This window comes from Streptomyces sp. CB02980, from assembly GCF_014451325.2.
In the GTDB taxonomy this organism is placed as follows: domain Bacteria; phylum Actinomycetota; class Actinomycetes; order Streptomycetales; family Streptomycetaceae; genus Streptomyces.
Genome location: NZ_JACSCH020000002.1, coordinates 688,899 through 775,099, shown reverse-complemented (window position 1 = coordinate 775,099; position 86,201 = coordinate 688,899). Strand labels below are relative to the sequence as shown.

The following is an 86,201-nucleotide window of genomic DNA, read 5'->3' as shown; positions in this document are numbered from 1 at the left end:
CTCCCCCCCGTACCTCCCCCCCCGTACCTCCCCCCCGTACCTCCCCCCCTTACCACCCGCCCCCTTCCTAGGACCTGGACCATGACGCACCTGCCCGACGCCTCCGACGACCCGATGCGCCTTCTCGCCGTCCGGGACAGCCCGCTCTCCCTCGACGAGGTGTACGCGGCCGTGGGCGACGACGCCGCCGGTGGCACCGCCCTCTTCGTCGGCACCGTGCGCGACCACGACGGCGGCAGGCCGGTGGCCTCCCTGGCGTACAGCGCCCACCCCGGCGCCGAGGCCGAGCTGCGCCGGGTGGCCGAGAAGGTCGCCGCCGACTTCCCCGTACGTGCGGTCGTCGCCGTACACCGGACCGGCCACCTGGCCGTCGGCGACGTCGCCGTCATCGCGGCCGTCTCCTGCCCGCACCGCGCGGAGGCGTTCGCCGCCTGCGCGCGCCTGGTCGAGGACCTCAAGCACGAGGTGCCGATCTGGAAGCGGCAGATCTTCGTGGACGGCGACGAGGAGTGGGTCGGCGCGTGCTGAGCGAGCGGGAAGAGCCGGACGACCGGGAGGAGCCGGGCGGTCGGGAAGAGCCGGGCGGCCGGGAGGAGCCGGGCGGTCGGACGCGGCCCGGCTGGGGGAGCGGGTCCAAGGGGGGTGACGGGACCGGGGGTTGGCGGCGGGCCGTCGGCCGGGTCGGACGGGCGCTCTCCCCTCGGGGCGCGCTCGCGCTGCAGAGTGTGGACGGCGCCCTGTCCTTCGCTCTGCGCGCCGCACTCGCCATGGCCGTGCCCGCGCTGCCGTTGGCCCTGGCCGGGCGCGCCGATCACGCCGTCTACACGATGCTCGGTTCCTTCACCACCACCTTCGGCCGCAACCTGCCCTATGCGCGGCGGGCCCGTGTGCTCGCGCTCGTCGCGGTGGCCATGACGGCGTGCGTGGGCTGCGGTTCGGCGCTCGCCGTGTGGGCGCAGCCACGGGACGGGGGAGCGGGCGCCGCCGTGACGGTCGTGGCGACGGCGGTGGTGGCCGGTGCGGCGAAGTTCGCCTGCGACGCGGCCCGGTTGAGCGGCCTCGGCGCGGTCCTGCTGCTCTTCTCGTTCGCCGTCGCGGCCAACGGCTCCACCGATCCCGCCGACATCCTCCTCCAGACGGCCCTCGCCGCGATCGGCGCGGCCGTGGCCTGGATCCTCGCCGTCCTCGGGTGGTTCGCGCACCCGGACCGGCCGCAGCGCCTCGCCGTCGCGGCGGCGCTGCGCGAGCTGGCGGACCTGTGGGAGGCGGCGGGCGCGGGGAACGTCCACGGGCTCGTACGGCACCGGGCGACGGCCGCCGTCCTCCAGGCGTACCGCACGCTCGGCGTCCTGCCCCCGAGCGCCGCTCAGCGGGGCGGCCGGGGAGACACCTGCCTCCGCCTCACCGACCTCGCGTGGGCGCTTCTCGTCGGTTCCGCGCGGCGGGTGCCGGACGACCCCGCCGGCCTGGCGCGGAACCTGCGCCGGCAGGTCCGGCTGCTGGTGAGCCGCCGCCGACGGCTGCCCCGGATACTGCCCGAGCTCGCGGTCCCGTCCCTGATCGCCCAGGGCGCCGCGGTGCCGGGGGTGGTTGCGCCCGGTCCCACCACCCTGCGGGCCACCGAACTGCGGGCCACGGAACTCGTGATGGGGCGGGACGCTCCCCGCGCGGGCGCTCCCCGCACGGGCGCGGCCGGTCGGGTCGCTCCCGGTCGGGTCGCTCCCAGTCGTACGGCGATCCTGCTCGTTCCCGCCCTGCGGATGGTCCTCGGCACCGGCCTCGCCGGTGGGGCCGCCCTGCTGTTCGGGCTCGGCCACGGCTACTGGGCGGCGATCTCCGCCGCCGCCGTTCTCCATTCCGTCAACGTACGGACGGCGGCGCAGCGGGCCGTGCAGCGGACCCTGGGCACGATGGCCGGCCTGCTGCTCGCGCTCGGCGTGCTGGCCGCGCGCCCCGATCCCGTCGTCCTCGTCCTGGTGATCGTGCTCCTGGAGTTCCTCCTGGAGTACGTCGTCGCCCGTAACTACGGTCTCGGCGTCGTCTTCCTCACCCCGCTCGCCCTGCTGCTCACCGATCTGGCCGTCCCTTCACCGGCCGGGGACCTCGTCCAGGACCGGGCGTTGAGCAGTCTGCTCGGGGTCGGGATCGCGCTGGTGTGCGCGCTCGTCGTGGTCCACGACCGGGCGGCCGTACGGGCGCAGCGCGCGCTCACCGCATGCCGGGCGGCATCGGCCCGCGCCGAACGGGCCCTGGACGAGCGGGCCGTGGAGTCGTTTCCGGTCGCCCAGGGGGAACTCGCGGCTGCCGTAGTGGAGTTGCGGGAGGCGGACGACGCCGCCGCGGGCGAGCTCTGGCCGGCGGAGATCGACCCCACCGAACTCGCCGCGGCGGAACACCGCGGCTACCTCCTCCTGGAGCGCTTCGCCCGATGGAAGTGAGGGAGGGTCAACCGGTGGGCACGATCGTCACCTTGACGTGCTTCATGATCGGCTGGTCGCTCTGCGTGCTGTAGTCGACCAGCGCGCACAGCACGTTCATCTCGGGCATGTAGCCGGCCGCGCAGCCCCGGGGGATGTCGTAGGGAACCGCGAGGTAGCCGCTGACGGACCGCCGGCTGCCGTCCTTCGCGGTGCTCGTGATGTCGACGGGCCCCATGTCGGCGATCCCGCGCTCCCGCATGTCGGCCCGGTTCATGAAGACCAGCGTGCGCAGGTTCTTGATGCCGCGGTAGCGGTCGTTGTCGGAGTAGATGGTGGTGTTCCACTGGTCGTGGGACCGCATCGTGCCGAGGGCCAGGGTGCCCGGCTCGGGCACGACGTCGGGCAGCGGGGCGCTGGAGAACTCGGCGCGCCCGGACGGGGTGAGGAAGACCAGTTCGCGGGCCGGCTGCTTGATGCGGAAGCCGAGCGGGAGACGCACCCGCCGGTTGAAGTCCTCGAAGCCGTCGAGGGCCTTGGCCATGGTGTCCCGGATGCGGTCGTAGTCCTCGATGTACCACTCCCAGGGCGTCGCGCTGTCGGGCAGCGCGGCCCGCGCCATGCCGGCGACGATCGCCGGTTCGGAGAGCAGGTGCGGGGAGGCCGGGCGCTTCATGCCGATCGACAGATGGACCATGCTCATCGAGTCCTCGACGGAGGTGCTCTGGACGCCCCTGCGCTGATGGTCCTTCTCGGTGCGGCCGAGGCACGGCAGGATCAGTGCCTGCTTGCCGTGGACGAGGTGACTGCGGTTCAGCTTGGTGCTGACCTGGACGGTGAGGTCGCAGGTGCGCAGTGCCGCGTAGGTGAGCGGGGTGTCGGGGGCGGCGAGCGCGAAGTTGCCGCCCATGCCGACGAAGACCTTGATCTCGCCGCGTCGCATCGCCTCGATGGTGCGGACGGTGTCCATGCCGTGCGCGCGCGGCGGTTCGATCTCGCAGACCTCGGCGAGACGGTCGAGGAACGCGTCGCTGGGGCGGTGGTCGATGCCGCAGGTGCGGTTGCCCTGGACGTTGCTGTGTCCGCGTACGGGGGAGGGGCCGGCGCCCTCGCGTCCCAGGTTGCCGCGGAGCAGCAGCAGGTTGACGATCTCCCGGACGGTGTCGACGCCGTGCTCGTGCTGGGTGAGGCCCAGACACCAGCTGACGATGGAGCGGTCGGCCTCGCCGTACACGCGGGCGGCCTTGAGGACGTCGGCGCGGCTCAGTCCGGACTGCCGCTCGATCTCGTCCCACGGTGTGGCCTCGCACAGCGCGCGGTACTCCTCGAAGCCGCTCGTGTGGCGGTCGATGAACTCCTGGTCGAGGGCCTTGGGGTCGGTCACGGACTGCTCGAGGACCGCCTTGGCCATCCCGCGGATCAGTGCCATGTCGCCGCCAATGCGCGGCTGGAGGTTCAGGGTGCTGGTCTTCGTCGACTTGAAGAGGGCCATGTCCGTGAAGTCGTGCGGCACGATGGTCCGGGTGGCGGCGGCCTCGACGAGCGGGTTGACGTGCACGATCTGCGCGCCGCGGTGGTGGGCCTCGGCGAGCGCGGTCAGCATCCGGGGCGCGTTCGACGCGGCGTTCACCCCGAAGATGAACAGCGCGTCGGCGGTCTCCCAGTCCTTGAGGTCGACGGTGCCCTTGCCCGTACCCAGGGAGGCCTGGAGGGCGCGGCCGCTGGCCTCGTGACACATGTTGGAGCAGTCGGGCAGGTTGTTGGTGCCCAGCTCGCGGGCCATCAGCTGGTAGAGGAAGGTCGCCTCGTTGCCGAGCCGTCCCGATGTGTAGAACGACGCCCGGTCGGGGTTGTCGAGGCCGCGCAGGGCACGGCCGACCACCTCGAACGCGTCCTTCCAGGTGATCGGGACGTAGTGGTCCGACTCCGGGTCGTAGACCATCGGCTCGGTCAGCCGGCCCTCGTTCTCGAGGTCGTAGTCGCTCCACTCGGCGAGCTCGGACACCGAGTGCGCGGCGAAGAACTCGCTGCCGACGCGCTTGCGGGTCATCTCCCAGGTGACGTGCTTGATGCCGTTCTCGCAGATGTCCAGGTGCAGGCCCTTGGTGTCGTCGGGCCACGCGCAGCCGGGGCAGTCGAAACCGGTGTTCTCGTGGTTCATCCGCATGATCGCGCGCGGACCGTCGACGAGGGCCCCCTCGCGGACGAGGAAGCCGGTCACGCTCTTGGCCGCGCCCCAGCCCGCCGCGGGGTGGTGGTAGGGGTGGAACTCCGGGTCGCCCTCGGGGGTGGGCCCCACCCGGTGCTCCACGGGCTCCGGGGCGCCGGGCGCCGGGGATTCCTGCGCGTCCTGGTCGGTGCTCAAGGCTGTTCACCCTTTCACCTGCGGATGTTCGGGGCGTGACCGAACAAGAAGTCACCCCTTCGGGCAGGCTATGCCCGCCGGTTCACGGGTGCCACCCGGCCCCGGAAGGCCGTACGGGCTGCGTACCGGATCATGGGCGCCTACGCTGACGCTGTCGTTTTCATGCCTTTTGTACGTCATTGTCTCTCGGCGGGAGTCCCATGGTCGTCGTCCAACCCGTCGTCGCCCCGTCCTCCCGGGCGGCCGTGTTCCTCGTGGCCACCGTCAGCCCCGGCGGCGAGGCCACGGTGCGGGAGGCACTCCAGGACCTGTCGGGGCTGGTCCGGTCGGTGTCCTTCCGCTACCCCGACTCCGGCCTCACCTGCGTCGCCGGGATCGGCTCCGAGGGCTGGGACCGGCTCGTCGGCGGTCCGCGCCCCCGCGAGCTCCACCCCTTCCCGGCCCTCAGGGGCCCCCGCCACCGGGCCCCGGCCACCCCGGGTGACCTGCTGTTCCACGTACGTGCCCGGCGCATGGACCTCTGCTTCGAACTCGCCCGGCTGATCATGGAGAGCCTGGGCACCGCCGTGACCGTCGTCGACGAGGTGCACGGTTTCGCGTACTTCGACGAGCGCGACCTCCTCGGCTTCGTCGACGGCAGCGAGAACCCGGGCGGCCAGGTGGCGGCAGCGGCGGTCCACATCGGCGACGAGGACCCCGACTTCCGCGGCGGCAGCTACGTCATCGTGCAGAAGTACCTGCACGAGATGCCGGCCTGGGACGCGCTCACCGTCGAACAGCAGGAACACGTCATCGGGCGTGGCAAGGCGTCCAACGTGGAGATGCCCGACGACGTCAAACCGTCGAACTCGCACGTCGCGCTGAACACCATCGTCGACGAGGACGGCGTCACCCGGCAGATCTTCCGCGCGAACATGCCGTTCGGCCGGATCGGCGGCGGCGAGTTCGGCACGTACTTCATCGGCTACGCGCGCACACCCGCCGTCACCGAGCTGATGCTGCGCAACATGTTCCTCGGGGCTCCCCCGGGCAACACGGACCGCATCCTCGACTTCTCCCGTGCCGTGACCGGCGGCCTCTTCTTCGTGCCGAGCGCCGACCTCCTCGACGACCTGCCCGCCGCGCCGCCGGACGCCGCCGTCCGCCAGGGAGACTCCCTGGGCATCGGCGGCCTGAAAGGAGCCTGACTCCCCATGACGACCCCCGACGCCACGACCCCCGGCCCCACGAGCGACCCGTACCAGGGTCCCGACACGAACAACCTGCACCGCGAACTCGCCCCGATCACCCCGGCGGCCTGGGCCGAGATCGAGGAGGAGGCGCGTCGCACGTTCCGCCGCAACGTCGCGGGCCGCCGCGTCGTCGACGTCCCCGACCCCGGAGGTCCGGACCTCGCCGCAGTCGGCACGGGGCACTTCAGCGACATGGGCTCGCCCGCCCCCGGCGTCACCGCGCGGCTGCGCGAGGCGAAGCCGCTGTTCGAACTCAGGGTGCCCTTCACCGTCGACCGGGCCGCCGTCGACGACGTCGAGCGAGGCTCGAAGGACTCCGACTGGCAGCCCGTCAAGGACGCGGCGCGCGCCATGGCGTTCGTCGAGGACCGCACGATCTTCGACGGGTACGGGGCGGCCGGCGTCGACGGCCTGCGCGCCAGGTCCTCCAACCCGGTCGTCCAGCTCCCCGCCGAGCCGCGCGACTACCCCGACGCCGTCAGCCGGGCCCTGACCGCCCTGCGCCTCGCCGGCGTCGACGGACCGTACGCGCTGCTCCTCGGCGCCGACGAGTACCGGGCGGTCAGCGAGACCTCCGACCACGGCTACCCGATCGCGGCCCACCTCGGCCGCATGCTCGACGGCTCGCCGATCTGGGCGCCGGCCCTCAGCGGCGGCTTCGTCCTGTCCACCCGGGGCGGCGACTTCGAGCTGATCCTCGGCCAGGACCTGGCGATCGGCTACACGGGCCACGACGCGAACAGCGTGCAGCTGTACTTCCAGGAGACGCTGACCTTCCGTACGTACACCGACGAGGCCGTGGTCGTCCTGGAGTCACCGGGCGCCTGAGGGCCCGGAGCCGGAGAGCCGGGAGGCCCGATGCCATGAAGAGTCCGCTGCTGTTCTCCGCCGTGCCCCGGCTCGCCGTCTCGGCGCTGGTCGCGGCGGCGGTCGGCGCCGTCGTCGGCGCCACCACCCACGCGCCGCTGGGCGTCCTCTCCGCGATCGCCGTCGGGGAGACGCTCTTCGTCGTCGCCGGGTGGGTCACGCTGTGGCCGATGGACGCCACCACCACCCATCGCAACGTACGCCGCGAGGAGTTCCGGCCCGTCGTCGAGGAGCTCGCCGTCGTCGGGACGGCGGTGGGCGGACTCGTCGGCATCGTCGTCCTGCTCCTGGTCGGCACGTCCGACCTGAGCCACGCCGCCGCGGCGACCGCGCTCGCCGGAGTGTTCATGGCCTGGGCGGCGCTGCACCTGATGTACGCCACCCGGTACGCGTACATCTACTACCTGAAGCCCGGCGGCGGGATCGACTTCAACTCCCGGGAACCGCCCCGCTACAGCGACTTCCTCTACTTCAGCTACAACCTCGGCATGACCTACCAGGTCTCCGACACCAATGTCTCCAGCACGACGATCCGAGCGATCGCGCTCCGTCACTGCCTGCTGTCGTACGTCTTCGGCGCGAGTATCCTGGCCACCACCATCAACCTCGTCACGGGCATCGTCACGGGCTGAGGCAGTTCCGCACGGAGACTCCGCCCCCTGGAGACCACGTCATGACCACGGCCGTCGTCGTCGGTGCCGGGCCCAACGGGCTCGCCGCCGCCGCCCTGCTCGCGCGCGAAGGCCTGGAGGTCACCGTCCTGGAGGCCGCCGAGGAGATCGGCGGCGGCACCCGCAGCTTCGAGGCGATCCTGCCCGGCCTGCTGCACGACCACTGCTCCGCCATCCACCCGATGGCCGTCACCTCGCCCGCCCTCCGCTCGCTCGGCCTGGAGCGCCACGGGCTGCGCTGGCGGCAGCCCGAGATCGACTGCGTGCACCCCCTCGACGACGGCACGGCCGGTGTGCTGCTCCGGTCCGTGGCGGAGACCGCCGCCGGGCTCGGCGTCGACGGCGCCCGCTACCGGGCCCTGGTGGAGCCCTCCGTGCGACGGTGGGACGCGCTCGCCGACGACGTCATGGGCCCGCTGCTCCGGATCCCGGCGCATCCGCTGCCGCTCGCCCGCTTCGGTCTGCCGACCGTCCTGCCCGCCTCGGCCCTCGCGCGGCTCTTCCGCACGCCCCGGGCGCGGGCGCTGTGGGCCGGAGTCGCGGCCCACTCCTTCCGGCCCCTCTCGGACCCGTTCAGCTCGGCCATCGGGCTCGGCATCCTCACCGCGGGGCACGCCGCCGGATGGGCCGTCGCCGAGGGCGGCTCGCACTCCATCGCGCGCGGCATGGCCGCCGTCCTCGCCGAGCACGGCGGTGTGATCCACACGGGTGTACGGATCACCGACCGCGGGCAGCTCCCGCCCGCCGACGTGACCCTCCTCGACCTGGACCCCGGCCAGGTCGGACGCCTCTACGGCGACCGGCTGCCGGCCCGGGTGGCCGCCGCGTACCGGCGCTTCCGGCGCGGCCCCGGCGCCTTCAAGGTCGACCTCGCCGTCGAGGGCGGGGTGCCCTGGACGGACGAACGGGCCCGGCGCGCCGGCACCGTGCACCTCGGCGGCCCGCTCGCCGAAGTGGCCTTCACCGAGAAGGAGGTGACGGAGGGTCGGATGCCCGAGCGCCCCTTCGTGCTCGTCGGGCAGCAGTACCTCGCCGACCCCTCCCGGTCCGTCGGCGACGTCCACCCCGTCTGGACGTACGCCCATGTCCCGTACGGCTACGAGGGCGACGCGACGGAGTCGATCCTGCGGCAGCTCGAACGCTTCGCGCCCGGCGTCCGCGAACGCGTCGTGGGACAACACCTCACCCGCCCGGCCGACTTCGCCGCCGCCAACCCCAACTTCGCCGGCGGCGACATCCTCACCGGAGCCAAGACCGTCCCCCAACTCCTCCTGGGCGCACGCCCCGCGCTCGACCCGTACGCCACCGGACTGCCCGGCGTGTTCCTCTGTTCGGCCGCCACCCCGCCGGGCCCCGGCGCCCACGGCATGTGCGGCGCGGGAGCGGCGGCGTCGGCGCTGCGGCACCTCGGGACGCGGGCCTCGTGGCAGGGCGGCCGGCCGGCTAGTCGCCGAGGGACAGCACGACCGCGGTGGCCGGTCCCTCGGGCGTCACGTACGTGACGGTGTCGCCCGCGCGGTGACCGAGCAGCGCACCGCCGAGGGGGCTGTCGGCGGTGACCATCGTCCGGTCGAGCACGGCGGCGACCTCGCCGATCTGGACGGTCGTCTCCGCGCCGTCCTCGAACCGCACGGTCACGGTGCTGCCCACGCCGACCGCGTCGGTACGCGGTGCGCCCGCGGCGTCCGCCTCGCGCAGCCGACCGTCGATGTCGTCGATACGGCGGTCGAGCCGGTCGAGTTCCGTGGCGCGCTCCAGCTCGTCGGCCTGGTCGGCCCGGTCGCCGCCTCCGCCCCGGAGCGTGACGGCGACGGCCTCGCGTTCGGTGCGGAGGTCGTCGAGCTCCCGTTCCAGTGCCTCGCGGGCGACGGCGCTGATGGGCTCGGGTCCACCGGTCATTCCTGCTCCCGTGGGGCGGCGGCACGGTGACGTGTCGCAGGTCAAAAGCGGCATTTCTGACATTATCAGCTAGATCTTCGGCCGGTGTCGTCACGTCCGCCGGTACGCGATGGGCGGGTCAGTTCTTGCTGGGGCTCGGGCTGCTCGGTGCCGCCGCCGTGACCGGGATGTCGAAGACGTGGTCCGGGGTCACGATGCGGGTGATGGCCTGACCGAAGAGGGTGCTGGGTTCGTTGTTGTCGTGCAGCATGTCCGTGTTGAGGAGCACGACCAGGGTGGCCCGCGGCTCCGGCAGATAGATCGTCAGCGACTCGTACCCGGGCAGGGAGCCGTTGTGGCCGATCCAGCCCTGGATGTTGAAGATGCCGAGCCCGTATCCGGCGCCGGGGATGTCCGTCGGGTAGACCTTGAGGCGCTCCGCCTGGGTCTCCGGAGTGAGCAGCGTGCCGGTGGCGACCACCCGTGCCCAGGTGCGCAGGTCCTGGAGGTTCGAGATCATCGCGCCGGCCGCCCAGCCCCAGGAGGGGTTCCAGTTCGTGGCGTCCTCGACCTGGCCGGAGGCGGTCTGGATGGTGTAGCCGTGGGCGTGCGGCTCCGGGAACGCGGCGTCGGTCGGGAAGACGGTGTGGTCCAGGCCCGCCGGGTCGAGCACGTTCTTCTGGATGAACTCGTGCAGCGGCGTGCCGCTGACCTTCTCCACGACGAGTCCGAGCAGGATCAGGTTGGTGTTGCAGTAGTCGAACTCGGCCCCGGGCTGGAACTGGATCGGGTGCTTGAACGCGTAGTCGAGCAACTCCTGTGGGGTGAAGGGCCGATCGGGGTTCGAGGTGAACGCCTTGTAGAAGCCCTCGTCCGCCGAGTAGTTGAAGAGCCCGCTGCGCATGGACGCGAGGTTGCGCAGGGTGATCCTGTCGCCGTTCGGTACGCCGTCGACGTACTTGGAGATCGGGTCGTCGATGCTCAGCCTGCCCTGGTCGAGGAGTTCGAGCAGCGCGGTCACCGTGAACGTCTTCGTCTCGCTGCCGATCCGCATGTACAGGTCGGGCCGCATCGGCTGCCCGGTGTCCTTGTCGGCGACGCCGAAGGAGCGGATGTACGTGCCCTTGCCGGGTGCCGAGAGGCCGACCGTGACACCGGGGACGCCGGCCTCCTTCATGACGTCCTGGATCGCCTTGTCAAGGCGTTCGGCGACGGCCGGGGTCAGTTCGGGGAAGTCGCCCTGCGCCGACGGTGCCGCCGGGGCCGAGTAGGGGCCCGGAACCGGTGGTTGGGCCGCCGCCGCGTAGCGGCCGGGGGCGGGTGGTTCGGCGGCGAGGGCGGTGCCCGCACCCAGCGGAGCGGCGAAGATTCCGAGAGCCGCGATTCCCGCGCAGACGCGCCTGCGGCATGTGCGTGAGTACCTCACGGCGGGCCTCCTGCCGGCCGGGGACAACACTCCACTCCCAGGCTAGGCCGGGGCGCCCCGCCTCGCACGGTGACTCCGCGGCATGGTCTGTTACGTTGCCGATGGCCGGGCCACGGAGGAGGTGGGCCGGATACGCGAACGAGAGGGAGACCCGCACGATGGCCGTCATCCACGAGACCACCATGCAGCCCACCAAGCTGGAACTGCTCACCGAGTGGCTCCCCACCCGTGAGTGGCACACGGGCGGCGGGGCACGACCGGCGCGGGTCGGCGGGTTCCGGCTCGACGACCCGGCGGGCGAGGTCGGCATCGAGTTCATGGCGGTGACCGACGGCGAGGGCGACGGGGCCACCACGTACCTCGTCCCCCTGACGTACCGCGGAGAGCCGCTGGACGGCGCCGAGCACGCCCTCGTCGGCACGTCCGAGCACGGCGTCCTCGGCAAGCGCTGGATCTACGACGGCACCCACGACCCGGTTCTCGTCGGCCAGTTGTACGCGCTCCTCACCGGGCGCGCCCAGGCGCAGGCCCAGTCCCTGACCGACGTGCCGGACCTCACCGTCGCCGTCTCGCCGGTGACGGTGGAGGGCACGGCGGGCGCGGCCGAGGCGGAGCCCGTACGGGTCGCCGACGGCCCGGACCACACGGACGTGCTGGTGCGGACCCCCGACGCGCCCGCCCCGCTGACCCTGCGCGTACGGCGGGTCCTCGACGCCGGCACGGACCTGGACCCGGGCGTCGACGGCGGAGTCACCGCCGAGTGGCTGCTCCCCGACGGAACCGCCGTCCGAGGCGTGTTCGCCGTCGCGGTCACCGGGCTCGGGTCCTAGGGGGTGTCTTGTCGATCAGGCCGGGCGACAAGACACCCCTAGAGCATCTTCGGCCAGGGCAGGTACCGGCTTCCATGGGAACGTCCATCGACGGAGTGATCGAGGCACGAACGGCAGGCGCGGCCTGGGAGAGGGAGGTGGATCTGTTCGACTTCGACCTCGGGAAGCAGCGGTACGAGCGCGAGTGCCTGTTCGGCTACGGCGGCGGCCTCGGCGTGGACCGGCCCCTGTTCGACGCGCGGGGATGGCCGGAGGACGCCTGCGACGAGGTGCCGAAGCAGTGTGACGAGCTGAACCACAGTCACTCCTACGCGACCTGGGCCGAGATCGCCGCGGTCGACTGGGACGCGCCGGTCTGCGACGCCCCCGACGGACACCGGGTGGGGGAGTGGCGGCCGGGGCCGGACGGCGAACTCGTCCTGAGCGAAGTGCTCTGGACACCGGTCGAGGTGGACGCCGCGGCGGCGGAGCTCTTCGGCGAGGAACTGTTCCCCCATGAATGGCCCCCGGGCGGCGAGGTCCGGCTGAACGGCGCCGTCTACCGTCCGGTGGTCCTCACGCCCGGGATGATCGTTCCGCCGGACGGGGACTGGGCCCCGGTCTGGGCCTCGATGCGGGCCCTGGCGGCCGAGCACGGCGACCAGAACGTCCGGCTGGTGGTCTGGTTCGGCTGAGGGTCCCGGGTCGGCTGCCCCTCGCCCCGGTCCCCTGCCCGACCGGCACGGTCTAGACCCAGTTGACCTCCGCCGCGGTCAGCAGCGGGTCGTCCACCATCTCCCACAGCGGGACGGCGAAGTTGCCCGTGCCGTAGCGGCCGCCGAAGTGGAGGCCCAGGACGCGGTGGTCGGTGAGGTCCAGGACCGGGGAGCCGCTGTTGCCGCCGAGGGTCGAGCAGTCGTGCTTCAGGACCAGGCCGCCCGGGGTGAAATCGGTGGCCGCACCCGGCTGGAGCCGCTTCACGTTGTAGACGTCCATGAAGATCCGGCGCATCGACTCCGGCTCGTTGCGCCGGCCGTCCCAGGCCGGGTAGCCGACCACGTACACCTGGCGGCCCGGGACGCTCGCCGGCGCGTCCGCCGCGACCGCGAGCGGGGTGGGCAGGGCGCCGTCCGCCGAGGGTTCGATCCGCAGCAGCGCCATGTCGACGTCCGGGTGGATGCCGATGATCTCCGTGATCTCGTACGGCACCGAGGCCCCGGGCGGCTCACCCGCGAGCGGCAGCTCCTCCGCCGGGTCGACCCGCGCCGACATCCCGTCGTCGAAGGTCCACCGGCCGTCGCCGTTCGCCGACCGGCTGAACTCCACCGCCACATGACGGTTCGTCATCACCGCGCGCGGGCCGACGAGGAACGCCGTGCCGATCCAGTCCAGGCGCGGATGGCCGGAGACCTCCACTCTGCCGACCCGGGCCAGGGACTCCCGGATCGCGGGCCGTTGGCCGTCGAGGACCGCCCACTCGTCGTGCTGCGGGGCGAAGTCCTGGCGCTGCACGAGGATCGCCGGGCGCCCCTCCATGAGCACGATCGCCTCCACGCCGAAGGACTCGTCGCCGTCGAGCTCGTCCTCCCGGTGCGAGGCCAGCTTCTCCAGACCGCTGACCCCGGCCTCCAGGACGCGCGCCCGCTCCTCGCGGGCGAAGCGGGAGATCTCGGAGGCCGGCGCCGCGTCGGCGGGGAGCTCGTAGGTGGACTCGGTGATCTCCGCCTCCAGTCGGCCGCGCACCCGCGCGGCGACCTCGCGCAGATCCCCGAAGATCTGCTCGGTGGCGGTCGCGACCGGCGACACGCCCTGTGATCCGTTCGGCATGGTCCACTCACCTCGGCTTCCCGTTCCCGTTCGTCCCGTTCGTGGCGTTCGCCGCGCGCCCGGGAGCCGGCCGGCCCGACTGGGCCGCCATGATCTCCTCGTACAACTCCGGCGTGAACTCCTGGAGATGGGCGAGGATGCCGCTCATCTGGGTGCCGACGTTCACGAACCGTGTCCTGGCGCCCTGGAACTCGACCTCGTCCACCTTCCGCGTGCCCCGGTGCAGCCCCACCACCGTCCAGTCGTCGAGACAGACGGGAGAGCCGGACGAGCCTCCGCGGGTGTCGGTGAAGTACAGGATGTCGTGCTCGTCGGCCCGGTAGACCAGGTTGTTGCGCAGCGCGACCCGCTTCGGCAGCCCGCCCGGGTGCTGGATGATGTTGACCGGGACACGCTGCCGCTCGCGGACGAGCAGCGGCCGGGTGGAGACCCGGAGCGTGGGGCGGCGCTCCTGGTCGGAGGAGAGCCGGACGATGGCGTAGTCCAGGCCCGCGTCCCAGGCGGCGAGTTCACCGGCCGTGGCCTCCGGGGCGACCGCCGCGTTCTCGACGAAGTCGAAGCGCGAGCGGGACATGCGCGCCTGGAGCCGCAGGTCCTCGTCGCTCACGTACGGTCGGATGCCCGGCTCGGCCGAACGGGCCATCACCACATGGTGGTTGGTGATCAGCAGGTCCGGGGCGATCATCCAGCCCGTGCCGCCGTGCGGATAGGACGGCAGCAGCGGCGCGCCCGACTCGTACGGCGGGATGCGCAGGAGCGCGACGGAGGCGCCGGCCCGGATCCCGCCGTGCAGGAACTCGTACGGCACGGTGTCGTCCTGGAGGACGATCTCCTCCTTCATCTCCCCGGGCATCATCTCCGCCGGCAGCTCCGCCTCGCCGGTGTTCGCGCGGGCGACGGTGTCGAGAGCGCCCTGGAGGACGGCACGGGGGCCGGGTTCACGGGTCTGCTCGATGGCGTTCACCAGCCAGATCTCCAGCGGCACCAGACCGTCGATGAGCCGCTCGACCTGGTTCATCGCGTTCAGGTCGGCGTGGATCTGTTCCCGGGGGTCGTCCAGGGGTTGGAGCGTGGCCGTGAAATAGCCGGGGACGCCCTTGAGGAGGGGCGTGCGGACGGCCCGGTCCGCGAGCCCGGCCTCCATGGCGGCGTTGCGGACCCGGACGAGTTCCTCCTGGCGGAGGAACGGCTCCTTGCGGAGGGCGGCCCCGGCGGCGGTCGGCGGCGGGCGGGTCCACAAGCCCGTACCGCCATGACGGGGGCGGGGGCCCGCCCAGGGCTCCGACGCTGTTCCGGCGGGAGTGCCGTCGCCCGCGGAACCGTCCTCCGGTACGCCTCCGGCCGTATCGTCCGGCGCCGCCCCGCGCACGTGCGGACCCGCGTCCATCGCGGAGGCGACCCCGAGCAACAGGGCCCCACTGTCGTCCCGGAGCGTGAGCGCCTGCCGGGCGACACTGTCCAGGGTGCCGCGCCGCCGCGCCTCCCGCAGGTCCCACTCGATCCGCTCCAGGTCCAGGCGCGTCGTGTCGTCCGGGTACACGGCGGCCCTTCCGGCCGCCGTCTCCAGGATGCGGGTCAGCGGCCACCGCAGTCCGGGCTCGTCGGTGAGGGTGGTGTCGATCCAGCGGGCGAGCTCGGTCACCACCGCCTCCTCGTCCGCCGGAAGCCCCACCAGCCGCAGGGTGTGCTCCAGGAGCCGGGGATCCTCCGGGCAGGCCGTGGCCGCCGCCGTACGGGCCAGCGACGGCTGCCGGGCCAGGTCGGCGTCGGGCATCCCGCGCAGCGTCCGGGCGAGCCGCTCCCGCGCCGGGACCGCGTCGACGTCGGCGAGGTCGGCGAGGTCGGCGAGCCGCGACCGGGCGACGAGGATGCCCAGGGACTCGAACCGCAGCCCCAGACCCGCCGCGATCTCCTCGGCCTCCTGGAGGTCCCGGTCCGCGTCCGCGAAGTCGCCGGTGTCCTGAGCGAGCCGCGCCGACAGCTGGAGCAGTTCGAGCTGGGTCTCCGCGCAGCCCGCCTCCTCGGCCCGGTCCGCGTCCCGCTCGGCGCCCGCGCGCGCCTCGGCCGTCCGCCCGGAGCGGGCGAGGGTCTCGGCGAGCAGCGCGTGCAGCCGGCTGCACGGCGTCCACGGGCGCCGCTCGGCGAGCCGCTGTGCCGCGGCCTCCACGTACCCCTGGGTGAGCAGGTCCTCGACCTCGCGCGCGGCGATCCGCTCCCAGTCCTCCTGGTCGGCGTCGGTCATGATCTGGTCGGGCACGTGGCCGCCGATCCTGCCGAGGAGGAATGCGGCCGACCGGTGCGGCATCTCCAGGTGCGTCGAACCGCCCAGGTAGGCGGCGACGCCCGGATCCCAGCGTTCCTCCACCGTACGGGGGTTCTCTCCGAGCCGGAGCCGGTGGTAGATCTCCTCGGCGCGGTTCCTGGCCCCCCAGCGGACCTCGTAGTACGCGACGGCACTGCGGTCCACGGCCCGCATCAGATCGGTCCGCGCACCGTCCGAGAGGCGCAGCATGATGGCCCGCAGGTCGGCCCGGTGGCGGATCGCGTCGGGACCGGCCGACTCCATCAGGTCGACGCGCGAGGTGAGCAGTCCGTAGAGCCGCCGGGCCTCCGCGGCGGTGTCCACGTCCAGTTCCGCCGGACCGGCCAGGACCTCCCGGACGATGTCGGGGGTGATGAAGCGGAGTGCGAGTCCCGCCTGGACGAGGGCCCGGACGTCGTCCTCCGCGATGTGCTTGAGGATGCGGTCGTACAGCGTGCCCTGGATGAGCATCTGGTCGACCTGCCGGTCGAAGTAGCGGCGCCGGGACGGGAGACCGCGCAGGAGTCCGCCGATCGCGGGGGAGTCGTTGCCCACGGTGACCGCCGTACGGGCCGCCAGCCTGAGGCTCAGCGGATGGCCGCCGATCCGCTCCGCGAGGTCCTCGGCGAGCGCCTCGTCGGTGACTCCGGAGGACATGAGGAGGTCCACCGAGGCCTGGTGGTCGAGCTCGGTGATCTCCATCGTGCGCGGGGTGAGGACCCGGGCCGGATGGTCGAACGGCGCGCGGCCGGAGACGATGAACCGGAGACGGGAGTAGTCCGCCCGCAGTGCCGCCCAGATGGCCCACATCCGGGAGATGACCGGGGAGCCCCGGTACTGGGCCTCCTCGGCGGAGTCGAGCACGACGACGAACGGCGGCGGTGTCCCGCCCGGCGCCGGCCGGACCGCCTCGGCGACCAGGGACGCGATCCGGCGCGCGAGTTCCTGCTCCCGGGCGCTGGCGCGGGCGTGGAAGTCCGCCGCGTAGTCGCGGGCGAGAGTGGCCCGGGTGCCGGCCAGTTGATGGAGTTCGTCGAGCTCGTTGCGCTCCCCGCGATGGGCCGCCACCGTCTGCTCGCATTCGTCGGCGAGCTTCTCGAATTCGGCGTGCAGGGCGGGATGCTGGACCCCCAGTTGCCGGGCCATCTCTGCGATCAGGGTGGCGGGTTCGTGGACGGAGAGCGTGGGACGCGCGAAGTCGATGTAGGCGAAGGGGAATCCGGTCGGCGAGGCGGCCATGGCGTCGACGAGGAACTTGGCGAGCAGGGTGCTCTTGCCGATGCCGCCGATGCCGTGGAGGAGCACCGGGGGCTCGGCCGGCTCCTCGGGCAGCGCGATGTAGGCGTGCAGGGCGTCGAGTTCGGCGGTGCGGCCGTGGAAGGTGCCCCGGACCAGCCGGTGCATCGGCTGGAGCAGCCGGGTCGTCTCGATGCGGTGCTGTACCTCGTCGACGGAGGGCAGTCCGGCCACGCCGGGCACCCGGCTCAGCCAGAGCACGGCCTGCAGGGTGTGGGACAGCTCCTCGACGTCGTCGTGGTCGGCCTGGGCCCGTGTCTGTGTCTCTGGCCGGGGGTGGGGGTCTGCGGGCGGCAGGGCCGCTCCGGTGCCGGTGAGGAGGGCGAGGGCGGTGCGTTCCGGGCCGGGGCCCTCGGGTCGCAGGCCGATGTTGGTCCGCAGGGCGTCCAGTGCGGCTCCGGGGCTCGCGAGGCCCGTGAGGGCCGCCTCGCGGACCTCGGGCTTGAGCGTCCAGACCGTGGCTCCGGGGGAGGGCAGTGCGGTGCAGTCGTCGACGAGTTCCAGGACGGCCCGCCCGGTGGGCCGCTCCTCGCCGGGGAGACGGAGCAGTGCCGGGTCGAACTCCTGCAGCAGGCAGGCGGCTTCACGGTAGGAGCGGCGCGGATCGGGCAGGGCGGCTGCGGGAGCGGCGAGGCTCGCGCGCAGGGCGTCGCGCAGGAGGTGGGCGGCCCCGTTGGACCGCGGCGTCGTCGGTGGCAGTGTCCGGTGGAGTCGTACGACGTCCTCCACGGCCGTGCACAGCCGGCGCATGTAACTGTCACCGTTCGAAGGGGCTTCCACGGCACGCAGCACCTCGGCCACGGCCATCTCCGTCAGCGCCTGGACGGTGTCCTCCTGGCCCGGGGCGGCCGTGTCGGTGAAGAACTCCTGGAAGAAGGCGCGGAGATCGCCCTCGTCGGCGAGGCGCGTGGTGTCCCGGCACTCGTTCTTGCGGATCTCGTAGGGGAGTTGGCGCATCGTCGTGGCGTACCCGAGCAGCACCAGTCGGGGCACGTTGTCGGCGCGCACCGGGGTGTGCTCGTAGATCGCCCGCGCCAGGACCCCGATGGCGTCCCACACGTCCGAGTGCGGGTCGAGCCGGTCGCAGTCGTCGAGGACCAGCCAGAAGCGGCCCTCGGCGGCGCTGGCGCGGGCGACGATCCGGTGCGCCGCGTCCTCGAAGCACGGCAGTGGATCGTTCAACCGTGTGGGGTTCAACGGAAATCCGTCGGCCTCCGGCCCCGCGACGAAGGCCGCCAGCCGTTCCATCAGACCCGCCGCCGTCGATGTGCGGGACAGCGTCACCCGTACCGGACGGAAGTCCTCGTGCTGGCCGAGATGACGGATGAACTCGTACGTGTAGGAGCGGCCGCTGTCCGGGGGGCCGTCGACGATCAGCACCGTCTGCTCCGGGTCGGCGAGGAAGCCCCGCAGCTTCTCGCGCAGCTCGGACCGGTCCAGGAAGACCGCCGTTCCGTGCTTCAGGAGGTGGCTGTGGAAGGGGTCCTGCGGCGAGCGCCGCAGGCTCTCGTCCTCCCGCAGCCGGGTGAGGAGGTTCCGGGCCTCGGCGCCCTGCTCGAAGGCGTGCGGGGTGTCGATGGCGGCCAGCGCCTCGAGGTTGGTGAGGACGGTGAGGAGCCGGCGCTGGTGGGCGATGTCCTGGCGGGCGGCCGAGATCACCAGCAGGGCGTTCAGGTCGGCGTCCGGGGTGAGCGGCAGGTCATCGACGAAATCGGCGGGGAGGCCGGAGTCCAGCAGCTTCTCGCGTGGGTCGGGGGTGTCGAGGAGGTGATCCCGCACCCAGCTGGAGACGAGTCCCCACTCGGTCTCGGTGAGCGGCATACCGCACCTGCCCGGCGCTCTTGGCGCAGCGCCGGTCGCTCCGGCGCCGGGACGTGACTGATCGGGCCGGACGGCCCGTCCCTCCCATCGTTTCACCGGCCCGAAGGGGTCGCAATCGCTGTGGGGGGAGGGGCAGGGAGGGCGCGGGTCGGGTACGGGTCGGGTGCGGGGCGGGCCCGCGGCTCAGGGGTGCAGCACGATGTCCTCGTACGACTCGAGCCGCCGCCACCGCTCCTCGGGCGCCCGCGTCGCCGGCATCACGTCCACGTCGGGCAGCGGCCCGAACTCCAGCTCGGTGATCTCGGCGACGTCCGAGACGGGCACCTGGTACGTACGGAACGGGCCGAGCGGCGGCGGCGCGCCGGTCGTCGCCCCCGCGAGCGCCCGCTCCGCGTCCCGGCTCAGGTCGGGGCTCTGGTCGAGCACGTACGCGGCCGCCGCGAGCGCCCCGTCCTGGAGGAACGCGGCCACCTTCCAGAAGCGCATCGGCACCTGGATCCCCCGGTACGGCGGGTCGGAGTCGTGGAGCACCGGGCCCGTGAGGACGGTCAGCCTCCGGTCGTGGGCGGCGGCGTGGTCGAGCAGGTAGTTCTCCAGGCCCTGCCATAGCTGCTTGCCCTGGTTGAAGACATCCGCCTGGGGAGCGGCGTTGGTGAAGTGGAAGGTGTCCGCGTTGGCGCGGACGGCCAGGGCCGAGGGCCCCCAGACCGGGTCGAGCCGGCGGACCAGATGGCCGCGGTCGAGGCTGTTGTTCCGGTAGATGTCGTCGCCCGCCTGCTGTTCCTCCGGCAGCCGCGGATCGAACTGCCAGACGTCTTCGCGGGGTACGTCCTCCAGGAGCTCCCGCCCCTCGATGCACACGGCCGTCGAGACCGCCAGGCGCCGGTCGGGCCGGAAGACCACGGTGAAGTGGGTGTACGGCAGGGTCACCGTCCCGATCGACTGCCGGACCGGGAGCGGCAGCGGGACGACCGGTCCGAGGAAGGCCTCGTCGTAGCCGGCGCGGTCGGCGAGCGCCGCGCGGCGGGCGCCGTCCGTGCCCGGAGGGGGCGGGGGATCGGAAGGGTTCATACGATGTAGGTACCGCGTGGAGAGGGGCGCGCTCGGCGCCGGACCACAGGCCACTCGATCAGACGCCCCGGTTCCTCTCCGCTCTTCCGCCTTCCTCCTCTTCCGCCAGGAGGCACCTCATGACCACCGGACTCGCCCTTCACGTCGGACTCAACAGCGTCGACCCCGCCCGCTACGAAGGCTGGGAAGGCACCCTGGTCGCCTGCGAGAACGACGCCCACGACATGGCACGGCTCGCCCGTGCCGCCGGGTTCGAGAGCACGGTCCTGCTCACCCCCGAAGGGACCGTCGCCAACGTCACCGCCGTGCTCGGCGAGGCCGCCGCCCGGCTCGGCCCCGGCGACATCCTGCTCTTCAGCTACTCGGGTCACGGCGGCCAGCTGCCCGACGACGGCTCGACCGGCTCCGACGACGAGCCGGACGCGCTCGACGAGACCCTGGTCCTCTACGACCGGCAGTTCCTCGACGACGAGGTCCAGCACGCCTTCAGCGCCTTCGCCGACGACGTACGGATCGTCTGCTTCTTCGACTGCTGCCACAGCGGCAGCAGCATCGAGATCCCCGGCGGACCGGAGGCCTCCGCCACGGCCCGCTTCATGCCCGAGCCCCAGCAGCGGCAGCTCGCCGACCGCGACCGGGGCTTCTACGCCGAGCTCCGGCGCTCCCTCGCCGAGTCCGGCCCCCGGAACGGAGCGGGGCCCGACGCGCTCCTCGTCTCGGCCTGCCAGGACAACCAGGAAGCCTCCGACGGCGACGTCAACGGCGCCTTCACCGAGGCGCTGCTCCAGGTGTGGGACAGCGGCGCCTTCCGCGGCGGCTACCGCGACTTCCACCGGGCGATCCAGCGCAGACTGCCCCCGACCCAGAGCCCGAACCTCTACCTCACCGGCACCCCGGACCAGGAGTTCGTGGACCAGCGGCCGTTCACGGTCTGAGCGCCGTCGCGAGCTGCGCCCGCGAGCGGACGTCGAGCTTCTGGTAGATCCGGGTCAGCCGCGCCTCGACCGTCTTCACACTCAGATACAGCTTCGCCGCCGCCTCCTGGTTGCTGGCGCCCTGCCCCACCAGACGGGCCAGCCGGAGCTCGGCCTCCGTCAGCGAGGAGAGCGCCGGCAGCGCCTCCTCACCCCCGGAGCCGCCCCCGGGGCCCTCGCCCACGGCGCCCGCCGGGGACTCGCACGCCAGGGCCAGCCACGGCGCCGCTCCGGCCCGCTCGAACACCGAGGCCGCCGTCTGCAGCGCGCTCTGCGCCGCCGACCGGCGCCGTCTGCGGCGCTCCACCCGGGCCAGGGCGATCAGCGCCCGCCCCCGCTCCAGCGGCAGCCCGGCCCGGCCGAAGGCCTCGGCCGTGCGGGTGAGCAGCTGCGCCGCCTCGTCCGTACGCCCCTCCGCCGCGAGCCACAGGGCGTACGCCCGGTCGCAGCCGAGCAGGACCGTGGACCGGCCGAGCCGGGCCGCCACCGGCCGCACCTCGTCGAGGAGCGCCAGGGCCTCGTCACCCGCGTCGTGGGCGAGCAGCGCCTCGGCCAGCTCCTCGTGCCAGCGCAGCATCGACGGGTCCACGGTCGACTGGGCGCGCTCGTCGGCCTGGACCCGTCGCAGGGTCTCCAGGGCGGCGGCGACGTCCCCGTTGATCAGCTGGACCCGGCCGAGCGCGTACCGGCTGCGGGAGAGGAACACCCGGTCGCCCTCCTCCTCGGAGGCCTGGACGCTGCGCCGGGCGTAGCTCGCCGCCCGCGCGAAGCTGCCGCCGGCCGTCTCCGCGAGCGCCAGCGTGTACCAGGCGGGGCCTGGGGAGAGGCCCGCCTCCAGGGTGAGCGCGAGGGACTGCCCGGCGTGCGCGAGGGCGGCCGCGCAGGCGCCCCTGCGGGACTCGACGGCGGCCAGCGTGGAGAACAGCTCGATCGTGTCCTCCACCGAACCGCGCCGCTGGACCAGGGGCAGCAGTGCGTTGAGTTCGTCGCGGGCGTCCGTCAGACGGTCGTCGAACAGTGCGTGACGGATCGTCAGGATCTGTGCGGCGTTACGGATTCCGAGGGGCCGCTCGGCCAACTCCAGTGCGCGGGCCTGCGCGAGCACCGCCTCCGCGTCCGGTGCGCCGAGGGCCCGCTCCATCCGTGCCTGTACGGTCAGCGCCTGCGCCGCCGTACGCGGATCGCCCATGGAGGCGGCGAGCGCGGCCGATTCGACGGCCGCCGTCCGCGAGCGCTGCGGGTCGCCGTCCGCGAGCACGTACTTGACGGCGAGCCGGAGCTGTACGGCGGCCCGCAGGGCGGTGTCGCCCTCCGAGTCCTCCATGGCGTGGACGTACATCTCGTCGAGCCCGGTCAGCCCCTGCCCCGCGGTGTCGAGGACGGCGAGCCGCGCCCTGACCCGGTCGGCGGGCACCGCGTCGCGGGCGAGCAGATCGGTGGCGGCCCGCATGGCGAGGTCGGCGCGGGCCGCACGGGCGGCCTCCTCGGCGGCGTCGACGAGCCGCGCGATCCGCCGCGTCCCGTGCCGTCCGGGCGTCGACTCGGCGGCCAGCAGGGCGAGTTCGGCCGCCAGCGCGCTGTTCCCGCGCCGCCGGGCCAGATCGGCGGCGTTCGCGACCTCGGCCGCGAGGTCCTCGTCCGGGCTGTCGGTGGCCAGCGCCCGGTGCCGTACCGCCTCCACGGGGTCGTCCACGACCTCCGCGAGGGCCGCGTGCCCGGTGCTCCGCTCTGCCCAACAGGCGTCGTGCACCAGGGTGGAGGGCAGCAGCCCCGCGGTGAAGGTCACCGACCCGTCCTCGGCGAGCGACACGAGTCCGGCCCGCTCGGCCGCCGCGAGGTCCGCCTCCGCGTTGGGCCGCCCCGCCCGCCGTACGAGCGTCGACGAGGGACGCAGGGCGAGGGCCGCGAGCAGCAGCGTCTCCCGTACGGCCAGGGGCGCGGCGCCGAGCAGCTGGCGGGCGAGGTCGCGGGCGCGCCCGGAGAGCGTCAGCGCCTCGGCGTGGTGCACGGGGGTCCGCGCGTCGGCCAGCGAGCGGCCCACGGCGAGCGCGAGCCGCGGATTGCCGCCGCTGGCGCGGTGGATGCGGCCGGCCATCCGGGAGGGCAGCCGGTGGTGGATGAGGAGTTCGGCGATCTCGTCGGCGTGCAGCGGCGGCACGAGCAGCACGTCCGCCTCGGACGGCACCCAGAGGTGGGCGGCGTGCGGATCGTCGGGGCGGTGCGGCGCGCGGTAGGGCTCGCCCGCCTCGCCGTACGGCTCCGGTGTCTCGACGGCCACCACCCGCAGCGCGGGCGGTGCGAGGTGGAGGGCGAAGCGGAGCAGGTCCGCGCTGTCCGCGTCGACGTGCTGGACACCGTCGACGACGAGGAGCACGGGGCCCCGGCGGGTCAGGGTGCGGAGGATCTGGGCGATGCCGAGCCGGAGCGCGATGGGGTCCCAGCCGCCGGCGTCGAGCGGCGCCTCGCGGCAGAGCATGGCGACGGCGGTGCGCTGGGGCCCGGGCAGCTCGTCGAAGACCGCGGAGGCCTCGGGCCCGGCGGGTGCCTTGTCGGCCGGGCGGGTCTCACGGCGTCTGCCGCCGCCGGATTCCGGCCGGTGCACGGTCGCCGCCACCGAGGCCACGAGCGCGGCGGCCGACGCCCCGGGTATCTCACGGTCGGACGGCAGGGTCGCCAGCCACAGCACGGTCTCGCCGCGCGCCTCGGCGCGGGTCGCCTCGGCGAGCGCGAGCTCGGTCTTGCCGACACCGGCGGGCCCGGTGAGCAGGGCACGGCCCCGGGTGTGGAGGGCGCGTTCGAGGCGGGCGAGGAGTTCCTCGCGGCCCACCGGCGCCGAGGGTCCCCCCGGACCCGTGGGGCGCAGGGCGAGGTACGGAGCTGTCGTCACTGTCCATCACCTCCGGCGCGCTCGGGCCCCCGGCCCATGAGCCCCGTGGGCAGAGAATACGGAGCCCACCGGTGGAGTCCAGGCCCTGTGTCCGGCATACGGACAGGGTGCCCCGGCGGGACGGCACCCCGAAACGCCAGAACGCGCCCGTGGTATAGACCACGAGCGCGTCGCTGACCAGCAATGATGCTGATGTGGGGGGTGGTTCAGTGGTGGAGCGGTGGCGCCTTAGAAGGTCAGGCTCCACGAGTTGATGTAGCCGGTGTCACCCGTGGCCACATCGCGGACCTGAAGCTTCCAGGTGCCGTTGGCGACCTCGCTCGACGCGTCGACCGTGTACGTGGTCAGGACGTTGTCGGCGCTGTCCGAGGAGGAGGACGCCTTGAGGTTGCGCACCGTGCCGTCGGGGGCGACCAGGTCGATGACCAGGTCCCCGCGCCAGGTGTGCTTGATGTCCACGCCGACCTTGAGGGCGGCGGGAGCGTTGCCGGTGCGGCCGGTGACGGCGATCGAGGACGACACGGTGGCGTTGTCCGAGATCGTCACATCGGTCGCGTTGGTGAAGACGGTGCCGGCCGGCGGGGTGGTGGTGACGGCGTCGACGGTCTTCGCCGTGTCGGCGATGCCGGTGCCGCAGCCGCCGGTGCAGGTGCCGGGCAGCGGGCGGGCGTTGGCCTTGATCGCGGACTCGATCTCGGCCGGGGTGAGGGTGCTCTTGGCCGACTTCAGCAGGGCGGCGAGGCCGGCGATGTGCGGCGCCGCCATCGACGTGCCCTGGTAGGGCTTGTAGTTCTCGGCCGACTGGGTGGTCGCGCCCGAGTTCAGCGTGGAGTAGATGCCGTTCTCGGGGGTGGTGACGGTGCCGGGCGTGTCGGTCGAGCGACGGGTCTCGCCGCCGGGCGCGGCCACGTCCACGATGGCGCCGAAGTTGGAGTAGTACGACCGGTTGCCCTCACGGCTGGTGGACGCCACGTTGATGACGTTCGCGCAGTTCGCGGGGGTGAATCCGGAGGCGTTGGCGTTGCTGTTGCCCGCGGCGACGACGACGGTGGTACCGCGCGAGACGGCGCCGTTGATCGCGGTCTGGTAGACGCTCGGGCAGGTCGCGCTCGCGCCGCCCAGGCTCAGGTTGATGACCTTCGCCGGGGTGGCGTTGGCCGGGACGCCCGGCACGGTGCCGCCGGAGGCCCACGTGATGGCGTCGGCGATGTCGGCGGACGAGCCGCCGCACTTGCCGAGCACCCGCACGGGCTGGATCTTCGCGTTGTACGCGATGCCCGCGATGCCCTTGGTGTTGTTCGTGACGGCGCCGATGGTGCCGGCCACGTGGGTGCCGTGCCAGGAGGAGTTCGAGGCCTTGGAGCCGGTGCCGCACTCGTTGTCGGTGGCGTTCCAGTCGCCCTCGTCCTTGGCGTCCGCGTCACGGCCGTTGCCGTCGCGGGCGTCGGCGGAGGTCGAGATGAAGTCGTAACCGGAGACCACGTTGCCCGCCACGTCCGAGTGGGCCGCGTAGCCGGTGTCGATGACGGCGACGGTGACGCCGGAGCCGGTCGTCTTGTCCCAGGCCGCAGGAACGTTCATGCCGCCGGTGGGCTCGAACAGGTCCCACTGCTTGGTGTAGTCGGTGTCGTTCGGCGTGACCGCCATCGCGTAGGCGCGGATGTCGGGCTCGACCGAGGCGACGGACGGGTCGGCGCGGAACGCGGCCATGACCTCCGTCAGGTCCTGCTTGGTGGCGCTGTCGCCCAGGTCGACCAGGGCGCCGCCGCCGGCGAGACGACGCTCGAAGGAGAGCTTCTCGCCCGTCTTCGCGGCCTTCTCGGCCGTGTCGCTCTTCGCGGCGGTGTTCGAGCCGGCCTCGGCGGCCTTGCTCTTGTAAGTGACGATGACCTTCTCGACCGGGGCGCTGGGGAGCGCCCGCATCGTCTGCGAAGCCGGTGCGGGCTTCGGGGTGGCAGCGCCCGGGGCGGCGGCGATCGCCCCGGTCGTGGCAGCGGCGCCGAGGATCGCGGCGCTCGCGACCACGGATATGACTCTCCGCCTGGAACCGTTCAAGGTGTGGCCCTTTCGAGTACGACGTAGCTGCGGAGCAGTGGCGGCGGCGCGGGACACCGGGGCGAAGTGGGGTCGCGATCCGGCATTCCCTGGGCTGGGGGGCCCGTGCGCCGCCACCGGCGCGACGGCCCGGGTCAAGGCCGTCACCGGCGGATGCCACCCTCCGCATGCACCTGTCAGGGTGCGGTCGGGGGATGATATCTGCCGGTGCGGAGGACAGTAGGGAACGGGGGGGTGAACCCGATACGGGGAAAACCCTTGTCACCCCTCACGGGGCGGCGGGGGTCCGGTGAGGGGAGGTGCGACCGGGGGTGCGGGCACGGGAGTCGGCGCCACGTCACCCACGCGTCGAGCGGCGGGAGTACGCCCGGTCGGCGGGCCGAACAGGCACGTTTCGGCGGGCAGGTACGTACCTGCTCAACGGGAAAGGTACACACCTCTCCGGGTGAGCCCGGAGGTGGCCCCACGACGGGGCGGCCGGGAGCAGCCGGCGGCCGGCGACGAGGTCGGGACGGGCGCGGCCTCAGCCGAGTTCGAGCGTCGTCACCCCGTACACGCGCTCGCGTGCCACCGGGCGGACCGGGCCCGTGTACATCCGGGCCGTCTCGAACGTCGGCTCAAGACCCCGCTCCTCGGCCAGCCGCGCCGCCGCCGGATTCGACTCCGGCATGTCGACCGCGATCCGCGCCGAGCCGAACTCCCGCGCCTCGGCGGCGAGCGCGTCGAGCAGGGCGGCCGCGTCGGCCGGGGTGTCCGCGAACAGCGGCCCCACCCGCGCCTCGTCCTGTGCCGGCCGGACCACCCCGTACCCGGCCGGACGTCCGTCGACGATCCGTACCAGCGCACGATGGCCGGGCGTGGCCAGCCAGGCGGCCAGGAACCGCGGCCGGTCGGCGTGATGGCAGGCGTCGTCGTACGCGGCGAGGGCCGCCGGGTCCACGGACCCGGCGGGCACCACACCGGTCACCGGGGCGTCGGGGACCGGGACCTCGCCCACGTAACGCGCCGTGCGGTACGCCGTCGCGAAGCCGGAGCGCCGGTAGTTGTCCTGCTGCGCCGGCACCCCGTCGAGTCCGACGGACCGGTCGCCCGCGTGCGCGAGCGCGGCCCGCCAGGTGGCCAGACCGTGACCGAGGCCGCGGAGTTCGGGGCGTACGAGATAGAAGCCCAGGAAGGCGTACGCGTCGTCGTAGGTGACGACCGAAATGGCGGATACGGGCTCCCCGTCGACCCGGCCGAGGAAGAACCCCCGGGGATCCTGCGCGAAGAACGAGGCGGCGTCCGAGAGCCCCGGGTTCCACCCCTCCTCGGCCGCCCAGCCGCGCACGAGCGCCCAGTCCCGCTCGGTGGCGGGGGAGACGGACAGCGAGCCGGAGGAGGTGGAGGCCATGGGGGATCCCTTCAACAGCCGGGAGCGGGCGCGTACTCGATCGGGAGACCGGGGAACCGGGACCAGGGGACGGGACCCGGGGAAGCGGGACTTGGGGACGGGGCACGGGGACCTGTACACCTGGGGAACTGGGGAACTGGGTGAAACGCGGACAGAACCCCTGCGGAAACCGGGCAAAGCGCGCCGAGCATAGCGCCCCGCGCGACCGCCCCCGCCCACGGCCGATCGATTCCGGCCGCGGCCCGGCCGCGGCCCTCGGCGGCTCGGCGGCGGCCCGGCCGTGCGCCGCCGTGGGCCCGGATCCCGCCGTCAGTGGACGAGACGGAGGCGCGGCCCCGCGACCGTGAGGCGCACGGTCTGGCCCCATGTCAGCTCCAGCGCGTCCGACTCGACGCCGTCGCCGAACACCACCAGCCGGTCCGACTCGACGGTGAGGCGCAGCCCCTGACCCGGGTCGAGGAGGCCCTCGACCCGGCTCGTTCCGGTGGTCGGGGACGGCCACGCCTCGCGGACGAACCAGGCGAGCCGGGCATCCGCCGGCGCGGGCAGCGCGAGCGCGCTGGAGCGCTGCTCCCACAGCGACCGCAGCCAGCCCGTGGCCCCCGTACCCGTGCCGACGAGCACCCCCGACGAGGCCTGGGCCTCCGGCGGCAGCTTCGTCGCGTCGAGATCCAGGGTGTACCGGGCGGTCTGATGGCCGCGCGGCCCGACGTAGATCTCGTTCAGCGCCAGGAGCCGCTGCGCGTCGTCGGTGACGGCCTCCACCATCGTCAGCTCGTCGACCGTCGCCCCGGCCCCCGCCGCGTACGGCAGCAGGCGCCGTGCCCGGTCCGCCCGGTGGCGGACCAGGACGCCCGGATTGCGCCCCGGGTCGGCGTCGATCCCGATGACGGGCTGCCCGGTGAGGTACTTCGCCGCGTTGGCGACCAGACCGTCCTGCCCCACCACCACGACCACGTCCTCGGGCCCGAACAGGAACCGGTCCAGATCGGCGCGCTCCACCCTGGTCTGCCGCCAGGACAGGGGCACGGCGGCCGCCACCTCGGCCAGCGCCCGGTGGGTGCGCTCGTGCCGCTCGCGCACGGCGTCGACCGAGCGGCCGCGCGCGGAGAGGAAGAACGCGGCCTGGCCGTGCGTACCGTGCCGGGCGAGCAGCTCCTCGTACTCCGTGGTCCGGTGCACGAGCACCGCGCGCGGCGCGAGGCTCACGGCCGGGCCCCGCCCTCGCCGAGCTTGGCGAGCAGCCCCGTCAGGACGTCGGGCGAGAGCGTCAGGTGCTCGATCCGGGGCAGGTTCTCGGCGGCGCGGGACACGGCGAGCGCGTGCAGAGTGGCGGGTTCGACCTCGGCGTGCGCCCGCAGCCACGCGGACTGCGCTCCGGCGCGCGCCTGCCCGACCTCGCGCGCCGCCTCCGCCTCGGCCCGCGCGAGGCGGACCTTCCGTACGGCCTCGGCCTCGGCCCGTACGGCGTCGGCTGCGGCGTTCTCCTCGGCCTCGCGGCGGGCGTTGGTGCCGTGCTGCTCGACGAGCCGCTCCTCCTGGCGGGCCAGCTCGATCTTGCTCGCCAGTTCGTTCTCCGCGATGGCGCGCTCGCGTTCGACGGCGACCGCGCGGCGCTCGTACGTGGCCCGGTCGGCCTCCTGCTGGATCTGCTCGCGGGCGGGGGTGCGCAGGGCGCGCTCGACCTCGGGTTCGGGGCGGATCGCGACCACCCGGACGGCGACGACCTCGATGCCGGTGGACGGAAGGCGGGGCTCGGCCGCGAGTCCGGCCGTGACGCGGTCCCGTACCGCCGCCACGCCGTCGACGAGCGCCTCGGCCAGCGCGGTGCGGGCGAGGACGTCGAGGGCGTGCTGCTGGGCGGTCTCGGTGAGGAGGGTGGCGATCTGCTCCAGCGGAGTGCCGCGCCACGCGCCCGTGTCGGGGTCGATGGAGAAGTCGAGCCGGGTGGCGGCGGCCGCCGGGTCGCCGATCCGGTACGTGACGGTGGACTGGACGCTGACGTCCTGGAAGTCGGCGGTCCTGGCGTGGAAGGCCATGGCCAGTTCGCGGTCGTTGACCGGGACCTCGGAGAGGGCCGCGGTGAGCGGGCGGAACCAGAAGCTCAGTCCCTCGCCGTCGTGCACGAGCTTGCCGCGGCGCTGGTGGCGGATGTGCGCGGTGGGCGCGGAGCGCAGATGGCGCCAGCCGGCCCGCCGGGTGATGTCGGCCATGAAGAATCCCCCTTGTCGTCATGTTGACGATAGTGGGGTTTCCGGGTTGTCGTCAAGATGACGAATTCAAGGTCGTTCGCTGTTGAGGGGAGAGTTGCTCGACGTGTGACGGGCCTCAGCCCGCCGCCGGCGCGTGCGCCGGCTCGGCGCCAGGCCCGGCCAGATCGGGCAGGTCGAGCTGGGGTGCGGTCGGCTGGGGTGTGGTCGGCAGGGGTGTGGCCGGATCGGGTCGGGCCGAACGGCGGGCGGAGAGGTCGTGGGCCGAGCGGGGTGTGGGCACCGACCGGAGGATGGTCCACCGGGCGGGCGTACGCGTGCGCGTGGAGCCCGGGTTCCGGGGCCCGGACGGCGTCGTGGGGTCGGGCGGCGTCGTGGGCCGGCGCGACGTGATGGGGTCGGGCAGCGCCACGGCCTCGGGCGCCGACACCGCCACCACCTCGGGCGCCGGCGTCGCCACGGCCTCGGGCATCGGCACCACCGTCTCGGGCATCGACACCGCCACCGTCTCGGGCACCGACACCGCCACCGTCTCGGGTGTCGGCATCGCCATGGCCTCGGGCATCGCCACTGCCACCACCTCGGGGTGTGCGGCCGGAGCCGCTTCCGGGGAGTCACCCTTGGTCAGCAGCACCACGCCCCGCGCCGCGACCAGGGAGGCGCCGGCCGCGACCAGCCAGCCCCACGCGCCCGCGCGGAACGTCTCGCCGAGCAGTGCCACGCCGATGATCGCGGCGGCCGCCGGGTTGGAGAGGTTGACCACGGCGAGCGGTGCCGCGAGGCCGCCCCGGTAGGCGGCCTGGGAGAGCAGGAGGCCGCCCGTCGCGAAGCCCGAGATCAGCACCGCGAGGAGCGCGGTCTGCCACCAGGCCGGCGTGCCGCCCGGCAGTTCGAGCGCGAACGCGGCCGTCAGCGTCTGGGTGAGCGCGGAGGCGACGCCCGAGGCGATCCCGGAGGCCGTGGCGTGCCCGAGCCCGCGAGGCGCGTGCCCCTTGGCCGGGTGCCGGCCCGAGGCGAGCGCGACGATGAGGAGCGCCGTCGTCGCGGCGACGACCAGGGACTCGCGCAGGCTGAGGGCCTCGCCGGGCTCGGTGGGACCGGTCACCGCGACCAGCCCGACGAGACCGGCCAGGGTCCACAGCGCCCCGCGCCACTCGGTGCGGGTCACCCGGCGCCGCGCCGCGTACGCGCCGAGCGGCAGCGCCGCCACCAGGGTCAGCGCGCCGAGCGGCTGGACCAGCGTCAGCGGCCCGTAGTGCAGGGCGGCCACATGGGCGAGGGCTCCGGCGGCGTTGAGCCCGACCGCCGACCACCACTGCCCGCGGGCGAGCAGGGCGCGCAGCGCCCCGCGTCCGTCCTGGACGGGGGAGGCGGCGGCGAGCCGGGACTGGGCGACGGCGGCGAACGCGTATCCGCCGGCGGAGACGAGCGAGAGGAGCACCGCGACGACGGTGCCGGTGGCGGGGTTCATCGGAGGGCTCCGACCGGCAGAGGCGTCGTACCGACCTGACGCGGCACGGGTGGGGGCGCCGTCCGGCGGCCGGGGGCGCGGACGGCGAGCAGGGCGAGACCGAGCAGCGCGGCGGCGGCGAGCGCGTCGAACCAGTAGTGGTTGGCGGTGCCGACGATGACGAGCAGGGTGAACAGCGGGTGCAGCAGCCACAGGACCCGCAGGCGGGACCGGGTGGCGGCGATCAGTCCGATCGCGACCATCAGGGCCCAGCCGAAGTGCAGCGAGGGCATGGCCGCGAACTGGTTGGCCATCGAGTCGGTCTCCGGCGTCGCTCCGTACACCGAGGGGCCGTAGACCCGTGCGGTGTCGACGAGCCCGCTCGCGGCGAGCATCCGCGGCGGCGCGAGCGGCATCAGGAGGTGCAGGGCGAGCGCGGCGCCGGTGACGAGCGCGAGGACGCGGCGCGACCACACGTAGTGGGCGGGGCGGCGCAGATACAGCCAGACGAGGAAGGCGAGGGTGGCCGGGAAGTGCACGGCCGCGTAGTACGTGTTCGCGGCCCGGATCAGCGGTTCGCCGTGCAGGAGCAGCTGCTGGATCGTTCCCTCGCCCGGCAGGTGGACCGCGCGCTCGGCGTCCCAGACGCGGTCGGCGTTCCGGAAGGCGCGGGACTCGTGGCCGTTGGCGAAGAGCCGGCCGAACTTGTAGACGAGGAAGAGCGCGGTGACGAGCGCGAGCTCGCGCAGGAGGGGCGGTCTGGCGGACTCGCCGCCGTCCCCCTCGCCGCTCCCGTGCTCGTCGAGCCCGGAGGGGACGGGGGTAGGCGTCAGCCCCGATCCGGCAGGACGTGGTCCTCGTATCCCGCGTATCCCGGCAGCCATCGCGCGGCCCTCTAATCACTCAAATCGCCAACAAACGGAGTGAGCCTAGATCCGATTTCATCGAGACGCAAGCGTCTCGATACGTTTGCGTCTCGATTGTGCACCCCCTACTCTCGTATGTGCAGAGACAGAGGTGTCCGGGAGGGATCGATGTCCACGTCCACGTCCGCGTCCACGGCCGCGTCAGCGACCACATCAGCGTCCGCGTCGGGGTCGGCGTCCACGGAAGCCGCCACCGCGGCCGCCCGCCGCAGCAAGATCACGCCGGAGCGCGAGACGGAGCTGTACGACGCCGTGCTCTGCCTCCTGCGTGAGGGCGGATACGACTCGGTGACCATGGAGGGCGTCGCGGCCCGCACCAAGTGCGGCAAGGCCACCCTCTACCGGCAGTGGGGCACGAAGCCGCAGCTCGTCACGGCCGCGCTCGCCCAGCGCCGCTGCACCGTCTTCACCGGCATCGACACCGGCACCCTCGTGGGTGACCTGCGCGAGGCGGGCCGGATCGCCGCCTCCCACCGCGAGCGCGACGCCGAACTCATGGAGGCCGTCGCCCAGGCCTTCATCCAGCACCCCGACCTGCGCGCCGCACTCCGCGAGACCGTCATCGCCCCCGAGGTCGCGGCCATCGACGCGGTCGTGGCGCGCGCGGTCGAGCGGGGCGAGGTCGCCGCCGACAATCCCGCGATCGGCTTCGTCGCCCCCTGCTTCCTGGGCATGCTCCGCATCGAGCGGCTCTTCGAGGACCGCTTCACGGACGTCTCGACCATGCGGACCTTCGTCGACGCCGTCCTCCTTCCGGCACTGCGCGTCGAGGGGTGAGTCGCGGGCCGGTTTGTCAGGCTGGAACCATGCCCGCAGAGCCCACACAGCCCGCAGAGCCCCATCGGCCCGCCCGGTCCGCCCCCCGAGTCCGCGTCCGCCGGATCTACGAGACCCCCTCGCCGGACGACGGCGTACGGGTCCTCGTCGACCGGCTCTGGCCGCGCGGACTCGCCAAGACCGACGCCCACATCGACGAATGGCCGAAAGCGCTCACGCCGTCCACGGAACTCCGCCACTGGTACCACGGAACCGAGGGTGAGTACGAGGAGTTCCGCAGGCGCTACGAGGCCGAACTCGAGGCCCCCGACGCGGCAGCGGCCCTCGACCGCCTGAGGAGCCTCGCGGCGAAGGAGACGATCACCCTCCTGACGGCGGCCAAGGACCCCTCGGTGAGCCACACGTCGGTCCTGCTGCGGGAGCTGGACCCGGGGGCGGGGGCGTAACCCTCAGGCCCGGTCCAGCCGCAGCCGGGGCGCCTCGGAGGCGGCGTCGACGACGACGGCCGGGCGGGCGGATCCGGCCGCACCGGCCTCTCCGCCCGCACTGCCCTCTCCGCCCGCACCGGCTTCTCGGCCCGCACTGGCCCCTCGGCCCGCACCGGCCTCTCCGCCCGCACCGGCTTCTCGGCCCGCACTGGCCCCTCGGCCCGCACCGGCCTCTCCGCCCGCACCGGCCCCTCCGTCCGCGTCCGCTCCTTCGGCCTCTCCGTCTCCGGAGGCGCGGTCGGCCAACTCCCGTGCCCACGCCGCGAGTCCGCCGGCATCGATGCCGTACACGGCCGCGGCCTCCGCGCTCCCCGGCCCGCCCGCGAGGCGGTCGGCGCCGCGGCGCAGCAGCCGTGCCCCGCCCGCCGTGTTGCCGCGGGCGGCGTGCGTCAGGCCCACGGCGAGCTGCGCGAGGCCCTGCCACAGGTCGCGCTCCGACTCGGGGCCGGACTTCCAGGCGTCCTCGAAGACCTCGTGCGCGTGGAAGGGCATCCCGGCGTCCAGCAGCCGCTGCGCCTCGCGCAGGGTCTCCTCGGGAGTGCGGACGACACCCTCGGGCTGCCGGGGCACGCCCTCGGCGCCGTACGGCAGCGGACGGCCGAGCCCGTCGCGGGGACGCGCGCTACGAGCCCGCCCCTCCTCGTCGCGATCCCTGCCACGGTCACTCGCTGTCCGGTTCACCCGTCCATTGTCGCCCCCGGGGCGATCGGGCCCGCTAGGCTCGACGGTCCACCGCACACCGGCCGCGTGGGTCGCGCGGGCCGGTCATGGCAGCAGCTCTTGTGGGGAGAGTGAGTCACCGGTGCCGTCGGATCCTGAACAGCCGTTGCACGCAAGGTCGTTGGAAGCGCTTTCGTGGGTCGGCGCGGAGCGTACGAAACCCGATGCGGACCCGGCGCGAGGGTGCCTCCTCCTCGAACGCGGCCCGGAACTCGCCGCGGCCGCCCACGCGGTCGACGGCCTCGTCGCGGAACCCGCGTACGGCGGGGGCGTCCTCGTCTACCGGGGAGAACCGGGCATGGGCAAGACCGCGCTCCTCGCCGAGATCGGCCGCAACGCCCGGGACCGGTGCACCGTCCTGACAGCCCGAGGCGACGAGACACACACCTCGGTCCCGTTCCATGTCACGCGCCAACTGCTCCGACCCGCCCTGGCGGCCCTGGACGGTCGGGGCGAGGAGACGGTCCACGGTCTGCTCCCCGGCCAGCTCGACCACGTCGACGATTTCGACCGTGTCGCCCCCGCGCTGGGTCTCGCACCGCCGCCTCCGCCCCCGGCCGCACCCGCCGACCCGCAGGGCGTACGGGGCGGGCTCGTCCGGCTTCTGGACGGCCTGGCCGAGCGGCTGAGGGACCGGCCGCCGGTGCTGCTGGTCGACGACGCCCAGTGGGCCGACGCGGAGTCACTGGCCTGGCTCGACGCCTACACCCGGACCCGACAGGACGGGGGCCTCCCCGTTCTGGTCGTTTTCGCGCACCGTCCGCTGTCGCCCGAGCCTCCCGAGCCCGGCGTACCCGCCACCCTCGCGGCGCTGGGCGACCGCGCGGTCCTGACCCTGAGCCTGGAGTCACTCACGCCCGAGGCCACCGCCGTACTGGCCCGTGACGCGCTCGGCCGGCACGCGGACGAACCGTTCTGCCACGAACTGTGGACGGTGACGTCGGGGAACCCGTACGAGACGGTCGAACTGCTCGCGAAGGCCCGCGAGGGGAAGGTCGAGCCCGTGGCCGAATCCGCCGTCCTCCTCCGCGAGCTGGGAGCGGGGGCGCGCGGTGGGGGCCTCGTGGCCCGTCTCGAGGCACTCGGCGCCGGCCCGACGCGTCTGGCGTGGGCGATCGCCGTGCTCGGCACGGACAGCACGCCGCAGCTCCTGGGAGCGCTCACGGGGATGGGGCGGAGCGAGGTGGCGGCGCACACGGACTGCCTCCGTCGAGCGAGGATCGTGACGGCAGCGAGTCCGAAGGGAGTACCGACCACCGCCACACGCACCACCCCCACGCCGACCACCCCGACACCGGCGCCGCCCACCCCGACGAGCCCGCTGGAGTTCACGCATCCCCTGATCGCGACGGCCGTGTACGTATCGGTGCCGGCAGCGACACGGACCGCCCTGCACGGGCGCGCCGCGCGGGCGCTGGCCGAGGCGGGCCACGGTCCGGCCGCCGCCTCCCGACACCTCCTCGACGTGCATCCGGCGGACGACGAGGACGTCGTCCGCCGACTGCGGGCCGCCGCCGTCGAGCACCTGGCCGTCGGGGCCCCCGACGCGGCCCGCCGCAGCCTGGAGCGGGCCCTCGCCGAGCCGCCGGGCCCGGACACGTACGCCACCGTCCTGTACGAACTCGGCTGCGCGTCGCTGCTCACCGCGCCGGCCGCCACGGTCCGGCACCTCCGCTCGGCGCTCGACCTGCCCGGCCTGGACGACGCCCTCCGCGTCGACGCCACCTACCGGCTCGCCCAGGTACTCGCACACAGCAACCAGCTCGGGGAGGCGGCGAGGACCGTCGCGGCCGAGGCGGTCCGCACCCCACCCGGCACCGGCCGACGGCGCCTCCAGGCGGCGCACTTCATGTACGAGGGGTTCCAGGCCGCCGAGGAGGACGGGCCCGGCCGCTCGCGTCGCCTCGCCGAGCTCACCGCGGACTTCACCGGCGCGGACAACGCGGAACGGGCCCTGCTCGCGGTCCGGGCCTTCGACGCGATGCTCAGGGGCGAACCGGCTGCCGAGGTCGTACGACTCTGCGACAGCGCCCTCGTCGACGGCGCACCTGCCCGGGGCCTCGCCTGGACCGACACCACCTGGGGTTTCGAGATCCCGGCGCTCACGGGCATCGCGTACGCGTTCGCCGACCGTCCCGACCGGGCTGAGGCGCTGTTCGCCGAGGCGGTGCGTGCTTTCGAGATCTCCGGCTGGAGCGGCGCCCACCTGGCCTTCGCCCACACCCTCCTGGGCCTGGCCCACCGGCGGCGCGGAGACCTGCCCAGGGCGCAGCACCACCTGGAGGAGGGCCTCCGCCGCGCCGACCGGGTGGGCAGCGGGCTCCCCGTCCACTGGGACACGGCCTGCCTCCTCGTCGACACCCTGCTCGCCCGGGGCCGTACCGCCGAGGCCCGGGACGTCGCCGACCGCTACGCCTTCGGCCCGCCCTGGCCGGGCGCGATCGTGCTGCCCGACGGCCCGAGCGTCCTCGGCCGCCTCCTGCTGGCCGAAGGCCGGCGCGAGGAGGCGGTCCACACGCTGGAGGCGGCGGCCGAGGCGCTGACCGTCCGCGGCCGCCACCACGGCATCTGGGCCCCCTGGCCCTTCGACCTCGCCCGTGCCCTCGCCGCGACGGACCCGGACCGCGCGGCCCGCATCGCCACCGAGGCCCACGCCCACGCCGAACGCCTCGGCACTCCCACCGTTCGCGGCGAAGCGCTCCGCTGCCTGGCCCTCTTCGCCACCCCGGCCGAGTCCCGCCGCCTCCTCACCCGCGCCGTCGCACACCTGGCGGCGTCCCCCTCCCGCTACGAGGAGTCCCGAGCGCGCCTGGACCTCGCCCACGCGACGGGCTCGGCCACCACCCTCGCCGAAGCAACGTCCCTGGCCACCACCTGCGGCGCGGTGACAGCCCGTGCGTCAACCCACCCTCCGGAGTGAGGTAATGTTTTCCCTGCACGCCGACGAGGGGGAAACCCCGAAGAGACGCGCATCGGGACGTGGCGCAGCTTGGTAGCGCACTTGACTGGGGGTCAAGGGGTCGCAGGTTCAAATCCTGTCGTCCCGACTCGAAAGAGTCGCAGGTCAGAGGCCGTTTCAGAGCAATCTGAAACGGCCTCTGACTCGTTTTCGGGGACCGGTTGGGGACCAACTCGCCTTGACCGCGTCAGCGCGCGACCACAATCGCGCTCGGCAGGGACCGGGGCGCGCGGAGCACACTGAGGTGGGCCGAGAGGGCGGCGCCAGCGGCGGTGATCTTGTGCACGTCGGGGTGCAGGTATCGCTGGGTGGTGGTGAGCGAACCGTGGCCCGCGATCTTGCGGAGGACGTGCACCTGGACCCCGGCGTCGGCGAACCAGGTGAGTCCGGTGTGGCGGAGATCGTGGCGGCGCTGGTGCTCGTAGCCGAGCTTCAGGACGACGTCGTCCCAGTGCGTCGCGTCGCGCAGGACCGCGGTGGAGATGCGGCCGCCTCGGGGGCCGGTGAACATGCGGGCGTCCGGATCGGGGCCGGCAGCCAGAATGCGCTGGGCGACGAGGGGGCGAATCTCCTCGATGATGGGCACCTGGCGGGCCCGCTTGCCCTTCGTCCCCTTGTCGACGAGGCCGCCGGGAGCGGGAGTGGTCTGGCGCCGGACGGTCCAGATCCAGTTGGTGGTGTCGATGTCACCGGCCCGGCAGCCGGAGACCTCACCGATGCGCGCAGCGGTACATGCGGCGAAGAGGACGACCTCGCCCCAGCCCCGGTACTCGCCGTGGGAGGCGGCCACGAGTGCGTCGGCCAGCTCGACGAGCGCCTCCCAGCCGGGGAGGGCCAGGGCTCGCGGGTCGAGGAGCTCGTCCTCGGCCTGCTTGTAGAGCTTCTGCCAGCCCGTCACGCGGGCCGGGTTGACCTTGATGATGCCGTCCCGGACCGCCTGCTCCATGACACGGACCAGGACGGCGATGGTGTTCTTGACGGTCGAGCGACCGTGCTCGTCAGCGATCCAGTTCTGCACGGTGCGGTCGATGGCACCGTTGGTGATCATCCGGACCGGCAGATGCCCGAGGGCCGGCACTACGCGTACACGCCATCCTGAGAGGTAGGGGTCGCGCGTCTTCAATTCCAGACCGCGTAGGGCGAGTTCCATGTTCGTTTCGCCGTAGTCGGCGAGCTTCATGGTGGCCACCGATGGGGCGAGGCCGGCCTCCGCTGCCTCGATGATGGTTTGGATCCACGCCTGTGCTTCTTCTTCGCTGTCCTTTCCCTCGGACACGGACTTCCGGCGCTTAGTCGTGGGGTCGAACCAGCGGACGCGGGCGCGGTACGGGTTGGCTCTATTGGGCCTGTATTCGACGTCCGTGGAGAGGCGTACGCCGACAGGAACGGTTTCTATATGGGCCATCAAGCCGCCCGGCGAGGGGTGATGCGGCGGCTGTGCAGCCATTCCTCTATGTCGATCGCGCTGTACATGACGACACGCTCCGAGATGGAGACGAACGGCGGGCCCTGGGGCGGCTGAGCGGTTCGCCATCGACGCAGAGTCGAGGTGTCGACGCGTAGGTGAGTGGCGAGGTCCTTGGTCGAGTACCAGGCACTGGCGAGGAGGGGCGGACGGTTGTCAGTCGGGTCACTTTGGTACTGGAGCGTGGGGTGCGCGGCGGCCTCCATGTCGGCGTTCGGTGCGGCGAAGTCCATAGGGGATGTGGGCTCGTGGGGCAAGGGCGAATGGTCTCCGGGGGACGGAACACTAAACGGATTCGTGTAAGAGTCCAGAGACGGACGGCACAGTTCGCGAAGGGAGAACGAACCGTGGGGCGAGGGTGAGCCCGTCGGTTCGAACTTCTTACCGAGGTCATCCGAAGGTGCTCCGTGGATGGGCGAGGGCAATCAATCGTCCTTGGAGCCCGACCGCAAGGTCCGGCTCGGCTTCCTGCCCGAGGGGGAGGACGACGGGCTGTGGCGCATCAGCGCGTACCGCGACAGATTTGGTCCGCCCGTCTGGGGTGTGTGTTTCAACGACATGGCGCCCACGGAGTTCGTCGCCGCCTTCACCACCGCCCTGGCCAAGGCGTACACAGCTGGCCCGCACACGTACCTGGCCCTTCCCCACCCCGAGAACGAGGAACTCGACGCGTTCCAGCCCATGGTGCCGCTGATCCAGCGCGGCTGGAAGATCCAACACCCATGCTGGGGCGTCCTCGCACTCCAGTCCCCCGACGGTCTGGCCGGCATCGAGTACACCACCGGCGAACTCGACGCCGAGAAGGAACTCACCACCCTGGAGGCGCGCTGGTATCTGTGGGGTGGCCCCAAGACGAGCTATGCCCGCTGGTACGCCACAGCGTCCACGCATACGCCGATCGCGCTCGTCAGGGCCGTCACCGACAGCGTCTCCGACCCGTCGCCCGTACCGCGCTGGAAGGACAGCATGCTGTCCTCGCTGCCCGAGCACGCCCAGCTCACCCCAGCGGTGCCGCCCAGGTCCCCGGCACCCACCCCGCTCGACCTGAAACGAGCCGCTGCCGCTCACCGCGCACCGGCACTCACCACGCGCAGCGTCCCCCGGTGGACCACGGCCACACGCCCGCCGACGAGCCGAGTCCGCTGAGCCACCACTTCCCGACCCGCCCATCCATCAAGGAGCATCACCTTCGTGCACGCCCGTTTCGTCCGCGTCGCCGTTCGATCCCTGGCCGTCGCCATCGCCGCAGGCGCGGTCGGCACTCTGGCCTGGTCACCTGCCCAGGCCGCCCCCGCACCGAGCCCGCTGGGTCCCGGATACACGATCCCGGACTCGGACGGCAACGTCGGCGCCTCGCACATCGGCGCGTACGGCCCGCCCGGTCCAAAGGTCTTCGGCAATGCCGAGACCTACTGCGCGGACCCCGAGCGCAAGGGACCGGCTGACTCCGGTGGGTACAGCGACCCGACGGTGGTCACGTCTTGGACGTCCTCGGTGACTGGCAGGCCGATGCCCCGCGAGAACCTGGCGTACGCCTCGTACGTGATCGGCCGGTACGGGCAGACCCGCGACCACGCCCAGGCCGCCGCGGTCGACGCGGCCGTCTACGAGTGGCTCGCGGGAGGTAGGTACGGGATCCACGGCACTCGGGGCAAGCAGCGCCTCGCCTACCAGGTGGTCTCGCCGACCGCACGCACGCTCGCGATGCGGTACATCGACGAGGCCAAGCGGTACGCCGGCCCGTACGCCCTGCACATCAGCCCGTCGGTCACGAAGACGCATACCGGCCAGAAGGTCAACGTGGCGGTGAAGGTCAACTCCACGCTCACCGGCGCCGCCATCCCCGGCGTCACCGTGCAGCTTGCCGAGTCCGACTCCGGCACGGGCACCGGCACCGGCAAGGTCACTACGGACCAGCAGGGCGCCGGGGCGTGGGAGTTCACCGCAGGGAAGACCGGGAGGGCCACCGTGCGGGGCACCGCCACTGGCTTGCCCGGCTCCCAGCTGAAAATCCTCACCCCGCAGAACCCCGCCGCCCAGCGCATGTTGCTGGCCGGCGCCACCACCACGGCCGAGGACACCGCCACCGTGGAGGTCACCGCAGCGCCCGGCGGCGTGGAGATCCAGAAGAAGGACCCTGAAGGCTCCGTCCTCACCGGGGCGGCCTTCCAGCTGCTCGACTCCGCCGGCAAGGTCGTCGCCGAGGGAGAGACCGACGTGAAGGGCATGCTCGTTCTCGACGGCATCCCGCCCGGCGCCTACCGGCTGCGCGAAATGTCCACGGGCGACACGATCCACGACCTCGCCCCGGACCAGGACGTCACCATCACCGAGGGCCGCACCGCCCACGCCAACCCGCTCGTAGTCATCGACCCCTTCAAGAAGGCCGACTTCCTCCTCCGCAAGACGGACAAGGTCACAGGCAAGACGCTGTCGGGCGCGGTCATCAACATCCGTACGGACGAGGTCGGCACGAACGGCGAGCACCGGCCCGGCAAGCAGCTCCTCGCCCTGACCACAGGCAAGGACGGCACCGCCACTGCGAAGCTTGACGTCACCCTGAAGGCCGGAACCCGCTACTGGGCCACCGAGACGACTGCCCCTAACGGCTACCAACTCGACTCCCAGCCGGTGGTCTTCGTTGCCAAGCCCGGCGAGCACGTCACCGTCACCCTCGCGGACACCGCCAACCCGCCGACCACGCCGTCGCCCACCACACCCCACCACCGCCCACCCAGCAGCCCCCGTCCTTCCCGCCGTCCGACAGCCTCGCCCACACCGGCGCCGAGACCACCCCCTGGCTCCTGACAGGAGCAGGCAGCCTGCTCAGCATCGGCGGTGCCCTCTACCTGACCGCCCGCCGCCGCCGGCGGGCCACGGAGCGCACCGTCGACTGACGACCCTTTGTCTCTTGTGCCGTAAGCGCTGGATCCAACGGGGCGGCCCCTGCTTGCCCAGCTTTGAGGCCGAGCCCAGTGCGGCGAGTGGGGCCGTGAGGATCGTCAGACGTGCTAGGTGACACCCAGCTCGAATGGGCTGCGGAGGGCAGGGGGTCGAATCGGCCGCAAGTCTCCGAGGGCGACAGTAGCGGTGTCTAGCAGTTGGTTGAGGTCGCCTGAGCCAAGGACCTCGACGGAGCACGCCGTGCAGTCGCCGGGACGGACTGTGTGTCCGGCGCCGGCCTCGCCTCGGTCGCGGGCATGCACGAAGGCATCGCTTGGGTAGTCGGCCCGTAGTGCGTGCCATGTGCCGCTGCGCTCGTCACCGAGCAGCCCGGCGGCCACCTCCGGTCGCATCGGGTGGTGGATCCGTCCGTCGACCTCGCGGAGCAGGAATACGCGGTCGACGAAGTCGATCGCGTCCTCCTGAGGGCGATGCTCCGTGTGCCAGGCGAGTGCTTCATCCCGGCTGCCGGGGCCCCAGAGGTAGTCGACTGGATACCGGGTGAGTTCGTAACGGCCGTCGAAGTTCATCCAGTGCGGTTCTTCGCGGCGGCCTCTGCGGTCCCGGAGGAAAGCCCTGATCAGAACGTACTGAGCATCGTCGTCCGAGTGTGGCTGTTGTCGCAGAGCCTCTGGCGATTCCAGTCCTACCCGGCCATCGGGGCCCCAGCTCATCGCCAGGATCTCGCGCGCGAGAGGTGCGGGGAAATGCCGTCCCCCGACGGTGGGCTCCCCCCAAAGCTGATTGACGAACTCGGCGAGATCGGAAAGCGTACGGGCTGCGTCGACGGGAGTGTCGACCTGGTGGCGCGTCGGGTGGGCGACGTGGTTACGCAGGTCGGCCAGCGAGTCCTCGATGCCGATGCTTCGACGGCCCCGAAGCAGGCCCGCGGTACGCGCCCACCGACGCAGGCCGGCGAGCATTCCGTTGAACGGGATGGGTGTGCCGTTCACCATGAGACGCGCCTTGCGTCGTCTCAGCCGCTTAACTAGGTGCGTCACGTCCTCGAACGACGTGACGGTGAAGGAATCGATCTCCTCCGGCTCGGCCAGAGAGAAGGTGACAGTGCCGGCACACGACTCCATGAAGCGGTCGCGCAGGGCTTGTTCGAACGCCAGAAGGGCCGCGTCACTGACCAGCGTGTACATGTCGTAGCAGAGCACACCGTAGGCGTAGACGTTTCGGAGGCGTTCGAAGGACCGGCGAGTCCCTTCGGCCACTCGGTCCGACAGGACCAACTCGGCGATCTGGCTCTGCTGGAACTCGGCGGCATCCTCCGGACGCATGCGGCCTCCGAGACCGAACGGGTTGAAGGCCAACGACATTTCGTCGGCGGCCTGCAGTTCCTGCAGCGGCCGGATCTCCACGAAACACTCCTGACTTCTGGGCAACAGATCAGGATGGCCTGCCTGAGACAAACGTGCCACCCGATTAGTTGAGTTGGGCGAGCCGAGGCGGCCGGCTGTAGGGTCTCGTCCCTTGCGCGTTGGAAGAGCTCAGTGGCCAGCAGGTGGTTCGACTGCCTTACGCCGGTGCCAAGCGCTGCAGTCTCACGTGAGGTGGCATGTCCTCATGAGGGGATTGGGCCAAGATGTTCGAGCTGTATTCCGTTGGTGTGGGGTGTCGCAGGCATCCTCGACTCTGTCGGTATCAGCCGTTGCGGATCGTGGCTCTCCCGCGCTCCGAGACACGTCTCGTTGCCCGGTTCACGCTGAGTGGGCATCCCCCCATGAAGGCCCAGCTTTGGGTTGTCCGCCTACAGAGCTTCCTGAGTATGACCCTCGTCCAGGTTGGGGCTGGATGTCCCAACCTGGACGAGGCAAGACCGTCCGGCAAGGTCCCTCTGATCCTGTCCCGGTTCTGAGCCCCGGAGCCGATCACGCACCGTTGCTTAGGGAAGGTCCTTCGCTGCCTCAGGCAGCGTCATCGCGGGCGGGCGTGCGCACCGCCGAACGGCTTGGCTCACCCGAAACGGAGGGTGGTGCTCACGCACCTGCGGTGGCGTGGAAGCTGGTGATTCGATAGATGAGCTGCTGGTACTGGACCGTGAACCCCATTACCCATTGCTCGCCGAAGTTGTCGATGACGATGACTCTGGGGTCGGTGCGTGCGGTGGGCCGGTGCAAAGCCATGGGCACCGGGAAGGGGCATTCGCCGAAGCGGGACTCGGCGTAGAAGGCGCAGGCTGTCACCATCCGTCCCGCGAGGGCGCCCCTCAAGTGGTACTCGGCCGGTACTTGCCGGAGGAGACCATCCAGTTCGATGATGACGGTGCGGTGCCGTGGCGCCTGAGACGGGGGGCTCGGCTCCTCGATCATCTGGCGACCGCCTCATCCTGCGAGAGGGGGGTGCCGTGGCGCATCCAGGAGCGCATGGCGGCCGCGGTATGCGTCCGGCCAGTTCCATGGGCCCGGTACCCCTTGAAGTTCCAGCTGGTCACCTCCAGGAAGCTGCCCTCGCCGGTGGCGAGGTCCAGGGACAGGTTGAGGAAGACGGGGCGCTTGGCCGCGGCAAAGCCCTTCCAGGTATGGTCCCAGCGGAAGAGCCAACCGAAGCGAGGGTCCTCCCAGATCAGCACTCGGCCGCAGCGGTGCGCTGCTGTGCAGTCGAGGATCCACAGGTCGGCGTGTGCTTCCCGGCCGGTGACTTCCCGTGGAGCCAGCGGGCGGCGCTGGACCTCGGCCCGCTGGCCGCAGCACAGCACGCAGTCCGCTCGACGGTCATGCACGGGAATCTCGGTTGCAACGCCCCAGCTCTTGATCTCTTTGTGCCAGGCGGATTCGGTCACAGCGCACCGGCGTAGCGCAGGAGCTCGGCGTCTTCTTCGTCCAGCCCCAGGGCCTCGGGGACGACCTCGGCGAGGTAGCCAGCGAGCGTGAAGACTCCGGGGAGGCTGTCGATGCCGACCACAAGCCGGTCGTATCGCTTGACCAGAGAGAGGTAGCGATTGGCAGTGGCCCGGTGGTACTTGGCGTCCTGTGCACTGCGCTTAGCGGCACGCTCGGACTGGTCGGCCTCCATGAAGTGACGATCGGCGAGGGGAGGGATGACCTCCATGATGCGGTCGATGTCTTCGATCACCAGTTGCCGGGCCGTCTTCTCCGTCAGCTCCCCGTTCTTATCGATGAGCACCTTTGCCACGACCTTCTCCTCGTCGGCTGCACCGCCGCGCAGACCGGGGAGCGCCACGTCGGTAGGGTCGGCGCCGACGGTGCCGCAGCCGGGGCCCATTTCGGTGTATCCGGGCTCGGCCGGCCCGGGCGGGCCAGTCAGTGAAGCGATAGCGAGCTCCCTGCGGACCTTCTTGAGGGAGGTGGCGCACATGTTCCTGACCATGCGGTTGAACACCGGGCCATACTTGGCGTCGCGTACCTCGAACTTCGAAGAGACGACGCCACACATCATGGCGAGTTGCTCGGGTTCGCTCTTGCGCTTGCGGATGCAGTGCATGGCTTCCTGGTCGAGTACGTCGCGTACCGCGTTGGAGTAGCGGCCGGCGGCGCTGGGGCTGGGCACAGTTGCCTACTTTCCGGTCAGGAGTCGGATGGTGCGAGGGCGCTTCTGCAGGACGCGGTTAGCCCAGGAGACGACGGAGTCGCGGATGGACTCGACGGACTGCCACACGTCGGGGTCGTCGACGTCCAGAAAGTCGTCGGGATCCAGCAGGAGGATTTCCCGGCACTTGTGAGCGAGGTCGAAGTAGCGGATGGTCCAGTCGGCCCGCGGGTCGCGCTCCTCGCTGCCGAGGAGCTCCTGGAGCAGTTCCTCGTCGGGGTCGGGCACAGGGCGCATCTGTTCGCGCACGTATCGGGCGACCTCCCGGTCTCGCAGCATCTCGCGCACGGCGGGTTCGCGCAGGACGCCCAGGACGGCGGCAGGGCTCTTGGTCAGTTCTGCGAGGACGGCCTGGCGGACCTCCTTGCGGTCGAGCTGCGCGGCGATCTCGTTCGGCGAATCCGACGTGCACGCCGTTCCGTCCGCCAGCCCCAGGGCCCTGCAGTACTCCGAGGCGTCCAGCACGGCTGGCCAGCCCGCCCGCTCCGCGCTGGCCAGCCGGCGGAGCAGCAGGCCGACACGGCGTGCTTGCTCCTCCAAATCAGCCACGCAGGCGGTGGTCACGCACTTCCACGGCACCTGCACGGACGTCGTGACCAGACGATCTCGAAGCTCCGGACTGGTCAGCCGCGTGACGCGCACGTACCGCTCAAGGGTGTGGGTGGCGTAGCCCAGTTGGCGCGCCAGCGGATCCAGGACGCTGCTGGCCCCCGTGCCGGACTGGTCGACGATCTCTGCGCAAACGTCGCCAAGGCCGAAGCGCGCCGGGAGCTGCGCCCGGATCGCTTGAAGGTCCTGTTCCGCGCACGCTCTTGCACGTCTGAGCTGCTCGCTGGTGTAGCCGGCATCGGGATTCCCGTCCGGCTGAATCCACACATTTTCCATGAGCGGGGACGCTAGGGGACCAAACCGTCTGAACCTCGTGTGACCCACCCAAACAGCTGGCCACCGAGTGGCCGGGAGACCAAGATCGCAAAAATGTGGGTTAGGGCTGCTACCGCGTGGCGGGCAGTTTGACCCCGAGTGATCGGCGCCCTGAATCTGCCCTCACAGGTCATCCGATCGTCATGGGAGAGGCAGTGGAATCGACCGAGGAAGAGCACGAACGGCAGGCTGGCTACCCGACGTTCGTCGACGGGATCCCGGAGTCCGACTGGCCGCGGCTGCACCTGAGCGAAGGGGATCTTCAAAGGGTTCGGAAGAAGCGGGGAACGCACACACAGCTCGGCTATGCCGTGCAGATCGTCGTTCCCCGCTTCCTGGGTCGGTTCCAGACCGACATGAGCCGGATTCCGAAGGATCTGGTGGAGCACGTCGGCGGGCAACTCGGCATGGCAGATCCGTCGGTCGCAATTCAGCGCTACGGGGAGCACGGTGACACAGTTCGAGCGCACGCGAGGGAGATCGAGCGCGAAGACGGCTGGACCTCGTTCGCCGAAGGCAGGCATCGCCTCGAAGAGCAGATCGAGCACTGGCTGGAGAACGCGCCGGTCGGCCCGAAGGCGTTGAGAGCCAAGATGCTGGGCTGGCTCCTCGAGCAGCGCATCATGCTTCCCGCGCTGTCCACCTTGGACGCTCTCGTTGGGAAGCACCGCAACTCGGCCGAAGAGCACGTCATCGCCAAGCTCTACCGCAGGGTCACACCCGCACAGATCCGTGTCATCGACCAGCTAATGGAGGCGCTCGAAGGCCGGCCCAGCCCACTGAGCTCGTTGCGTGGCCGTATCGACGGCGACACCGTGCCGAGCCTGGAGAGGGCGCTGAAGCGGGCGGAGGACATCGCCAGTCTCGGGTTCGCCGACGTCGATGTCTCCGATATCCCAGAGCGCTGGCTGGCGGCCCTAGCCGACCGTGCGATGACCGCGAGAGTGCTACGTGTCAGGGAGCACTCCACCAAGCATGCAGCGGCCCTGGCGGCGATCAAGCGCCTGGAGAAGAGCGCCCTGGACGATGCGATCGACATCTTGGACAGGCTGATCACCGGCAGGTTCATCAACAAGCCCAAGAGGTGGGCGGAGAAGGAGCTCCTGCGGGCCTTTCCGGAGTTCGCGGCCAGCGGCGCTCTGGTGGCCGATGCAATTCTCGCTGTGCTGAAGTCGGTGGCTGAGCAGGTCGACACCGAAACCGGGGAGATCAGCGACCCCCACACCGATACCGCATCCACCCGAGCGCTGCTGGAGACGTACGCTGACCGACAGGCCCTCGCCGAGGCGGCCAAGCGCCTTCTCACGTATGTGCCGGCACGTGACTCCGACGTCGACGAAGCCCGCCGCACCAAGGCGCTGGAGCAGTACCCGGTACTACGCAAACTCGTGCCCCTCCTCGTCAGCAGGAGGCTTTTTGGAGCGAACCCATCAGGGCGGCGAGCGCTCACCGCGCTCTACGACCTGCCCCGGCTCATGGAAGCCGACCACGCGAGGGACGGCGACATCGACACCGAACTGCTGAAAGGCTCCTGGCAACGCCTGGTGCTGGGGACACAGGGGCCAGAGCCCGGCAGTGTCGATCTGCAGGCGTACGCCATGTGCGTGGTGGAGACCTTCCATCAGCGCCTTTGCGCGCGGGACGTCTACGTCGAGGGCAGCTCACGCTGGGCAAACCCGAAGGCCGCTCTGCTGCCCCGTGAGACCTGGGCCCGCGAACGCCTTTCGCTGCTCGCCGGCCTCGGCCTGCCCGAAGACGCCGACACATACCTCGCCAGGGCGCGCGAGGAACTGCACGCCGTCTTCGGCAGGGTCGATTCACGTGTACCCGACGGCGCCCAAGTGGTCCAGCCGATGGTCGGTTGGTGTTGGCCAAGGTCGCCGCGCCCCGCGCGTCAGAGCTGAGCCGCAAGGTGGACGAGATGCTTCCCACTGTGGAACTGCCCGAAGTCGTCTTGTACATCCTGAATCACACCGGTGGAACGTCCGCGTTCACCACAGCAACGGGTGAGCCCTTCGCGTACACAGAGCTCGACTCGTCCGTTGCCGCCGTGATGGTCGGACACGGATGCAACGTCGGTCTCGCCGCCGTCGCCAGCGACCAGGGCAAGGAGGCACTGACGCCCGAACGTCTGGAGCGCATCAGCCACGGCTTCAGGCCCGAGACGATCGAAGCCTGCAACAAGCTCATGGTGGACGCGGGGAACAGGATCCCCCTCACCAGGCTCAATGGGCAGCGGCTGGCCTCTGTCGACGGCGTCCGCTTCACCATCTCCAATCCGCAGCCACACCTGAGAATCGCACCACAGGGCAGCACGGAGATCAGCTGGATGACCGTGCTCACCGAGCAGGCCATGCAACTCTCCGGGCGGATGGTCAGCGGCAGAGCCAGCGCCGCACTGGAGGCACTGAGCGTACTGGCCGCGCACCGCCCCCCACGCAGGTCCGAAACCCCGCACCTGGCGATCGTCGCGGAGGCGGGAACCCACGAAGACATCGTCTTCGGACTGCTGACCCTCTGCGGCTACGCCTACCAGCCCACCACCGACCAGATCAATGACCACCGGCTGTGGCGCATCGATTCGACGGCCTACCCCCATCTGCGGGATGCGACCAGGCGGAGCATCGACGTCGACCTCATCTCTGAGTACTGGGACGACATCCTGCATCTGATCGCCTCGATCCACCACGGCGCTGTCAGCCCGGACGACGCCCTGAGGATCCTCACCCACCGCGGCAAGCCCAATCCTATGGGGGCGGCCCTCGCCGCCGTCGGACGCATCTGGAAGACCCGCCATCTGCTCAACCTCTACGACAGCCCCGAATACCGTCGCGGCATCGAAGCTCAAAGCCGCCTTCACCAGGCACGTCACAAACTCGCCAAGCGCATCTGTCACGGAATCGACGGACCCTACCCCGAGTACCAGCCAGGCATGGAGAACAACCTCGGCCCGCTCGGTCTCGTGCTCAACGCGGTGGCGCTCTTCAACGCGATCTGGATCCACAAGATCGTCGAGAAGATGCGCGCCCAGGGCAGGGACATCTCGGAGAGTGAGGCGCGTCAGCTCGACCTGCTGCGCTTCGACCACATCAACATGCGCGGCCGATTCCACTTCGAGCTGCGCGCCGAGGGCATTGCGATCCGCGAGCCGGACCCAGAACCCGCTCTGAGCGAAGCCGTCGCCGACGGACTAGACCACCCCGGCGGTTGCTGACGGCGGCAGCGAACAGGTTGAACATGGTGGTCGCGCAAGACTGCTGGCCAGGTTCGTGAAATCCCCTGCCGACCTCCGCCGCGCGCGGCAGGATGTGCGCATGCCATCCAGGATCAAGTTCAGCGGCGCCGAGAAGGATATGACTCTCGACGAGCTTGAGGACGCCATCCAGCACGCGCGCAACGTCGGGGCCAAGGGAGACCGCAATGTGTATGCGGTCCTCAGCACCAGCGGGAAGATCAAAGAAGTGGGCGTGGACATCGGCGACGACGCTGACTAATGCTCCACTGACGTCAAGGCCCCGGCCGCCGTCCCCGGCGGCCGGGGCCTTCGCTGTGGTTGGTGCCGGGGTATCCTTCGCCGGGCCGTCGGAGAGCGTTGGGCAGATTCGCAACAAGGTCGGGCCCCGCTCACTTCCTGTGGAAGCCGGCGCCCGACTTCGAAACGCTGGGTCCCTGCAGATCTCGTTCGAGGTACGAGCCATGCCTCCACCGGCACGTCAACTTTGGTGTCGCCGTCCTGGGAGGACTGTCCCCGAGCTCGCTCCTGCCTGGATGATCATGTCCCTGAGCAGCATAGACAGCCCTTACCCACATTTTTAGGATCTTGGTCTCGGGGCATTGACGCGAAGGCACAGCACCTTGCTCCTGGATGGGGCCGCGAACGCGGTCCGCCCGGGAACGTCTTGATCCGGTCGCATCTTGCAGCTGACAAGGCCGGGCTTGGAGCGTGTAGACGACGGATGCGGGGCCTGAACCGGTGACCGGAGTGCCGGGCCGTGCGAACGGGTCGACATCAGCGCGTCCGGCGAAAGGCACTGGTGTTCACGGAGCGAGGGCTGGGATGCTCTGGTCCGTGGCACGAGCACAGTTCTCTCTATCCGTCGCCTACCTGGCCAAAGGGCTTCGCTACATGCGGGAGGTCCGCCGCGCAATTGAGGCGTACTGGTACGCGACCATGGAGGACCCAGAGGCTGCGGCTCTGGAGGTTCGCAGGGTCGCCTCTGCGGTCAACATCCTCGACGAGGCTGTCTTCCTCCATGCTTTCGGAGACGACTACCGGCGACACCGTGCCCGTGACCCCCTGGGCAAAGTCGTTATGGGGCTCGAGTTGATCCGCAACTGCGAGGAGCACTCGCCGGCGCTCTTCGAAGGCTTGCTGGTACCGGGTGCCCATTTCGGTGTGCCAATGCACATGGCACCCACGCGCATGCGTGTGGTTTACGACTGGGCCCAGTACGTGGATATGCCAGCCGACTACGTGAACATTGATCCGGAGGCCACGGAGAAGCAGAAGCGGGCCCGTGGCGAGGCGCAGGACGCCTACCGGAAGGAGGTCCAAGGTCGTCCGGTCGTGGTCACGTTGTTCGACGCGGTGCGGTTCTTCCAGTCCCTTGACCCTCAATTGATCGCTGAGAATCCACCGATCGTGCGGTGGGCGTTCGCGGAGTCCGCCGAGCTGGAGTCAGCGGTTGAGGTCCCTGTCACGGACCCGCGGCTGGAGTCCCCTCACGCCCATCTGGTGTACCGGCCGATGGGCCTGGACAACTACGAGGTCTTCCTGCTTGACATCGTCTGCCGCAACTCTGACCAGCGATCGGCTCAGTGGCCGGCATGGGACAAGGCGGTGAGGGACCGGAAGACCGGTCTCGTTCGGCAGGCCAAGGACCGGAATCCGCCCGGCGGATGGCGGGAGGTTCGCCACCTGTTGATCGAGAACGGGAAGGTCATCGGGTACAGCGGGATCGGCGACGGTGTTGACCTCCTGGGTGAGCAGTGGGTTGAGCGCACACGGCAGGTAGCCAACGACGTGAACCGTGGCTACCCGTACTTCGTGCGAGCGGGCGACGTCGAAGTCCCGCTGCAACGGACCGGCAATCAGTCCGTGGCCGCCGTCCTTGACGGGCGTGATCTCCTCTCTGAGCTAAGGGAGCCCGTTGAGAAACCGGGGATGGACCTGAGGTGGCTGAAGCTGCTGGAGGACAACCCCGACTTGTACCTGGCCACCCGCCGAGCAGCCCCCGACGCTTGACCTGGGTGGGTCTGACCTGCCATGACGCACTCCCAGTCAGTCTGAAGCCTTGCGTAGCCACGGTGCCGCTTGCCGCTGCGAGTAGCGGGGCAGTGACCCCTCTCATGGGACGCAGGTCCCGGCGGATCGCCCGCAGCGAGGTCGTCACGCTCTCCCAACGCATGGGCCTCGGCCCATCACGTGCGCACGCGCGAGTGGTCTGGGGTGCCTGACGGCCTCGTTCAGTTCTCCAGGCGGCGCTTGGCGAGCCAGTCGACCATGGCGGGGTCGTGGTGGTCGAAGAAGAGCGAGGAGCCGGTGTCGAGGGTGGCGATGGCGGCCATCTGCTCGTCGGTGAGTTCGAAGTCGAAGACGTCGAAGTTCTCGGCCATGCGCTCTGCGCGGACGGACTTGGGGATGGCGACGGCGCCGCGCTGGGTGAGCCAGCGCAGGACGACCTGGGCGACGGACTTGCCGTACTCGGCGCCGATGCCGGCGAGGAGCGGGTTGGTGAACAGGTCGTTCTTGCCTTCGGCGAAGCCGCCCCAGGACTGGATCTGCACGCCGTGCTCGCGCATGAGGTCCTGGTAGTCGGCGCGCTGGAAGAAGGGGTGGGTCTCGATCTGGTTGACCTGCGGGGTGATCTCGTTGTTGATGATCAGGTCGAGCAGGCGGTCCGGGTAGAAGTTGGCGACGCCGATCGCCTTCGCGAGGCCCTCGCGGTTGAGGGCCTCCATGGCGCGCCACTGGCCGTAGACGTCGCCGAAGGGCTGGTGCATCAGGTACAGGTCGACGTGATCCAGGCCCAGCTTGGCCAGGGAGGTGTCGAACGCGCGCCGGGTGTTCTGTTCGGCCGGGGCGTCCTGGACCCAGAGCTTGGTGGTGACGAACAGGTCCTCGCGGGGGATGCCGCTGTTCTTGATCGCGCGGCCCACGGCCTCCTCGTTGCCGTAAGCGGCGGCGGTGTCCAGGAGGCGGTACCCGGCAGCCAGGGCCTCGGTGACGGCCCGCTCGGTGTCCTCCGGCGGGATCTGGTAGACGCCGAAGCCGAGGATGGGCATCTCGACGCCGTTGTTCAGGGTGACGTGCTGCATGGGAGCTCTTTCTTCGTTCGGTACTTCAGGGGAGACAGGGTGTGTCATGGTTCGCGGTCACCTGCCTGTATCGACGATGGGGCAAGAACGCTTGTGGTGGCAGACCGCGATCTTCCGGGCAATGGCCAGCCGTGGTGTGACAGGGCACCCCAACGGTGGCGGCGGCCGTCGGGTCATGCGGCTCGCGCGGCTACGAGGTCGGCGCGGATGTCGGCGGGTTCCGCGTCGAGGGGCAGGGTGTGCGGGTCGAGCACGCCGTCCACGGATCCGGCGTCGTCCGGCTTGAGGGGAGCGAACAGCGTGCTCCAGTCCGTCTGCTCAGGCCCTTCGACTGCGGTGAGTTCGAAGGTCTTGGACAGCGCGGTGTCCTCCAGCAGGGCGCGGATGAGTGTTTCCGCGATCTGGGTGCGGGCCACCCCGCCGTCCGCGGTGCCGCCCTGGTCCAGGACGAGGTGGCGTTGGGTCTCGGTGGCGTGATCGAACCAGCCGGGGCGCACGATCGTGTAGGGCAGCCCGCTGGCGCGTACGAGGCGTTCGGAGCGGCGCTTCCACGGGGAGTTGCCGGGGATGTCGTCGCGGGTGGAGTAGATGGACGTCATCAGGGAGATGCGCGGGCGTTCACCGTCCAGGGCGGCAAGGAGGTTGCGGACGCCGCCGTAGTCGACGCGGCGCCGTGTCTCGGGGTCGCCGCCGGAGCCGTGGGTGAGGACCACCGCCTGCGCACCGCGCACGGCGGCCTTCAGGGAGGCGGTGTCTTCGAGGTCGCCCTGGACCAGCTCGACGCCGGGTAGCAGGGACTCGCCACGCCGCAGGTCACGCACGAGGGCGCGCGGGCTCAGGCCCAGGCGCTGGGCCCAGGTGACGGCGTGGCGGCCGATGCTGCCGGTGGCGCCGACCATGAGGACGTCGGTGAGGGGGGTGCCGGTGGGTGAGGACATGGGAGTGCCTTACGGGGTGTTCAGAGGTTCTTGGCGAAGAAGTCGGTCAGCTTGTCGACGGCGGAGTCGACGTACCGGTCGATCCAGTAGGTCTCGATGTGCTGAGCGCCGTCGATGAGGAAGAGTTCCTTGTCGTCGGTGCCGGTGACCTTCGGGAGCGCGTCGTCGCTCATGTACCGGGTGTCGGCCTCGCTTCCGGCGATCATCAGCAGCGGCACGTCGATCAGGTCGAGGTGGTCGGTGGCGTCGAAGGCCATCAGGTCCAGCAGGCTGCTCATCGTGTACTTGAAGGTCGAGCCGGGGCAGGCGTGGGTCTTCCAGCAGTACTCGTAGCCCTGCCGGTACAGGGCGAACGGCTGGGCCGCGATCTGCTCGTCGGTCAGGTCGGCGTCTCCGGCGCAGCGCACCGTGCCGCCTGCGGCTTCTTCGGCGCGTGCCTGGGACGCCTGCCGCAGCCGGTCCTGGATGGTGTCCACCTGGGAGTCCTGCAGCCCATTGCGGCGTACCAGGCCGGAGTTGAACATGCTGAGTGTGGCGACCGCCCGGAACCGCTTGTCGGACTTGACCGCGTTCAGGGTGTATCCGCCGCCCCCGCAGATGCCGAGCGCGCCCACCCTTTCGGTGTCGACGCCGGGGAAGCCGGCGATGAAGTCGGCCATGCCGTGGACGTCGTCGGTGCGGTGGTAGGGCTTGTCCACGTTGCGGGGCTCGCCTTCGCTGTGCCCCTGGAAGGAGGCGTCCGCGGCGATCGTGATGTATCCCTGTTCGGCGAGCCGCTGCGCGTACCGCCCGGCGACCTGCTCCTTGGTTCCGCCGTTCGGGTGCGCCACCGTGATCGCCGGGAACGCGCCGTTCGGGTCGTAGTCCGCCGGTGTGTAGACGTTCGCGACGATCTTCAGTCCGTGCAGGGTGTAGCTGACCGGGTGGATGTTGACCTTGCCCGGTTCGTTCGCCGTGATCGCGTACTCGTAGACCAGGCCGAACGGGTTGTCCCGGTAGTCCAGCACCGGGCCCGGGGCGGTCACGCTCGGTCGCGTGGCAGTCATCGGATTCTCCTTGTTGATGTCGCGCCTGCGGTGGGGCGCGGTCTGAGTCGTATGTGTTGCTGGGGCGGGGCCGGCCCTCTGGTCAGTCGAGGTTCTTCTCGACCAGGAAGGCGGAGATCTGGCCGGCGATCTCCAGGTTGTTCAGATCCGCGTGGAGGAAGTGGCTGTTGCCCGTGATGCCGGCCTCCGGGAGGAGGACGAGACGGGCGTCGCCGCCGTGCCGGTTGACCGCATCGACCCAGAGGCGGGCCATGGCGACACGGATACGCCAGTTGTCGCGGCCGGCGATGTCGGTCGGTTCGGTGGGGATGTTGTCGCCGTAATAGACGACGATGGGGATCTTCGTCAGACGCTCGAACTCGGCGAGTGGTACGGAGACGGCGGCCATGGTGCCGGCGGAGGAGTCCATCGGGTCAGGGGTCTCGCCTTCGGGGAAGACGAAGCCGCTGCCGGGTTCCAGCGCGACCACGCCCCTGATGCCGGGACTGCGCATGGCGGCCAGCCAGCCGAACCCGCCGGCGTGGGAGTGCGTGACGAGGACTCCCGGCCCGATGCGGTCGAACAGCGCCTCGACGGAGGCGGTCAGGACGTCGGCGTCGATGGGTCCGGTGTCGGGGACCATGGATCGGAAGAACTGCTCCAGTGCCTCGTCGCCGGGCGGGAACTGGCCGCCGGGGTAGCGGTCGGGCCACAGGCCGAAGCGGAACTGGTTGTAGAACCACTGGTCGGTGGTGGCGGTGTCGACCGGCGCGGCCTGGGTGGTCTGGCCGGCGGAAGCCCGGCGGGGCTGGTCGAGGGTGTAGACGGGGAACCCGCGGCGCAGGAAGATCGTCTGGAAGCCTTCGCGGCCGTCGGGGGTGGATCCCCATCCGGAGCCGCACTGCTTGTAGCCGTGCCACAGGACGAGCGGCAGCGGACGCGGGTCCACGGGGATCTGGTAGAAGACACGGGCGTGGTCGCCGTGCAGAGTCTGGCCTGCCGGGTCGGTCGGGCGGCGCGGGTCGAAGGCGCCGGGGGTGGTGCGGGTAGTGCCGCCGACGGCGAAGGATCCCTGACCGGTGAGGGTCAGCGGAGCGAAGCCGTCGTCGGGGGCCGGGGTGGCGTTCATCGTGCTTGTGCGGCCTTCCGGTAGGTCTCGTCGTCGACGTGCTCGCCCCACTCGACGTCCGCGGTGCCGGGTTCGTCGGTTCGTTCCGACAAGGCCAGGTGGGTCATGAAGCGGTCGGGGGTGGCTCCGTGCCAGTGCCACTCGCCGGGCGGGGTGTGGACGGTGTCGCCGGGGCGGAGCACGATCGTGTGACCGTCGCGGGTCTGGACGAGGCCGATGCCTTCGGTGACGTACAGGGTCTGGCCGAGCGCGTGACGGTGCCAGGCGGTACGGGCGCAGGGCGCGAATCGCACGATCCCGGCGGTCAGACGGGAGGAAGGCGCGGCTTCGGCGAGCATGTCCACCCAGACGTCCCCGGTGAAGCGTTCGGCGGGGCCTTGGGAGGTCGGCGTCTTCGGGAGCAGTTCCATGGTCGTGCCTCCTGTCACTTCGAGGCCGGGGGCTCGCTGCTTTGTCCGACGATCTCCTTGAGCTGGACGAGACCGCCCATGCCTGCCGGCCAGCCGGCGTAGAAGGCGGTGTGGGTGAGGGCCTCGACGAGTTCCTCGCGCGTCACGCCGTTGTCCAGGGCGAGCTTGAGATGGCTGTCGAGCTGGCCGGGGCGGGAGGTGGCGGCAAGGATCGCCACGGTGATCAGGCTGCGGTCACGAGGGGAGAGACCGGGCCGCTTCCACACGTCGCCGAAGAGGACGTCGTCGGTGAGTTGCACCATCTTGGGCGCGAGGTCGCCGAGGAGCTGCTCGGCTCGGGTGGGCTGGGCGGACATGCGGCGTTCCCTTCGGTCGTACTGTCGACGGTTCTACAGAACGAGCAGGTCAGCCCGTCGGACCCGTGTGCCCGAACCGATGTATTCGCGGCATTTCTGATGATTCTTGCTTCATGGTGTGGGCGCGGCCACTGGTATGGGGTGCCCTGTCACAGCCTGGCTGCGTGGGGCGTCCCGCATCTCGTCCGCGCGGCGGTCATCGGGCGGCCTGGTCCTGGATGAGGTCGATGGCGGAGTTGAAGCCTTCGGTGGTGCCGCTCGCGCCGGCCAGGAGGTCGAGTTCCACTTCGTCGATCGGCTTGCCGTTGACGGCGGCCGGGGCAGCGTCCGCGAAGTCCTGCTGGTAGTCGCGGGAGGTCGGGTTCGTGGCGTGCGGGGTGACCGACAGGTCTCCGACGACGCCGTCGCTCAGGGTCAGCGAGACGGTGATACGGGAGTTGTTGCCGTACACGCCGTCCGCCGAGTACGTGCCGTCGCGGTAGTCGCGGTCCCGCGCCTCGGAGGAGGCCGCCGGAGCCGACGCCGATGCGGAGGCGGTAGGCGTTGCGGGGGCCGGGGTGTCGCCGTCGTCGCTGGAGCAGGCGGTCAGGCCGGCCGTGATGAGGGCGGCGGCGCTCGCGGCGGCGGCCTTCTTTCCGAGGGTGTTCATGGCGCGGTGCTCGCTTTCGGGTGGCGGGGAAGGGGGTGCCGGTTCAGGGGAGGGGTCAGGCGAAGAGTTCGCCGTCGAAGTCGGCCGAGGCGTCGAGCCGGCCGTCCGCGCCCAGGCGTACCCAGGAGAAGTCGAAGTGTTCGGCCAGTCGGTCCGGGCCGGTGAGGAACAGGGCGGTGGCGAGTCCGTCGGCGGTGGCCGTGTCGTCGGCGACGGTCCAGGTGGCGACGGTGTCGTGGACGGGCTGTCCGGTGCGGGCGTCCAGGAGGTGGTGCAGGCCCGGTCCCCAGCGGCGCCGGTTGGTGGCCGAGGCGCACAGGGAGAGGTCGTACAGGCGTGCGACACCGATCACGCGCGTGGGGTCGTCCGGGTGCTCCAAGCCGACCCTCAGGGGCCGGTCCGACGTGCGGGTGGTGTCGCCGGCGTGGGCGAGGTCGCCGCTGCCGTCGACCACGTAGCCGCGGATCCCGGCCCGGCGCAGGATGCCGGCGACCAGGTCGACCAGCCGGCCCTTGCCCGCGGCTCCAACGTCCAGCACGAGGGGGCGCCGGGTGGTGAGCACCGGCCCGTCGCGTCGTACGTCCCGCGTCCACAGCGGCCTCTCCCTCGACCACGCGTCCGTCGCGTATGCCTCGGGGGTGAGGGCGGGCCGGAAGGTGTATGTCGCGTCGTAGCCGAGCTCTTCGAGGCGGCGGCCGACGAGCGGGTCGACGGCGCCGCCGGTGGCTGCGCCGAGACGGTCGTACAGGTCGAACATGACGGTCGCGTCGTCGGGGAAGACGAACCGGCCGCCGCCCGGCGAGGCGGCGATCCGGCTCACCAGCGAGTCCGGGCGGAACCGCGACCACACCGAGTCGAACCCCTCCACGCAGTCCAGCACGGCCGTGCGGACCTCCTCCGGCAGCGGTTCTCCGGTGAGGACCTGCCACGGCGTTCCGATGCCCTCGAAGGCGAACCGGGCCCTGGGTGCGGCAGCTGGTGCGGCGAGTGTCATGGCGGCAATTCCTCACGAGCGCGCCGGCTGGTCGCGGGCGCCTGTCGGGGGCAGGGGCGGCCGGTCCGGAGGGGGCGGACCAGCCGGCAGAACAACAGTCCCCCGTACGGCGCCCGGGTGCCAGGACGGGCTGTGCCAGGCTGTGACAGGTCCCCCCTCGGCGCTGTCGATCACGGCCGGGACGCAGCACACTGGAAGGCATGGAGTCACCGTCACCGCAGCACGACAGCGGTCCTGAGCTGGGCACCTTCCTGCGAGCCCGACGCACCCAGACCAGCCCGCAAGCGGCCGGCCTTCCCATGGGAACCGGCATGCGCCGCACCCCGGGCCTGCGCCGCGAGGAGCTCGCCACGCTCGCTGGGGTCAGCATCGACTACTACGCCCGGCTGGAGCGCGGCAAGGAGACCCGGCCCAGCCCGGCCGTCATCGACGCCCTCGCCCGCGCGCTGAAGCTGGACGAGGAGGAGCACGAGCACCTGCGGGAGCTGGCCGTCCGAGCCGCGCGCTACGCCTCGGAACCGCCCCAGGCGCCGAGCAGGACCGTGCGGCCGCACATCAGGATCCTTCTGGACACGCTGCGGCCGAGCCCCGCCTACGTCGTCTCACGCAACTTCGACATGCTCGCCTGGAACCCGGGCGGCCTCGCCCTGTACGCCGGACTGGACGACTGGCCCGTCAAGCAGCGCAACCTCGCCCGCTACCTCTTCCTGCACCCTGCGGCCCGCGAGCTGTTCCCGGACTGGGAGAACCTGGTCCGCACCTGCGTCGCACGGTTGCGCGCTGTCGCCGGCGCCGACCCTGACGCACCCGATCTCGTGGCCATCGTCGGCGAACTGCTCCTGAAGAGCCCGGACTTCGCCCGCCTCTGGGAGCGCTACGAGGTCACCGGCCGCAAGAAGACACTCAAGACCTTCCGGCACCCCACCGTCGGCACGCTGGCCCTCATGGGCCAGAGCATGCCGCTGGAAGGCTCTCCCGGTCACCGGCTCAGCGTCTACGTCGCCGAGCCGGCCACTCCCGATCACGACGCCATGCTGCTGCTGGATATGACCGCCCCGGCCCCCTCGGCCAGTAAAACGGCGGCGCCGGCCGAGCCTGCGGAGTCGCGGCGCGAGGAGTAGAGGCGGCGGCAGGGCTCTCCCTGAAGGATCGGAACGGGCGCTGGGGTCCGGATCAGGTGTTGATCCGGACCCCAGCGCCCGTTCTCGTGGTGGGTGGCGGCTCTCCTTAGCTTCGTTCGCCGATGAGGCCGAGGTCGTGCAGCCAGGTGTCGACGGCGGTGTCCGTCGCAGGATCGCCGGCCTCCTCGCCACGGACCGCCAGGCCGATGGCGATGGTGGCTCCGGGACAGGACGTGGCGTAGTCCTTCGGGGCGGTGCCCAGACCGCTCATGGCGTGAGTGGTGAACGGAGCCACGGTCTTGCCGCGGAAGTCGAGCGCCTCCGCGAAGGTCCGCATGATCATGGGCGCGGCGACGTTCCACACAGGGCTGCCCAGCAGCACGGTGCCGTAGCGCTGCCATGACAATGCCGAGGGCAGAGGTCCCGCGATGGCGGGCCGTGCCTCGTCCTCCTGTTCGCGGACGTTGCGCGCCACGGTCGCGTCGTAGTCGTCGGGGTATGGGTCGGCGGCCTCGATGCGATAGACGTCGCAGTCGAGCCTGGCGGCGATCTTGTCTGCCAGGAGTTTGGTGTTGCCGACCGTGAGGAAGGTGCGGCCGCCGTAGGAGTAGTTCTCGCCCGGCCGGGAGAAGTAGGCCAGGAAGACCGGGCCGCCGGCCGGGTGGTCTTTTCTGCGCGACATGGGTTCTTTCCTTCCTGCGCAGGTACAGAGCCAGTTCCGGCCCGGTGCTCGGCGCGGTGCTGTCGGTGCGGTCAGCGGCGGGTGGGACGGAGTAGACCGATGCCCGCGGTGAGGGCCAGGAGGACGGCTCCGAGGACGAGGCTGACGCGCATCCCGGAGTAGAACGAGCCGCCGGCGATCAGCGCGCCGAAGATGGCGACGGCGAGCGCGCCGCCGAACTGGCGGAAGGTGTTGAGCGCGCCGGAGGCCAGTCCGGCCTGTTCGGCCGGGACGCTCTCCAGGGTCAGTCCGGTCATGGCGGGAACGGCCAGCGCGCCGCCGCAGGAGACGGGAATCATGAGGATGATCACCAGCCCCAGGGGCGCGGAGGCGGACAGCGCACACAGCAGAAGCAGGCCGAGGGCCATGAGCGCCTGTCCGCCGATCATGACGGGCTTGGCGCCGAACCTGCGGACCGCGGACGCGGAGACCAGCGAGACGACACCGGTGGCCAGCGTCATGGGCAGGAACGCGAAGCCGGTCTGCAGGGCGGTCAGCCCGCGCTGGTCCTGGAAGTAGAGGGAGAGCAGGAACGTCAGGCCGTAGAAGCCGATGTTGAGGGCGAAGCCCGCCGTCAGGCAGGCGACGACGATGCGGGAGCGGAAGAAGCTCAATGGCAGCATCGGGTGGGCGCTCTTCGCCTGGTCGGCGACGAACACCACCAACGCCACCGCGGCGAGCGCGAAAGCGATGAGGACCTCGGGCCGGCCGAAGCCGTACTCACCGCCCTCGATGAGCCCGTACGTGAGCCCGCCCATGGCCACAACGGCGGTGACCTGCCCGATCCAGTCGAGCGGGATGGAACGACGCGGGGAGCGGGCCACCCGGGCGAGGAGCAGCAGGGCGACGATGCCGACCGGCACGTTGATGAAGAAGATCCAGCGCCAGCTGACCTGGTTCAGCGCCCCGCCCAGGACCGGTCCCGCTGCGGAGCCGACCGAACCGCCGACCGCCCACAGGGCCAGCGCCCGGGTTCGTGCCCCGGCGTCGGGAAACGCCTCACGCAGCATCGCCAGCGTGGCGGGCATCATCACGGCCGCGCCCGCGCCCTGCACGAATCGCGCCGCGACGAGCGTCGGCAGCGACGGTGCGAAACCGCAGGCCGCCGAGGCCACAAGGAACACCGCCAACCCCAGGCCGTACGCCTGGCGGGCGCCGATCCGGTCGGACACCGCGCCCGCGGACAGAAGCAGGGCCGCCAGCATCAGCGTGTAGCCGTCGACTACCCACTGCAGCCCGGCCATGCCGCCGCCGAGGTCGTCCCCGATCGTCGGCAGGGCGACGTTCACGATCAGTGCGTCCAGCGTGATCACGAAGAAGCCGATCACCGACGCCAGCAAGGCGAAGGTGGAGCTGGTGCCCCCACGGCCCGACGGAGGGCCGGACAACAGGGATCGGGTTGCGGCGGTCGTGCCTCTCATCAAGGTCTCCAGGAAGCGGAACAAAGGCTTTTACCTGTGTAGACCCTCCTCCGGCACGCCGCGTGCCGGAAGGCCGGGATGATCCACGGCATGGCGTTCCAGGCTGTGCCAGGTCCCCCCTGAGCCTTGGCCCGCTTCCTCGTAGCGCCGCCCATCGCCCCCGCGTGTTGGACGGTACGGCAGAGCCGCCAGGGATGGCACTCGTTCCCCGGCCCGCCGTCGGACGGCGAGTGGGGAACACCGCGACGTCGCCGCTTCCGAGCGCAACGCCCACTCGCTTGACTTTCTCTTTACCAGATCTATAGCTCCGCCGGAAGGTTTGTGGGGCGCCCCGTGACAGCACGGCCCGCCCTGCCACGGCACGACCCGTCCTTCCCCACACTCGCGGCCTGCCACACGCTGCTCATGAACGTTTCCCCGCCTCCGACACCCGAAGTGGAACAACCCGTCATGAGCCGACTCTCCGGTGATCCCGGCCTCCTGCGCTCGGTGCCGACCGACGGCCTACGCGCCCACGGACGCCCAGGAGCCCGCCCGTGAAGCGAAGGTCCAAAGCGCTCGTGCTGATTTCAGCCGCCCTCGTGACGATGGCCTTGCTGGCCTACCTGAACCTGGACGCGGCACAGGAAGGGGGAGCGCGGACACCCGGACTGTCGGCCCCGGCGAACCCCCTGGGCGACAAGACGTCGGCCCAGGACGTCCCGGACAACGGTCCGGAAGAGAGGGCGTGACGGTGCTCCGCAAGATGCTCTTCTGGGGCGCGGCAGTCGTCTTCCCACTGCCTCTGCTCTTCACTTACGACGCGGTGGCCCTGGTGCCGCAGCAGCTGAAGCTCTACATCTTCCTCGGCCTGATCGCGTACGCCTGGTGGCTGCTCGCGGTGCTGCTCAGCGTTCGCCCGGTCTGGCTTGAACGCCTCATCGGACTCCCGTCGATCTACGGCCTGCACGGCATGCTCGGAGTCCTGGCGCTGGCCACCGCCTACCTCCACCAGGAGTACTCCTACGCGCCCAGCAGCGGCGCCCGTCTCTTGGGCGACTGGGCCTTCTACGGCGCGCTCGCGGTGCTGTGCTACTCCGCGTTCTTCATAAGCGGCTGGCTCGTGGACAGGTCGCGCCTGCTGCTGCGGGCCAAGGGGCTGCTGGAGAAGGTCTTCCGGCATCGCCTGTCCGTCTGGATCCACCGCCTCAACCTGCTCGTGATCGTGATGATCTTCCTTCACGCCCACCTGCTGGTCCGGGTGAACCAGTACCTCGGCTTCATGCTCCTGTTCGACGCGTACACCGTGCTCACCTTCACGGTGTATGCCTGGCGCAAGTGGATATCCCCCGACGCCTTCCTCGCCGGGGTGGTCGTCGGAAACGAACCTCTCGGCACCTCCGCCCGCCGCATCTCGATCCGCCTGGACGAACGCTGCGATGCCGTCAGGCCGGGAGACTTCCTCTTCCTCAGCTTCGAGGCCGTCAGCCGCGAATGGCACCCATTCTCGGTCACCGACAACGGCCAGAACATCCTCACCTTCACGGTGCGCACCCACGGCGACTTCACCAGCCGGCTCGACGGCGTCACGACGGGAACTCGCGTCCGGCTGGAAGGACCCTTCGGCCGCTTCGACTCCATCGCCCAGGGCCAGCCCCCCGAGCGTCCGCTGGTCCTTGTCGGCATGGGCGCCGGCGTCGCGCCCCTGCTGAGCCTGGTCTCGGAGCACCACACCACCCGCCAGATCCGCCTGCTCTGGTCGGTGCGCACTCCCGAAGACGCCTACTACCGCAGCCTTCTCGACGAATACGAAGCCGCCTCCGGCGGACAGCTGACCACTGAGATCAAGACCGGCAGGTTCCGCCGCGAGGACCTGACTCGAGCCCTGTCCACCGAAGAGATCAAGCAGGGCACCTTCTTCGTCGTCGGTCCCGGCCCCGGAGTCCTGGGCCAACGGCGCCTCCTGCGACGCCTGGGCGTCTCCCCGCTCCGCCTCCACGACGAACGACTCACGATGTAGCCGCCGTCATCCCCGCGCCGACAGCTCTCCCTGGCGCGTCCCCGCCCTCTCACCGTACGGAGCACCTTCCATGAGCAACACCTCACGCCGCAGTTTCCTCGCCCTTGCCGTAGCAACCGTGGCGGGAGCCGGCCTCGCGGGCTGCTCCTTCCTGCCCGGCAGCGACGACAACCAAGGCGCACAGGCATCGGAGATGACGAAGACCCTGGACAAATCCCGCGTGCTGGTCGCCTACTTCTCCTTCCCCGAGACCGACGACCCCGCTGGCATGAGCGAGGACGAGGCGAACAGCACCCACATCGTCGACGGCAAGGTCTACGGGAACACCCAGTACGTGGCACAACTCATCGCCGAACGCACGAAGGCCGACCTCTTCCGCATCGAGACGGCCGAGGCCCTTCCCCTGGACCACGCCACCCTCACCGACCTCGCCGACGAACAGCTCAACACCCGCGCCCGGCCCCGGCTCAAGCAGACCGTGCGCAACCTCGCCGACTACGACACCGTGTTCATCGGCTACCCGATCTGGTGGTACGACATGCCGATGCCCCTCTACACCTTCCTCGAAGGACACGACTTCAAGGGCAAGAATGTCATCCCTTTCAGCACCCACGGCGGAAGCCGACTGGCCAGCACCGTGGACTCCATCGTGACCACGCTGCCCGGCGCCACCGTGGTCGGCGACGCCTTCACCATCTCAAGGGACGACATGGACGACGCCACGACTCAGGTCACCGAATGGCTCGCCGCGCTGAAGCGCAGGTAGACGCGTTCCGCCCCGGGCCCGGTGGCCTAACGCAACGCCACTTTCCGGATGACCGAGGGGGATAGGTGACGCTCCAGGGCAGCAGCGATGCTTCCGCGAGTAGGGTGAGTTCACTCATGAAGTGAAACTCGACAACGGTCCACGTCCTCCCGCCAGGCGCCCCCGAAGGGACACTGAGCGTAATGACTCGGCCTGGGTCACTCGATCAGTGGCCACTCTGAAAACGCTCACTGCCCCATGAAAAGCCATGTGGCCAGGGCGGAGGCCAGGCCCACGGCTAGGGTGATTGCCTTGGTCGGGAAGTGGTCCGCCTTGACGTACAGGGTCCCTACCCGGAGTTCAAAGTACGGGTTCGGGTCAGGAGGCGTGGGCGTCTTCACGGGGACATGCCTTTCTGCGCACCAACGTCCCTCGCGCTGATGCGTGCACATACCCAAGCACAAGTTTCGGAGCAACGCCTAGCCGTGCTGGTCAGCAGGCTGGCGGCCCAAGTGGCCTAGGCCAGGTACTGATTTCGGTATGTGGTCTCCCTGGCATGCTGACGGAAATGACAGATTCGCAGTATCGAGAACCTGTCACGACAGCTTGCGGCCCTGCGGATAACGGGCCTGGGGTCTGTGACGTGCTCTCACCTGGTGCGTAACCCCCAGGCCCGTTATCCGGCTCTCGCCCGGCCGGGCGGCCGGGCGGCCGGGTTGGTGGTACCACCCTGAGAAAAGTGCGCGACTCGGAAGACTTGTGCGCCTTTTGATGGTGGTACTACCCCCGCTGATAGTCGCGGCAGGTGCGATCGCACCTGCGATCGCAGACGGTCTCCGGCTGAGGCGGGCACACCGTGACGTCGAGGTGTGGTCAGCCGGCGCCGTTAGCGGGCTATCGCTGGCGGAGGTCGAGGTCCTGTCGTGGCGGCGCGCTGGTCTAGCGCGCTGTGCCCGCATGCTGGGGGATGCGTAAACGACTGACGCAACTGCCTTGAGTCAGTTGCGTCAGTGCCTCACGAATTAACCTTGATAGGCAGGCGTTCGGCGGCCTGACGGCGCGCCAACTTAGCGTACTGACCAGTGCGCCAGGTTGGCGATCGAGGTCGTGTTGACCTGCGGTTCATTGGGTTTCTGTTCAAGAGTTGCGTACGCAGGTGCGTACGCAACCTCGACGTTGCGGTTGCCCTCAGTGCAACCGAATTGCCTTCAGTGCAACTCGTAAAGCTCCCTCCGCTAGTCGACTAGCGGAGGGTCAGAACATGTTCCGACGGGGATCTCATGACTTGGCATGGCGGTGGTCGGCGGGCACGAATCCCCGGCAACTGGCGGAGTCTCTGGGCCAAGGTCCTGAAGCGGGACCGCCTGGTAGCCCCCTGGGCGTCTGGGAGCGTCCCGACGGCCCGCCCGGGGGGTGCACGTATCACCCTGCGATGCGCGCGCGCCAACCCTCCACGAACTTTCCAAGTCGGCCCGCGCATCGCATCCCTGGGCGGATCACCTGCAACGTGTGCGGTGCCAAGTTCCAAGAGAAGTAGAACCACGGCCTACGCGCGGCGGTACCGTGGTTCCGCTTCATGAAGACAAGGGGAGAGGGCGATGGCCAAACCAGCAAGGTACGTGGCGGTGGCGGAGGCTCTCCGCAAGGACATCCAGGAGGGGACCTGCGCGGAGGGCCTGGACCTGGGCACGGCGGGCCTGGCGGCCAGGCATGCCACCAACGCGGCAACTGTGACCAAGGCGCTGGAGGTCTTGACCGGGGAGGGCGTGGTCGTTCGAGACGGAGACGCCTGGGAGGTAGCAGAGGGCCTGTTCCCGCCTGACACATCCGCCGGCCAGAATGCCGCAACACCCTTGGTGGTCACGGAATCCGCGAAGGGCCTGACGGCCAGAATCGCGGCCAAGGCGGAGGCGCCGAAGGGGTCGGAGGTGGCCACCCGGGAGGCTCCCAAGGTCCTGGAGGGTCGCGTGGTCACGGAGCATATCGACCCCAACGCGGAACGGGCCCTGAAGCGGGAGGACGTGGCCCGGGTGTACCAGGAGACCAAGATCCTGGGCCGGACGTGGCTGGACACGGAGACCCGGGCGACGAAGGCCAAGCGGGACATGTCCGCCAAGCTGATGGAACTCCGCCAGATGTTCACGTACAAGGGAGACCTCGACTACAACGGCAAGTCTTCGGAGTACCAGGCCCTGGCCGCCCTCCTGTACCAGGACCTGGGCGCGGACAAAACAGCCCAGCGCGCGATCCTCCACCACGTCGAGGACCGCAAGCGGGAGGTGATCCCACCATCCAAGTGGGACAAGTTCGGCGTGGACCCGCTTTCCCGGGGACAGCGTGCCAGCCTGGAAAAGAAGACCGCCAAGGCCCTGACGGAGGTCTCCGACACCGCCAAGGCCACGGCCGGAGAGGCCCGCAAGGGCAAAGCCACCGGGGCACAGCTCGTGACCCTGGCCCGCCAGATCGAACACGGGGTTGCCGTGTTCTCCGTGGCGTCCCTCCGTGTCATGACCCCGGCCCAGCGAAAGGCGTTCCGGGACCAGATGAAGGCCACCCGGGACCAGGCGGACGCTGCGCTCCGGGAGCTGGACTCCCTGGACGACTAAGCCCAGACCCCACTAAAAGGCCCCATTCCCTCACGAAATGGGCCTTTTCGCGTTTAAGGGGCGAGAAGAGTGCCCTGACGACACGTGGAACATCCGGGCGTAGCGCTGACGCACGCGGCATGGCACTGCTGAAGTCCTGGCAGATCTTCCGCAGATCCCGCATCAGCCCCGACCGCATGACCGTCACCTCCAAAGCCGTCCTCACCCTGGAGAGGCAACGTTGAAAAGGCTCACTCACTCGCGTCATTTCACGGGGCTCAGACCTGTGGTTCTTCAGACAGCCTCACGACGCCAGGCTCCTGTTGGCAGGACGTGGTCATGGGCTGGTCGGCAGGGTCGCCGCCGTCACCTTCTCCTCGTCTGCCCGGGTAGGAACCAGACGGGCGCAGCCGGACGCCGTTCTCGATGACTGAGAGTTGAACGGTGGCGAGGCTGGCTCCTTCGCGGTCGGCCGATGTCCTGGAGTGACAGGTGGTCCTGCTCGTACCAGATCCAACGGGACCGATTGCCACGCCTGGTCCTCGACACATGCACAGTCCCGACATCGCAAACTCACGAATGCAGCTGCGCCGTCCATCGCGCCCCCAGCCGCCACCCTGATGCCAAGTTGCCAGCGCGGTATCGGTTACAGGGCCCGCCTTATGCGGAGTCACCCGATAGATGACGCGCCCGACCTACGAATCTCAGATAGATGGCATAAGTGCCAACCTGGTGCCATCGCGGCTGAGACTGTGCCGCGAAATCCTGGACCCTACAAGCGATGTAGGGTCTCGCGGCTCATGCCATGGGACAGCTCGATGACTTGGTGCTCTGCTAGTTGTCTCACCACGTGGCATGGACGTTTCGTCTCACGAGGGTGGCCATTTCCTGAGCGCAGACGGCGGCCGACTCCGACGGTGGCCGCGCACTCGATCCAACCGACCCTGTGCCAGCCGACGGCTGCGGAGGCTGTGGGGTAGCCAACCCCCGGTGACGACGTCCTTGCGCCGATACGGCAGGGTGCCGATCATCGCTCGGCACCCTGCCCAACGAATCTGGGCGCCCGGGCTGGTGGCACGCTCCGATGGCCAGCTGCCGGTACGACCCGTCTGCGAGAAGGCCCTACTTGAGGAACGGAGCGAGCGCCTTGGCTGTGGCGGAGCACTTGAGATAGGACGCGGCCTTGTGGAAGCTGAAGGCACCGATACCCGCCGAGACGTTCGAATTCACGTCGTCAAAGTGGTTGGTGAGCGGTTGCGGGATGGCGACCAGGTCTCCGGGGTCGGCGATGTTGATCCAGTGGCCCACCGTCTGTGGCCGTACTCCCTTGCCCGACCTGGGGGTGTGGTGGAGGTGTGGGAAGACGATGTCCGGCATGGCCAGCGGCGACCCGATGGTGAGCAGCACGTCGACCTTGTGGGCGTGCCGCCAGAGCGTGTCGTAGGCGACGACCGATCCCAGTGAGTGGGCGATCAGAACCGTGGGGGACTCCTTGGCGATGGCGTCCGCCAGCCGCTGCTGCACCGCCTGGCGTGCGGGGGAGTGCAGGTAGCCGACGAGCTCGGGGAAGTAGGAGGCCACGAACCTGCGCACGAGTTTGGTGTCCAGCCCCTTGCGGTGGGCGACGGCGTCCGCAACCCAGCGGACGGGCGTCAGGGCCCGGCCCTGTGCCTTGTTCAGATCGAGGCCGTGCAGTTCGCCCCATCGGCGGGCGGCGTCAGCAGCCTCGGGCGACAGGTGGTCGAGGTCGTCAGTGGCGCCCTGCGCGGCGGGACCGGTGGGACGCAGCAGGTCCGCGTAGTACACCAGGCGCATGTCCACGGCATCCACGGGGACGGGCAGCTCCCGGTTGAGGGCCTTGTGCCAGACCGCGCCGAGGCGGGCGGCCGCCGCTTCGGGTGTGCGCGCCGGGTCGTATTGGTTGACGCCGTGGATGGCGAGAATGCGGGTCATCGGCTTCCTTCTGCTCGGTGTTCCGGTCGGGTCGGCCGGCTTGATGGGGCGAACACGGAGACCTCGCGCCCGTAGCCGATGGCTAGTACGCCGTCGGCATGGGCGACGGTCTGGACGTAGTCCGGGAGGTCGATGCGGTCGAGCTGAGTGCCGGTCGAGGTCTCCCAGATGCGGACGGTGCCGTCGGAGCTGCCCGAGACCAGGGCGTCCACGTGACCGACCCGGGAGAAGGCGAGGGAGCGCACGGGGCCCGTGTGGGCAACCAGGGTGCGCAGTACCGTGCCGTCCGCCAAGCGGTTCAGGGTGATCCGGCCGCCTTCGTCGCCCGCAGCGGTGACCGGCTCACCGGCGACCGATCCGATCGCCACCGCCTTGACAGGTGTCCCAAGGCGGTGGCTGTGCAGCAGGCGCCTGTTACGCAGGAGCATCGTCCGGCAGGTGCCGTCGTATGTTCCGCTGAAGACCACCGGTCCGCCCGGGGTCTCGGCGACGGCCAGTGCGGACACTCCAGCGTCCCTGCCATGCCCGGGCGGGGCTAGTAGCCGTGGTTCCTCACCCAGGCCCGGAGACCAGACGGCCAACGCTCCGTCGTTCCTACCTGCGACCATCTGGAACCCGACCAGGTCCGGGGCGAGGATGGCCAGCGTGGTGACTGCGCTGGGGCCGGGGGCCGTGCTTTCCCGCGGCTCCGGCGTGCCGTACTCCCACAGGTGCAGCCGGCCCTGCTCTCCGCCCGCGGCGATCCAGGTCAACCCGCTCTGCGTGAGGACGTCGGCGGCCTGGAGGGGCTGCCCGTCCGGATCCGTGAACTCCCGTACCTTCTCGCCGGTGTCCGCGTCGAGGACCCGGATGGCGGCGTCGCGGCAGGAGGTGACGGCGTACAGCCGTCCGTCGATGCGGTGGAGGCCGAGGGTGCGGACCCAGTTCGGATGTTCGCCGGGAAGCCGGCCCGTCCGGCGGTTGCGCAGGTCCCAAGTACGCACGGTCCGGTCCTTCGACACGGTCACCGCCACCGGCCGGGTACCGGACACTCCGGACAGGGCCGGCGCGACGCGGGTGACCCCACTGGTATGGCCGGCGAGGACGTCCCGCAGTGCGCCCGTCTCCGCATCCCAGGAGCGGACTGTGTCGTCCTCCGAGGCGGTCAGCAGCACGAGGCGGTCGTCCACGGTCGTGGTCACGAGATCCGTTACGGAGCTGGCGTGCGCGCGTTCCTCGTGCAGCAGTCCGCCGGAGTAGAGGTCCCAGGTGCGCAGCATGCCGTCCCGGTGGCCCGCGACAGCCCGCCAGCCATGCGCTGACGGGTGGATTTCGATGGAGTCGACCTCGTTACGCACCCCCCGGGGCGCCCGTCCCTCGGTGACGGCCGGGTGGAGCAGGGAGTGGACGAGCAGGCCGCTGTGTGCGTGGAAGGCCGTACAGGCTCCGCTCGCGTGGCCGACGACCGCCACACACTGACCGTCGACGTCACGGGTGGCGAGGGCGGTGATCCGGTCCGCCGCGTCGCCGTTGCGGCGCAGCACGGACCGGTACCGGAGCTCGCCGCCGGGCAGGGCGAAGGCGCTGACGTAGCTGCCCTCGGTGACGGCGAGCGCGAAGCGGCTGTGCCCTTCGCGGCAGACGGCCACGAACCGTACCCGCTGTCCTGCGGTTCGCACCGGCCGGGGAGGTTCCGATTCCGCACGCAGGTCGGCCACATACGGGAAGGTCTCGGTGGCCATGGCGATCAGACCGGAGTCGTCGATGGCGAGCTGCCTGACGGGAGATCCCACGGACACCGAGCCCATCGGACGGCCGGTCGACAGATCCCACCGGGTGACCCGCTCGCCGCCGGTCAGCAGGACCGGCAGGCCGTCGAGAAGGGTGGAGGCGAGGCTGGTGACCGGCGAACCGTGAAGCAGCACGTGCCGCGTCCGGCCGGTGGTGAGGTCCCAGATCCGAACCGTACGGTCCTTACAGCCCGTTGCCGCCACCAGACGGTCGGCGACCTCGGTCACGGTCAGGGCGGTGATGGCCTCAGCGTGGCCGGTCATGGTGGCGCCGGCCGATGGGGAGACGTTGGTGGCGCTCGACCACACGCAGTGCCACGGAAGCACGCGGCCGCCCGGCAGGCGCTCCATGCTTGCCGCCAGCTCCCGGTGGCCGAGGCGCACGGCGTCCAGGGCAAGGATCTGACGTCGCGCTCCTGGATCCACCCGCTGGTGCCAGCTGACAGAGGCGCAGTACACGTCGAGCAGCTCCTGGATGAAGCCCCCGTACACGTCCCGGAAAGGGGAGAGTGCCGAGGTGACGGACCTCGGGTCCGCGTTCACGAGGTACTCGCCGTCGGAGAGGAGTTCGCCGAGCAGGTCGCCGCCCACCCGGGCCGCGTGCTCGGCGGCATGCCGCCGCAGGTAGGGATCGGCGAGGTCCCAGCGCCGACCGGTGCCGTAGCGCGGCAGGCTGGACAGCAGCCGCCGGAAGACGGCCTCTTCGTCCCCGGTCATGACGCCGTCACCGGGCCCGCACCCGGTCCTTCCTCCGGTCGGTCGGCGAGCGACCCGGCCAACGGGCCGGGTCCGCCGCGCGGGTGGAGCCGCAGATGGTCGACCAGCTCCTGGTGGAAGAGCCGGTAGAGCGTCGTCCCGTGCGTCGGGTCCACGTCCTTCCGGAGGTAGAACGCCACATGATCCAGCGCCGAACGGATGTCGGCACGGGTCGGCCACGCCTTCCGGGGGTGGAATTCGGGCGCGACATCGGCGACCGCGTCGGCAGGCATCCCGCTCCCCGCGCTGAAGGCCAGGGCTGCAAGGACCGGGCGTGCCCACGGATGGGTGCGCTCCTCACTCAACTGTGTCTCCAGCAGGGCGGCGAAGGTCAGGGGCAGTCCGCTGAGCGCACGCTCGAGCTCCTCGTCGGTGACCGGGGCCGCGGCCTTGAGGTACCGGACGGACAGCTGGGCCTTGAGGAACTCTCCCCCTTTGGCGTGGCGCTCGATGCGTTCGGCCGCGCCCTTGGCGACCTTGCTCAGCTCCTTCCCGCGGGTGAGGTAGGTGTCCGTATCACCGAGCATCTCGTTGATGTAATCGGTCAGGGCCTGCCTGAGCCCGGCCCGGTCGACGGCGTCCAGATCGACCAGCGACTGGCGGGCGCCACGAGCAGCCTCCGCCAACTGGGGAAGCTTGTCCCAATAGGGGCGCACACCCACCAGGAGCTGGCATGCCCGCCGTCGGCCACCGCCCCGGTCCTCCCGGTTCGCCAGCGGCAGCAGCAGCTCCACACTGATCTGGACGCTCTCGATGGCTTCGTCCAGGGCATCCACCACGATCAGAGGTTCCTCCGCCAGCCCGGCGACCGCATCGACTAGTTTCTGAGCGGTCCAGCCTTCCGGCGGCAGCGGAAGATCGAGCTGGGCGGCGACTGTGTCGACGACCTGGCTCAGGACCATGCCCCGCGCGTGCACCGCGGCCACTCGGGAGCGGGGATGGGGACGGAGCTTCGTCTGGATGCTCTGCATGACCGGCCTGAGTCTCTTGACCAGTTGCGGGTGGGCGCAGCAGACCACGACGCCCAGCAGCGCGGACTTGCCGGCCCCGGGACTCCCGGTGACGACACAGAGCGTCGCACCTTCCTCCGCGCCGCTCTCAAGCCACGCGCGGATCCGTTCCAGCTCCGCTTCACGACCCTTGAAGTGGCAGGTCGACTGAGTCTGCTGCGCGGTGTCGCGCCCGGACGCCCGTGACAGGTAGTGATGCACATCGAGCGACTCGTGCACGTTCCCGACGATGAACTCCTGCAGGTCCCAGTAGTTCTTCAGATTCAGGACCTCTGCGGGGTCCTCGCTGAACCACGGGTTGGGCAGGAACTCGGTCACGATCCCGTACAGGTCGCTGGAGACAACCTCCTGCACGGGATGGCCCGCGTCCGTTGACAGCTGTCGCACCCGTTTGTGCACCGCGTCCTTGAACCACGTGAGACGGACGAAGCGCTCACTCGGGTGGATCTCACTGTGGCCCTGAGTCAGACCTTTGAGGACGTCGCTGACCGCCTGGGAGAATCGGCCGCCCCATGCCTGGTCCTTGGACGGGCAGGCCGCGATGACGAACGCACGGCGGTCGGCGAACGTGATCGCCTTGGTCGGATCGATGCCGGCCCCGCTGTGGCAGACGTCGAGCAGCAGCAATACGTGCCCGGAGCACCTGCGCGCCTGGGTGAGGAACCGTGTGATCCCGAAAACTGTCTCGAAGACGTCCCGGTGATCGGAGGGCAGGGAGTCCGTGGCGACGACGCACAGCTCGTTCGAGCCGGGTTCGACCAAGCCGTGACTGAGGACATGGACGATCGCATCCCCGCCGTCCCTGATGTCGTTCAGCAACTGCTTGAGGCGATCGGCGACGGTCGAAAAATTCGGGTTGTGCAGGTGATCCGGAGGACCGGCCAGCACTCCCGACAAGCGCTCGGCAACGAGCTCACCGAGGTGCTCGGCGAACTTGAGCTCCTCCCAGGTCGATCGTTCCGGTGGGTCTTCCTCGTCCTCTTCCTCACTGCTGGCGCCAGCGTGCGCAAGCTGGAACTCGGACACCGAAAGGACCACGGCAAGGTCGTCGGCCTTCCCCGGTAGATCGTCCCCAGCCACGCTTCGCGCCTTCCGCCTCGCCCGTGATCGCCTCAGAACAGACTAGGAGGCGGACCGGATGCCGGGATGGGATTTCTGGCCACACGGTGGCCAGTTGGTCTGAGATCTGGCCAGGAAAGCTGAGACCCTACAAGCGACGTGCGGATTCCGTTCGCCTGGGGCAGACAGGAAAGATCCACGGAAGACTGGCCAACGGGTGCGGGGCATGTCAACGTAGATGACCTTCCCCGAAACCCACAGGTCAGTGAGGTGAAGGCCCATGACCGCGGCTCCTGTGAGCCCCGGATTCTCCACCACTATCCAGGCCCTGCGGCTGCGCGAATGGCAGCTTGGTCCGGGCCAGCCCACGCTCGTGATGGACCAATTTTCCGCCGACGACTTTCACGTGGTCGTGGACGACCGGGCCGATGTGCACGTCAGCTCCAAGGACGGACGCTTCTACCTCGGCTGGTATCCGCTAGGTCGCCCCGGTACCGACGGTGAGGGTTGGAAGATTGCCGTCACCGGTACCGCGAAGGTGCCTGGCTACAACATTGCCTTCGACACTCAGACGCCGGCCGACGTTGTGGCCGCCGCCGTGGCCCGTGTGCTGGAGACCTCCCGGCCCCTGTGAGGGCGAGCCTCGAGTCCCCTGTACATCAGGCGGTTCGAGAGTCCGCCTGCCCCAACACCCGTGACTCAAGGAGGCTTCCCCCAATTGGAGCGACCGGAGATGACCGTCGGCGACCTCATCGATCGCCTCTCCGCGTGTGATCGCAGCGCGCCTTTGCGGCTGGCGATGAACCCGTTCTTCCCTATGGCCCACCGGGCAGCGCAGATAGTCGAAGCCCTGGACGAGAAGGAGAAGCCCGTCGTCTACCTGGCTGAGTGGAGGGACGAGGATAGCCAGCTTGGTCCTCTTCCGCCCGAGGTGGCCGTCGCCTTCGCGTGGCAGGCGCCCGTGCTGGCGCCCCCGCGCCGCCCCCGCCGATCTGCTTGCCCGGTCGGCGGGCAGTAGAGCCGTACACAGCCCTTTGGAGGCGCACCTGAACCACAACTCCCCGCTCGAACCATCCACCCCGAGCAACGCCCAGTCCCATTACTGGGTCGGCCCCCGCCACCTGGCCGGTGACGACGGACGTCTCTACGACGTCGTCGCGGACACGCTCGCCAGCCTCGGCTGGACGAGTCTCGCGATCGTCCGCGGATGTCAGGAGCCGGACGAGGCACCGGAAGACCGGCAGGTCCTGCGCAGCACCGTCCTTCACATCAGCCCCGACACTCTCCGGTGGGCGCAATGGGCCCTGCCGGACGAGCCGTTCCACTTGGGCGAGCTTCCGGTCGCCTGGCAGGTGTCCGCCCGCGTGGACACCGACAGTCCGCTCGCGCAGTGGTCGGCCTACTTCACGACCGACGTCCCGGGTGAAGTCCTGACAGACTTCCTCGTCGCGCTCGACGCCCGCGAGGAGACCGCCACCGCGTTCGCCGGGCCCGACTTGGTCCTCGACGCCGCCACGGCGCATGGCTGGCTCCGCGACATCGACCAGCCCGACGCAGGGGCGACGGACCCCACCTTCACCTCGCACCTCAGCCTCGGCGAGGTTCCGCCGCTCATCCAGGACGCCGACCCCCGCGCTCTCACTGCTGAGGCCGACGTGGTGGGTCCGGTCGGATGGCAGGCGTGGGCGGAACCCGCTCTTGGGGAGTCCTACCTGTGGGCCGCCTCCTTCAGCGCCAGCGTGCCGCACGACCTCGTCGCGCGCTTCGCCGCCTCGCTCAGCTCCAGTGCCCCGGTCCTACGTGGGGTGCTGCCCGCAAGCACCCAGGACAGGCTCCTTCGCGCCCCTGCCAGCTGAACACCTATGCCTGCCCCTCAGCTCTCGATGGGGAGGCGAGCTACCCGCACGCGTTCCACGAAGCCCGGCCCCTGATTCAGATGCCGGGCTTCGTGGTGCGCCGGGCCTCGCGCCGTCCGAGCCCGTGGGGGAGTCATTGCGAGGTCAACAGGTCGGTGACGGCCTCCGCCGTCATCAGGTTCTCGCGTGTCAGGTGCTCGGCTATCGCCGAGACGCGGGGCCAGGCAACGGTCAGCGCGACCAGTGCCCGCTGCTGTTGGTACGCCCAGTTCCACGGCGGCAACCCTGGGCCGGGCGGTCCGTAGTCGAGTGCACTCCATCCGCTGCCTGGCACGGTCGCGGTGGCCTCGGCCACCTGCTGGGCAAGCTCCTGGTCGCCGAACCCGCCTACTTCGATTGCCCAACGTCTCTCTGGAGTCAGTTCTCCCTTCGACGTGTTCCAGAGGAGTTCTGCTTGTACCCCGGCAGCCAGAACCATCAGCGTGTCCGAGGCTGACGCTATGTTCAGGGGAACGCTCGCGTTGCGGCCGTGTGCACGGAAGGCACCGCACTCGGGACACGGGGGGTCGACGACGACCTCGACGGGCACAGCCGGCACTCCCACAAGGAACCCGGCGACCGCATGCCCCGCCTCGTGTATCGCCGTACTCTCCACGGACTCCTCCGATGAGAAGCCAAGATACGAGGCGAAGCAGCAGCGGTCCTCGGGTATTGGAACGGTAGTGTGGCCTGAGAGGACTGTTCCGTTCATCCGGACGGTGACTGGGTAACTGGGGTAACCGTCAGTGGCATCCATGCAGAGCAGACCTCACAGCAGACGAGTCGGGGCTGTGACCATACTCAATCCCAGTCACGCGCCCGCCCCTTGAGTCAGGACACTGTCCAATAGCGGGCTCATCAGTACCCGCAGCATGTCTTGGCGGGGCACTGATGAACGAAAGACAGAAGTCAGCGCGGTGCGCTCATCTTGGAGTGCGCCTTCCCGAGGTGCCGGTCGACGAGGGCTGGCGAGCCGGAGACGATCAGCAGCACGGCCCCGGTGCGGACCGCGGTCTGCTTGACGACCGTGCTGCGTCCGCCGACGGAGAAGGTCAGGAGCTGGCTCCACTGCTCGTCGCCGAGCTGGGGAGCTGCTGCTTTTCGCGTCGTGATGTCGATGGCGGTGCTGCCGGTGAGCACCTGGTACTCGGGGCAGCCGGTCATGGCCTCGAAGATCCGGCCGATGCTGTCTGACAGCTTGTCGGCAGAGTCGCTGTACAGCTCCTCGGACACTTCCGAGCCGCCGCCGGCGTAGGTGAAGGACGCCTTCGCCTTGTGGGCGAGGGCGAGCGAGCCGCCGGTGGCGGCCATGCCGCCGAGTTCGTCGAGGGCCGGGCAGCCCAGGACAGTGACGTCGTCGTATCGGGTGGGCCGTTCGTTCTTGCGGGTGTAGTCGCTGCCGAGGTCGTCTTCGTCGAGCAGGAGCGGCTCCAGCGCTGCCGACGGCAGAGGTGCCTCGCCGCCGGCCCGCGCGCTGGTGGGAGCGACGGGTGCGGAGGGAGACGCCGTGGGGTTGTGGGAGGCGGTGGAGCAGGCGGGTACGGAGAGGGCAGTGACGGCCGTGAGGCTGAGGATGGAGACGACGCGAACGCGCATGGGGACCCCTGTGTTGTCGGTGACAGGTCGGACAGTGCGGGCCAGCGGGCCCGGTGGGGTCGCAGGGAGAAGGGTCAGTGGCCGAGGTGCCGCAGGCAGCCCTCGAACGTGGCGTGCGTCGCGTCCGCAGGTCCGGCGGCGCGGTTGTACCAGGCGGTGTCGAGGCGAGGCTCGACTTGCTGGTGGCCGGCACGGCAGCGCAGCCAGATCTCGTCGCGAGTGGAGAGGATGAGCCAGTCCCGATACTCCCCGCACCCTGCGCAGGCGACGATCTCATCCTCGATGACGAGGGGTTGAGGCCAGGGCATCATGCGACCCTCGAGCTGATCGTTGCTGGGCACCCGGAGATCCGCCGGTAGGAAGTCGTCCACCGTGGCCGTCGGGCCGGTGGCCAGCCCCACGTCGACTGCAGTCGGCTGGCAGGGGTCGACGGGCGGCACTTGGACGGCCAGCCACGCCGCGATTCCCGCCTGCGCTGTAGCGCGGTGATCTTGTGGTCCGTGCGGCGCCGGCGTATCCGGTGAAACACCCGTGGTCCTCCCTCGTCTCGTCGTGCAATACATCATGACCGTGCCACAAGCCCCTGACCAGGTTCTATTCACAGAGCCGATAGTCATTTCTTGCGGCGCGGAGCTCCCGACGGGCCGCGCTCCGATCCCTTCGTACGGTGCGTCAACGTCCCCTCGGCGTGACCGGCGGGCACCTGGTCGGTGGTGTCGGCGGGCAGGTCCGCGGAGCGGCGAAGCCGCCACACGAGCACGTCGCTGACCGAATCCGCGCTCGTCAGCTCCCGCCGCCCGGCGGCCTCGGCGAGCAAGGAGGCCGGGTCGTGGCCCGCGGCCTCGGCGTCGCTGAGCGTGGCCGCGAGCGCGTACCAGCCGGGCTCGGCGAGGATCTGCTCGGCCAGTTGTGGCAGCGCCTCGCGCAGCAACGCCGTCTGCCGCTGTTGCACGGTACGGGCGAGATGCCGACCGCGTTGGTAGAGCGCGCCGAGGGGCTGGGTGGCAGCGGCCTCGTACGCGGCTCGCAGGTGCACGGCGGCCTGATGTGCGGCGGCGGCCTGTTGGGCGTGGTTCTTCCTCGCGTGCCAGTGAGCGGCGGCGGTGATCAGGAAGAACAGCATGTCGATGGCCATCGCCGTGGTCGCACCGTCTTCCCCGCGACCGAGGGCAGGGCCGCTATGGACGAGCTCGCGGGCGGCCTGCCGCAGGGCGAGGTCGTGCCCGCGTTCGGCCCGGACGTGCGAGCGGGAGGCGCGCTCGAACACGAAGGCTGCTTCACGCAGTTCGCTGCGGGTGTGTGCGGCGGAGGTCTCGGCGAGCGCATCGAGTACTTCGCCGGCCGCCGCGATGTGGGCGGCGACGACCCTGTCGTCTCCGTTCTCAACGATCAGCACTGCCTGCCAGGCGGCCGAGGCTGTTTGCCGGCGGGCCGACGCCGGACCGCTCGCCACCGGATGTGCTGGCGACCCCGCGCTCGCGGGCTCGCGGTCGAAAGGCCCGGCGGACCAGCGCTCACGGACGCGGGGCAGAGACAGGTCCGGTGCGAGCCGCGCACCGGGGAAAAACACTGGCTCACCTGCGGCGTTACGGTCATCAGGGAGCGCGACCTTGTATCCGAGCAGATCCCCGGACGGGGCCATTCGCTTGCGAATCAGCAGGCCGGCAGAGGCCAGCCGGTCGAAGAACTCGGCCTCGCTCGTCGCGCCGGCGACAGCTCGGCGCACGGTCTCGCGCAGTTCCTCCCGCGCGGTGCGCTCGCGCCCCTGACGCTCCGCCTTGTGGCGTTCGGCGCTGGTGGGCCGCTGCGCGGCGGTGCCGTCGCCCTTGTTTAGGCGGCGCAGCCCCAGCTCTACCTCCACGGCTCGGGCGGCAGCCTGGACGCGGGACGCGTCGTTGTTGAGGTCGGGCTTGTGGCCGTCCTCCCGGACGAGGGTGGCGATGATGTGGATGTGGTCGTCGGCGTGCCGTACCGCTGCCCAACGGCATCCCGCCTCGCCCTGTTCGGGGTCGTCGATTCCGGCGGCGGCGACCATGCGGCGGGCGATGGCGCCCCACTCCTCGTCCGAGAGGAGTCGGTCCTCGGCCGCATTGCGGACGGACAGGTGCCACACGTGCTTCGTCGGTCGCTCGGAGGCATCGATGTTCTCCAGAGGCTGGTCCAGGAGCCGCTGGAGTTGCTTGAGGGTGGCGGTGCCGTGGCGCCCAGGGCCGGGGGCGTTGCCGTCCCAGGACGCGACCAGGTGCGGGTCGGTGTGCTCCTCGTACTTGCCCGGCCCGTACAGGTAGTACAGGAGGCCGAGGGTGCGCTGCCCGCGCTTCTGGATCCTGGGGATCATGCCTGGCGTGTGTTCCTAGTTCTGGGCGAGGAGCCGGTCGGTGGCGTGCTGGATGCGCTGGACGGCCCGTTCGGTGGCAATGAGGACCGCGTCGAGCGACGGCGGGTGCACTCCGGCGTTGATTGCGCGGGTGAGCTGGTTGAGGTTGTTGCCCACGTGGCCGAGATGGCGGCGGGCGGCGAAGAACTCGGCGATGACCTCTCGCTCTCCGGCGACCGCGCTGGCGGTTCGGTCGAGGTCGCGAGCGGCGCTGAGGGCGGCGCGGGCGAGGAAGCCGGCGACGGTCAGACCGGCGGCGGCAGCGCCGGCGGTCACACGGGCGAGCTCGTCGTCGCTGAATCGCGTGTTGCGTACGTGGGGACGCTGGCGGCGCTGGTATTTGCGGCGACGGGTACGGGGTTTCGTCGGCGGGACGAGATCGGGCTCGGCATGCTCTGCGCCCCGTACCTGTCCTCCTGGCCGTGATCCGCCCTCGGTCGCGGCCTCTTCGTCAGGCGACCCCCGGCGCCGGACGTTCCCCTGCCCCGGAGGGGTGGGGGAACCCTTGGATACTCCGCTCAAGGCGGAGTATCCAAGGGGATAACTTGCTCGCCCCGAGACCGAGTTGTGGATCGGACCGGGATCTGCGGTGTTGTCGTTCTCGTACGGGTGCGTCATCGGATTCGGTGCCTCGTGGAGCGGATACGGTGCTGAATCGCGGCGGCCAGCTCGACTACGTCGGCGGGTCCCGCGAGGACAAGGACGGGACCGTCGGGCTCGTGCTGGACGAGCCACTGGCCGGTCGGGCCCTGGACTGCGGCGTGCAGGAGTTGCCGGCGGATGAGCACGTCCGCCCAGGCGCTTGCCTCGGCCGTCGTCGCAGCGGAAGAGCGGCTGTGGGGTGCGTCGATGGGTGCCTCCTGAAGTGGGGCGGTGGCCCGGCGCGGCGCCGGGCCACCGGATCGGGATGGGGCTGCGAGCTGCGGTTTCGCTGGGTCAACCGCATTCGAGGCAACGCTCGACGTGGCCGCTCAGGGCTCTGGCCATGCGGGTTTTCGCCGAGAGCGCGTGATGCGCACTGGACCTGGCAGACGGCCTGCCGGCATACCGCTGGGAGTGGGCGTTCAGGAAGCCGATCTCCCGCTCGTACCCCTTGCGGATGACGTCGAAGCGGTGGCAGGTCTTCATCGGGTGGTGCTCCTTGTCGTGGCGCTGCTCTCCTCGCTCCGCAGTTGCTGGAGGACGAGGCTGAGTCGTTCGTTCCGGCCGCCCTGGAGGCCCTCGCGGCGGAGGATCTCGCGCAGCTGGACTCGGGTGAGGGTTTCGTTGCCGTCCCGTGCCAGCAGAGCGGGGACGTGAGGCTGAACCTGCTTCACGAGCTGTTCGACAGCCGCCTCCAGCTCGCGTGAGGGGCGCTGGGCCGGGCGGCTGCGTGCCCGGCCAACGCTGCTGCCTGTGGGCTTGGCCCTGGTGGTCGGCTTTCGCCGACGGGGGACCTTGTGTCCCCGGTCCCCGGGGCCGGTCCCCGACTCGGGGTCGGTCGGTCCCTGGTCTGCGGGGGCGCCGGTCCCCGGCTCGGCAAGGCTCGGTCCCCGGTCTCCGTGGGTGTCGGTCCCCGGCTCGGCGTCGGACGGTCCCCGGTCCCGGAGGTTGTTGGTCCCCGGCTCGGCGCCCGTCGGTCCCCGGTCCCGGTGGTTGTCGGTCCCCGTCGGTCCCGAGTACCCACGGGTGTCGGTCCCCGCTTCGGCGTCGGTCAGTTCCCGGTCCCCGATCCGTTCGACGCCGGCGACCTGGCCGTGGTGTGGCGGGGACCAGGGGGAGGGGAGGGGGACCGTAGCGAGGGTGAGTGCGTGCCGGCGCGCGGCGAGCTGATCGAGGAGTTCGGCCCGCTGTGCTGGATCGGTGCCGACTGCGGATCGGCCGATCGCCTTCGACAGACGCCGTGCGAGTCGCCGACCGTGCCAGCCCTGCTGCCGCTGGGGGGTGAGCTCGGCGAGGCGGGCGGCGAGGGTGACCGCGCGGGCCGTGGCTCGGTCACGGGTGATCTGCGCAGCGTCGCGGTCTCGCGCCGCGATGCCGAGGCGAGACAGCAGCCGCTCGCGCACCTCTCGTCCCAGGCTGGCGACGAGACTGTGGGAAGCGGCGCCGGGCGTGCGCAGGCGCAGTTCGATGCCCATGGCGAGGTGCCAGAGCATCGCGGCCATGATCGGGCCGACGAAGGCCCGGACGGTGCCGCCCACGGGCCCGCTCTCGGCGTACGCGGGAATCACCTGGACCCCGGTGATGACCCAGACCAGGGTGCCCGGAAGACCGGGCGCTCCCTGGGCAGCTAGATTCTGCCGGGCCATCAGGGCAGTTGCGAACAGAGCGAGTTCGGCGGCGGCGAACATGCCAGCGCGTTCGGCGGTGCCGGCCATGTCGAGGTAGTCGGCGGCGAACCGCCAGCTCGTATCCGCGCTGTAGGCGGTGCAGCCGAGGGCCGCTACGGCCGCGACCTTCACCGATGGACTGCCGGCCCGTCGGATCCGGCGCATGGAGCCCCGGCGCCGCATCCTCCAGCCTGCCAGAGCGAGGGCAGCGGCACCGGGAACGCCGATCGCGAGGAGAAGGGGCAGGTCGGGGATGGCGCCGAAGGACAGGTTGGGGCTCATGCGGCCTTTCCGAGCGAGGTGGTCAGGGAGGCGGTGCGGGCCGGGCGGGACACCGGCTTGACGGTCGCGGGTGAGCTGCTCTCGGGCTTGCGCGTCGTTCGCTTCTTCCGCGACTTCGGCACTCCGTGGTAGCGGTCGCGGTCGGCAACGGCGTTGGCGGCCTGAGTCAGTAGGTCGCGGGCATGCTGGTGGCTGACCTGCAGGGCCACGGCAAGGCGGTCTGCGCGCCAGCCTCGGGCGTAGGCGTGATTGACGACGACGTGGCGCTCGGCGGCAGTGAGGTGAACGTCGCGGCCGTTGAAGACGGCGATCACGCGGCTGTAGTCGATCCGCTGATGCAGGCCGTCGTGCCAGGGGCGGCGCTCCGACTCGGTCAGGCCGCCCCAGATGCCTTCCTTGAGGCTGTTCTCGAGGGCGTAGTTGAAGCAGTCGCGCACCACTGGGCACTGGGCGCACAGGGTCTTGGCCTCGTCGATGGCCTCGCGGTCCCGGGGCAGCGGGAAGAAGGTGGCGTCGGCGTCGTCGGGGTCCATGCCGTGACACACGCCGCGCGTGTGCCAGCTGGTGTCGGCGATCCCGCGCAAGGGGGTCGTGGGTGCTTCGTGGGAGGTGATGGTGCGCAAGGTGAGTCTCCGAGGTCACTCGCGCCGGCCGGCGGGAGGCGGGGCCGAGGGTGGCCCGCCTCGAAGATGCGCTGCGTCATCTGCCCGACCGCGGCGTATCGCTCGGGCAGCATGAGCACCGTGGTCAAGGATCTGCCGTAGACGCCGTGGGCTGCCTCGAAGGGGATCCTGCCGAGGAAGCGGATGTGCGGCCAGCGGCTCGTCCTCGACCATTTGCCGGCGACCAGGTGATCAAAGCGCGCGGCGGCGGGGGAGAAGAAGCGGTCAAAGTGCTGGTCCCGGTCGTACTGGTTGCCCACGTACCCGAGCACGATGTCCTGGCGCTTCGCGGCCAGTGCGGCCGGATCCGCCTGCTCAAGGAGGCGGTCCTCGACCGGGAAGAGTAGACGGTGTGCGCCTGGCGTCGGTTCGAGGGCCGCCTCGCATACCGCGGTACGCGGGGAATGGCGCCACATGCTTTCGGGTCGGAGCTTGCGGTCCTTGTCCCAGATCACGGTCGGAGTCCCGCGACGCACGGTGTACCGCATGATGAGCTCGGCCTGGCGATGCAGGTCGCAGGTGTGGTCCTCGGCGTCGCACGCGGTGGTGTTGCGGCCGTCGACGGCCCAGCGCCACTCCAGGAACAGGACGTCGATGTCCGGCCGGGCGCTGTCGAAGGCGTAGGCGCCGCCGAGGTCGTCGCCGGCTTCGAGCAGGTCGCGGTTGGCCTGCAGGAAGACGATCTCGTGCCCGCGGTCGAGGAGGGCGTCGATCAGAGGGCGGCGGTGGCTGCGGCCCCCGTCCGGTGTGTCGGTGATCCCGTTGCCGAGGAAGCCCCAGAAGCTGTATCCGATCTTCACTTGGTGATCCACCACCCTTCGAGCAGGAGGGCGTCCAGCCCGGAGTTGGCCAGGCAGTCCAGGGCCATGGCCGGCGTCCCGCAGATCGGCTTGCCCTTGACGTTGAGCGAGGTGTTGATCAGCAAGGGCACCCCGGTGCGGCGGGCGAAGGCGCTCAGCACGTCGTGCATGAACGGGTTCTGAGACCGGGTGACGGTCTGGAGGCGTGAGGTGCCGTTGGCGTGGACGATGGCTGGCACGCGTTCGCGCGCCTTGTCGGTCACGCCGGACGCCATCGACATGTACGGCGCCTCCTGGCCCAGGGTGAAGAACTCGGCGGCGCGCTCGGCCAGGACCATGGGGGCGAAGGGGCGGAACGGCTCCCGGAACTTGACGGTCGCGTTGAGCCGCTCAACGACCCCGGGCTCCAGCGGAGAAGCGAGGATCGAGCGGTTTCCCAGTGCTCGGGGCCCGGCCTCCACTCGGCCCTGGAAGAGTCCGACGATCGTGCCGTGGGCGAGCTGGTCGGCGAGGAACTCGGCGGTCTCGACACCCAGCGTCTTCTGCTGAAGCCCGGGCCAGGGCGTGAGGTCGAGGGCCTGGTACTGGTACGACGGGCCGAGGTAGCAGGCCCGGGCGACACCGGACACCGGCCGTCGGCTCCGGCTGTCGGTGTGCACGGCGATGGCGGCCCCGATCGCGGTCCCGGCGTCGCCGGGGGCCGGCGGGACGAAGACCTCGTCGAAGACACCGGCTTCGATGATCCGGCCGATGCTCACGCAGTTCGTGGCCACTCCGCCACCAACGCACAGACGGCGCGATCCGGTGATCATCCGCGCCCGGCGGGCCATGTGCACCATCACCTGCTCGGTGCGCTCCTGGAGGGCCGCAGCCAGGTCCCGGTGGACGTCCAGGAGCGGCTCGCTCGGGTGACGTTCGGGGCAGGTCTCGTCGACGAAACGACGGGACGTCCTCGGGTAGTCGGACGTCAGCACTCGCGCGGGGAAGTAGGCCGGGTCCAGGAGGAAGCCGGTCGGCGTGGTGCGGACGGCCGACGCGAAGAGGTGCCGGAATCGCTCGGGATCGCCGAGGGCAGCGAGCGCCATGACGGTGCCCTCCTCGTCACCGCGGCGCCACCCCAGATGCTCGGTGACCGCGCCGTACACGTACCCCAGTGAGGCGGGATCGTTGATCGCTTCTACAGTGCGAGTGGAAGGGCGGAGCGCGTCGAGCCCGCGCGCGATGGTCGTGGTCTGCCGCTCGCCGAGGCTGTCCACGACGAGGACAGCGGACTCATCCCACCCAGACGCAGCGAAGGCCGCCAGCTGGTGGGCTTGGTGATGCAGGACGGGCGAGACGCGGGCGGCGGGGAACCGCCGTCCGAGGGTGCGCGTGCGCAGCTGGGTGCGCATGGCCACCTTGGCGAAGCCGCGAGCCCGCGGAAGCGCGCGGTCGCGCGTCGTTGCGGACAGTGCCAGGCGCAGCGCTGCCGGGGACTCGACGAGGTAGCGGGCGGGCTGGAAGTTGTACGCGATGGCGTCCACGTCGGCGGCGGAGAGCCCGGCCTCGCTCAGCAGCCACTCGACGGCGTGGCGCGGGTACTCCTTGGTGTGCTTCTGCTGGGAGAGCCGCTCCTCCTCGACGAAGCCGATCAGCTTCCCGTCCACCAGCAGAGCGGCGGAGGAGTCGTGCGTGTACGAGCACAGCCCGAGGATCACTGAGGGCACACGGGTGACGGCGGCCATCACCTCGTCCCTGCCTTCTCACGCGCCGGGGAAGTCCCGGTCCGGCGGCTCAGCTCGCCGTACCAAGCGGCGAGCGCCTGACCGAGAGGTCCCTCGATCTTGTTGGCCAGCCGTCCCGCGTCGTCACGGCGGCTGTCCTTCCAGAGCCGATAGCTGCGCAGCGCTCGGCCATCGTGTCCCAGCCCGGGTGGCCGGTCACGTCCCGGGCCCGGACCTGGTCGAGGAGGCCGTCGAAGCCGTCCCACGGCGTGGTGAGGTCCGGCATCATCGCGCTCGCGGTGACCGAGGCCAGTCCGTCGGCCTGGTCGAGGTGGTTCTCGTAGATATGCAGGGAGCCGACGTGGTGGTGGAACTCGCCCAGCTCGGCGCCGAGCCAGCCGGCGACCAGCTCGTGCAGCGTGGTGTAGAAGAACAGGTCGTACGGCATGCCGATCCACACGTCCTGACCCCGCATCGTGGTCGACATGTGCAGGCGGCCGGCGCGCAGGTAGAAGCGGAAGCCGAGAGTGCAGGGCACGTCCTTGTGGCCGGCGGCGTCCTGGGCCGGGTCGTAGAGCTGGATCAGGGCCCGGCGGGAGTCGGGGTCCTCCTTGAGGATCTCGACGACGCGGCGCAGCTGGTCGACCGTGCCCGCCCATCTCCGCATCCGCGGCCCGTACGCGCCGCGCAGGACACCGTCGTCGGCGTACTGCCGCAGGCGCGAGTTGTAGTCGAAGATCCACGGGGCATCCGAACCGGAGAGGTGCCACACGGTCTCCGCCACCGCGAACGCGGGGTTGATGACGCGCGCCGGCGGCGCGTACAACAGGCGGGCCCGCGGCTGCGTCAGGCGCATGTGGACGTCGAGCACCTCGCGGGTCGCCATGCCCCGGGGGCTGATTTGATCGCCGGACTTGGCCAGGGCGACGGCACCGACGAAGAGCTCGGCGATGCTGTCGGCGGTCAGGTGTGTCATCGGGCATGAACTCCTTCGCTCTGCGGCAGACCGGAATGGGTGCCGTGGGCCTCGTCGCGGACAGGGGTGTGGCGCATGGCGTGGCCGGCGCGGCGCAGGACGAGCCGTGCGACCTGAGCGGCGCTGTCGCCGCGCCACCGGCACACACCGTCCTTCGCCGTCTGAGCGGCCGGATGGTGAGGATCAGGGATTTCGGAAAGTGCCTCGGCGACGTCGGCGGAGCTGCTGCAGCGCCTCGCGAGACCGTGCTCCGCGAGTCCGAGCGTGCGTTCGCCGGGCGAGCCGATTTCGAGGACCGGCACGTCGAGCAGGGCGGCCTCGATGCCGCACGTCGAATAGGCGCTCGCCAAGGCGTCGGCGGCGGCGAGAAGGCTCCGTGCGCCGACCCTCGGATCGGCCAAGGCCACGAGAGGCTTGCCGTCCCGCCGGAGGAGCGAGGCGAAGACGTCGACGCTCTGCGCGGGATGCGGGGCGATGACGAGCCCCCAATCGCCATCGGCCCTCCACAGCCCGTCCAGGAGAAGGTCGGCCTGGGCCGCGAGCCGAGCGGGGCCGAAGGGCTGGCAGGCCCACACCGCGATGTGAGTGGGGCTCTTGCGTGTGCCAGAGGCCAGCAGGTGCTCCAGGTAGCGCCGGTGCGCCTCGCGGTCGAGTCCGGCGAGCGCGTCGAAGCGGGGCTGTCCGAGGACGTGGACCTCGGCATGCGGATGGCGTGCCCAGGCTTTCGCGAGGGGGACATCCCGCTGGCCCATGACGACGATGTCGCGGCTGTGCAGTGCCGGCCACGCGACCGACTCCGCTGTCCACGCGCCGTGCTGGACGTGGACTGTGTTGATGCCGTGGCGGCCTGCGGTGTGCACGGCGAGTGCGCCCAGGGGGCTGGTGTCGTTGCTGACCAGCATCGTGTGCGGCTGGACCGTGGAGAGGACCCCGTCCAA

General features: G+C 70.7%; 71 protein-coding genes, 1 tRNA gene and 3 pseudogenes (1 of these 75 only partly in view). 30 read left to right on the top strand and 45 right to left on the bottom strand.

Annotation, left to right across the window (positions count from 1 at the left end; genetic code table 11):
• The first annotated feature begins 81 nt into the window (after positions 1-81).
• Both E0F75_RS06870 and E0F75_RS06865 read left to right on the top strand, forming a co-directional pair.
• On the top strand, positions 82-528 hold the full coding sequence (locus tag E0F75_RS06870) for a molybdenum cofactor biosynthesis protein MoaE (protein WP_187621558.1): 447 nt from the start codon (positions 82-84) through the stop codon (positions 526-528).
• A 239-nt stretch (positions 529-767) separates the two neighbouring features.
• The gene (locus E0F75_RS06865) at positions 768-2,438 is read left to right on the top strand and encodes an FUSC family protein (RefSeq protein WP_229312567.1); all 1,671 of its coding nucleotides are present in this window, start codon (positions 768-770) and stop codon (positions 2,436-2,438) included.
• A 7-nt stretch (positions 2,439-2,445) separates the two neighbouring features.
• Here E0F75_RS06865 and E0F75_RS06860 read toward each other — a convergent pair whose 3' ends face one another.
• Positions 2,446-4,728, bottom strand: a complete 2,283-nt coding sequence (locus tag E0F75_RS06860; protein WP_374115376.1) for an FdhF/YdeP family oxidoreductase — start codon at positions 4,726-4,728, stop codon at positions 2,446-2,448.
• Between the two features lie 254 nt (positions 4,729-4,982).
• On the opposite strand from E0F75_RS06860, the gene E0F75_RS06855 reads away from it, so the two are divergent.
• From E0F75_RS06855 to E0F75_RS06840, 4 genes are read left to right on the top strand one after another with little or no spacing between them, the layout of a single operon-like run.
• Positions 4,983-5,969, top strand: a complete 987-nt coding sequence (locus E0F75_RS06855) for a Dyp-type peroxidase (protein WP_187621557.1) — start codon at positions 4,983-4,985, stop codon at positions 5,967-5,969.
• A 6-nt stretch (positions 5,970-5,975) separates the two neighbouring features.
• Entirely contained in the window at positions 5,976-6,842 is an 867-nt protein-coding gene (locus E0F75_RS06850; protein ID WP_229312549.1) for a family 1 encapsulin nanocompartment shell protein, read from the top strand.
• A gap of 35 nt (positions 6,843-6,877) precedes the next feature.
• A complete protein-coding gene (locus E0F75_RS06845; RefSeq protein WP_187621556.1) occupies positions 6,878-7,513 on the top strand; it encodes a DUF1345 domain-containing protein in 636 nt (211 codons plus the stop codon).
• Positions 7,514-7,554: 41 nt separating this feature from the next.
• Positions 7,555-9,054, top strand: a complete 1,500-nt coding sequence (locus E0F75_RS06840; RefSeq protein WP_187621555.1) for an NAD(P)/FAD-dependent oxidoreductase — start codon at positions 7,555-7,557, stop codon at positions 9,052-9,054.
• Here E0F75_RS06840 and E0F75_RS06835 read toward each other — a convergent pair.
• Both E0F75_RS06835 and E0F75_RS06830 read right to left on the bottom strand, forming a co-directional pair.
• On the bottom strand, positions 8,996-9,451 hold the full coding sequence (locus E0F75_RS06835) for a GreA/GreB family elongation factor (RefSeq protein WP_187621554.1): 456 nt from the start codon (positions 9,449-9,451) through the stop codon (positions 8,996-8,998). The genes E0F75_RS06840 and E0F75_RS06835 overlap by 59 nt on opposite strands.
• A 118-nt stretch (positions 9,452-9,569) precedes the next feature.
• A complete protein-coding gene (locus tag E0F75_RS06830; protein ID WP_229312548.1) occupies positions 9,570-10,856 on the bottom strand; it encodes a serine hydrolase in 1,287 nt (428 codons plus the stop codon).
• A 158-nt stretch (positions 10,857-11,014) separates the two neighbouring features.
• Here E0F75_RS06830 and E0F75_RS06825 point away from each other — a divergent pair, with 158 nt between their 5' ends.
• The gene (locus E0F75_RS06825) at positions 11,015-11,686 is read left to right on the top strand and encodes a 1,4-alpha-glucan branching protein (RefSeq protein WP_187621553.1); all 672 of its coding nucleotides are present in this window, start codon (positions 11,015-11,017) and stop codon (positions 11,684-11,686) included.
• A gap of 74 nt (positions 11,687-11,760) precedes the next feature.
• Positions 11,761-12,360, top strand: coding sequence for a hypothetical protein (locus E0F75_RS06820; RefSeq protein WP_187621552.1), 600 nt, complete (start codon positions 11,761-11,763; stop codon positions 12,358-12,360).
• A gap of 52 nt (positions 12,361-12,412) precedes the next feature.
• Here E0F75_RS06820 and E0F75_RS06815 read toward each other — a convergent pair whose 3' ends face one another.
• From E0F75_RS06815 to E0F75_RS06805, 3 genes are all read right to left on the bottom strand, one after another.
• A complete protein-coding gene (locus E0F75_RS06815; RefSeq protein WP_187621551.1) occupies positions 12,413-13,492 on the bottom strand; it encodes a serine protease in 1,080 nt (359 codons plus the stop codon).
• A 7-nt stretch (positions 13,493-13,499) separates the two neighbouring features.
• Positions 13,500-18,911 (bottom strand): trypsin-like peptidase domain-containing protein, encoded by a 5,412-nt coding sequence (locus E0F75_RS06810; RefSeq protein ID WP_187621550.1) that lies wholly within the window; start codon positions 18,909-18,911, stop codon positions 13,500-13,502.
• Positions 18,912-19,094: 183 nt separating this feature from the next.
• On the bottom strand, positions 19,095-19,982 hold the full coding sequence (locus E0F75_RS06805) for a DNA/RNA non-specific endonuclease (RefSeq protein WP_187621549.1): 888 nt from the start codon (positions 19,980-19,982) through the stop codon (positions 19,095-19,097).
• A 119-nt stretch (positions 19,983-20,101) separates the two neighbouring features.
• Here E0F75_RS06805 and E0F75_RS06800 point away from each other — a divergent pair, with 119 nt between their 5' ends.
• Positions 20,102-20,917, top strand: a complete 816-nt coding sequence (locus E0F75_RS06800) for a caspase family protein (RefSeq protein WP_187621548.1) — start codon at positions 20,102-20,104, stop codon at positions 20,915-20,917.
• On the opposite strand, the gene E0F75_RS06795 is transcribed toward E0F75_RS06800, so the two are convergent.
• From E0F75_RS06795 to E0F75_RS06765, 7 genes and pseudogenes are all read right to left on the bottom strand, one after another.
• Positions 20,907-23,843: a LuxR family transcriptional regulator gene (locus E0F75_RS06795; protein WP_187621547.1), complete on the bottom strand. Its 2,937-nt coding sequence runs from the start codon at positions 23,841-23,843 to the stop codon at positions 20,907-20,909. The genes E0F75_RS06800 and E0F75_RS06795 overlap by 11 nt on opposite strands.
• A gap of 228 nt (positions 23,844-24,071) precedes the next feature.
• Positions 24,072-25,766: a S8 family serine peptidase gene (locus tag E0F75_RS06790; protein ID WP_194480296.1), complete on the bottom strand. Its 1,695-nt coding sequence runs from the start codon at positions 25,764-25,766 to the stop codon at positions 24,072-24,074.
• Positions 25,767-26,421: 655 nt separating this feature from the next.
• Complete coding sequence (locus tag E0F75_RS06785) at positions 26,422-27,288, bottom strand: GNAT family N-acetyltransferase (RefSeq protein ID WP_187621545.1); 867 nt, start codon at positions 27,286-27,288, stop codon at positions 26,422-26,424.
• 309 nt (positions 27,289-27,597) lie between these two features.
• Complete coding sequence (locus tag E0F75_RS06780; RefSeq protein WP_187621544.1) at positions 27,598-28,497, bottom strand: NAD(+)/NADH kinase; 900 nt, start codon at positions 28,495-28,497, stop codon at positions 27,598-27,600.
• The gene (locus E0F75_RS06775; RefSeq protein ID WP_187621543.1) at positions 28,494-29,501 is read right to left on the bottom strand and encodes an SPFH domain-containing protein; all 1,008 of its coding nucleotides are present in this window, start codon (positions 29,499-29,501) and stop codon (positions 28,494-28,496) included. The genes E0F75_RS06780 and E0F75_RS06775 overlap by 4 nt, the downstream gene beginning before the upstream one ends.
• Before the next feature lie 442 nt (positions 29,502-29,943).
• Positions 29,944-30,969, bottom strand: a pseudogene (locus tag E0F75_RS06770) (DMT family transporter); the annotation flags it as partial.
• The gene (locus E0F75_RS06765) at positions 30,966-31,781 is read right to left on the bottom strand and encodes a phosphatase PAP2 family protein (protein WP_187621607.1); all 816 of its coding nucleotides are present in this window, start codon (positions 31,779-31,781) and stop codon (positions 30,966-30,968) included. The gene E0F75_RS06765 and the pseudogene E0F75_RS06770, both read right to left, overlap by 4 nt.
• A 201-nt stretch (positions 31,782-31,982) precedes the next feature.
• Between E0F75_RS06765 and E0F75_RS06760 the strand changes: the two genes are divergently transcribed.
• Positions 31,983-32,651: a TetR/AcrR family transcriptional regulator gene (locus E0F75_RS06760; protein WP_229312546.1), complete on the top strand. Its 669-nt coding sequence runs from the start codon at positions 31,983-31,985 to the stop codon at positions 32,649-32,651.
• 29 nt (positions 32,652-32,680) lie between these two features.
• The gene (locus tag E0F75_RS06755; RefSeq protein WP_187621541.1) at positions 32,681-33,097 is read left to right on the top strand and encodes a DUF488 domain-containing protein; all 417 of its coding nucleotides are present in this window, start codon (positions 32,681-32,683) and stop codon (positions 33,095-33,097) included.
• A 246-nt stretch (positions 33,098-33,343) separates the two neighbouring features.
• Here E0F75_RS06755 and E0F75_RS06750 read toward each other — a convergent pair.
• A pseudogene (locus E0F75_RS06750) lies at positions 33,344-33,820 on the bottom strand (DUF309 domain-containing protein); the annotation flags it as partial.
• Between the two features lie 160 nt (positions 33,821-33,980).
• Here E0F75_RS06750 and E0F75_RS06745 point away from each other — a divergent pair.
• Positions 33,981-36,779 (top strand): AAA family ATPase, encoded by a 2,799-nt coding sequence (locus E0F75_RS06745; protein WP_187621540.1) that lies wholly within the window; start codon positions 33,981-33,983, stop codon positions 36,777-36,779.
• A 53-nt stretch (positions 36,780-36,832) separates the two neighbouring features.
• Positions 36,833-36,906: transfer RNA gene (locus tag E0F75_RS06740), tRNA-Pro, on the top strand.
• A 99-nt stretch (positions 36,907-37,005) separates the two neighbouring features.
• Here the strand turns inward: E0F75_RS06740 and E0F75_RS06735 are convergent.
• Together E0F75_RS06735 and E0F75_RS06730 are read right to left on the bottom strand one after the other, a co-directional pair.
• Positions 37,006-38,223: a site-specific integrase gene (locus E0F75_RS06735; protein ID WP_187621539.1), complete on the bottom strand. Its 1,218-nt coding sequence runs from the start codon at positions 38,221-38,223 to the stop codon at positions 37,006-37,008.
• Positions 38,223-38,516, bottom strand: coding sequence for an AlpA family transcriptional regulator (locus tag E0F75_RS06730; protein ID WP_229312544.1), 294 nt, complete (start codon positions 38,514-38,516; stop codon positions 38,223-38,225). The genes E0F75_RS06735 and E0F75_RS06730 overlap by 1 nt, the downstream gene beginning before the upstream one ends.
• A 178-nt stretch (positions 38,517-38,694) precedes the next feature.
• On the opposite strand from E0F75_RS06730, the gene E0F75_RS06725 reads away from it, so the two are divergent.
• The 3 genes from E0F75_RS06725 to E0F75_RS06715 are packed head-to-tail and all read left to right on the top strand — an operon-like array spanning position 38,695 to position 41,180.
• A complete protein-coding gene (locus E0F75_RS06725) occupies positions 38,695-39,429 on the top strand; it encodes a DUF317 domain-containing protein (RefSeq protein ID WP_187621538.1) in 735 nt (244 codons plus the stop codon).
• Between the two features lie 45 nt (positions 39,430-39,474).
• Entirely contained in the window at positions 39,475-41,091 is a 1,617-nt protein-coding gene (locus E0F75_RS40380) for a collagen binding domain-containing protein (protein ID WP_229312543.1), read from the top strand.
• On the top strand, positions 41,088-41,180 hold the full coding sequence (locus tag E0F75_RS06715; protein ID WP_229312566.1) for a hypothetical protein: 93 nt from the start codon (positions 41,088-41,090) through the stop codon (positions 41,178-41,180). The genes E0F75_RS40380 and E0F75_RS06715 overlap by 4 nt, the downstream gene beginning before the upstream one ends.
• A 114-nt stretch (positions 41,181-41,294) precedes the next feature.
• On the opposite strand, the gene E0F75_RS06710 is transcribed toward E0F75_RS06715, so the two are convergent.
• The 5 genes from E0F75_RS06710 to E0F75_RS06690 all read right to left on the bottom strand — a co-directional run bounded on the left by E0F75_RS06710 (position 41,295) and on the right by E0F75_RS06690 (position 45,666).
• Positions 41,295-42,593 (bottom strand): hypothetical protein, encoded by a 1,299-nt coding sequence (locus tag E0F75_RS06710; RefSeq protein ID WP_187621537.1) that lies wholly within the window; start codon positions 42,591-42,593, stop codon positions 41,295-41,297.
• A 618-nt stretch (positions 42,594-43,211) separates the two neighbouring features.
• Positions 43,212-43,544, bottom strand: a complete 333-nt coding sequence (locus E0F75_RS06705) for a hypothetical protein (protein WP_187621536.1) — start codon at positions 43,542-43,544, stop codon at positions 43,212-43,214.
• A complete protein-coding gene (locus tag E0F75_RS06700; RefSeq protein WP_187621535.1) occupies positions 43,541-44,014 on the bottom strand; it encodes a hypothetical protein in 474 nt (157 codons plus the stop codon). The genes E0F75_RS06705 and E0F75_RS06700 overlap by 4 nt, the downstream gene beginning before the upstream one ends.
• On the bottom strand, positions 44,011-44,742 hold the full coding sequence (locus tag E0F75_RS06695; RefSeq protein ID WP_187621534.1) for a hypothetical protein: 732 nt from the start codon (positions 44,740-44,742) through the stop codon (positions 44,011-44,013). The genes E0F75_RS06700 and E0F75_RS06695 overlap by 4 nt, the downstream gene beginning before the upstream one ends.
• Positions 44,743-44,748: 6 nt before the next feature.
• Positions 44,749-45,666, bottom strand: a complete 918-nt coding sequence (locus tag E0F75_RS06690) for a hypothetical protein (protein ID WP_187621533.1) — start codon at positions 45,664-45,666, stop codon at positions 44,749-44,751.
• Between the two features lie 194 nt (positions 45,667-45,860).
• Here E0F75_RS06690 and E0F75_RS06685 point away from each other — a divergent pair, with 194 nt between their 5' ends.
• The 4 genes from E0F75_RS06685 to E0F75_RS06670 all read left to right on the top strand — a co-directional run bounded on the left by E0F75_RS06685 (position 45,861) and on the right by E0F75_RS06670 (position 50,950).
• A complete protein-coding gene (locus E0F75_RS06685; protein ID WP_187621532.1) occupies positions 45,861-47,609 on the top strand; it encodes a DUF4158 domain-containing protein in 1,749 nt (582 codons plus the stop codon).
• The gene (locus E0F75_RS06680; RefSeq protein WP_187621531.1) at positions 47,570-48,919 is read left to right on the top strand and encodes a Tn3 family transposase; all 1,350 of its coding nucleotides are present in this window, start codon (positions 47,570-47,572) and stop codon (positions 48,917-48,919) included. The genes E0F75_RS06685 and E0F75_RS06680 overlap by 40 nt, the downstream gene beginning before the upstream one ends.
• Positions 48,920-49,019: 100 nt before the next feature.
• On the top strand, positions 49,020-49,199 hold the full coding sequence (locus tag E0F75_RS06675; RefSeq protein ID WP_187621530.1) for a hypothetical protein: 180 nt from the start codon (positions 49,020-49,022) through the stop codon (positions 49,197-49,199).
• Between the two features lie 575 nt (positions 49,200-49,774).
• On the top strand, positions 49,775-50,950 hold the full coding sequence (locus tag E0F75_RS06670; protein ID WP_187621529.1) for a hypothetical protein: 1,176 nt from the start codon (positions 49,775-49,777) through the stop codon (positions 50,948-50,950).
• A gap of 221 nt (positions 50,951-51,171) precedes the next feature.
• Here the strand turns inward: E0F75_RS06670 and E0F75_RS06665 are convergent, their stop codons facing one another.
• The 8 genes from E0F75_RS06665 to E0F75_RS06630 form a co-directional block, all read right to left on the bottom strand.
• Positions 51,172-52,023: an aldo/keto reductase gene (locus E0F75_RS06665; protein WP_187621528.1), complete on the bottom strand. Its 852-nt coding sequence runs from the start codon at positions 52,021-52,023 to the stop codon at positions 51,172-51,174.
• 173 nt (positions 52,024-52,196) lie between these two features.
• On the bottom strand, positions 52,197-52,961 hold the full coding sequence (locus E0F75_RS06660; RefSeq protein WP_187621527.1) for an SDR family oxidoreductase: 765 nt from the start codon (positions 52,959-52,961) through the stop codon (positions 52,197-52,199).
• Positions 52,962-52,981: 20 nt separating this feature from the next.
• A complete protein-coding gene (locus tag E0F75_RS06655) occupies positions 52,982-54,007 on the bottom strand; it encodes an alpha/beta hydrolase (protein ID WP_187621526.1) in 1,026 nt (341 codons plus the stop codon).
• 82 nt (positions 54,008-54,089) lie between these two features.
• Positions 54,090-55,115, bottom strand: coding sequence for an alpha/beta fold hydrolase (locus E0F75_RS06650; RefSeq protein ID WP_187621525.1), 1,026 nt, complete (start codon positions 55,113-55,115; stop codon positions 54,090-54,092).
• Positions 55,112-55,525 carry a cupin domain-containing protein gene (locus tag E0F75_RS06645; RefSeq protein ID WP_187621524.1) on the bottom strand — a complete coding sequence of 138 codons (414 nt, stop codon included), beginning with the start codon at positions 55,523-55,525 and terminating at the stop codon, positions 55,112-55,114. Before E0F75_RS06645 ends, E0F75_RS06650 begins: the two co-directional genes overlap by 4 nt.
• Before the next feature lie 14 nt (positions 55,526-55,539).
• Positions 55,540-55,881: a carboxymuconolactone decarboxylase family protein gene (locus E0F75_RS06640; protein ID WP_187621523.1), complete on the bottom strand. Its 342-nt coding sequence runs from the start codon at positions 55,879-55,881 to the stop codon at positions 55,540-55,542.
• 196 nt (positions 55,882-56,077) lie between these two features.
• Positions 56,078-56,530, bottom strand: a complete 453-nt coding sequence (locus E0F75_RS06635; protein ID WP_187621522.1) for a hypothetical protein — start codon at positions 56,528-56,530, stop codon at positions 56,078-56,080.
• A 55-nt stretch (positions 56,531-56,585) separates the two neighbouring features.
• Positions 56,586-57,524 carry an FAD:protein FMN transferase gene (locus E0F75_RS06630; protein ID WP_187621521.1) on the bottom strand — a complete coding sequence of 313 codons (939 nt, stop codon included), beginning with the start codon at positions 57,522-57,524 and terminating at the stop codon, positions 56,586-56,588.
• Between the two features lie 200 nt (positions 57,525-57,724).
• Between E0F75_RS06630 and E0F75_RS06625 the strand changes: the two genes are divergently transcribed.
• Complete coding sequence (locus tag E0F75_RS06625) at positions 57,725-58,645, top strand: helix-turn-helix transcriptional regulator (RefSeq protein ID WP_187621520.1); 921 nt, start codon at positions 57,725-57,727, stop codon at positions 58,643-58,645.
• 106 nt (positions 58,646-58,751) lie between these two features.
• Here E0F75_RS06625 and E0F75_RS06620 read toward each other — a convergent pair whose 3' ends face one another.
• Both E0F75_RS06620 and E0F75_RS06615 read right to left on the bottom strand, forming a co-directional pair.
• Complete coding sequence (locus tag E0F75_RS06620) at positions 58,752-59,327, bottom strand: flavodoxin (RefSeq protein ID WP_187621519.1); 576 nt, start codon at positions 59,325-59,327, stop codon at positions 58,752-58,754.
• A 71-nt stretch (positions 59,328-59,398) separates the two neighbouring features.
• A complete protein-coding gene (locus tag E0F75_RS06615) occupies positions 59,399-60,787 on the bottom strand; it encodes an MFS transporter (protein WP_187621518.1) in 1,389 nt (462 codons plus the stop codon).
• 536 nt (positions 60,788-61,323) lie between these two features.
• Between E0F75_RS06615 and E0F75_RS06610 the strand changes: the two genes are divergently transcribed.
• From E0F75_RS06610 to E0F75_RS06590, 5 genes and pseudogenes are all read left to right on the top strand, one after another.
• Positions 61,324-61,518, top strand: a complete 195-nt coding sequence (locus E0F75_RS06610; RefSeq protein ID WP_187621517.1) for a hypothetical protein — start codon at positions 61,324-61,326, stop codon at positions 61,516-61,518.
• Positions 61,515-62,786, top strand: coding sequence for an FAD-binding oxidoreductase (locus E0F75_RS06605; protein WP_229312542.1), 1,272 nt, complete (start codon positions 61,515-61,517; stop codon positions 62,784-62,786). The genes E0F75_RS06610 and E0F75_RS06605 overlap by 4 nt, the downstream gene beginning before the upstream one ends.
• A gap of 70 nt (positions 62,787-62,856) precedes the next feature.
• Positions 62,857-63,552, top strand: a complete 696-nt coding sequence (locus tag E0F75_RS06600; RefSeq protein WP_187621516.1) for a flavodoxin — start codon at positions 62,857-62,859, stop codon at positions 63,550-63,552.
• Positions 63,553-65,129: 1,577 nt separating this feature from the next.
• The gene (locus tag E0F75_RS06595; protein WP_187621515.1) at positions 65,130-66,137 is read left to right on the top strand and encodes a GntR family transcriptional regulator; all 1,008 of its coding nucleotides are present in this window, start codon (positions 65,130-65,132) and stop codon (positions 66,135-66,137) included.
• A 107-nt stretch (positions 66,138-66,244) separates the two neighbouring features.
• Positions 66,245-66,361, top strand: a pseudogene (locus E0F75_RS06590) (IS5/IS1182 family transposase); the annotation flags it as partial.
• An 877-nt stretch (positions 66,362-67,238) separates the two neighbouring features.
• Here E0F75_RS06590 and E0F75_RS06585 read toward each other — a convergent pair.
• The 3 genes from E0F75_RS06585 to E0F75_RS06575 are packed head-to-tail and all read right to left on the bottom strand — an operon-like array spanning position 67,239 to position 72,684.
• Entirely contained in the window at positions 67,239-68,069 is an 831-nt protein-coding gene (locus E0F75_RS06585; protein ID WP_187621514.1) for a hypothetical protein, read from the bottom strand.
• Entirely contained in the window at positions 68,066-70,555 is a 2,490-nt protein-coding gene (locus E0F75_RS06580) for a WD40 repeat domain-containing protein (RefSeq protein ID WP_187621513.1), read from the bottom strand. Before E0F75_RS06580 ends, E0F75_RS06585 begins: the two co-directional genes overlap by 4 nt.
• Positions 70,552-72,684: an ATP-binding protein gene (locus tag E0F75_RS06575; protein WP_187621512.1), complete on the bottom strand. Its 2,133-nt coding sequence runs from the start codon at positions 72,682-72,684 to the stop codon at positions 70,552-70,554. Before E0F75_RS06575 ends, E0F75_RS06580 begins: the two co-directional genes overlap by 4 nt.
• A gap of 259 nt (positions 72,685-72,943) precedes the next feature.
• Here E0F75_RS06575 and E0F75_RS06570 point away from each other — a divergent pair, with 259 nt between their 5' ends.
• The 3 genes from E0F75_RS06570 to E0F75_RS06560 all read left to right on the top strand — a co-directional run bounded on the left by E0F75_RS06570 (position 72,944) and on the right by E0F75_RS06560 (position 74,519).
• The gene (locus tag E0F75_RS06570) at positions 72,944-73,297 is read left to right on the top strand and encodes a DUF317 domain-containing protein (RefSeq protein WP_187621511.1); all 354 of its coding nucleotides are present in this window, start codon (positions 72,944-72,946) and stop codon (positions 73,295-73,297) included.
• Between the two features lie 99 nt (positions 73,298-73,396).
• Entirely contained in the window at positions 73,397-73,681 is a 285-nt protein-coding gene (locus E0F75_RS06565) for a hypothetical protein (RefSeq protein WP_374115373.1), read from the top strand.
• Between the two features lie 16 nt (positions 73,682-73,697).
• On the top strand, positions 73,698-74,519 hold the full coding sequence (locus E0F75_RS06560; protein WP_187621509.1) for a DUF317 domain-containing protein: 822 nt from the start codon (positions 73,698-73,700) through the stop codon (positions 74,517-74,519).
• 133 nt (positions 74,520-74,652) lie between these two features.
• Here E0F75_RS06560 and E0F75_RS06555 read toward each other — a convergent pair whose 3' ends face one another.
• From E0F75_RS06555 to E0F75_RS06515, 8 genes are all read right to left on the bottom strand, one after another.
• Positions 74,653-75,315 (bottom strand): hypothetical protein, encoded by a 663-nt coding sequence (locus tag E0F75_RS06555; RefSeq protein WP_187621508.1) that lies wholly within the window; start codon positions 75,313-75,315, stop codon positions 74,653-74,655.
• Between the two features lie 152 nt (positions 75,316-75,467).
• Positions 75,468-76,154, bottom strand: a complete 687-nt coding sequence (locus tag E0F75_RS06550; RefSeq protein WP_187621507.1) for a hypothetical protein — start codon at positions 76,152-76,154, stop codon at positions 75,468-75,470.
• Between the two features lie 74 nt (positions 76,155-76,228).
• Complete coding sequence (locus tag E0F75_RS06545) at positions 76,229-76,555, bottom strand: hypothetical protein (protein ID WP_229312541.1); 327 nt, start codon at positions 76,553-76,555, stop codon at positions 76,229-76,231.
• A 212-nt stretch (positions 76,556-76,767) separates the two neighbouring features.
• A complete protein-coding gene (locus E0F75_RS06540; RefSeq protein WP_187621505.1) occupies positions 76,768-78,492 on the bottom strand; it encodes a relaxase/mobilization nuclease domain-containing protein in 1,725 nt (574 codons plus the stop codon).
• A gap of 15 nt (positions 78,493-78,507) precedes the next feature.
• Positions 78,508-79,149 (bottom strand): plasmid mobilization relaxosome protein MobC, encoded by a 642-nt coding sequence (gene mobC / locus E0F75_RS40695; protein WP_267499331.1) that lies wholly within the window; start codon positions 79,147-79,149, stop codon positions 78,508-78,510.
• Between the two features lie 318 nt (positions 79,150-79,467).
• On the bottom strand, positions 79,468-79,659 hold the full coding sequence (locus E0F75_RS06525; RefSeq protein WP_187621503.1) for a hypothetical protein: 192 nt from the start codon (positions 79,657-79,659) through the stop codon (positions 79,468-79,470).
• Positions 79,656-81,122, bottom strand: coding sequence for a hypothetical protein (locus tag E0F75_RS06520; protein ID WP_187621502.1), 1,467 nt, complete (start codon positions 81,120-81,122; stop codon positions 79,656-79,658). The genes E0F75_RS06525 and E0F75_RS06520 overlap by 4 nt, the downstream gene beginning before the upstream one ends.
• On the bottom strand, positions 81,119-81,745 hold the full coding sequence (locus E0F75_RS06515) for a WhiB family transcriptional regulator (protein WP_187621501.1): 627 nt from the start codon (positions 81,743-81,745) through the stop codon (positions 81,119-81,121). The genes E0F75_RS06520 and E0F75_RS06515 overlap by 4 nt, the downstream gene beginning before the upstream one ends.
• A gap of 50 nt (positions 81,746-81,795) precedes the next feature.
• On the opposite strand from E0F75_RS06515, the gene E0F75_RS06510 reads away from it, so the two are divergent.
• A complete protein-coding gene (locus E0F75_RS06510) occupies positions 81,796-82,131 on the top strand; it encodes a hypothetical protein (protein ID WP_187621500.1) in 336 nt (111 codons plus the stop codon).
• A gap of 449 nt (positions 82,132-82,580) precedes the next feature.
• Here the strand turns inward: E0F75_RS06510 and E0F75_RS06505 are convergent, their stop codons facing one another.
• The 3 genes in view from E0F75_RS06505 to E0F75_RS06495 are tightly spaced (at most 49 nt apart) and all read right to left on the bottom strand, a layout consistent with a single transcriptional unit that may run on beyond the window.
• Positions 82,581-84,308 (bottom strand): carbamoyltransferase C-terminal domain-containing protein, encoded by a 1,728-nt coding sequence (locus tag E0F75_RS06505; RefSeq protein ID WP_187621499.1) that lies wholly within the window; start codon positions 84,306-84,308, stop codon positions 82,581-82,583.
• A 49-nt stretch (positions 84,309-84,357) separates the two neighbouring features.
• Positions 84,358-85,263 carry a thymidylate synthase gene (locus E0F75_RS06500; RefSeq protein WP_229312539.1) on the bottom strand — a complete coding sequence of 302 codons (906 nt, stop codon included), beginning with the start codon at positions 85,261-85,263 and terminating at the stop codon, positions 84,358-84,360.
• Positions 85,260-86,201: the 3' portion of a hypothetical protein gene (locus E0F75_RS06495; protein ID WP_187621498.1), read on the bottom strand. 909 nt of this gene lie beyond the right edge of the window; the window shows 942 of its 1,851 coding nt (coding positions 910-1,851); the start codon falls outside the window, past its right edge — the gene reads right to left on this strand; its stop codon occupies positions 85,260-85,262. Before E0F75_RS06495 ends, E0F75_RS06500 begins: the two co-directional genes overlap by 4 nt.

Excerpts from the sequence above, each read along its gene's own strand:
- E0F75_RS06870 (WP_187621558.1), top strand. The coding sequence starts at position 82 with ATGACGCACCTGCCCGACGCCTCCGACGACCCGATGCGCCTTCTCGCC.
- E0F75_RS06865 (WP_229312567.1), top strand. The coding sequence starts at position 768 with ATGGCCGTGCCCGCGCTGCCGTTGGCCCTGGCCGGGCGCGCCGATCAC.
- E0F75_RS06855 (WP_187621557.1), top strand. The coding sequence starts at position 4,983 with ATGGTCGTCGTCCAACCCGTCGTCGCCCCGTCCTCCCGGGCGGCCGTG.
- E0F75_RS06850 (WP_229312549.1), top strand. The coding sequence starts at position 5,976 with ATGACGACCCCCGACGCCACGACCCCCGGCCCCACGAGCGACCCGTAC.
- E0F75_RS06845 (WP_187621556.1), top strand. The coding sequence starts at position 6,878 with ATGAAGAGTCCGCTGCTGTTCTCCGCCGTGCCCCGGCTCGCCGTCTCG.
- E0F75_RS06840 (WP_187621555.1), top strand. The coding sequence starts at position 7,555 with ATGACCACGGCCGTCGTCGTCGGTGCCGGGCCCAACGGGCTCGCCGCC.
- E0F75_RS06835 (WP_187621554.1), bottom strand. The coding sequence starts at position 9,451 with ATGACCGGTGGACCCGAGCCCATCAGCGCCGTCGCCCGCGAGGCACTG.
- E0F75_RS06825 (WP_187621553.1), top strand. The coding sequence starts at position 11,015 with ATGGCCGTCATCCACGAGACCACCATGCAGCCCACCAAGCTGGAACTG.
- E0F75_RS06820 (WP_187621552.1), top strand. The coding sequence starts at position 11,761 with ATGGGAACGTCCATCGACGGAGTGATCGAGGCACGAACGGCAGGCGCG.
- E0F75_RS06815 (WP_187621551.1), bottom strand. The coding sequence starts at position 13,492 with ATGCCGAACGGATCACAGGGCGTGTCGCCGGTCGCGACCGCCACCGAG.
- E0F75_RS06810 (WP_187621550.1), bottom strand. The coding sequence starts at position 18,911 with ATGCCGCTCACCGAGACCGAGTGGGGACTCGTCTCCAGCTGGGTGCGG.
- E0F75_RS06805 (WP_187621549.1), bottom strand. The coding sequence starts at position 19,982 with ATGAACCCTTCCGATCCCCCGCCCCCTCCGGGCACGGACGGCGCCCGC.
- E0F75_RS06800 (WP_187621548.1), top strand. The coding sequence starts at position 20,102 with ATGACCACCGGACTCGCCCTTCACGTCGGACTCAACAGCGTCGACCCC.
- E0F75_RS06790 (WP_194480296.1), bottom strand. The coding sequence starts at position 25,766 with ATGCGGGCGCTCCCCAGCGCCCCGGTCGAGAAGGTCATCGTCACTTAC.
- E0F75_RS06785 (WP_187621545.1), bottom strand. The coding sequence starts at position 27,288 with ATGGCCTCCACCTCCTCCGGCTCGCTGTCCGTCTCCCCCGCCACCGAG.
- E0F75_RS06775 (WP_187621543.1), bottom strand. The coding sequence starts at position 29,501 with ATGGCCGACATCACCCGGCGGGCCGGCTGGCGCCATCTGCGCTCCGCG.
- E0F75_RS06760 (WP_229312546.1), top strand. The coding sequence starts at position 31,983 with ATGTCCACGTCCACGTCCGCGTCCACGGCCGCGTCAGCGACCACATCA.
- E0F75_RS06755 (WP_187621541.1), top strand. The coding sequence starts at position 32,681 with ATGCCCGCAGAGCCCACACAGCCCGCAGAGCCCCATCGGCCCGCCCGG.
- E0F75_RS06735 (WP_187621539.1), bottom strand. The coding sequence starts at position 38,223 with ATGGCCCATATAGAAACCGTTCCTGTCGGCGTACGCCTCTCCACGGAC.
- E0F75_RS06730 (WP_229312544.1), bottom strand. The coding sequence starts at position 38,516 with ATGGACTTCGCCGCACCGAACGCCGACATGGAGGCCGCCGCGCACCCC.
- E0F75_RS06725 (WP_187621538.1), top strand. The coding sequence starts at position 38,695 with ATGGGCGAGGGCAATCAATCGTCCTTGGAGCCCGACCGCAAGGTCCGG.
- E0F75_RS06705 (WP_187621536.1), bottom strand. The coding sequence starts at position 43,544 with ATGATCGAGGAGCCGAGCCCCCCGTCTCAGGCGCCACGGCACCGCACC.
- E0F75_RS06690 (WP_187621533.1), bottom strand. The coding sequence starts at position 45,666 with ATGGAAAATGTGTGGATTCAGCCGGACGGGAATCCCGATGCCGGCTAC.
- E0F75_RS06675 (WP_187621530.1), top strand. The coding sequence starts at position 49,020 with ATGCCATCCAGGATCAAGTTCAGCGGCGCCGAGAAGGATATGACTCTC.
- E0F75_RS06665 (WP_187621528.1), bottom strand. The coding sequence starts at position 52,023 with ATGCAGCACGTCACCCTGAACAACGGCGTCGAGATGCCCATCCTCGGC.
- E0F75_RS06660 (WP_187621527.1), bottom strand. The coding sequence starts at position 52,961 with ATGTCCTCACCCACCGGCACCCCCCTCACCGACGTCCTCATGGTCGGC.
- E0F75_RS06655 (WP_187621526.1), bottom strand. The coding sequence starts at position 54,007 with ATGACTGCCACGCGACCGAGCGTGACCGCCCCGGGCCCGGTGCTGGAC.
- E0F75_RS06650 (WP_187621525.1), bottom strand. The coding sequence starts at position 55,115 with ATGAACGCCACCCCGGCCCCCGACGACGGCTTCGCTCCGCTGACCCTC.
- E0F75_RS06645 (WP_187621524.1), bottom strand. The coding sequence starts at position 55,525 with ATGGAACTGCTCCCGAAGACGCCGACCTCCCAAGGCCCCGCCGAACGC.
- E0F75_RS06640 (WP_187621523.1), bottom strand. The coding sequence starts at position 55,881 with ATGTCCGCCCAGCCCACCCGAGCCGAGCAGCTCCTCGGCGACCTCGCG.
- E0F75_RS06635 (WP_187621522.1), bottom strand. The coding sequence starts at position 56,530 with ATGAACACCCTCGGAAAGAAGGCCGCCGCCGCGAGCGCCGCCGCCCTC.
- E0F75_RS06630 (WP_187621521.1), bottom strand. The coding sequence starts at position 57,524 with ATGACACTCGCCGCACCAGCTGCCGCACCCAGGGCCCGGTTCGCCTTC.
- E0F75_RS06625 (WP_187621520.1), top strand. The coding sequence starts at position 57,725 with ATGGAGTCACCGTCACCGCAGCACGACAGCGGTCCTGAGCTGGGCACC.
- E0F75_RS06620 (WP_187621519.1), bottom strand. The coding sequence starts at position 59,327 with ATGTCGCGCAGAAAAGACCACCCGGCCGGCGGCCCGGTCTTCCTGGCC.
- E0F75_RS06615 (WP_187621518.1), bottom strand. The coding sequence starts at position 60,787 with ATGAGAGGCACGACCGCCGCAACCCGATCCCTGTTGTCCGGCCCTCCG.
- E0F75_RS06600 (WP_187621516.1), top strand. The coding sequence starts at position 62,857 with ATGAGCAACACCTCACGCCGCAGTTTCCTCGCCCTTGCCGTAGCAACC.
- E0F75_RS06595 (WP_187621515.1), top strand. The coding sequence starts at position 65,130 with ATGGCCAAACCAGCAAGGTACGTGGCGGTGGCGGAGGCTCTCCGCAAG.
- E0F75_RS06585 (WP_187621514.1), bottom strand. The coding sequence starts at position 68,069 with ATGACCCGCATTCTCGCCATCCACGGCGTCAACCAATACGACCCGGCG.
- E0F75_RS06580 (WP_187621513.1), bottom strand. The coding sequence starts at position 70,555 with ATGACCGGGGACGAAGAGGCCGTCTTCCGGCGGCTGCTGTCCAGCCTG.
- E0F75_RS06570 (WP_187621511.1), top strand. The coding sequence starts at position 72,944 with ATGACCGCGGCTCCTGTGAGCCCCGGATTCTCCACCACTATCCAGGCC.
- E0F75_RS06565 (WP_374115373.1), top strand. The coding sequence starts at position 73,397 with ATGACCGTCGGCGACCTCATCGATCGCCTCTCCGCGTGTGATCGCAGC.
- E0F75_RS06555 (WP_187621508.1), bottom strand. The coding sequence starts at position 75,315 with ATGGATGCCACTGACGGTTACCCCAGTTACCCAGTCACCGTCCGGATG.
- E0F75_RS06550 (WP_187621507.1), bottom strand. The coding sequence starts at position 76,154 with ATGCGCGTTCGCGTCGTCTCCATCCTCAGCCTCACGGCCGTCACTGCC.
- E0F75_RS06540 (WP_187621505.1), bottom strand. The coding sequence starts at position 78,492 with ATGATCCCCAGGATCCAGAAGCGCGGGCAGCGCACCCTCGGCCTCCTG.
- mobC (WP_267499331.1), bottom strand. The coding sequence starts at position 79,149 with ATGACGCACCCGTACGAGAACGACAACACCGCAGATCCCGGTCCGATC.
- E0F75_RS06525 (WP_187621503.1), bottom strand. The coding sequence starts at position 79,659 with ATGAAGACCTGCCACCGCTTCGACGTCATCCGCAAGGGGTACGAGCGG.
- E0F75_RS06520 (WP_187621502.1), bottom strand. The coding sequence starts at position 81,122 with ATGAGCCCCAACCTGTCCTTCGGCGCCATCCCCGACCTGCCCCTTCTC.
- E0F75_RS06505 (WP_187621499.1), bottom strand. The coding sequence starts at position 84,308 with ATGGCCGCCGTCACCCGTGTGCCCTCAGTGATCCTCGGGCTGTGCTCG.
- E0F75_RS06500 (WP_229312539.1), bottom strand. The coding sequence starts at position 85,263 with ATGACACACCTGACCGCCGACAGCATCGCCGAGCTCTTCGTCGGTGCC.